The sequence below is a fragment of the Alkalispirochaeta alkalica DSM 8900 genome, from assembly GCF_000373545.1.
Classification (GTDB): domain Bacteria; phylum Spirochaetota; class Spirochaetia; order DSM-27196; family Alkalispirochaetaceae; genus Alkalispirochaeta; species Alkalispirochaeta alkalica.
The window spans coordinates 239644-354986 of sequence record NZ_KB891691.1; the positions used below are offsets into that span (position 1 = coordinate 239644).

Consider the following 115343-nt stretch of genomic DNA (forward strand, 5'->3'; position numbering starts at 1 on the left):
GATAGAGGGAACAAGTTCAGCCTTGATTCGTTTGATATCAGCGGCGTTGCCCAGGCTCCGGATCACCGTCTTGAGGGCCCAGACGGGATTTTTCTTGACCAGGCTCTTCAGCTTGTCCCGTTTCCATACCGCTCGCAGGACCCAGATGTGCTCCTTGGGCAGAACATCCAGGGCGTTCACCGCCATCTTGAGGGACATGCGATGCCCCCGTTTTTTGGCAAAATCGATGGTGATGTCGTCACCCTTGATCTCCCGGATGCGACCGATCCCCCAGCTCCGGTGGAAGACAAAGTTGCCCGTATCGAAGGCGATGTGCTTTTCAAAATCGGCTATCGCCTCGTGGACGGGCCTCCAGCTTTGGTGGAGGTTGCTAACCCTGATGTACTCAGCCAGGTTGCTGTGGGCGCTGTAATGCTCCTCAAAGCAGCTGATAATCTCTTTACGCGCCCAGTGGTTCTTGGGGTCGTACCCCAGGACGCGTTTGAGAAGCTCGATCGCCCGGGGCCAGTCTCCGCTCTCCTTCATGGGAGGGTAGAGATCTTCCAGGAGCTGAATGGCCCGGTCCGGACTGATCTGACGCGCTATCTTGGTCTCGGCGTGGTAAAAAAACTCTGTCTCGTTGGGGCAGAGCGCGACGAGCCTGTGCCAGATGTCTTTTACACTGGAGAAATTTTTCTTTGTTATGTACCGGTGGAGAGCCTTCTTGTAATAGCTCGTTGCCTGAAGGGAATCTCCTGCCTCTTCCTTCAGCTCGGCCAGGCGCCGCACGATATCGGCTTCCTCGTAGTCCACCAGAATAAGCCGTTCCCAGGTCTGGTGGAGTTTTTCGGTCTGGTTATCGTCGTGATAGACCTCAGCCAGTATCCGCAGGGCTGTGCGGTTCTCGCCAAACTCCAGAATCCGGTTGCAGAGAAACTCTACGATACTCCACTTGTGGTTATCCAGGAATATCTGGGTCAGCATGACCAGGTTGGTGTCGTTCACGGACTGCCGCGAGGTATCGAGGACACCTGCGATGTAGAGGGCGATGATGCTGTTTTTTGTATGCTGCAAGTGCTCTTCGCAGAGCGCACGGGCCTCGTCCTCGAGGTCGTTCTGCTGCATTTGCTCAATGATACCGTCCAGCTCGGTGAAGTTGCTGACCGTATAGTTGTTGAGCGTCGCCCGGGTCCACTTCTCTTGGTTGAGAAGTTCGTTTAGTTGCTGAATAAGATCAGGCATTGTACTGGTGGTAGACATTGGCATCGACACTCCGTATTTTCAGTAATACTTCTTCTATTTTCCCCTGCGACTCTTTTACCGCCACGTAGTGATCGATTAACCAGAAGTAACGGTTGATCAATCGAGGTCGGATCAGCTCCGCCTCACCGGTATGTTCTCGCAGCTCCCTTTCCAGCTCGTAGATCGACTGCTTCAGGCGGCCGAACTCTATAGACCGAAGTTCCCGCTTGACGTTCAGGACACCGAAGAGAAACCCGTAGACGGGAATCCATTCGAGCAGGGCAGGACCTTCTATTCCCCGTTTTTCTACTGCACGAACGAGACGCCCGATGAGCTCCGACTCAAGTCGTGCGATCTCGATCTTCTGGGCGTTAACAAAAAAAGCCTCCCGAAAAAAAGCCTTTGCCGGAGCCGTCTCGTTGACGAGAGCCAGAACGTCGGCCAGTTCCGCAAGGATTTCTGCGTCCTCCGGGCGCTCGGCTGTGGCTGCCTGCAGAAACCGTCGGGCGCGGTCATAATCGCCGGCCCCCTTGTAGCAACGGGCGATCCGCACCAGCAGATCGGCGTCACGGTTGGCTGCATCGCGGTAGACCTCCCGGTAAAACTCCAGGGCCTGTCCGAAGACGTGCTGCCGGAACGCATTAATCACGAACTCCACGGGCCGGCCTATTCGTTGTACGAACCCCAGGAAGACACCCCATTGCGCGAGGAGATACTCCCCCCGCTCGAAGGGATCCGTCAGGGCCAGAACCCGTTCATGGCGATCGTTCCAGAAGTTCGTATATTTCAGCGACGCAACTACCTCGGTGTTCTCGAAATCAATCGAGAGCGCCCGGTCAAGTTGTTCAAGCGCTTCCGTCAGCTGATGCGTTGCAATGCAGGCCGCAGCGCTCTGCAAACATTCTGTTACCTCTTCGGCATGACTCTCCAAACTGCTTGCGTCCTTACTACACTGCGTTTGCCACATTATATCACTATTTCGGGAAAGGTCAACGAACCCCCCTGAGGCACTGATCCCCTGGCTCCGGCGGTATTTGCCTGGAACCGTAATATAAGATAGTATAACGGGAATGAATAATTCTGTCATTACGGCGCCCTCTATCCTCGCCGCAGATTTTGCCAACATCGCCGGAGGCCTCAGTCTTATCGAGGAGGCCCGGGGCGGGTGGGTTCACATGGACGTGATGGACGGTCACTTTGTCCCGAACATCAGTTTTGGCCCCAAAATGGTCAGGGATGTGCGAGCTCGCACGGACCTGCCCCTGGATGTCCATCTTATGGTGAGTCAGCCCGAGCGCTACACCAGTGAGTTTATCGAAGCCGGAGCTGACTATCTGACGGTTCACCTGGAATCGACGGTCCACGTTCACCGGGTTATTCAGTCGATTCGTCGTGACGGGGCCCGGCCCGGGCTGGCGATCGTTCCTTCAACTCCCGTTGCCGCTGCGGAGGAGCTGCTGGACGAGATCGACCTGCTCCTGATCATGACGGTGAATCCGGGTTTCGGGGGGCAGGCCCTGATTCCCCGGGGAATAGAGAAGGTCGCCCGGGCGGTGCAAATCCGCCGCGAGCGGGGACTTTCTTTCAGGATCTCCGTCGACGGCGGGGTAAACCACGAAACGGCACCCCTCCTTCGGGAAGCCGGGGTAGACGTTCTCGTATCGGGGTCCGCCTTTTTCAGCGCTCCCGATCCCTCGCAGTATCTGCGGGATCTCTGCGGTCATGGGGGGGGATAACTTCCCGGGCTTTCCTAAACCTCCGCACCCAAGGGGCCGAAGATAAAAGCGGGAGAAACGATCACGATGAAACAGTCAGTACGCCCTCTTATATCCGCTGTTGTTCTGCTTTTCCTGGCAGCGACCCCTCTCTCTGCCCGTTCCCCGGCGGAGATTTCCTTTGGGGAAGGTCTCGAAGCCTTCCGGGAGAGCCGGTTCGCTCTTGCCGAGAGCCGTTTTCAGGAAGCCCTGGAAGGGTCGGACGATGAGGATCTCACGGCGGGAGCCTATTTCTGGATCGCAAAGACGGGCATGGCCCAACATCAGCTGGATGCGGCCGAGCGGAACCTGGAGTATTTTCTGCAGACCTATCCGCGCCACCCCCTGGCTGTGGAAGCGCGGTACCAGCAGGGACGACTCCTCTTCCTTCAGGAGGATTTCGACGGGGCTCTGCAGTCGCTGGGGCGCTTCGTCGAGCGACACCCCGATTCTCCCTTTGTGGCAAATGCGGTATATTGGGCGGGAGAAGCCCTGTTCAATCTGGGTCGTCTTGATGAGGCCCGCCGCATGTTCCAGACTGTCCTTCGTGATCATCCCAGGAGTTTCCGGGTGGAGGCGGCGCGCTACCGGATCGCCGTGATCGAGCTCACCTTCCGGGAACAGGAGTTACTGGAACTGCTTCGGTGGAGTCATGAGGAGTACCTTCGTGCAGTGGACGAGTTTCAGCGGCAGGAGGCCGCCTATCGCGATGCCCTGGCATCGTACAGGCAGCGCCTGCAAAATACAGCCGACGCCGATCTTCGGGAGGAGCTGGTTCGCCTTAATACCGATATCCAGGTTCTCCAGGAGACTCTCCGCAGTCGTGATGCCAGGATCCGCCGTCTGGAAGAGCAGATCACCACGCTCCGCTCCGAGACAGCCCGGTCCCGATAGGGGGGTGGCCGTCCCGCTCCCCGGGAGGGGTTTGTGAAACGCCCTGCCAAAAATCTCGATGCGGCGCAACGTCTCTACCGACGCAGGCGGTACGCCCAGGTGATCACCCTCCTGGAGTCGCAGGTCTTTCTGTACCGAAACAACTACCGCTATTACTATCTGTTGGGAATGAGTTGCCTCTACACCGGTGATTACGCCGGAGCCTTCTCGTATCTACAGCGAGCTCTCGACATAGAAGAGGATCCCCAGGGGCTCCTGGGGCTGGGTGCAACCCTCCTGCGCCGTCGCCAGACCGATCAGGCCCTGAGAACCTATCTGGATCTCATCGATCACGACCCCCGAAATCGCAGGGGACAGCGGGCGCTCCAGTGGCTGCGAACCATGGAAGATCCCGATGAGGTACTCCAGTGGTTCGAGGATCGCAGGATACACAAGATTCTGCCCCGTCGGCCCCTGACGCTGCCCGCCGCTCTCTTTCCGATTCTGGTGGCAACGCTCCTGATTGCCCTGTCTGCCTTCGCCTTCTCCCGAGGAATTCCTCGGGCGCTCTTTGCAGCGCCGGAACCTCGGCCCGGGGTAGAGCTGGTACACATCGCGGGACACACCCCGGATCAGCTCCTGGACTCGTCGGATGATCCGGCCCGCTTCGACCTCACTCCCCGAGAGATCGAGGCCCTTTTCCGGCGGGTGGGGGACCTCTTTCAGAAAGGCCGCGACAACCTGGTCCGAAAAGAGTTGAACCGCATCGCTGCATCCAACGCAGCGCCCGGAATAAAAGCTCGGGCAGCAACGATTCGTGACTATCTTCATACGCCCGATTTTGCCACTTTTCAGGACGGCTTCACCTACACCGAAGCGGTCCGGGATCCCGAGCTCCATCACCAGGTCTACGTTCGCTGGCAGGGACGGGTGGCAAATCTTCGTATCGGGGAATCCCTGATCACCTTCGATCTCCTTGTGGGATATCACACCGGCCAGGTTCTGGAGGGGATCGTTCCCGTCTCCCTCGACTTTGCCGTGGTGCTGGAAAACAATGCCGCCGTGGAGATAATCGCGCTTCTTGACACGAAACCCGACGGCTCCTTTCGCGCCCGGGTCTCGTCGATCCGGATTCTCTCGCCCCGGGAGATGACTTCCTGATGAGGGCTTTGGTTCAACGGGTTTCGCGAGCCTCGGTTACCTCTGGTGGCGCCGTTACGGGGGCGATCGATCGGGGGCTGCTCGTCCTCCTGGGGGTCGCCAGGACCGACACCGATCAGGAGCTCCGCTATATTGCAGACAAGATTCTTCATCTGCGCATTTTCGATGATCACCAGGGAAAGATGAATTGTTCGCTTCTCGATACGGGAGGGGCTATTCTGCTGGTATCCCAGTTCACCCTGTACGGATCGGTGAAGAAGGGACGCAGGCCGGGATTCCACGAGGCCGCCGAGCCGGCCCTGGCGGAAGAGCTCTACCGGGAGATGAGAGCTCTTCTCTCCCGCGCCGTCCCGGTAGAGACAGGTTCCTTCGGCCAGGCGATGAAGGTGGAGCTTATCAACGACGGGCCCGTGACAATCATGATCGACAGCGCTGAGAAGTTTCTCTCCTGAGCCTGGCTCGGTGGCGACCTGCAGATCTGATATCTGCAGACCTGGGACCTGCAGGACTGAGACCTACAGAAAGAGTTTCAGATTCGAAAGGTAGTGTCTGGGATCGAAGGTGTCGAAAAAAGGCGAAAGCGATTGCTCCTCGTGGAGATGCATGATGATCTCTGCGCTCAGCCTGGCCGAAGAAACCACCTCCAGGAAGGGCATCGCCCCCTGCATCCCGGCAGGGACATCAACGGAATCGGTCACAACTACCCGATCGAGCATGCCCCGATCGTAGAGGTCCTGCAACCGCTCCGTGGCGGGGTCAGAAAAAACAGGATGCACCACAGCGATATTCACGGTCTTCACGCCCCGGTGTTTTAACTCCTGAACCAGATTAAAGATGCTCCCGCCTGTATCAATCATGTCGTCCACGATCCAGACTTCTTTTCCCTCGATTGGGGTATCCGTAAGAATGTTGATCGATTCCACGGTGTTGGTCTTGTCGTAGTTCCGCTGTTTGTGCGCGATCATGAGGCGCGTCCCGAAGGCCCGGGCAAACTTGCGCGCCACGCTCTCGCCGCCGGCATCGACCGAACAGAAGAGCCAGTCATCCTTGACCGTTCCATTCAGAACATCCATTTTTCTGATGTAATTATCGGTGATGTACTCCTTCAGAAGAGGGCTTCCGGGGACATCGTCGATAGCGCAGATACAGGGGTCCACCACGGTCTTGGACTTGTCCGAGTGGAGCTGGTAGGTGATGATGTGATCCACCCCCAGGCTGGCCAGAGTTTTGTAGTGTATCCAGAAGCCAACGCTGTTCCTCCGGGTTGTCCTGTCAGAGCGGGAGCTCGTGCAGAAGGGCTCAAAGAGGGTGATCCTGCTGGGTTGGGCCCGCCGGATTGCATCGATGGCGTGGTACATCTCCATCTTGTTTTGTTCAACCGAATAGCCGCCGGAGTTCCGGCCGGCCGAAGCAAAGAGAACCACGTCCTTTCCGCGGATCGATGTGTGGACCTCCACCTCCATCTCTCCGTCGGCGAAGGTGATCGTTCGCAACTCACCCCGGACTCTCTTGCTGTATCCTTTTCCGTAGAAGTCCGGAAACGTTTGCATCTCATAGGCAACCCGGTCGGCGTAGTCTTCCATACTACGCGTCGCGAAAATGACAAGTTCTCCCCGCATGGGTTAGGTATACTACGTTTAACCGGAGAAGGTCAAAACGTTCTTGCTTTCATCGCTCAGGAAAAAGCGATATACTCCTCTGGACGGTACATCGTATATAGACAAACAGCTCCTCAAGAGAGCGAAACGAGGAAGATATGGCTGCACAGAAACCCACCGATTCCGAGAAGAACACCGCCATTGAGGCCGCCCGCCTGCAAATCGAGAAGCAGTTCGGAAAAGGTTCGATCATGAAGCTGGGAGAGAACAGAGCTCCTGCAGGAATAGCGACCATTCCCAGTGGATCGATCATTCTTGATGAAGCGCTGGGCCTTGGAGGCTATCCCCGGGGGAGAATCCTGGAAATCTACGGCCCCGAATCGTCGGGAAAAACAACCCTGGCGCTCCACGCAATCGCAGAAGCCCAGAAAGCGGGCGGAGTTGCGGCCTTCATCGACGCGGAGCACGCCCTGGACCCGGTCTACGCGAAGAACCTCGGGGTTGATACGGAGGCTCTCTGGGTATCGCAGCCCGACAACGGCGAACAAGCCCTGGAAATAGCCGAGGCCCTGGTGCGGAGCAAGGCCGTGGACATCATCGTGGTCGATTCTGTAGCGGCTCTTACTCCCAAAGCCGAGATCGAGGGTGATATGGGTGACAGCCACGTGGGGCTTCAGGCTCGACTCATGAGTCAGGCCCTGCGAAAACTCACGGGCATCATCTCAAAATCATCAACGGTTCTTATTTTTATTAACCAGATCCGCATGAAGATCGGCGTGATGTTCGGAAACCCCGAAACGACCACCGGGGGGAACGCCCTGAAGTTCTACAGCTCCCTTCGTCTTGAGGTTCGCAGGATAGAGACGATCAGCAAGGGGTCCGATGACGCTATCGGGAACAGGGTGCGCGTGAAGGTGGTGAAGAACAAGGTGGCGCCTCCTTTCCGCAAGGTGGAGATGGAGATCATCTTCGGAAAAGGAATATCTGCAACGGCCAGCCTGCTCGATGCAGCCCTGAAGTACGATCTTGTGCAGAAGAGCGGTTCCTGGTACTCCTGCGGGGACGATCGAATCGGTCAGGGCCGGGAAAACGCCAAGCAGTTTCTCGACGAGAACCCCGACGTGGCGGGAGATCTGGAAAAGAAGCTGCGGGCCATCATGTTCCCCGATACTTCTGCCGAGTCCGCTGATTCCGCAACTTCCGTCGATACCGTGCAGGAGGGGGCCGGTTCTGTTGTTGCCGAGACCCCGGAGCAGGGAAAAGCTGCGCCCAAAGCAAAAAAGAGTACTGCCAAAGCTGCTGAACCCTCGGATGAACTGTTCTGATACTGCGGGGATCGGTTGGCCCCTCTTTATCGGCTTGGGCGCGAACACCCCGGGACCCCTCGGAGGGCCCCGGGAGACCCTGGCCTGGGCGGTTTCCGAATTGAACCATCTCCTGGAAGGGGTCTCGTTCTCGTCGGTCTTCTTCACGGCACCCCTTCATTACAGCGAGCAGCCCCATTATTTCAATCAGGTTCTCCGGGGATTCAGCAGGATGGGGCCCCGCAATCTGCTTCGGGAGTTGCACCGGCTGGAGAAAGAGGCGGGGCGATGCCGGGCAGGGGTGCCCCGTTTCGGGCCACGGCCTCTCGATCTGGATATTCTCCTGTTTGGTGATTACACAATCGCATCGGTTGATCTGCAGGTGCCCCATCCCCGCATGCACCAGCGGCGGTTTGTCCTCGAACCCTTGCAGGAGCTTGCTCCCGCCGTCCGGGATCCCAGGAACGGAGCCCTCTGGAGGTCATATCTGGCGGGAGCTCTCTGACCCTTTCTGCGGGGCTCCTGCTGTGAACCTCCTGTGCAGGAGGTGTGGCAAGAGTTTGCCCCGGGAATCAAAAAATAGGCTGGTCTGAACGGAAAAAGGTCTGGACCCTCCCGAAGCAGGACAAGTATACTGGACCATCCATGGATCAAGACGAGTCGCAAACTACCACGGCCCCCACTGTTCAGCTGGATCAGTTTGAAGGGCCGCTGGACCTCCTCATATTTTTGATACGAAAAAACGAGGTAAACATTTACGATATCCCGATCTCCCGGATCACCGAGCAGTATCTGGAGTACCTGAAATACGCCGCTCGGGTCGACCTGGAGAACGCCACTGACTTTTATGTAATGGCAGCCACGTTGCTCTACATAAAATCCCGCATGCTCCTTCCTGTCCCGGAAAACTCCGACGACGAAGAGATGGACGACCCCCGCCAGGAGCTGGTGGCAAAACTGATCGAGTACCAGCGTTTCCGGAAGCTGAGCGATCTCATGGGCGACAGGGAAGAAGGGCTCGAATACACCCTGGAGAGAAGAAGCTCTCAAACGACGCTCCCCTTTGACGAGGATGAGCCCCTCTGGGAACAACTCGACGTTTGGGATCTGCTCAAAACCTTCTCGAAACTCATGAACAACCTGAGCGCCGACCACCTGGTGAGTCTTCACGAGGTGGTAACGGTCAACGAAAAGCTGACCTTGATCGACGAACTTCTGGAGCGGAAGGGGGAGTTTTCCTTCACCGATCTTGTTGGCAAGACACACTCCGTAATGGACATGGTCTGCGCCTTCATTGCAATTCTGGAATCGGCCCGCCAGCGAACGATCAGGATCCTGCAAAACAAGATGTTCGGTGACATAAAGATCGTTGCCGGAACTCCGGTCGCGGATTCCTCCCCCGATGCAGCGGGTGATCGGGATGAGGAGCTCTTTGATATCTAGTTCTGATCATCAGTTCTGAGGTGTAATGTGGATATGGAATCAGAAAAAGCTCTTATTGAAGCAATACTATTCCTCGAGGGGGATCCGATCGACGCCAAGACGATCGCCAGAATCTCCGGGCTTTCGCGCGAGCAGGTCGATCAGGTGGTAGAGATGATCCGGGAGGATTACACCGCCGACGATCGGGGCATGGAGCTGGTTTCTCTCGGCGGGGCTCTTCAGCTCGTGCCAAAACGGGAATTGTGGCCCCGCCTGCGCGAGCGGTTCGGAAAAAAGAGGGAGAACCGTCTCTCCCGGGCAGCCATGGAGACTCTCTCCATAATCGCGTATTCCCAGCCCATTACGCGGGGGGAGATCGAGACGCTGCGGGGCGTAGCCGCCGACACGATGATTCGTCAGCTTCTGGATCGGGGGCTGATCAAGGAAACGGGGCGCAAGGATGCCCCGGGACGTCCTGCCCAGTACGGCACGACTCGACATTTTTTACAACACTTTAATCTGGAGAGCATCGCGGATCTTCCGCGGCTCGATGAGGTCGAACAGGAGCGATTCAGTCTCAATGGATAAGACAGGACATAACACACGGCGTCTCGCCATCGAGGCGATGCGAATCAACAGATACCTTGCTCTGGCAAACCAGGGGTCGCGGCGTTCCTGCGAAGACCTGATTCGGGCAGGGAGGGTCCAGGTAGACGGTGAAACCGTGACCGATCTCTCCTGCCGGGTAGGATCGGAATCGGTAGTACGGGTCGACGGCAAGATCGTTTATCCCGACAAGCAGACCATCGTCTACGCCTTGAACAAACCCGTACGGGTCCTCTCGAGCGAGGCCGATCCCGAGGGCCGACCCCTGGCGATCGATTACGTGCGCCCCCTCTATTCGGGGCATCTCTTCTCGATCGGCAGGCTGGACTTTCTCTCAAGTGGTCTGCTTTTGTTTACAAACGACGGGGACCTGGCCCAGCGCCTCATGCGTCCCGAGACCGCCATAGACCGGGTGTATACTGTAGAGACCGCTACACCCGTACCCGACGAGATGCTGGAGCAATTCTCCCGGGGTGTCATCGTGGAGGGTATCCGCTATCGATGTCGGGAATACCGGCGGCATGCCGCACGGCGGGTTTCGGTCATTCTTCAGGAAGGGAAGAACCGCGAAATCCGTCGGGTTTTTAGCCACTTCCGCATCAAGGTGCACAGAATTTACCGGGTGCGCTACGGTTCGGTGACTCTGGGGACCCTTCCCGAGGGAGAGGCCCGGCCTCTGACAGACGAAGAGGTGCGGCGGCTTCAGGTCATTGCCGGCAGAAAAAACCGTCGGCCAAAGCCCAAAAGTCAGGATAAACCGGCGTCCCCCGAGAATCCTTCGCGGATGAAAGCCGCCAGACAGGTGATCGTTCGCCGAAAAAAGATCGTTCATAAAAAGCCTCCCGGAGCGGCAACGCCTTCGTCCAGTCGCAACTCGTCGCGCCCGGCGCGTCAAAGCGGCGGAAGTCGGGGAGGGAGGCCGGGCGCCACACCCCAGGGCGGAAAAACCAGATACCGCAGAAAGGACCCCTCCCATGGTAGTCGCGATTGATGGTCCTGCCGGGACAGGAAAGAGCAGTGTCAGCCGGATGGTGGCCCAGGCAACGGGTTTTTTTCATCTGAACTCGGGGAAATTCTATCGGGCGATCACCTGGAAGGCCCAGCAGCTCGCCTGCGACCTGACTGACCAGGAGGAGGTTCTGGCTGTGGCCAGGGGCATCTCCATAGACCTGGACGGGGAGACTTTTCTCCTCGACGGGGCTCCTCGCGACGAGGAACTTCACACGCCCCTGGTTGACCAGGCCGTAGCCCCCGTATCGGCCTTTCCCGCCGTTCGCCAGGAGGTGGATCGCCGGCTCACGGAGATAGCCGGCACGCGGGATCTGGTAGTGGAGGGTCGCGACATGAGTACCGTGGTCTTCCCCGATGCCGAGGTCAAGGTCTTTCTTGACGCTGATCCGGCAGAACGTGCACGGCGTCGCTACGAGCAGAACGGCGGGACGGGTGACCTGAAACAACTCGAAGCGGCAATACGCGAGCGCGACGCAATTGACCGGGGAAAAGAGACGGGGCGACTCGCCCAGGCCCCCGATGCGGTCTACCTCGATACCACGCACTTGACCCTACGTCAAGTTTGTGACAAAGTTGTTGCCATTATTTACGACAAAACTAATCACGGCAGGAGTAACTAGGCAATCATGGCAGATAAGGAAGCACAATTCGCTGACTCCTCTTCAGCGGAGGCCCAGTCCCAAGAGATGCAGATGCAGTTTCTGGATGCACTGGACGAGCTGGAAGAGGGGCAACTCGTCGAGGGCACGATCATCCAGATCAGTGGCGACGAGGTGTTCGTTGACATCGGGTACAAGGCCGAAGGCCGCATCCCCATGGAGGAATTCGAGACCGTACCCGACGTTGGCGGCACGGTGGAAGTTGTGCTTCTGCGGAAGGACATCCGGAACGGTGGCGTTGCGGTTTCGAAGAGAAAAGCCGATGAAAAACGGTTCTGGAAAGATCTGAAACAGGCCTTCGAAGAGAGGGTTCCTGTTCCAGGGAAAGTTGTTCGATCGATCAAGGGGGGCTTTGAGGTCCGCCTGCAGGGGAACGTCCGAGGATTTAACCCCATCTCGAAGATCGACATCCGGCGCGTCGACGATCCTGAGGAATACGTCGGCGTTGAAGACAATTTCTTCGTAGAGCGGATCTACAGCGACAACCGCGTCAACATCGTCCTCTCCCGCAGAGCATGGCTTGAACAGGAGACCGAGAAAAATCGGAATCATTTTTTTGAAACCGTAACAATCGGTGACGAGGTGGAAGGTGTTGTGAAGAGCTTTACCTCTTTCGGTGCCTTCATCGACCTGGGCGGTTTTGACGGCTTGTTGCATATCAACGATATGAGCTGGGGTCACGTAACCCGGCCCAAGGACTACGTCAAGAAGGGTGATTCGATCCGCCTCAAGGTCATCAAGATGGACCCCGAGGAGCGCAAGATCAACCTGAGCCTGCGCCACATGACTCCCGACCCCTGGGAGACCTTCGAGGATCGCTACTGGGTCGATCAGGTGGTGAGCGGCACCGTGACCAAACTCACGGATTTTGGCGCCTTCATCGAACTGGAAGAGGGTATCGAGGGGCTCGTACACATCTCGGAAATGTCCTGGGTTCAGCGGGTCAACCACCCCAAGGAGATTCTCCAGCCCGGCCAGGAGGTGGAGACCAAGATTCTCGATTACGACATTCAGTCGGGACGGGTCTCGCTGGGTCTCAAGCAGGTTCTGGCAAATCCCTGGGACGATATCGACGCCCGATACCCCGTGGGTATGCGTATCTCCTCGGTGGTAAAGAAGATCACCGCCACGGGTGCGTTTCTGGAACTCGAACCGGGAATCGATGCCTTCCTGCACGTGGACGATCTGAGCTGGACCAAACGGTACAAGAACCCCGGTGCAGCGGTTCAGGAAGGCCAGGAGATCGAGGTGGTGGTGATCCTCTCGGATCCCGAAAACCAGAACATCCGGGTAGGCCTGAAGCAACTCGAGGATGATCCCTGGAACCAGCTTCGCGACGCCTTTCCTCCCCGCAGCATCATCGATGGAGAGATTACCAACATCACCGAGTTCGGAATCTTTGTCCGTGTTCAGGGTGGCGTAGAGGGTCTGATCAACAAGATGAACGTGGCCGATCCTCGGCAGCTGAGCTACGAGGAAGCCGCCGAGAACTACAAGGTCGGTGATACCGTTCGGTGTGTTGTGACGGAGATCAATCCCTCCCGACAGCGTCTCTCTCTCTCGATCCGCGAACTGCACCGCCAGGAGCAGCGTCAGGAGCTGGAGAAATACATCCACGACGATGACGAGAACGCAACGGTGACTCTTGGCGATATGCTGAAAGAGAAAAAGGATAACTGACCAGACCTGGCCTGGTCGACGAAGTGACATGAAACTGGCACAGGTCGATCTCGAACGGTTTCAAACGCTCATAGAGATCAACGCCCTGATAAACTCGGATTTTTCCGATCTCAGGGCGGTCCTGAAGAGGATTGTCGAGTCTGCCACCAGGTTAACCGAAGGAGAGGCTTCATCGCTTCTCCTGGTCAATCCCCAGAACAACCGGCTGTACTTTGAAGTAGCCCTGGGCTCCAAGGGAGCCCAGGTACAGAAGTTTTCGCTGGAGATAGGCGAGGGGATTGCCGGCTGGGTTGCCCAGCACAACCGCTCGCTTATCGTGAACGACACGGGCGACGATCCCCGCCACCGGCGGGATATCGGCCAGCAGATCGGCTACGCTACCAACAGCATTCTGGCTGTCCCCATGCGCATCAAGGATGAGTGCGTCGGGGTGATCGAGATACTCAATAAAAAGGGCAACAAACTCTTCAACCAGGATGATCTGGAGTGGCTGGAAATCTTTGCAAACCAGGCTGCCATGGCGGTCCAGAACGCCCGGACCTTCCAGAAAGTCAGAAATCAGGTTGATCTTCTGCGGGATCAGGTAAACACCGATCAGGGATATCATACCCTGGTCTGGAAGAGCCCGGAAATGGAAGAGCAGCTGAGTCTGGTCGACCGGATCGCGCCAACCGATAGCACCGTCCTGATCCTGGGCGAGAGCGGCGTGGGCAAGGAGCTCATCGCCGAGCAGATTCACCTGAGATCGCAACGGGCGCAGCAGCCCTTCATCAGGGTGAACTGTGCTGCCCTTCCTCCGACGCTCCTGGAGAGTGAGCTCTTTGGTCACGTAAAGGGGGCCTTCACCGATGCCGTTTCTGATCGGCGGGGGCGGTTCGAAGTGGCCGACAAGGGCACGATCTTCCTCGACGAGATAGGGGACGTACCCCTGCCGCTTCAGGCAAAAATGCTGCGGGTAATCCAGGAACGCACCTTCGAACCCCTGGGTTCGAGCGAATCGATCACGGTAAACGTCCGGATCATCGCCGCCACGAACAAGAAAATCGAAGAGCTTGTCGAAACAGGAGAATTTCGCAGCGATCTCTACTACCGGCTCAACGTGCTCCCTCTCAATATCCCTCCCTTGAGACAGCGCAGGGAAGATATCATCGAACTGGCGAACTTCTTTCTCCGGCGTTTTGTCCTGGAGACCAACAAGAGGATCAGCGGCTTCACCGACGAGGCGCTGGAAGCGATGATCTCCTACGACTGGCCAGGAAACGTCCGGGAGCTGGAAAACGCCGTGGAGCGGGCCGTAGTGATTTGTCAGCAGGGGATCATCTATCCCGAGGACCTCCTGTTGCGGGGGTACGACACGGCCGAATCGTCGAGGTACCAGACAAAAGGGCTCAAGGAGGGAGTTACCCTGTTTAAAAAGCAGTTCATACGGTCCGCCCTGGACCGGAATAGCTGGAATCACACGGCTACCGCTGAGGAGCTGGGGATCCAGCGTTCCTACCTTTCAAAGCTCGTGAAAGATCTCGATCTGAAACGAAAAAACTGAATCAACTCATGAGGAGATACCCCCACTATGACTGGTGAAAAGAAGACTGGTGAAAAGAAGTCCGCTGAACAAAAAAATCGTGAACAGGTTTCCCTGGCTGATACGCTGAAAGTCTTTCTTGGCTCTCACCGCAAACCGCTCTTCGGAATCAGCATCGCCCTGATCGCGCTTGTCTTTGCCTCCGTTGTGGCCTACCAGGTTCATCATAACCGACAGGAGCAGGCTGCGCGGCAGGCCGAGGAGATCAGCGAATCCTGGCTATCCTGGCAGAACGAGCAGGATGACCAGAGCGAAACCGATATCCGCGAGGCGATCGAGACACTCCTCGCTGCCCATCCCCGAAGCTACGGAGCCTTGCGCGCCCTCCATATCCTGATGCTCTTGGAGTGGGAGATGGAGCAGTTCGAAGAAGCCGAAGCGGCCGGGCTTCGTCTGGCTGAGGCCTTTCCCCGGAGCCATCTGACGGGCGCGGCGCTGGCTACGGCGGCAGCGGCGGCGGAAGAGCAGGGCGACCCCGCCCGGGCCCGGGAGATCCTCTCCCGCATCGCCCGGGGAGAAGGTTCTCCCACGGCAGAGGAGCCCCGGGCGCTCTTTAACCTGGGACGCCTCGCGGAAGAACTCCAGGACTACGACGAGGCTCTGGAATACTACAACCGTCTCGCCGGGGACCACCCCGAGAGCAATTGGACAAAACTCGCCAGGAACCGTATAATCTGGCTCACGAGTCAGGGAGGCTCTGCGAATACCTGACGGACAGGTTGGGTGGAGCGGCCCGAGAGGAGTTTCTATGGCGATAAAGCGGGCCGCTTCAAGACAGTTTCCCTTCTTCTGGCTTCCCGTCGCGGCGGGGGTGGTGGCGATCTTTCTTCTGCTCCAGACGACAACCACCGTTCTGGACCGTCTTGAACTGAGAGTTCAGGACGGCCATTTTGCCCTGCGCCAAGCCTTTCGGAGCGAACGCGTCCAGGAAGGTGTCAGCCTGACAGAGCAGAATCCCCATATCTCTCCCGACATTCTTCTGGTGGGAATCGACCCCTCCACGCTCGCCCGTTTTGGTCGCTGGCCCTTTCCCCGAAGCCGCCACGCCGACCTGATCGATTCTTTCTCCCGTATTTCCAATCCCGACAACAGGGAGCGGGCGCTCTTCCTCGACCTCTTTTTTATCGAACCCAGTGAGAGCGCTGTGGACGACGCCCTCCTGCTCCGCTCCATACAGAACAGTGGCCGTGTCTTCCTGGAGACGATCGTAGAGCGTTCTCCGCCGCTCCATGAACACTATCGGGAATATTTTGCCCGCCACGAGGCTCTCTTCCAGGCAGCCGGGGTGATCAGGAACGTTCAAGGCGACTGGAGCAGAATGCCCTCCTTCTTCGGTATTCAGGCACCGCTTCAACCCTACGCCCGTGCTGCAGGGGGCTACGGCCACGCTAATATCTGGGACGATCACGACGGTGTCCTCCGCCGGCAGCCCATGATCGTCCGTGTCTCGGAGCGTCTCGAGAGCTACCGTCTGGATCAGCTCATGGAAGATTACGGGGGCCTCTCGGTAGATCCCGATAACTTCGAGCGCCTCATCTGGTTTGACCGCGCAGGGAACGATCACGACCTGGCGCTCCCCCTCTCGGAGGAGCGGCTGCGGGCACTCCTGAACCGTCTGGATGCTGACGCTCCCAGGCTGCCCGTTGATACAACAGGAGACGGAGATTTTGACAGCTACACCTTTCTGATCCATCACCACCGGGATCAGTTCATTCCGGCTATCACCCTCTCTCTGGCTTTGGAGTACTTCAACAAAACCCTGGAAGATGTCCAGATCCACCTCGGGGAATCGATTGTCATATCCGAACCCCAATCCTTTAACCCCACCAGCGGTACCTGGGAACCCTACCGCATCCAGGTGCGGCCTCCCGTGATCGACGAGGAGGGGCAGGAGGTGCGGGAAGGCCGGTATCGCCTGGTAGAGGAGATCAGGATTCCCATCGACCACCAGGGGGCCATGAGTATCAACTACATGGGACCGCGCTCCAGCCCCGCCCGGGACGGGGAACAGACCTTTCCCGTGCGGCCCTATCACGGGTACGCAGGACGCATCCCCGATGCGGACCCCGGGCGGTGGCCTGCCACACGGGCGGTGGAAAACAAGATCGTCATGGTAGGGGCCTTTGCCCAGGGCATGGCCGACGACGAAAAAATGACCCCCTACGGGCTCATGTACGGCGTCGAGGTTCACGCCAACGCTCTGAACACAATCCTGATGGATCGTTTTATCCACCATCTGCCGGGGTGGGGCAACACAGCGATTCTGGCGGGCGGAACCTTCCTTGTAGCGCTTCTTGCAGCCTGGTTTTCTACGATCTGGGCCATGGCAGGAACCCTGGCTATTTTGGGAATCTTCTTCTTCACCACCACCATCATCTTTGATCTTCACTCTCTGGTCATCGCCTTTGCCTCGCCGGCTCTGGCAATGGCACTGGTCTTTGTATCGGTGGTGGTCTATCGGGTAACCCGGGAAGAGCGGGATAAGCGTCGGATCCGCGATGTCTTTGGCAAGTACGTGAGCCCTGCCGTGGTCAACGAGATTCTCCAAAGCCCTCCCGAGCTGGGTGGTGTAGACAAGGAGCTGACTGTTTTTTTCAGCGACATTCGGGGGTTCACCACGCTCTCGGAATCTCTCTCTCCCCAGGAACTGGTGAACCATCTGAACCTGTACCTGACCGCCATGACCGATACGATCCTGGAGTACCAGGGAACGCTGGACAAATATGTGGGTGATGAGATCATGTGCTTCTGGGGGGCTCCGCTTCCCCAGGAAGATCACGCGTTGCTGGCCTGCAAGTCGGCACTCAAGCAGCTTCAGGTGCTCGATCGTATGAACAGCGAGTGGCCTCCGGAAAAGAGAATTCAGATCGGAATCGGGATAAACTCGGGTATTATGACGGTAGGTAATATGGGGAGCCTGGGGCGCATGAACTATACCCTGATGGGTGACAACGTGAACCTCGGCGCCCGGCTGGAAGGAACAAACAAGGAATACGCCACGCGGGTGATAATCAGCGAGCACACCTACGGGCTGGTGCGGGAGAGGATCGTGGCCCGGGAGCTCGATAATATTCGCGTCAAGGGGAAAAACAAGCCCGTGGTAATCTACGAGCTGATCGATATCCCCGAAGGGCTCGAGCCCGGGAGTACTGTCTCTGGGCGATCCTGAACCTCGAGGAGCCCGATCGACCGCGGGTTCCGGCCTTTCCGGCGCCACCGTGGCAGCGGTTCTTCTGGTGTTTATGGGGGCAGGCTGGCACAGCTCCTGCGGCTTGCCCACCACGGACTATCTCGCGCCGCCCCGGGCTCCGGGGGCGGAGTCACCCGGAACCGACGGCACCATACTTTTCTTTAGTCATGATACCGAAAACAACACAGATACCTTTTTAGGCTACGATATCTGGTACAAACTCTATAACGATTCAACGGGTACTATTGCTGACGAGGACTTTATAGAGCGCACACCCAGACCTCCGGGAACGGCCAGGCTCTCCCAGCGGGGGTTCCGCCGGGCTGTGGCCTTGCGGCCCGGCGAAACCTACGACGACGACAGGGCCCATATAACAAGAAGTGATGTGGGAGGGAATTCCCGCTTTTATCTGGACCTGAGAGACCCCCGTTTTCGGGATGATCCGGAGGGATCTCTGGAGCGGGAAACAGAAATCGAACTGCGCCGTGGCGATAGCGCGGGCCCGCTCGTGGCGAGGCTGCGGCGTCGCCACGTGGCTCGCCCAGAAGATCTGGGGGGCGATATCGACGATCACGAGGGAGGATCGGCGGGTTTCTGGAACGCTCCGCGTTACGTCGCCAGCGACCACGACATGGGGCAGGCCGTTGCTCAGACAGGACAGGCCGGTGGAACGCTTTATCTGGTGATCTATGTGATCGCCCGGGGCAGGGATGCAAACTTCCAGCCCTTTTTCAGCGAGCCCCTGCGCATGGTCGACTACGGCGAGATTAACCCAAAGGATTGATCCGGGATTGGACACGTCCTCGGGTCCCTGAAGAACCCCGCCGGAAACTTCCCATTTTTCCCTGTTTATGCTACTACTGTGGTGTGACAACTGTAATTCTTGCCGTGGGACTCAGCCACGTTGTTATCGCGCTCGCCGTTACTCTGGTCTACGTCTACGGATTCAGACGCCGCTTCGCAGGAAACTTCTGGGGGGCTTTGGCGGTTGCCGTCATCGGAACCTTTACGGGCGGGCTTGTGGACTATCTCTTCTCTGATCTCATTCGTCAGTTGAGCTCAGTCAACGGGATTCTGAACATTTTCCCTCCCATCATCGCTGCGGCGATGATTCTGTCGCTCTTTGCGTTCCTGAGCGAGCGGAAAGATCACTACGACTGAGGAGAACGTGCCCAGATAGAGACATGTGATGTGACAAGGCGGGGGAAAACCCTGCAATACGTGACAGGAATTACTTCTTATAATGAATATTCTGTCTACTTAATCAGACGGGTTTGCCGTATATCGAGGAGATTACAATGGAAAACACGCAAAAAACCGGCCCTATCGGCGAAGAAGAACTTTTTCTTGATTCATCTACCGAAAAATGGATCGATCACGATGAAGGGGTTCTTTTTTCCCGCTACGCCGCNATCATACGTCGTTTACGTGCTCCCGATGGATGCCCCTGGGACAGAGAGCAGACCCTGCAAAGCTTGCGGCGATTTATCGTAGAGGAATCCTTCGAGGTCCTGGCGGCGATCAACGACGCTGTGGCCCAGGAGGAGCCCCCGGAGTCTCTGAATCCGGTAGCGGAGGAACTGGGAGATGTTCTTCTGGTGGTCATGCTTTTGGCCGATGCCCTCCATCGCCAGGGCGGCCCCTCCTTTCGGGATATCCTTCGCGAGAACGGAGAGAAACTTCTGCGACGCCATCCTCACGTCTTCGCCTCCGGCGATGCTCGCGATGCCACCCAGGTTATTCGGGCCTGGAACAAGATAAAAGTCGAAGAGGAAAAGAAATCCCCCTGNGCTCTCGAGGTGANTCCCGGCCTGCCCCCTCTGGAACGCGCTCAGGAGATCCAGAAAAAGGCCGCCTCGGCGGGATTCGACTGGGATGATCCNCTTCCGGTTATGGAGAAACTCCGCGAAGAGATTCAGGAGCTGGAGGAAGCCCTGGTACGAGCCNACCGGGAGAAGATGCCCCTGCGGGATAATCCAGCTATCGAATCGGAGGTGGGAGATCTGCTTTTTTCCGTTGTGAATCTGGCTCGAAAAACCAGTACCGACCCCTCGGTGGCGCTGGCCGGAACAAACGAGCGGTTTCTTGCCCGCTTTTCCTGGATCAAGGAGCGCCTCGCCCGGGACAATCGCGCCATGGAAGATTGCGATCTCGCTTCGCTTGACCTTCTCTGGGAAGAGGCAAAAAAGGCTCTTCACTCCAGGGACTTGTAGAGGAGCAGAAAAACGGTCAGGGAGCCTGGGCGTACTCCTCGCGGTGATTTTGGTACCACTCAAAGAGCGGCTCTCCTTGAGGAGCCAGAGAAGCGAGCCGTCGCCCCCTGATGACTCCCCGCCCCTGGTGCTCCTTGAGAAGGCGCCCCAGTCCGGGGGCTTCCCGGGGCAGCAAAAGCTCGGCNACACAGGGCNTCCGGTTCCGGAGAACGCCTCCTGCTTCGGCTGCTCCCAGAAGAAAACTCTCCAGAACAGCCTGATCGGTCCGTTTCTCGACCCAGACCAGAAAAACCGATGCCCCGTAGAGTTGCATCGGGGCGGGAATACGNGGTTCGTTCTGAACGTGTCTGAGCGTGAGAGCTTTTTGTATTCGCAGGCCCTCGGGAAGAAGGCTCGAATCGAAGAGACGGGCAGAGAATTTATCAAGTTGTACATTTTTTTGTAAATTTACCACGCCGATCTCGTCGAGGCTCTCGATNCCGATGGGGAGGGGCTGGCCAAAACTCATCCTGGGCTTGGGATGGTGACCTTGGGAAAGTTCTACCGGGAGCCCCAGGCGGTACCAGAGGCGCTCGAAGGTCCNNACCACGGCAAGATGGGGAAGGAAGGCCGCGCTTCCCTGCTTTGTGTAGGCCAGTAGCAACTGATGTCCACGGCCTTGTTCGTCGCAACCTTCTTTGGCTTCGCCCGATATCCCGACGGCGGATTTCTCCCTGTCCTTCCCGTCGCTCCCGATCCTGCGCGGGCTTTCGGCAAGGGGAAGATCAGGGGCATCACTGGNTGAGCGGTGTACTACCCTGGTTTCGGGGGTGCAGATACCGCAGCGATCCTGACAGTCGGGAAGACACCGTCCGGTGAGCTCGCCCTGGCGGGCGCGGAGTTCTTCTCTTTTGAGCACTCCCGAAGCAAGTCCCAGGCTGATCTTGTCCCAGGGGAGCGGTCTGTCACCAGGAAATCCCCGAAGTCCCTCATCGCTTCCGGGATGGCGGGCGATCGTTTCTTTCCAGGTCTCCATGCGAAGGTAATCGGTCCAGGCGTCCAGGCGAGCCCCTCTGCTATGGGCCTCTTCAATCACCTCCCCTGCCCGCTCGTCGCCCCTGGAGAGAACACCCTCAAGCCAGGACATCCAGGGATCATGAGCCTTGAGTGTGGCACCTTTGGGAAGCCCCGAGCGGATCTCCTGGAACATTCTGGAGGCCTGATCGGGCAAGAGCTGGGGTACCCGCTGAAAAGGTGTGTGCGGTTTTGGAACGAAGGTTCCCACGTTCACGATATATTCCATGGGAACAGCACTGCGAAGGCGCCGGACGTATTCTGCGATCCCCNGGGCTTCCCCGTCGGGATCTGGGCCAGGAAGCCCTATCATGAAATAGAGTTTTGCCCTGCGCCATCCCCTGGCTCGTGCCTCCCGGGCGATCGAGATTATCTTCTCCAGAGGAACGAGCTTGTTCGTCCAGGCCTGGTGTTCCTCGCTAGCGCTCTCTACGGCAAAGGTGAGACCAGCCCGGCGAACGGTGTTGAGCTGTTCCAGGAGGGGCAAGGTGAAGGAATCTACCCTGAGCGAGGGGAGTTGCAGACTGACCCCCAGCCCCTTGTAGCGGCTGTTCAGGGCAAGCATCATCTCCTGGAGAGGCCCGTAATCGCCGCTGCTCAGCGATGAGAGGGAGAGTTCACGATATCCCAGGGTATGAACGAGCCAGTCTGCCTCACAGAGAATCTGNTCTATCCCTTTCATGCGATAGGGGCGGTAATATACCCCGGCATGACAGAAGCGGCACCCCTGCGGGCACCCCCGCATGATTTCTATCACCCCGTGGTCCTGCACAACGGGTATGGAGGGAACGGGGAAACCTCTCCCAAAAGAAGGCGGCACCTCCTCCCGGTCTGCACAGGCAGACTCATCTATCTGGCAGGCGAAACCCTGCCAGATAGCGCGTCGCGTCGGGGTGGTTTTCCCCGAAAACCAGACCGCAGGCTCCTCTCTGAGGACTTCCAGAAGATCAGCTCGCGAGGCACCACCCCTCTTCAGGGACTCCATTTTCTGGACCAGCTGGACGAAGCCTTCTTCGGCTTCTCCGATAAAGGCTCCATCGATAAACCGCCCGTAGGGAGCAGGATTGGTCGCGCCGGGGCCNCCTATTATCACCAGAGGATCTCCCTGCTNCCTGTCCGCGTTGTGAAGAGGAATATGTCCCGATTTCAGCAGGGTCAGGACGTTTGTAGCCAGGAGCTCATAGGAAAAAGAGACGGCCAGAAGATCACAGGATCGCAGGGGAACTCCCGTTTCCAGGGTATAGAGGGGAATCTGGCGTNCCTCCAGAGCCGCCTCAAAGTCGGGTGCGGGAACAAAGACGCGCTCACAGGAGACCCGGGGAATCGCGTTCAGAAGTCCATAGAGAATCTTTATCGCCGTATTGGACATGCCGATCTCGTAGAGATCGGGGAACGCCAGGGCAACCCTGAAAGAGGGATCGCTTTTCCTGATCGAACCGAACTCGCCTCCGATGTATCGCCCGGGTTGTTCGGCTTCATTAAGTTCTCGAAACAGATCCCGCTGGGGTTGTATTCTTCCGGTAATCAACCTGACCTCCTGCAGTTCCCCGAGAGAATTCGGGAACAGCTTCCGTATGATGTTTTATGTGTCTGCCACCTGCATCGAGCGTTTCTAGTACTGGTAGCGGTGCTGGTAGACGCTCATGACCATGCCCAGGCCGATGAGAGCGGTCCAGAGCGAGGATCCTCCGAAGGAGAGAAGAAGCAAAGGCAGCCCCGTGATCGGCATAAGGCCGATCGTCATGCCAATATTTACGAGAAAATGAAACACCATCATGGCAACAATGCCTGCCACAACAAGAGACGAGAAACGGTCCCGCGCCGAGACCATAACGTAGAGGGAACGCATCACGATCACTGCAAAAAGCAGGAAGACCAGGGCCGCTCCAATGAAACCCCACTCTTCTGCCAGAATGGAGAAGATAAAGTCTGTGCTCTGGGCAGGCAGATACTGGTAGTGACTCTGGGTACCTCTGAGAAAGCCCTTGCCGAAGAGCCCCCCCGATCCCACGGCCGTTATGGACTGGATGATATTCCATCCCGCTCCCTGGGGGTCAACGTAGGGGTTTACGAAGACCACGAGACGCATGATCTGATATTCCCGCAGGACCATCCGGGCCACATAGGAGAGAGGGATCGATGTCATTACCAGAGAGAGCGCGTAATTTATCCAGAAAAAGACCCTCTGGCGCGTCATGTACAAACCGATACTACTGACAAGGAGCGCTACCCCTGCCCCTCCCAAAAGATATCGCATGATCCGGATCTCGGTAAGGACAAGGATCGCCGCCGTGGGCCGATCCATGACGTGCTGAACCCAGAAGGGAACCACCGTGAACAATCCCGCAAGACTTACAAAGGCTGCCACGTAGGCCAGGTGCATCAGTTTCGCTCCGCCAAAAAAAGCTATTACCAGAAAAATCGGGAGATAGACCAGGGATGTCCCAAGATCAGGCTGGAGCAATACCAGGGCACTGGGCAGGGATGCCCAAAAAAGGCCGACGAGAAAGGTTCGAACTTTTTTTATCTCCTTTTTCCGATCACCAAAATAGCGTGCCAGGAAGAGGATTAAGGCCAGTTTTGCGAACTCCGAAGGCTGGATGCCGGCATGCCATANTCCAATCCAGCGTCGGGCTCCACTTACGACGCGACCGAAAAAGAGAGTCGCCACGAGAAGCACGAGGATCATGAAAAAATAGGATGAGGCAAAGCGGTAATGGAAGCGGTAATCAATAAACGTTACCAGGAACATCAGGATCAGACCGGACACAGCCCAGAGAATCTGACGAAGGTACTCGCGGCTTGCAATCTCCCCCGTCGCCGTGACGCCGCTGGAAAAGACAAAGAGAATACCTACCACCAGAAGCAGCACCGTGGCTACCACAATGTAGATATCCATTTCAAATATCGAGCGTGAGCGCATCACGATGGATCTCCCCTGTATTCCGCGGCCTGACCGCAGATTAATACCATAAGTAGCGAGGGCCCCGACGAAGATCAGCCACGGTCTCTGCGTAATCGAGACCCCTGAAATGCCCGTGGAAGATGATATTCGAGGCCTTGGGCGCCCACCACTCCCATTCGTTGGCAGCGTCGACCATAACGACCACCACGATCTGTTCTTCGGGAGGAACATCCTCACCGTAGGGCCCGTAGGCTGCAAACCAGCTGTGGTGGCGTCCGGCGATTCCTATCTGACTGGTTCCCGTTTTTCCCGCTATCTCTACCGCATTATTGATGATTACTACCTCGGCTGTTCCCTCGGTAATAACGGCGCGCATCTGGGCACGAGCATCCCGGAAGGTCTCGGCACTGATATCTGATCGCCGGATCACTTCAGGTTGCTGACGTTCGATGAGTGTTCCCGTGAGGGGATCGCGAATTTCCCGAAGCAAGTGCGGACGATAGGTGACGCCATCGTTGACAATCGTGGCGACCATGGACGCTACCTGAAGTGGCGTGACCTGCAGGTAGCCCTGGCCGATGGAAAAGTTGACCGTGTCCCCCCCTACCCAGCGAGCGTTCCGGGTCTGCTCTTTCCAGGCTGGCGAGGGCACAAGCCCAGGGTGTTCTCCCCGGACATCGATACCCGTAACGGAACCGAAACCGAGACGATAGGAATAGTCGATGATCTGATCAACCGAAAGGTGATGGGCCCCGATGGTGTAATAGAAGATGTTGCATGACTGGGCCAGAGCGGCAGTGATATCCACCGGGCCGTGTCCGGACTCGAGCCAGTCGTGAAAAACCCGGTTCCCGTAGGGAAATTCTCCGGTACANTGTATGGTCTCATTCCTGGGAAAGGCATCTTCCTCCATGATGGCTATGTTCATCAGGACCTTGAAGACCGAGGCGGGAGCGGCTGCACTCTGAACGGGACGATTCAGGAAAGGAGCCCGTCTATCCCGGGAAAGCCTGCGGAATTCGACATCTCCACCGGGACCGATAAAGAGATTTGGATCGTAGCGAGGATAGGTAACCAGGGAGAGGATCTCTCCCGTGGCTGGCCGCATCACCACGGCCGAGCCGATACGCGGCCCCAAGGCCTCCTGAACCAGCCTTTGAAGCCGGGCATCGATAGTAAGCACCAGATTCGAACCCTGGTCGGGAAGAACCAACTCATCCCCGTCCCGAACATGCCGTCCTCTGGCATCAACCAGACGGACCCGCCGCCCGTCGGTGCCGCGGAGGTGCTGGTCGTAGCGTTGCTCGATCCCGCTTTTCCCGATGATACTCGACGAGGTATAGCCCTCGTTGAAGAGCACCTGGAGCTCCTGGGGGGTGATATCTCCCACGTAGCCCACCACGTTCGACGCAAGAGCCCCCGCAGGGTAGACCCGCTCAGGTTTGCTGTACCAGCTCACTCCGGGGAAGGAATCGATNCGCTCTGCCACCAGGGTGAGCTCCTCCAGCGTCAGATTGCTGATAACNTCCACAGGAACAAAGAGCCCCCTGGCGGTGGTGCGATACCGCTCCAGGACCTGAAGCGGGTCACGGTTCAGAAGACGGGCGAGCTCCTCGATGATCTCTCTTTGTTCTCCCCGTGGCAGGTCGGCGGGAACAATGGTGATAGCAAAGGAATTGCGGTTTGTTGCCAGGGGTTGATCGTAGTGACGATCAAAAATCTGGCCCCGCTGTGCGAAGATCGGTTCGCTCCGTTGTGCCGTTGTCTGGGCCCGATGAAGGTAAATATAGCCATCCAGAACCTGCATCTGGAAGAGTTTCAGCAGATAGAGGGCGGCAATGCACGACAATCCCAGCGCAAAGAANAAGAGACGCTGGCGATCGATGACCTGCTTGTTTCCCATGGTCTCACCCCGAGCGCGGAGATAATCGCGCGAGAACCCTTCTCAGGATCATAAAGACTGTGGGAGCAAATACAACAGTTAGAAGTGCCTCGGTGAGGGTCGCCCAGGAGAAGACCCTCGGGGCGACGTGGTCAAGACGCAATATAAGCCCCAGGAGCAACGTCGTTCCCGTCTTTACGCCAAAGGCAAGCGTCGCCAGGAGCATGGGCATGATAAAGGCATCACCGCTGATCGCTCCCTGGGTTAGTCCCGCTACAGCGCTGTGGGAAAGGCGGATGATCGCCGAAAAACCGGGAGGTGACGCTCCCAGGGCGTCCTCGGCGAATCCCGTAAGGAAACCCGTAATCTGCCCCCGCTGTACACCCTGGTGGTGGGCAGAGAACAGGAGTACCAGGAGGACCAGGTCTGGGCTGAACCCCGCCAGATGGAACCCCGAAAGCCAGGTGGTCTGCAGCACAGCCAGTCCTGTCGCGATAAGGCCAAACCAGAGGGAGATCACGGGCTGCCTCCTTCGGAGGGATTCTGGCCTTCTTCAGAGGGATCCTCTGTCCCTGCCGGTTCTCCGGCAACGGGGCGGGAGGTCGCCACAAAGACATACTCCAGTTTGGAGAAGTCAACCAGGGGAGAGACGCTAATCTCCAGGCTCGGCTCGAAGGAGAGGGCGTCAACGCGCTCGACTCTCCCTATGGGCAGGCCTTCAGGGAAGATGGAATTCAAGCCGCTGGTTACCACCAGATCCTGGTATTGTATCTCGTTGCGGGCACTCCGGGGGACATAATGCATAACCAGGGGTTTATCCCGGGAACCGCTTCCTTGAAGGAGGCCTTCATGACGGGACGTGTCGAGGCGCCCCGAGACGTAGGCGTCAGCCGAGAAAACGGGAAGGACCACTGCGGTATTGAGGGAAACCGAGGCGACCTTGCCGGCCAGCCCTTCCCGGCCCGAGACAACGGCCAGAACGGTCTGTCCTGATCGTATGCCGTGCCTTCGCCCCCGGTTGATCGTGAAGGAGGCGAAATACTGCGACGCTTCGTGGGCGATCACTCGAGCCGAGACAACGGGAATCTGGGCGCGGGCAGCAAAACCGAGCTGTTCCCGCAACCGGGCGTTCTCACCCTCCAGCTGTTCAAGCTGGCCCCGCAAATTCCTGTACTCTTCGAGCTCGCCCAACAGGAGCTCGTGTTCTCTCCGCAAATCGCGAAGGGTTCCTACGGCCTGGACCGTCCCGGACACTCCCCGCCCGATAGCGGCAGCCCCCTGTTGCAGCCCCACCATGNCCCCCCCCACGAGGCGGTCGGGGCGAACCGGTACATCCCCCAGGTTCAGGGCCGCCAGAACGAGTCCTCCCGCGACCAGTCCGGCCGTAGTAAGCGAGGTTCTTACGACAGCTTTCATCTTCCGGCTCTAGAGGTTCGTGTAATCGTTCGCCCCACTTCTGAGGTTTTTGTCGTAATCAAAATACATACCAGCCCCGATTGCTACGCAGTTCATGGGGTCTTCGGCCCGAAAGACAGGAACTCCTGTCTCGGCGGCGATCAGAACGTCGAAACCTTTCAGGAGAGACCCCCCTCCGGTAAGGACGATTCCCCGTTCCACGATATCGGCTGCCAGCTCGGGGGGCGTGAGGCCCAGAGTGCGCTTCACCTCTTCCACAATAGCGGTGATCGGTTCCTGCAGGGCGTCCCGAACTTCGACGCTGTCGATTTCCAGCCGTCGGGGGAGGCCCGTGATCGCGTCGGTTCCCTTGATCTCCATCTTCTCGATCTTTTTATCGGCCGTGGCGTTGCCGATCTGTTTCTTCAGACCCTCGGCTGTGCCTTCACCGATGATAAGGTTGTGAACCGTGCGCACGTGCTTGATGATGGACTCGTCGAACTCGTCGCCACCCAGGCGAATCGCGTTGGTTACCACCATGCCGCCCAGAGAAATAACCGAGATCTCGCTGGTACCGCCCCCGATATCGCATACCATGTGTCCTGCCGGTTCGAAAATGGGGATATTGGCGCCGATCGCTGCTGCCAGGGATTCATCGATAACCCGAACCTCCCGCGCGCCGGCTTTCTCGGCGCTCTCCACAACGGCCCGTTTTTCCACATCGGTGATACACGAGGGAACACCGATGACCATGCGGGGTTTTACAAACCAGCGACGCTGGAGAACTTTCGAGATAAAATAGCGAATCATTTTCTCCGTGGTTTCCAGATCAGCGATTACGCCGTCCCGAAGAGGGCGTATGGCGATGATGTCGCCTGGTGTCTTCCAGAGCATCCGCTTTGCTTCCTCGCCCACGGCGACAACTTTCTTGGTTCCCCGTTCAACCGCTACAACCGAGGGTTCACTGGCAACGATGCCCTTCCCGCGGATATATACAAGTGTGTTGCACGTGCCAAGATCAATTCCAATATCGGTGGAAAAGGCGTTCAAAAAATTATTCTTGCCCATGAGTTTTTGTCCCCTCCAAGGTAGTGTGGCTAATATTCCTGTAAACGTTGAAAAGATTCAATATGATTCGGGTTCAGCCGCAGAGCTTCACGCCATTCGTAACGGGCGCGGTCCCGATGGCCTTCGNCCAGGTGAAGCTCTCCCAGCTGATAGCGNGCCTCGGCTGAGGTCGGGTTCAGTTCGAGCAATTCCTGGTAGGTCTTCCGGGCCTCGTCGTAGAGCCCCTGATCTCTTCTGGANCTTCCCAGGGTCAGATAGGCGTGTTGCCNCAGCACCGTGTCGGACCCCTCCGAAAGAAGATCCTGAAGCAGGGGCTCCGCCTCGTGATGATAGCCTTCCTGGACCAGGAGATCTGCCAGCATTACCTGGTGGACCGGTTCCCCTGAATCCTGCAGAAGCTCCCGAAAATATGCGATCGCTTTCGGGTAATGGTGGAGTTCGCTGTGGGCCAGGGCAAGATATTCCAGAAGATCGCTCTTTCTCATGCCCCGGTCGCGAGCCTTCTCGAGTTCGGCAATTGCTGCGTCGTAGAAATAGGCTCCCCGGTGNTAATAGGCCTTACCCAGAACGTATCTGATGTGGGGTTCGAAGGTGTCGGGCTGAACAAGCAGAGCCCGACGCAGGTCTTTCACTGCCGCCACGAGGAGCTCCTGCTTCCTCTCGTTGTCTACCGTCTCCAGGGCGAGGTAAAACCGGGAAAACCCCCGGAGCGTAAGCGAGAGCTCATCGAGAGGGCGCGCCTGAAGCTGTGCCGTCGCCAGGGCTATCACTCGCTCGTAGTCCCCCGCCTGCCAGTATTCCACCGCCGAGAGCGCACGATCGGTCTCGGTGAGGGGCAACACCGGTGAGCGGGCAACCAGAAGGAAAGTTAAACCAGTTCCCATGATCACAGCGCCCAGAGCGACGATACTCACGGTGAGAATCCTCCTCCCGTGGCGGGATCTGTGGGCCGGTACTCGGGACTGGGGTATTCTCATGCTCTCGCCTTCCTGTGGGGGTCTCTTCCCGGGAAGAACTGTGGCCTTCCAGAGAGATGGTTCCGGGACGATCCAGACTGTTCCGGTAATAATCGGGTATTCCGGAAAACCCCGTCCGTTCCGAAAACAACATGAAGAGGTCTCCGTGTGCAGAGAGGCCGGTAAGCCGGATTCTGTCGTTGGGTCACCATCTGTCTCGGCAAACTGTCTCCAGTTTGCTCCAGCAACCTACCCGCGGGCTCTGGGCGAGCAACCCACCCGCTGCTTGGTTTTGCTCCCGGCAAGGTTTACCATGACGCCCCCCGTTACCGGAAGGCCGGTGGGCTCTTACCCCACCGTTTCACCCTTACCCCGGTAGACACTGCGGCCAAACCGGGGCGGTCTNGTTTCTGTGGCACTCTCTCTTGTCACCCGGGAAATCCCGGGCGACCGCCGGCAATTAACCGGTACCGTGCTCTCCGGAGTCCGGACTTTCCTCCCGGCGAACACAGCCGCCGGGCGATGACCTGGCCTCTCCACACCCGGAAAGAACTGTCCCTAATCGTCCAGTTCTTCCTCATCCTCTTCTTCGTCGAAGTCGTCTTCGTCTTCCAGGGCTTCATCCTCGTCGTCGAGGAGAGAATCTTCCTCGTCATCGTCGAGGAGGTCGTCCTCTTCTTCGTCCTCATCTTCATCGTCGTCATCGGTCATGTGGCTCATGACACGCCGCTCCGTCGCCTCGTAGCCAACGAGATCGTCCTCACCGAAGAGGTCGTCGTCGAAGTCATCATCTACCAGGTCAGAGAGACCTTCTTCATCGGAATCGGAGAAGCCCGGTTCCTCGAAGTCATCGAGATCGTCGCTGAAGAACACGATCTTGGAGCAGTAGGGACAGAACTGGATGTCGTTCCCCATGCGGACGTCGTTCACAAACTGGTTCGGCAGGATCATCTGGCACCCGTTGCAGACGCCATTTCTGATCGGAACGATACCCTCGCCTCCCTTGCTGCGAACGATACGTTCGAACTTGAACAACAGGTCATCGCCCAGACCAGGNACTGTCTTCTGTTCCTGGTCTGCCAACTCCTGCAGAAGCCGGGTCCGTTCTTCCGTGTCAGAGTCGATTTTTGCCCGTTCCGCTGCCAGGTCCTCTTCTTCGGCCTTGATCATCGCTTCTTCCCGTTCGAGGCGCGTCTTCTGCTCCTGAAGGTCCTTCTCTTCGCGCTGCAGATCCTTGCGGTACTGCTGTTCCCGGTCCGAGGCGTCCCTGATTTCCTTCTCCAGAGCGTCGTATTCCCGGGCTGTAGTGATCTGGTCCATCTGGGACTCGTATTTTTCCCGGTCGGCCTCTGCCTCCTGGAGACGAACCCTGAGATCTGCCACGCTCTTGCGGCTGGTCTCATAGCGTTCGTTTTTTTCAACGAAGGATTTTTTAAGCCGGCTTACGAGTTCCTTTTTTGTGGCCANGGTCCGTGGCAGCTCTTCTATCTCCCGCTGAACAGCAAACTTCTGGGAGAGAATATCCTGAAGGACTTTCAGTTTTTCGATCGTATCTTCTATGGTCGTCATGGTCATCCTCTTAATTGGTCATTCTCTAATTATCGAGATAATCTTTCAGCCGTCGACTTCGTCGCGGATGGCGCAACCGCCGGAGCGCCTTGGCTTCAATCTGCCGAATNCGCTCCCGGGTCACGTTAAAGTAGAGCCCCACCTCTTCCAGGGTCAGGGAGTAGCCGTCNTCAAGGCCGAACCGCATTTTTAGNACCTCCTGTTCCCGCGGAGGAAGGGTGTCCAGAACCCCGCTGAGCTGCTCCTGGAGCAGGGTAAAGGCGGTCTGGTGAGCAGGATTCTCAACCTCCTTATCCTCAATGAAATCTCCCAGGAGCGAGTCTTCTTCCTCGCCGATGGGGGTCTCAAGAGATATCGGCTCCCGGGCCACATTCTTGACCGATTTCACCCGGGGCACGGTCCAGCCGAGTCGCTCTGCCACTTCTTCGTCCGAGGGTTCTCTTCCCAGAACCTGCATGAGCTGACGCGATTCTCGCACAACTTTATTGATTTGCTCAATCATGTGAACAGGAACGCGAATTGTTCTGGCCTGGTCCGAGATGGATCGGGTGATCGCCTGGCGTATCCACCAGGTGGCGTAGGTGGAGAACTTGTATCCCTTGCGGTACTCGAACTTCTCCACGGCCTTTATAAGGCCGATGTTTCCTTCCTGGACCAGGTCAAANAAGTGGAGTCCCCGGTTGGTGTATTTCTTGGCGATGCTCACAACGAGCCGCAGGTTGGCCTGGATGAGCTTGTCCTTGGCGGTCTGCATCATGACGCGACCGCGCTCTATCTCNAGAGCCATCTCCAGAATGTTGTCGATGGAGTTCTCGAAGGTGAACTCCAGCTCCCGGAGTTTCTTTTCTGTCACCTGAATCTGGCGAATCTTCTCTTTTATCTGATCTGCCGAGAGACCGAGCTCGTCCTCTATGGTTGCCCTTTTGGAGGTTACCGCCAGCCCTCTNCCCAGGGTCCGAAGCTCCCGCATGTTTGAAACACGCAGGCGTTTTTCCACACGGGCCTGCTCTTCGCGATACCGGTGGATGTGGCGNGCTGCCCTGGCAAAACGATCGCTGAAACGGATGATCTCGTCCTGGTGTATTTCGACCCTGGACAGGATTTCCAGAAGGGCATCCCGACGATTNGAGAGGGTCTCATCGCGGAGAATATCGATGCCTTTTTCGTAGGTTTTTTGTTTAAGCTCCATGTAGGCCCGGAGATCTCCCAGGACTTCTTTCATGGATTCCCGATAGAACTGATTGAGCCGCCGGCGTTCCGCGAGATACTCGGAGATTTCTTTCTTGGAGAATCCCAGTTCACGGGGATCTTCCTTCTTGAAAGTTCGCTCGGCCAGATCGTGAAATTCGGGGATAATCATGCCGCTGCAACGGATGACGGTCTTGATGATTCCCTCGCCCTCCTCCATGCTTTTGGAGAGCTCGACTTCCTGTTCTGCCGTAAGGAGGTTTTCCCGACCTATCTCCCGCAGGTACAAACGTATGGGGTCGTCGATTGCGGCGTCCTTGTCCCCCACAATAACCCGCTTGGTTCGGTCGACTGTCGCCACGGGTCCGCCTGGGGAATCGGCACTATCTTCTTCGGAAGTATCCTCGTCGTCTTCGTCGGACTCGTCCAGGTCCTGTTCGTCCTCATCGGTGTCTGTTGTGGACGACTCTTCCTCCACGGCCTCCTCGAGAACGACGTTGTGCTGCGCCAGAAGGGCCAGCACACCTTCTATCTTGTCGGAGTTCACTATGGAGTCAGGGAGAAAATCGTGGACTTCGTCGTAACTTATGGATGTCTTCGATTTTGCATAATCAATCAGCCGTTCAACAGCAGGTTCATTTTGCAGATCAGTCATCAGACCTCGCCTTTACCTGTAACAGTTCCTGATCAACAACCATCTTCTGTTCCAATAGGTGCCTCATCTTTTGCGGCTCGTTTGCTGTGACCGCCCGTATTGCAGATTCCAGTTCCCGCTGCTGTGCTTCGAGCTTCCGGACGCGAATGTTCCGAACCGCCCCGTCGATATCTTTCTTGCTCCACCCCTCGTACTCTCCCGATGTGAGCCGAAGGAGTATCTCCTCGCGGAGAGGGTCCTCCTGGAGTCGATCGAGAACGCCCTGAGGAAGGGGTTCCTCCTGACGAAGTGACTCATCGGCGAGGAGGAAGAGGCGTCGCGCGTCGGAATCGCTCAAATCGTCCGGGGCTATTGACTCGCGCAGATATACAAAAAGCTCGCTCCGTTGCGTACAGGCGAGCACCAGTGTGTAATCTCGACGCTGTCTTCGTTCTGTCGGCCCGGTGCCACGCTCCTCCACTTGCCCCTGGCCCCGCCGGTACGGAGAGGCTTCACTCCCGGAGATCCACCGTCTCAGATCGGAGCGGATCGCCCCGGCAGAAACTCGCACGACATCACTTGCCTGCTCAAGCATAGCCTCGCGACGAACCTCGGATTTTACCATGGTAATATACGGGAAGACTTTACGCAACAGCAAATCCCTGCTCCGCTCGTTTCGGGGATCAAAGTCCCGGGAAGCCATTGCGAGGAGGTACTCGAAAGCAGGAACCCGCTCCAGGGCTTTCTGGCGAAGTGCGTCAGGCCCCTGGTCACGGTAGATCTCTGCGGGATCTTTTCCGGACTCCATGGAAAGAACATAACACCCAAGCTCGAATTTTTCCACAATGAGAGCAGCCCGAAAACTCGCCTCGATTCCTGCGGAATCGGCGTCGAAGACCAGAACGATCTCGTGAACCCAGCGCCTGAGCAGCCGGACCTGCTCCTCCGTGAGAGCCGTCCCCAGGGGGGCCACTACGTTTTTGACTCCGCTCTGGTGCAGGGCGATCACGTCGGTGTAGCCCTCGGCGATGTAGGCGCAACGCGTGGTGCGCAGGCTCTCCCGGGCCTGGGGGAGGCCGTAGAGCACCTCTTTCTTGTTGTAGATCAGCGTGTCGGGGCTGTTCATGTATTTTGCCCTGTCGTCGGGATTCATGGACCTTCCCCCAAAGGCCACTACCCGACCCTGGCTGTCAGCGATAGGAAAGATGATGCGATCGCGAAAAAGAGGATACCGGGGATGCTTCTTCGAGAAGAGGCCGCTTTTCTCGAGAAATGTGGGGCTGTAGGATTTTGATCTGAGGAACCGGTGGAGCCAGACCCCCGAGTCCGGAGCGTACCCCAGCTCAAAGGTCGTGCACGACTCCTCCTCAATCCCCCGTTCTCTCAGGTAACGCAGAGCTGCAGCTCCCGCAGGTTCCCCGAGAAACCACGAAAAAGTCCGGGTCACACGCTTGTAGAGTTCGTAGAGCGCGACGCGATCCTTCTCCTGGGGGTCCGGCGCGGCTTCTTCCAAGAGGGGAATCCCAGCTTTTTCGGCCAGAAAGACCACCGTTTCGGGAAAGGAAAGCCCTTCCATCTCGGCGACAAAGCTGAAGAGATCGCCTCCCTTTTGTGTGGAAAAACAGTAGTAAAACCCCTCCTGGGGCTTTACCGTGAAGGAGGGAGTTTTCTCCGTCTTGAAGGGGCTCAGACCCCACCACCGGTCTCCTTTCTGCTTCAGCGTTGTGTAGGCTCCTACCACCTCAACCATGTCGAGCCGGTCCCGTATCCGCTGGAGTACTTCCCTGGAATACTTCATCGTCACCGTTTCAGAATGAAATCAACACGCCGGTTCCTCCACCGCTGTACCTCGTCGTCGTGGGGAACGAGTGGATCAGCCCCCCCACGCCCCTCGGCAGAGAGACGTCGCGCCGGGATACCTTCGTCAATCAGGGCCGTTCGAACCTGGAGAGCTCGCTGTCTGGAAAGGGGCAACAACTCTTCGCGATGCTCCCGCTCGGTGCCGGTCAGGTTCACGGCGTGACCTTCCACGAGGATCGCGTAATCGGGAAAGCGTCGCAGGATTTCGGCCAGACGCTGTACCACGGCCCGGTTCTTTGCTCCCGTCTCTGAAGCGGGGTCAAGATCGAGCACTGCCGAGTCGGGAGGGAAGATGATGCTCGGTATCTGGATGCGGTAGCCCGATCCAAACCGCTCGAGCAGGATATCCACGAGGAGCCTCCCCTCTTCCACCCGGGTGTTCCCCAGCACATCGGCGACTTCCAGGCGCCAGGGGTATTCTTCGGCGGACATCACAAGCTCTCCGTTACGCGCCCTGCCGTCCCAGCGAATCCTCTCGGGAGGAGCTCCCCGGCCGCCAAGATCGTAGAAGAACTCTCCAGCGGGGTCAAATATTTCGAGAACCCAATACTGGAGAGGGCTCTCGTCAACAGCAGCGATCTCGAAAGTGACCGTATCGTCGATGCCGTCACCGTCGGGAGAAAAGGGCTGGGGAGAGACCGTTACCGAAAGTTCGGGAGCGGTGCTGTCCAGCAGAACCGGTGGTGACAGAGCCTCCACCCGGGGGCCATGGCGATATACGGCCTGGAGTCGTGCCGTATAGGATTCGTCGGGAACGATATCCCCGGTGCGCTGGTCTGTCCCATCCCAGGCAACAGGCTGAGGGGCTTCCCCCTGCATACCCTCCCGGAAAAGAACCACTTCGCCCCGGGGCGAGAGAATCTCCAGGGACCAGCCAAGAAGCCCCTCTTCAACGGGAAGGACGGGTGTGAAGACCACCTCCTGAACCGCCGACGAGCCGGGCGAGAACGCCCCGGCACTGATACGGACAAAGCCACTTACAGGACGGGTATCGACCTGAAAGGAAAGAGTCTCGGAACGCCCCAGATTCCCCGCCTCGTCTTCAGCCTCCAGAACGATCGTGTAATCGCCGTCGGGNAGAATTGTTCCATCGGCCGCGCGGGGGAGCCAGGAATACTCGCCCGGGGCAGGATCGGGCAATCGGGCGTCGATTTCCCGATCATCACGAAAGAGACGGTATCGGGCGGTGGCGGCTCCCTCGATCGTGGGCGAGAGGATCAGTTCGTCCTGTTGCCCGTCTCCATCGGGAGAGACGATCTCCGGATGCGTCCGAAGCGAGACACGGGGGGGCTCGGTGAGCAACCGGAAGGGCGTTGATTCCGCCCTGACAGTTCCCCTCTGCGGAACCGATGCCTCCAGAAGCGCGTGGTAGGAACCATCCACAGCAGGGACACCCCCGTCGGTTCTCCCATCCCAGAGCACCCGGGACGGCAAGGGGAGAGATCCGGAGAAACGTCGCACCTCCTCCCCCGTCTCGAGGGAAACAATGCGTACCGCGAACTCTCCCTCCTGACCCAGGCCGGGAGGACCTGCNAGGATGAGGGGCATCACATCGAACCGACCGTTTCCGGTGGGCCCAAAAACAGACCGTGCGGGAGCAAGGGCAACACCGCCCAACCGTTCCANAACGGTCAGGGGCNGATCGGGAGAAACGCCGGTGTTTCCTGCCCGATCACGGGCGTAGAGGCGGACCGTATAGTCCTGGGGAGGGAGAAATTCCCCCTCCTCGGTGAGGAGATCCCAATAATACCGCTCCGGCGGAACCTGCCAGGAACGAATGAGCAGGGGTGCCCCCTCGCCTTCGGCGAGACGGGGGATCGCGTAGAGTTCTGTCACGACCGCCGTCTCGTCCTTCTCGATGTAGAAGGTGATCATTCCCTGTTCCTCGGGCTGAACCAGGGGGCGATCAACGGCCAATCCAACCACGGGCGGAACCGTNTCCACCGTAATCGCATCGGAGAGATATTCGGCTCGAACTCCGCTACGGTAGTGACTGGTCCCCCGAACCGTATAGATTCCATCAGCGGGAAACGCTTCCTGCCCCAGCAGAATCTCCTCGGGCGGAAGATCGATCCCGCTCCACCAGGCTGTAACGGTCCCCTCCTCATCCAGGACCTGGATGGACCACTCCCGAAGGCCAATCACCGGCTCCAGATGCGGAGTCAGGAGGATCTCNCTTCGGTCNCCCCCTCCCGAGGGTGAGACGATCGTGTCCGAGAGAGCCACCGTAAAACGGGGCCGCACGGACTGCAGAAAGATCGGCGGGGTCCTGGCAGCCCCCCTGTTTCCCAGGGCGTCGGAAGCCTCGACCTGGATGCGATACGCTCCTTCGGGAAGTCTGGAACCCTCCCTGTCTGTTCCGGCCCAACGGATCGCAAGGGCGTGGTCGCCGTTGGCTCTTCCGGGTTCTCCCGTCAGGGGCAGGACCTCCCGCCCCGCCTCGTCGACCACGTAAACCGAGAGTCTNTCCACATCCTCATAGCGCAGGACAACCTCGATCTCCTCCTGGGGAGCTACCAGAATCTCCCGTTCCTCCCCGGATTGATCCCCCGAGGGAGGTCCATCGGTATCGAGAGACCGGAAAAACTGCTCCTCGCCTCGGGACGTGCCGTCCATGGCAACGGGAACGATCGTNCCNTCCAGACGCGGCGGGGTACTGTCTACCCGGACAACCCAGGGGGAGAGCTCTGTTATGTTGCCCGAACGGTCTTCAGCCTGGACTTCCAGGTAATAGACGCCGTCGGGGACATCGTCGTACACGTTCCAGTGGATCTCTCCCGATATTCTCCGGGGCCAGAGGTCAGAGGTCAGGCGTTCGGTTATCGTTCCCGTGGGAACCGTCGAGACCAGGGGGGTGAGTGTCCACTCGCGGAGAATCTCACCATCCAGATCAACCAGCCGCGAACGGACTTCCCGTATCGCCCGACTGTCCCTGGCGCGAATCGAGAGAGAGAGTTCGGAGTCCTTGCCCCGGGCCGAGAGGGCCACATGGCGCGGCTCCCGTTCTTCAGGAGATTCCATCAGAGCCGTTACCCGGGGGGGGGCAAGATCGGTGGTATCGAAGGCAGCATCGAGCTCCAGACCGAGAAGAACATTGCCGTCGCGATCGGGCTGGACCGTGCCGTAGGCGCGCGGCCTGGGCNCGCGCGCCGGGGAACCCCGGTCCAGGGGGAAGGTCATACCCAGGGAGAAGCCGGGCCAGAGGGCCCCCTCGTCCTCCCCGAAGGTTGTTCTCCAGCCGATATGGGCGGCAGCTCCCCCGGAGAACACCAGGGAAGCCCCCAAGTCGAGTCCGACTCCTCCAAACCCGGGAGCCCGCAGAGCTGCGGAGAGATCGAGGGTGAGTTCTTCGGTCTCTACAGCGCGGGCCCGTAATCCCGCCAGAGGGGTAAAGGCAGGAATCAGGGGATCGTAGGAATCACGGGCGGCAGCCACGCCGATGTTCAGGAGTGCTGCGTGGAGATCAACCCTGGAGACATCCCGGAAAACCCCCAGATCGTAACGAAACCCCAGGTCGATCCCGGCACCGATCCTGGTCCCATCGTCGGAATCTGCTACCACGAGCCCCGCACCGGCCCCGCCCGAGAGGCGACTGCCCAGGGGGCGGGCCATGGAAAGAACCGTACGCACATGGTATCCCGTGTCATCGGCAAGAAAGGATCCCCCGCCGTTCCAGACAGCACGACGGCCCGGTACGACCGTTGCGATCGCTCCGCCGGCCCGTTCTGTTCCGGCTGTGACACCTCCTGCAGCAGCCAGGCGGGCCTCCTGGGCCAGGGCGTGCAGATGAGGCAAGGCGAGCCCGCTCAGGGGGTTGGACTGGCGATACTGCCCCGAAAGGGGGGCTCCCGCCGAGGAAGGGTGCCAGAGCGTCCAGGCCTGGTCGGTTGCGGGGTCCTGGCCATCGGCGAAGAGGGGGGCACCCCCGCCCGGGAAGATACCCGCCAGCAGGATCATCAGAAGAACGAACAAACCGGAGTATTTCATGTGACACCACCTGTGCGGCTCGAAAGGGTTTGCCGGCCCTTCTTGTGTCGCCCCTGGTTCTGGTTGCCCCCCTGGCTGTGCCGGGAGGAAGGACTGGCGCTTTCCAGCAGGGACTCCATCTCCTGAATCGAATGGACGGCAAAGAGGCGTCGTTCCAGGCGGAGAAGAAATTCTGCCAGCACCGGTTCGATGATTTCTTCCTGGTTTCTCAGGTGTTTCATCAGGGCCATCGCTTCATCGTGAGAAAGAGAGAAAAAATCGGTATCAGACATCTACGGTCGCTCCCTCCCGTGCAAGAAAGACAGCCAGATCCCGTCCCTGAAGGCCCGCGGCATACTGCCGGGCGGCCTGGAGATTCTGTTCCAGCTTGCGATCGCTGTACCGGGGTTCGTGGTGAAAAAGGTACAACGCCTTTGTCTGCCAGGCCTTGGCGAAATCTACGGCCAGGCTGAACGAGGAATGGCCCCAGTTTATTTTTTCGATCGCCTCGTCCAGAGTATACTGGGCATCAAGAATCATAGCGTCAATACCCGAGAAAAAATCTTCGTTTGCCTGGTTCTGGACAAAGGAATCGTCGGTCAATTCTACGTCGGTGATGTAGGCGAAGGACCGACCCCGGTAATCTACGCGATAGCCAAAGGACCGGCCCGGATGATTCAGCTCCTTCCACCGGAGCTTTGCACCGTGAAGAGTTATTGCCCGGGAATCCAGCCTGTGAAAGACCAGGTGTGGTGTCATGGCACCCGCCATGGTTACGGGGAAATAGGGATCCCTCATCTGGTTGCGCAGGATTGCCTCCAGATCTTCCCGGGGGCTGTAAAAATGAATAGTCACCGAGGGGTCGTAGGCAGCGAGAAAAAAAGGAAGCCCCTGAATGTGGTCGAAGTGAAAATGGGTAAAAAAAAGATGAACCTCCCGCAGGGGCTGTTCCTGATGGTGGTATCCCAGGTTGATGATACCCGTCCCGGCATCAAAGACGATGGGACACCCCGGTTCGATCTCGAGTTCGACGCAGGCGGTGTTCCCGCTGGTGGTACCGAAGAGCCACGCCGGAAGCGAGNCGAGAAAGCGCTCCCTCGACTCGGCCGAGACAAGATCGACGGGACGAACCCGCTGGATTACCGTCGCAATTTTGCTCTGCACCGCCCCTGGCGTGAGCGCCGTGGGATGGGAGCCGCGACTGCCCCAAACGGTAAAACGCATTACTTCCTCCCCGGGCCCGAACGAGGGCGTGTGATCGGCCCCTGGCGCTGACGCTCCCGCAAGGCCCGTTTTTCCGCGAGAAAAGACACCTTTTCCCCGATGCCTATCCCCGGACAGGAGAGGGCCTCCTGCTCCCAGCCCCGGGGTTCCTCCANGATATGCCTCCAGAGAGGATAGGTTCGACACTGGAGCGGGCGGGCTTCGTAGACGATACACCCCCCGTCTCTCCAGAAAACGCAATCGTGGTTTGGCTGCTCCCGCAGAGAGAGCTGATCTTCCCCGCCCAGAGGGACCCAGCGGCAGTACTCCTCCACGATCCGGGCTTCTTTCTGCCCGAGAAATGCCGTGAGTTGTTCAAGGTCCTGGGGAGAGAGAAAGACATACCCCTCCTCGTAGCGGCAGCAGATGCCACACTGGGTGCAAAAAAAACGCTTCTCCATCGCCTGCAATGATACCACAAAGGGGAAAAAAAAATCCCTCTTGCCGTGAAGAACTCCACGATAAGAAGGATTTTTGTCTGGGGAGTGAAGGATTCGAACCTTCGAAGGCTTAGCCAACAGATTTACAGTCTGCCCCCTTTGACCGCTCGGGAAACTCCCCGTTCCTGATGTCGGGCTGACCATATCATACCCCCCGAAAACGTGTCAACCAGCCAATCCCCCGGGCGTGTAAAATCACTCCCCGGGGATATTCCCTTCTGCCAGGATCTCGACACGGCGATTTCGATCCTGTTCTGCCGGATCGCGTGTTACGGGACGATCAGAGCCGTACCAGGATAGCGAAATTTGTTCCGGCTCAATCCAGGAGGCCTCCTGGAGGATCGCATCGCGTGCAGCCTGGGCGCGCCTGCGGGAAAGTTCTTCTCTTCCCGTCTCGGTTCCTGCAAGCGCGCAGTGCCCCTCCAGGGTGAGGACGAGATCTTTAAAGGATCTCAGGGCTGCCAGAAAGCTGGCGAGATCGCTCCGGGCCGCGCGGGTGATCAGGGGGCTATCGGGGAGGAAGTAGAGAGTCTTCTCTCGGGAAAGCGGAACAAGCGCCGGTGAGCCTGCTTCGGGGTGCAGCTCCTTCTCCGGTGCCGCGTCCGGCACCGGGCCCGGGGTGACAGAAAGATCCCGGAGCGTATCGTCTCCGGGAGAAGAAGCATCCCCGGGGGAAGGATCATCTTCGGAAACACTGGCTGCGACGTCCGTCGATGGAGGGGGCGGTGAGGCGGTTCGGGATGGGGCTTCCTGAGGGAGTCTTTCCGTGACAGATCCCGGAGGCGGAGCGCTCCCTCGGGAGATCATGAGAAGAAGCCCTGCTGCTCCAACCAGAAGAAGCAAAAGCAAGACCAACACCATCCAGGGACGGAACCATGAGCCTGTCGGCCGGGCAGAGGGAAGGAACCGTCCAAGGTCGAGGGTTGTTTTCCGGGTCTTGCCCTGCGCCTGGACGCTCAAGGCAGCCCGGCGAACTCCGTCAAAGTCACAGCAGACGGTGAAGCGGGGCTCTCCCCTGGGCTGATGAGGAAGATCAGCCAGAACAAACTCGCGCAGGAGCTCGGACCCCGCCGGGGAGACCGCAAAAATCCGCACCCTCGCCTCTCGCTGGTTATCCACCAGGGTGGTCAGCNGGAGCGAGCGGGAACGCTCTCCCNGGTCCAGAGAGATCAGGGGAACGAGCCTCCTCCGCTCGATCTCAACAGCGAGATATGGTCCTGTTCCGCCGGAAGACACTCCCATGGCTTCTCCTTCCACTCCGGGGGTCTTCTCCGGGCGAGTCNCAGGGGAATCCCTGAAAGACCACCCGAAGCCCCGGGAATCGCTAGAAGGTGTGACCGATCCCGAGGGCCANATAGAAACGGGGACCCCAGGTAAGATCCCACTGCCGGTTCCCTCCGAAGGGCTGGCTCATAAACCCCAGGTCCANGTAGGGTATGGCCCCCGAGGGGAAATGGTATTGGGCCTCGAGGGTTCCGTTCAGAGCCACCCCCCGGGGATCGTCGCTCACTTCGTCGATGGTGATTCGCCGATACCCGAACTGAAGGCCCGGCCTCAGGGAGAAGGTCTCGGTAAGAAAATATCTGGCCTTGAGGGCTCCCCCGAACTCGGTGGTATCGAAGCTGTTTCCCTTGTAGTCGGCCTCCCCGGCCTCCCGCAACTCTCCCCGGGTGGCAGCTACGTACATGCCTACCGAGAGTTGCGAGAAGACGTACATGTCCAGGTACCCCCGGAGGAGCACGGTACTCCGGGCTTCCAGATTTTCATCGTCCAGTTTGATATCGCCCGGAAACCAGCGACCCACGGAAAAGCCCACCTCTCCCGTAGCGTCCTGCGGAGAAGCCACGATGAGGGATGGCAGAAAAAGGAGAGCGAGCAACAAAAAAGCGGGAAGCCCCGGAAAAGACCCACGCCCCTTCCTGCTGGCCCCGGTAGTACGACCTGTCATAATAACACCTCCCGTTTTATCATACGGGAAGAGGGAGACGATCACAAGAGCAATCGNCTCCCCGGTCTTCTGCCCTGTCAGGGCACTGGCCTGTGTGACGGACCTGTTACACAGGCCAGTCACACAGGTCTGTCAGACGGGCGCGGGAAGCCGGTCGTCAGAAAATCAGATGAGCCAGGCCTGCAATCACGGGAAGGGTGATAACTGTGCGAAGCAGGAAAATCACAAAGAGATCCACAACATTGACGGGTATCTTGCTCCCGAGCAACAGCGCTCCTACCTCGGAGAGGTAGATCAGCTGGGTTACCGAGAGAGCGGCGATGATGAAGCGCGTCATATCGCTCTCGATAGAGCCGGCAAGAATGGCGGGGATAAACATATCGGCAAATCCCACCACCAGAGTTTCCGAGGCGGCAACAGCTTCGGGAACGGCCAGGAGGTTCAGCAGAGGGATAAAGGGCATTCCCAGGATGGTAAAGAGGCTGGTGGTTTCGGCAATTATGAGAGCAACCGTTCCCAGTGCCATCACCACGGGAAGAACGCCAAAGACCATGTCCACAGCATTCTTTGCTCCCTCGGCAGCTTCCTTGCGCAGGGAAACCACCTGCCCGGCCCTTTTCACCGCCAGGGAGAGTCCCCAGGAGAAGACCGTCGCCCCCTCGGGAATCACCTCGGCATCCTCGCCCGGTTTCGCTCCGTCGATGAAAATATCCTTCTTCCACCGCAGGGGCGGTATGCGGGGCATGATAATGGCTGCCACGAAACCGGCGGCACAGATCGTCCCGTAGAAGGGAAGAAAGAGGTGTTCCAGATTGACCTGGGCCAGAACCACCAAGCTGAAAGTGATCGAGACCGCCGAAAAGGTGGTTCCCACCACGGCAGCCTCGCGCTGGGTGTAGAAGGACCCTTCGTACTGCTTGCTGGTCAGAAGGATTCCCACGCTTCCGTCACCGAGCCAGGAGGCGGTACAGTCGATCGCAGAACGCCCAGGCAAATTGAAGAGAGGACGCATGACCGTGCTCAGGAGTGTGCCAAAGAGTTCCAGAAGACCGAAGTTCAGGAGCAGAGGCAACAGAAGGCCGGCAAAGAAGAAAACAGCAAAGAGGGTCGGCAGGAGTTCGTAGAGAACCAGCCCTCCCGTGTCACCGCTCCAGATCACCTCGGGNCCCAGCTCGAAGAAGGTTGCTACNATCGCGAGCCCCCCGATGAGACGTATAGCTACCCAGAGGGGGGACGGAGTCAGAAGGCCTTTCAGAAAGGGGCTTTTCTCCAGAAACGAGGGCTTTAGCGCCGTTGCTGCCACGGTGGCAACGGCCATAACAGCGATGATCGCCGTGACCAGAGGAACCAGAAGCCCCCCCATGACGGCTTTCAGGGTGTTNGCCAGGATTGCCACGGGAATGGTGATATCGCCGGCAAAGCTGATGGGCGCCATGAANAGAAAGACCCCCGCTACCGAGGGCAACAAAAAAANCCAGAAGTGTTTCTGTTTCCAGAGAGAGGTATGTATCGTTTCGGGTGTATTCATCATCCCGGGAAATTACACGAAAAGGCGNATGGATGCATAGCACCTGCATAGAAAATGTATATTCATCGGCGGCGCCGGTACCTGATAAAATCGATAAAGACCAGGACCTCCCGGATCTCCCGGGGCGAGAGCCCGGCCAGAAGGGGGTTATCCCGCACATATTCCCCGGCCAGGCGATCCGGCAGGGGTTCCGGCAGCCCTTCTGAGGGAGTTTCTGGTGGATGTACTGGTGATCGATCGCCGGGGTTTCCTTCCGGGTNTTCTTGGGAGTGCTCTTCGNGGTTNCGGCCTGACCGGTGGAGAATCACCGAAGCAACCGTGCCGGTGAAGGCGGCCAGGGCACCAACNCCGGTAATCATCAGAATGATGGCGACAATCCGTCCNGGCGTGCTCTCGGGGGAAAGATCGCCGTACCCCACGGTGGTAACGGTGACCACCGTCCACCAGAGAGCATCGGCGAAGGAGTTGATACTGTTCCCCCGCTCTACCAGATAGATCGAGATGGACCCCAGAGCGATAACCACACAGAGGATAACCACCACGTAGGTCAGGACGTGGGAAGTGAAGTATTGCGCGATACTGCGTCGTGCGCGCGCCACCAGCGATACCAGCCGGAGAATCCGGACGACCCGCACCGCCCGNAACGCCCGGAANTGATAGACGGGAACNATCGAGAGCAACTCCACCAGATGTGTTCGGAGGTATCCTTTTTTGTCGGGCGCACCGATCAGGCCCGTCAGATAGTCCAGGGCAAAAAACCCGATGATCGCTGTATCCAGGACCAGGAGCCCCAGGTTCCGGGATATNTCGACCCGCCCCANAAGATCCAGAGCNACCAGGGCAGTTGCCAGGGNANCNACGCCCGGTTCAANAAAAGTCAGGACCGGCCTCACACGGCACATCTGCGAGAGGACCGACCCTGAATGCCCACCATCCTGCTCCGGCATGCTCCTAATGATAGCTCATCCCGTCAAAAGACGAAAGGATCGGCCCCGGGAACCCCGCCTACTCCCACTCGATTGTAGCGGGAGGTTTCCCGGAACAGTCGTAGACGACCCTGCCCACCTGGGGTATCCCGTTGGTGATCGCCGCCGAGACGGTTCTGAGGAAGGCGGGTTCGAAACCGTAGACGTCGGCGGTCATTCCGTCGGTGGACGTCACGGCCCGCAGGGCCACCACGTTCCCGTAGGCACGACTGTCTCCGGCGACCCCCACGGACTGAATCGGGAGAAGTACAGCGAAGGCCTGCCAGATCGCGTCGTAGAGCCCGGCCTTCCGCAACTCCCTGATGAAAATCGCATCGGCCTCGCGGAGAATATCACAGCGTTCCCGGGTGACCTCTCCCAGCACGCGGACTCCCAGCCCCGGCCCCGGAAAGGGGTGCCGTCCAACGATCTCCTCGGGTAGCCCCAGGAGACGGCCCAGGTCCCGGACCTCGTCCTTGTAGAGCGCGGCCAGGGGCTCCAGAATGAGTCCGGCCTCGCGCTTCTTCTTGACCAGGGGGCTCGCCACGTTATGGTGGCTCTTGATGGACTTTGCCGTGCCACCGCTTCCGTGCCCGCTCTCGATGAGGTCGGTATAGAGCGTTCCCTGGGCCAGCAAATAGTCCCCCGAAAGTCTGGAGGCGATCTCGTCTTCCTGAACAGAGATGAAGAGGTCTCCGATAATGTGGCGTTTTTTCTCGGGATCGACTGCACCGGCCAGGGCGGAAAGAAACCGCTCCTCTGCATCGATCAGGTAGAGGTTTCGTGCCCCCAGTTTTCGCAGGGCGGCCCCGATCTCCACCGATTCATCTTTCCGCATGAGCCCCGTGTCGATGTACATAAGGTGAATCTGCTCCGGAGGAAAGGTCTGAAGCAGCAGCGCTGCCACCACCGACGAATCGACCCCCCCCGAGATGAGCAGGAGGATCGGTTTGTCGCCGGCCTGACTGCGGAGCTCCCCCTGGAGCTGTTCCAGATAGTTCTCCACAGACCACTGGCGACGGGCCTGGCAGACTCCCGCAGCGAAGTTGTCGAGAATCTGAAGGCCCTGCTCCGAATGAGTCACCTCGGGATGAAACTGCAGCCCCACGAAGGATGCCTCGGGGATGGTGACGATGGCCGTTACCCCGTGGGAGGTGGTGGCGATCTCCCGGGCACCGGGAGGCAATCGCCTGATCGCATCGCCGTGGCTCATCCAGGAGGTAAAGCGCCTGCTCACGCCGGAGGTTATCTCGTGGTTTGTCACAACTTCTACGGGGGCAGGACCGTACTCTCTCGTTTCGGCCCGACTGATCTCGCCGCCCAGGAGATGGGCTGTTACGTGGAGGCCGTAGCATATTCCCAGGAGGGGAATCCCCCGGGAATAGATGCGTCTGTCGGGCAGGGGCGCGTCCTCGTCGTGGATCGACGAGGGGGAGCCCGAGAGGATAACTCCCCTCACCCCTTCGTCGATCCAGTCTTCCATCGGCGCGGTGCCNGCCACAATTTCTGCAAAGATGCCCTGTTCGCGAATGCGNCGTCCGATAAGGTGTGTGGTCTGGCTTCCAAAGTCCAGGATAACGATCCTGTCGGTGCCCGAGGGCGGCGTGAGAGCCGATCCTGTGGTCATTATTTTTCTCCCCATAGAGATCGTCGGATAATCGTCTGATTCCGCTGGTAACCGACAGAGACGAGGCTGATCGGTACCTCCAGGTAATCCTCGATGAAGGTGATATAGTCCCGGGCCTCCCGGGGAAGGTCCTCGAAGGAGGATATGTCCCCCAGGGGGCGCTGCCAGCCGGGAAACGCCTTTGTCACAGGCCGCGCCCGCTCAAGAAGCGCAATCGAGGCGGGAAAATAATCCAGAGTCTGGTGGTCTGTCTCGTAGCCGATACAGGCGGTGACCGTTTCCAGGGCGTCGTAGACGTCCAGATGGGTCAGGGCCAGACTGGTGATCCCGTTGGTGCGACAGGCATACCGGAGCGCCACGAGGTCGAGATACCCGATCCTGCGGGGCCTTCCCGTGGTCACTCCGTATTCGCGGCCCAACTCACGGATGTGTTCCTCGAGCCCGTCCTGGTTGCGGCCGTCAAACTCGCTGGGAAAGGGGCCGTTCCCGACACGGGTGCTGTAGGCCTTGAAAACCCCCAGTACGTGATCTATGTCGCCCGGGCCGAGGGCGGCCCCGCTGAGGGCCCCTCCCGAGCAGGAAGCCCCACTCGATACGTAGGGGTACGTTCCCAGATCGATATCCAGGAGCGCCCCCTGGGCACCCTCGAGGAGAACCCGCTCGTCCTCCCGGGGGANCCCGGTGTGCATATAGGAAGCCAGGTCCACCGTCAGCGGGAGCAACCGGTCCTTCCAGNTTTCGAGGAACTCCTGATCCTCCGTGGCGAGGGAAGCCAGGTGCCTCGGCCAGGCCAGATCGGCCAGCCGGACTCCGTCGCGGTACGCCTTGTGTGCGTAGGCCACCCCGATGCCCCGGCCGGTGGTGCCGATGGGGTTCTCCCGTTCCTCTTCCCGCTGGATNTCTTCCCGGCGGTGACTCGGAAGAACCAGGTGCGCCCTGTCGGAGATCAGCACGCGACCTTCCCAGGAGATACCCTGCCGTTCGAGCTCTTCCAGTTCCGCGAANAGTGCCTCGGGATCTATGACCATCCCTGTTCCCAGGATCACCACCGTGTCGGGGTAGATGATACCCGAAGGAACAAGGTGGAGTTTGTAGGTTTTGTCNCCATCGACAATGGTGTGTCCGGCGTTGGCTCCACCGGAAAACCGTACAACTTTCTGCACCTCCGAAGAAAGATAATCAACGATCTTTCCCTTGCCCTCATCTCCCCATTGCGCACCGATTACTACAACGTTCAAATTGTCAACTCCGGGAATAATTTTCCGGTTGGCGAGTCATGGCAACATCGTGAACGTGACTCTCCGCCAAACCAGCAGCGGTAATCTTAACGAAGTTCCGATATTCCCGCAATTGCGCCAGGTCGGCGCATCCGCAATAGCCCATGCCTTTCTTGAGGCCCGTAACGAGCTGATGCAGATATGGCCGCAGTTCCCCCTTGTAGGGAACCCGCCCCTCTACACCCTCCGGGACAGGCTCTTCTCCCTCGGCCACGTTATACCGGTCGGCGCCTCCCTTTTTCATGGCTGCCACGGACCCCATGCCCCGATAGGCCTTGAAGATCCTGCCCTCGTAGAGGAACTCCTTGCCCGGAGCTTCCTTGAGACCAGCGAAGAGGCCTCCCACCATCACAACGTGGGCCCCTCCGGCGATCGCCTTGGTGATATCGCCGGAATACTTTACCCCGCCGTCGGCAATGACGGGAATGTTGTACTCCCGGGCTACATCAACGGCNTCCATCACCGCCGAGAGCTGGGGAACGCCGATTCCAGCGACGATTCGGGTGGTACAGATAGAGCCCGGCCCCACGCCGACCTTGATGATGTCTGCCCCGGCCTCGATGAGGCGGCGCGTTCCGGCACCGGTGGCCACGTTGCCGCCCACCACGGGGAGNTCGGGATGGCGGGCCTTGATAAGTTTGATCGTCTCCACCACGTTCCGGGAATCACCGTGGGCGGTATCGACCACCACGAAATCCACCCGAGCCTCGAAGAGNGGTCCCAGACGGGTTTCCACATCGGAGGGAGCCACGGCGGCGCCCACCAGCAGCCTGCCCGAGGCGTCTGTTGCTGCCTGGGGAAAGAGGCTGTGCTTTTCCATGTCTTTTACCGTGATCAGCCCCGTGAGGTGTCCCTGCTCGTCCACCACGGGAAGTTTTTCGATTTTGTACTGGTTGAACTTGGCCTTGGCGCTGGCCAGTGAGGGGCGCCCCACCTCCACCACGGGATCCCTGGTCATGACCTCTTCTACCAGCTGGGTGTTGTCAGGGGCAAAGCGCAGGTCCCGGCTGGTGATGATTCCCACGAGGCGGTCACCGTCGATCACGGGAAGGCCCGAGATACAATAGAAATCAACGATCTCCCGAATCTCCCCGATAGTTTGTCTGGGGCCCACCGTAACGGGGTTCTCGATGATCCAGTTCAGGTGACGTTTTACCGCGCCCACCTGACGAACCTGCTCCTCGGGGGGCATGTTCCGGTGAATAACCCCCACACCGCCCTCGAGAGCCAGGGCTATGGCGAGCTCCTGTTCCGTAACGGTATCCATGGCGGCGGCCATGACGGGAATATTCAGCTGGATTCCGGGGGTAAGGGAAACACTGGTGTCGGTCTCTCCGGGTACCACCGAGGAAAAACCAGGTTGCAGAAGAACATCATCGTAACTGTACTTTTCGGCGANCTGGGGTGCCCGCCCGGTATTATTTAAAGCGTCCATGCACTACTATGCAAAAAAACGGGACCGTTGTCCACCGGGTTCCCCGTTGTCGCCATCCCGGAGGATGTGGCACAATGGGACCTGTGAAAGAATCAACTCCCTTCTCCCTGGCCCTCTGCATCCTGGGGGGGATGATGCTCTTCTCCTGCGCCGAGGAGCGACAGAGCACGGCGATCCCTCTCCGCGGCGAGGTAACCCTTCCGGGAGCAGCCCCGGGCATCGTCCTGGCCCGCGAAGAGACCCGGGCAGTTTCCATTCAGACCGAAGATGAGGAACCGGGGCTCAGAGTTCATCTCCCCGACGACTATCTGCTGATTTCCACGCATAACGTGAGTCTCACCATGAGCGAACCCGACGAGCAGATCGTGGTGGTGAAACGACGCGACGATCCCTCGGACCGGATCCGTCTGCTCGTGGCGATCTTTGACCCCCTGCGCAACGTCTACCGAATCTCCTGGGAGGGGGTGACCGACGCCACGGGAATGCGATCTTTCTCGGTCTCCACGATGGACCTCACCGGCGACCACCTGGAGGAGATCGTCGGAATCGGGATCGATCCCGAAGGCAAACAGACCATCAACGTCTTCCGCCAGGAACCCCGCGAACGGGGGCAACGGGATCTGCTCTTCCGGCAAATCTTCAGCGGCACCACCGACGGGAGTATCGAGATCGCCGACCGTCGCCGCTCCGACGCCTATCGGACGCTTCAGACCACGGGCGAGAGCTTCCCCATCTTCCTCTTCCAGCGCAACGACCAGACCGGGGATCCCCACGATCTGATCCGGTCCGAGTACCGGTGGAACACCGAGTCGGGCCACTATCTTCTTGCCCACCAGGAAGATCTCCCGGGGGTGCAGGCCGAGCAGGCTCAGCTCCGGGAGCTCTACGACGCCGATGCGGCAGGGATGGAGCAATTTCTGAGCGGCCCCTGGTTCCGCAGTACCGGCACGGGCCTGGGGTCCTCGGCGGAACTGGCTTTTTTTGATACCGCCAACCAGCGGGTGAGCCTCTTTCATGCCGACGCCCAGGAGCAATACGAGTGGGTAAACTCCTACAAGGCGATTTACCAGAGAGGGCCAGGATTGCTGATCCATCTCAGGAATGCCGTACTCCGCACCGTGCGCCGACAGATCGCCGTGACCGTCCTGGGGACGGACACCATCAGCATTACCGTGGACGGGGCAGAATACTGGAATGGTCAGTATCAGCGAATGACCCCTGGAATCCAGGAGAGCACCGTCCGCCACCACCGGGTTGCGCGGCCCGATTTTCTCCTCCAGGGAGTCTATCGCAACGAAAATCACCAGGAATTTCTCTTTGACGCCCCCTACTTCCGGTTCAGATCGGATCACTTCGACTGGCGGGGGGGCTTTAACCTGATCAAGACGGGCGACCCCCTGCTGGAACTCAAGGTCGTTGAGGCCAGTGGGGGGGAGAGCCCTGCGGGAAGGGCCTCATCCAACGGGTCCTTTAACAAGCGGTACCGTCTGGAGTACAGCGAGGAGCGGTCCGAGGACAGGATTGTGCGGCGAATCCGCATGACGCCGGTGATCTTTACCGTGGCCGGTCTCATCGAGACCGGTGAGGCCCCGGTGGTACTGGAGCAGGTGGAGGAGTTCCTCGAGGAGGCCAGCTGAGACGTCAGGGACCAAAAACCAGGAAGCCCTCTATCCCCTCTTCCTTCAGGGCGATCACCGTCTCCTGGGCATCGGCTGGCTGGTATCCCTCGGGCAGGGTGACGATAACCCGGTAGAACCGGCCCGACCCGGTCTCGGCGGTCTTGATCGTTGCTGAGAAACCCAAGGCGGTGATGTCCCGCAACATATACGAGGCGTTCTCGCGATCCCGGAAGCTCCCCGTCTGGATACCTGTCAGGGACGAGCTTTCGGCGTCTCTGGTGGCGGGCGCAGGCTCTTTTTCCTCGGGATCGACTTCCCCGGAAGGAGCCTCTCCGGAAGGCGAATCATCCCGAAGGGGGGGGACTCCCCCATCGCGCGGATCGGGAGCACGGACAATGCTGCCGGAAATACCGGAGCGATCGCCTCCCTCCTGGAGAAGGCGACTCGGCAGGGGGGCTGCCGCGACAGACCGCACGCCACCCCGGGGGCTGGCAAGCCGATCCTCGGGCGAGAGACCGAAATACTCAGACAGATCCCGACGGCTTTGCTCCAGAAGGTCCGTATCCTGCAGCGCTCTGGCGATGTCGAAGAGAAGAAAGAGCGCCTCGGCCTCGTGCTTCTGGTCGGCCAGAGCGATCGCGTGGGCCAGGGCAGTGTCGGTTTCACCGGCCAGAAAATGGGCCCGGCCCCGAAGAATCGCCCCGGCGCGCTGGATTCGGCGATCCCCGGAGGAGGAGATCATGCGGGAGAGAACACGCACCGCCTCCCGGGCCTCGCCCAGCTCCAGCAGGACCCCTCCGTAGCGCAACGCTGCCTCGTCGAAATCGGGGACCTCCTCCAGGGCTTCCCGGTACCACCGGGCTGCCGGGGAAAAGCGGTGCGCGAGCTCGTAGATACGAGCCGCCTCGAAGAGGGCCTGAGCTCTCTCGTGCGGGTAGGCAATTCCTGCCAGGTATTCTTCCAGGGGGTCCAGAGCCTCCTCCAGAGACGGGACGCTCTCCAGAATGGTCTGAAGCGCAGCGGACCAGGAGNTCTCCTCCCTGGCATGGACCCGGCCCGGAAGAGCCAGATACAGAAAGAGCGGCACAAGTGCCGCGAGAATGCCCCTCCTGGTCATGGCCCCCCCGGCAGGGTTCGCTTCTTCTCTGCCCGGGAAGCTTTGGCAGCCCTGGCAGCTCCCCGGGCCTGACGGCGCTCTTCCTTGTGCGCGATCCGCCGGGCTTTCTCCTCTTTCCGTGCCTCCTGCTTTTCCTGCCGTTCCCGACGCCGCTCGCTCCTGTCCCTGGTCTTGCGGGACGCGGTGAACATCACGGCGGGGATTGTCAGGACCACGCCGAGAAAAAAGGCGAAGAAGAGACTCAGGAAGACCGGAACATCCCGGTAGAGGATAAATCCCAAAGAAATATCGGCGGTGTGGTCCAGATTGAGACCGACAAAGGCCAGAACACATCCCAGGAGGACGAGATAGAGTAGCAGTTTCCAGGGCATAACGCTTCCTTCCGTAGTTCAGTATATCACAGAATCCCCCGGGGTCCTTCCTGACCCCGGGGGAATTCGTCCGGTGGACGGCCCGATCAATGACGAAAACTCCGCTGTCCCGTAAAGACCATGGTAGCACCAAAGTGGTTGCAGGCCTCTATCACCTCGTGATCTCGCAGGGCTCCTCCCGGTTGAAGAATTGCCGAAACTCCTTCGCGCAATCCCACCTCGGCACCGTCGCGAAAGGGGAAGAAGGCATCGGAGATCATAGTAGACCCCGGCAGCCCCCCCCGCTCCTTGCGGGCGGCCTGGTGAAAGGGCTCCTGCTCCTCGGGTGAGCCCAGTTCCTCGATCCCCTTGCCCGTGGCTTCCAGGCAGAGCCGGTCTGCCAGCTTCCAGAAGGCCTTCTCCCGGGCGATCCGTGCCACGCCGACCCGATCCTGCTCGCCCGTGCCGATTGCCACGGTGGCCTCGTCCTTGACATAGATCACGGAATTACTGGTGACACCGCTTTCTACAAGCCACCCGAAGCGCATGTCCCTGCGCTCTGCCTGGGTGGGCTCGCGCTCGATCCCGTAGGACCTGCCCTGGTGCTCGGCCCGGGCGGGGAGAAGCTCTTCGTCGGGCAGGAGCTTGGGGACGAAGGACCACTGCGCGACCAGTCCCCCGTCGATGAGACTCTTGAAATCCACGAAGCGGGTGCCCACGTATTCCTGGAGACGCGCCATGTTTCCTACCCGGAGAACCCGAAGGTTCTTTTTGGTCGCGAAGACCTCCAGCGCTCCCGCGCTGAACTCGGGGGCTACCACTACCTCGGCGTAGTAGCTGGCGATCGCCTGGGCCGTCTCCCGGTCAACCTCGCCGTTCAGAGCCACGGCGCCCCCGAAGGCGGCGATCCTGTCGGCCATGAGAGCCCGCTGGTACGCCTCGGCCAGGGAGCTGCCCAGGGCCACTCCGCTGGGGTTGTTGTGCTTCACGATCACGCAGGCGGGGCGATCCGTGAAGTACCGCAGAATGTTCAGGGCCGCATCGACATCGGTGATGTTGATCTTGCCGGGATGTTTTCCGCTTTGCAGCAGATCCACCTCCGAGGCAAGACCTCGACCCGGGGCGATCTGGTGCACCTGGCCCAGGAGGAGGTTCCCGTTCACCGGACGGTAGAGCGCGGCCTGCTGGTCGGGATTCTCGCCGTAGCGGAGTCCCTGGCGCTCGCCTGCCACGTCCCAGGTCACCTTGCGATAGCAGAGGGTCTGTCGTTCGGAACCGGACCCGAAGGATATCTCCAAATCCTCGGGGAACCCGTCGGTATTAATGGTACGATAGATGCTGCGACTCATGATCATGCCTCCTGGGGGGGATTGCCGGTAGCAGAACTATCGGCGAGGGGAATATCGGTATAGAGCGATTCCAGCTCCTGTTCCGCTGCTGCGCGGGCCAGTTCCCGGGCAATGGTCTCCTCGTAGTGAGCGGTGCAGGAGAAGACTTTCAGGGCCTGGGCAAGCCGGAACTTCAGCGACGTGGTTCCCTGGCCCTGGCGGATTTCCTGAAGCACCCCGGAATAGTCCTGGCTGCTGCAAACCGCCAGAACCCGGAGGAAGTTTTTTGCCGACCCACGCAGCATGGTGGGCCCTCCGATGTCGATGTGGGTTCGCAGATCCTCCAGGGTCCTCCCCTCCCGGGCTGCGGTCTCCTCGAAGGGATAGAGAGAGCAGACCGTGAGATCGAAGGGGACCGCACCGGTCCGGATCAGATCAGCCTGGTGATCCTCGTTATGGGATTCGCTCAGGAGGCTCAGGTAGACCCGGTAGTCCAGGGTTTTCACCAGGCCGCCCTGCATTTCGGGCTGACCCGTATACTCCGTGATGGATCTCACCAGGCCGGGATCCCGCTCCCGGGCCAGCTCCTGAAGGAGCGTGAAGGTCCCCCCCGTGGAGTAGATCACCAGATCGGGGATTTCCTGCCAGAGGCCTTCCACAAAGGGCTGGAGCCCCTCCTTATCGGCCACGCTGATCAGAGCGGTTTTCAGGGGGACACGATCGGTAACAGTTGTAACACGGTTAAGATTCATGGGGTTTCTCCAGAGGGGGGCGCCCGCGCTCCACGTAGGCGTAGGCGTCGTGGTTGTGAATGCTTTCCCGGTTGAGCGCCTCCACGCTGAACCAGGGAAACCGGAACCGCTCTTCCAGGGCGGTTGTGACCTCCCGGACCAGATCTTCCACGAACACGGGGTGATCGTAGGCCTGCTCCGTGACGAACTTCTCGTCTACCCGCTTGAGCAGCGTATAGAGCCCCGCCGATGCGCAGGACTCGATCAGCTCGATCACATCCTCCATCCAGAAGAACTCCTGAACCTCGGCGGTGACGGTGCAGGTTCCCCGCTGGTTGTGCGCACCCCGGGAGCTGATCTCGCGGCTGCACGGGCAGAGGGTGGTTACCGGCACGGCCATGGAGACAAAGAAGTGTCNCTCCCGGGCGGANACACTGCCGCTGAAACCGCACCGATAGTTCATCAGGCTGGACTGCTTGCTCACGGGGGCNTCTTTNTCCATGAAGTAGGGAAAATGAAGCTCCCCGAAGGCGCGTTCTGCGTCCAGATGGTGGCGCACCTCCTGGAGCATATCCAGGAACCGGGGCATGCGNATTTCCCCGGCGTAGCGCTGAAAGACCTCGATGAAGCGNCTCATGTGGGTGCCCTTGTAGTCATGGGGCAGGCTCGCGTAGAGGGCCAGGTCGGCCACGGTATGCTGTTGCCGGTGGTCCCTGTCCAGGACCGTAACGGGGTGGGAAATATTCCGCACCCCCACTTTCTGCAGGGGAATCCGGCGTGTGTCGTTCTGGTTCTGAACATCTACCACTCAGGCCGTCCCCCGGGCCCGACGCGCCTCGGCGGCACAAACCGTGTTATGGAGCAGCATGGTCCGCGTCATGGGGCCCACTCCTCCAGGAACGGGAGTAATGGCCGAGGCCTTCTCCTGGAGCTCCTCCCAGGCGGCATCCCCCACCAGACGGTAGCCCCGCTTTGCCCCGGGGTCATCCACCCGGTTCACGCCCACATCGATCACCACCGCCCCGGGTTTGATCATGTGAGCCTTGAGAAACTCGGGGGAACCCATGGCGGCAATGACGATGTCTGCCCCCGCTGTGATGCGGGCGATCTCACGGGTTCGGGAGTGACAGACCGTGACGGTGGCATTGCCCCCCGGGCGCTTGAGCGCCAGAAGAACCGAGAGGGGTTTGCCCACAATGTTGCTGCGGCCGATGATCACCACCTCTTTTCCTGCCGGGTCGTGGCCCGAGCGAAGGAGCATCTCCACCACGCCCTGGGGCGTACAGGGCAGAAGCGCCGGGAGCCCCAGGAGCATTCTGCCCAGCGAGAGGGGGTGAAAGCCGTCCACGTCTTTGGCAGGGTCGATGCGCTGGAGTACGCAATCGGCGTCGATGTGGTCGGGCAGCGGTAGCTGCACCAGAATACCGTCCACCTGGTCGTCCCCGTTCAGGCGGTCCACCAGCCCGAGCAGCTCCTCCTGGGTGGTCTCCCGGGGAAGGCGGAAATCGAAACTGCCGATACCGATCGCCTCGCAATCCCGCTCTTTGGCCGTCACGTAGGAGAGGCTCGCCGGATCGTCCCCCACCAGAACCACAGCGAGCCCCGGCTTGCTTCCCCGGGCTGTCAGGGCCGCCACGCGGGGTTCCAGTTCCCTGCGAATATCGGCGGCGATGGTTTTGCCGTCTATGATCTGTGCTTTCATGATCGCCCCATTGTAGCGGAAAGGCCCCGTGTTGTCAGGGTCTTTCCTGCGTGATAGTATCGGTCTGTGATTTTTATCAGTCGATACAGACAGTCGCGGCACGTCCTCGTTCTGGTGCTGTCACTGGCCCTGGCTCTGGCAGGCGCTCCCGGCACGGCACGNGCCCAGGAGGATGACGAGGACTTTCAGCCTACCTACGGGCGTGGGGATCAGATGATCTCCATGAATCTGGGGCTCTTTATCCCCCTCTTTTTTGCCGGTGGTCCCGACGGGATCAAGGACGCGAACCTGACCCTGGGCGGCACGGGCCACCTCATGTGGAGCGGTTTTCTCACCAACGAGATCGCCNTGGGAGGGGAGCTGGGGGGGATGTTCGCCTATACACCCAACCGGAACGCTCTCTACATGATTCCCCTGGCCATGCGGCTTACCTATTTTTTCAGGGCCTACCCCTTCGAGTTCCCCCTGTCNATTGCGGCGGGGATGAACTTCAGNCGNTTCGACGGGGCCTTCAAGATCGATCCGATCGTGATGCCCGGCGTGGGTGCCTACTGGAACATGAACTCTGAATGGGCCTTCGGGGTGGATCTTCGGTACTGGTGGGTTCCCCAGTTTTACAACCACGTCTCCGATGTCTCCAACGAGGACAACCGTTTCGGGAACTTCATGTCCACCACCATGTCCATTCTCTACCGGTTTTAGGAGAAACTGTATGAACGTCCTACACAAGAGCAGGGCCTTCCCGGGTGTCCCCGGCGGGGGCTGGCACGTCCTCGGGGCGCTTCTGGCTGCCCTGGTCCTGACCCTCGGNGGNTGTACCCGGGGGGACACAGGGATCTTTGCCGATATCGAGCAGGAGGTAAAGATCAGGTCCAACAACCTGGTGGATAACACCTTCATCGCCAGCATGGCCGCTTCGGGAGACTACTTCTACGCGGTGGCGGGCACGGGGCTCTTCCGGCGCCCCATAAGCGGTAATACCTGGCGTCGGGTTAGCCCCAGCAATAGAGAGGCATCGTCGGTGGCCGTGATAGAAAATGGTGCAACCTACGAGGTCTACGTGATTCTCTCTTCGGGCGGAAAGAACACGACACTCCAGAGGGCTGTTGAGGATGAGGAGGATGGAGAACTTTCCTCCTGGGAGGTCGTTCTCGGGAGCGGTTCTTATCTGGACGATCCCGACGATGGCGAGAAGAAACTCTCCAGACTCACGGGGGTGGCTGCTATCGACCGCAGTGGCGACAGCACGCCCGACACGCTGCTCGTCACCATGCGGCAGGAGGGCGACAACAAGCAACGTTACCTGGCGGTGAACCCGCAGAAAGGCGACCCTCAGGACAGGCGCCACCGCTTTGTCGGGTACGAAAACCCGGGGGACGACCTGATCCCGAGTTCTCGCCCCCCGGGGAAGGCCTTTGTGGCAGGTGGCTACCTCTGGATCGCCAGAAATGGCCTTTGGTGGCTGCCTTTAACAGAGTTGGAGACTAGTACTAATGATGATATCAAGGAAATAAAAGCCCCGCCACCAAACCTGGGGGCTGTGGAGCCCGTAACCCTCGGTAGTAACACCTTCCTCGTGGCGGCCACGCTCACGGGCAGGCTCTATAAATCATCGAATCTGCCAGATCCCCCGATAGATCTTGACACCTGGGATGCTGGCTGGGAAAGTTTTGCATCCCGCAGCAGGGCCTTCGCGAGTCTCCTCTGGCTTCCAGATAGGGAGATATTCCTGGCAGGAACAATCACCAGCGAGAATCCTACCAGTTGGGACCGAGACGGCTACTACCACGCCCGCCCGAACGAGGATTTCACCAGCGTCAGCTGGACCTCGGGCCGCGATATCAGCAGGAGTTACGGGTCGGCGGATCTCTCCTCGGCTGCCGTGACGGGGCTTATGGAGCTGGGAGGGCTCGTCTTTGCCCTGACCGATAACCACGGCCTCTGGAGCACCTCCAGCTATAACACCGGGACATCGCCCACCTGGGTCTGGGAGTAAAACCACAGACCCGGACCTGGCCGTCAAAAGAGGGCCGGCAGATCTTGCGACCGCTAAAAAAGACCGCCCGGGAGGCGGTCTTTTTTTTGGTCGCTGCGGACAGGCTTCAGGGCAACCCGTGGAGCACGGCCCGGACCCGCTCGTCGGGATACTGCTGGTCGATCTCCTCGGGCAACAACCCCACCAGCTCGTGGCTCAGGTAATGAATCCAGTGATCCTCCTCGGGCGTCTGGATCTCGTGCTTCCGGCAGTAGTAATCGGGCTGGATCGGCTGCTTTTCCTCCACGTAGTGGCGGATCTTGTAGTCGTGGACGGCGATCTTGACNTCGGAACGGGGCAACCCCTTCTGGAGAATCACCTCTACCAGATGATTCACGGTCCGGCCCGTATCAAAAATATCGTCGATCACCAGAACCCGGTCGCCCGAACGCAGGTGCTCGGGGCTGTAGGTCCAGCCGTCCACGCTCACCCGCTCCTGCTCCCTGATATCGGTGTAGGANCGGGCCACCACGGCCGCATAGAAGACCGGCCGCTGGCCGCGCCGGACAAACTTGAAGTACTCGCTGATCACGTTCCCCATGTAGGCACCGCCCCGGAGGCTCACGTAGATCACATCGGGAATAAACCCCTCCTGGCAGATCTGCTGGGCCAGAACGANGGCGTTNTTCCGGACCGTGTCGTAGGANATAAAGTGCTTGTTACTCATTGCTGGATTCCAATCTCGACAGTGCTGTCGTCGCGCAGAAGTGAGAGAGTGGCCTCCTGGCCGCCCTCGTTGATCTCTCTGTAGAAGTCAACCATGGAGGTTGTCTCCCGGCCGTTTATCGCAAGCAGGATATCACCTGTCCGGACCCCTCCTGCTGCAGCGGGAGTGCGCCGTTCCACGGTGGTTACCAGAAGCCCCCCCCTCTCTTTGGAGAGATTCAGATCGGAACGGATCTCATCGGTCAGGGGGTGGACCGAGAAACCCGGCCAGAGNCGGCGGTTCAGCTCGGCTATCTCCCGGTCCGACTCGCGCTCGGCGATCCGAACCTCCAGCTCCAGGGNTTCACCGTAGCGNACCACCGAAAAGCGGGCAATCTCGTCCACGGGCAATTCGCCCACCTCCAGGACCAGCTGATCGGAGTCGCCGATGGTNACGCCATTCAGGGTCACCACGAAGTCGCCCGGCAGAAGACCGCCCCGGTGAGCGGGAGAATCCCGGAAAACGTGGTGAATCAGGGCGCCCCGCCGGCTCGGAAGAGCCAGAGATTCAGCAATCACGGGGGTAACNGAACGGATACTTACCCCGAGCCAGCCGTAGCGGACCGCCCCGGTCTCGATAAAATCGTCGATGGCGCGCACCACGTTATTGACAGGGATAGAGAACCCCANCCCCATGCTTCCTCCGGTCTGGGAGGTGATCCAGGTATTGATCCCCACCACCTCGCCCCGAAGGTTCACCAGAGCTCCCCCNCTGTTGCCCCGGTTGATGGCGGCATCGGTCTGGATGAAATCNCTGATGTTTCCTGCGGGCCCGCCCCGGCGGTTCAGGGCACTCACGATTCCGGCGGTCACGGTGGACTGGAACCCGAAGGGGCTACCGATCGCCAGCACCCANTCACCNACCTGCAGGGTGTCGGAATCACCCAGAACCGCCAGAGGGATATCCCGGGAGGAAGNAAAGGAGAGGAGCGCCAGATCCTTGCGGGTATCGGTTCCCACAACNCGGGCGGTATACTCCTCATCGTCGGTGGTGGTTATGGTGATCTNATCGGCCTGGCCCACGACGTGCTCGTTGGTGAGGACGTAGTAGAGATCACCCTGGCGGCGCACCACCACTCCCGAACCGATCCCCTGGGTACGGAACCGGCCCTCGCCCTCCCGATCGGGNGCNCCCTCCTCNCCGGGCGGATCCAGGTAGGGATCGCCAAAGAAAAAATCGAACCAGGGAGCGTCTTCACCCCCGGGGATCATGCGGGTTCGCACCTCCTCGACGTCGATTCTCACCACCGAAGGGCTGGCCACACGAGCCACCAGACGAAAGCTCTCCTGCAGCTCCCGGGGATCGGCCTGGGCAAGGCGGTCCCGGTCCCGGGCGGCGATACGGCCCGCCCGGTTTCCGTTGGTCGAACAGGAGAAGAGGAGCGTGGCAAGAATCAGACCCGAGAGGAGCCCCGCAAGAAGAATGTTAAGAACAAAGAGCCGCCGCGGAGAGAGGGCTCCCTTCATCGATCTGCTCCCCGGGCCGCCTCCAGCGAGGGAACGACCTCGGAGGGTCGTCTGGTCAGGACCTCCACACCCTCCGAAAGGATGGCCAGGGTGTGCTCAAAATGGGCCGAGACCTTTCGGTCTCCCGTGACCACCGTCCAGTCGTCGTCCAGCAGATCGACATCGTCAACACCCAGATTGACCATGGGTTCNATGGCGATGACCATACCGGGCCGGAGGCGCGGGTTCGGGCCCCGGCCAACGTAGTTCGGAATTTGGGGGTCTTCGTGGATTTCCAGACCGACCCCGTGGCCGCAGTAGGGGCGCACAACGCCGTAGTCCCGGGCTTTCACCGTTTTATAGATGGCTCGGGAGATGTCGTTTACCCGTTTCCCTCTGCCTGCGGCCTCTATGCCGCGTTCCAGAGCCTCCCGGGTCACACGAAGAAGTTTTTCCACGGCCGGATCCACCGTGCCGACCGGTACGGTTATGGCGGAATCGCTGAAAAACCCCTCGTAATCTATACCGCAATCGATGCTCACCACATCGCCCTCTTCCAGGCGTCGCGATCCGGGTATGCCGTGGATCACCTCCTCGTTCACCGAGGTGCAGAGCGCGCCGGGGAACCCCTGATACCCCAGAAAGGCCGGGCGGCCACCCAGGGCCTGAATCTCCTGCTGTGCCAGGCGGTCCAGCTCCCCCGTGGTAATACCGGGCACTACCTGGTGCTGGAGCTTTTCCAGAACAGTTGCCAGGAGCTTGCAGGACGCGCGGATTCCGGCGATCTCTTTGGATGTCTTGATACGAATCATCGAGGAGGAGCGTAGCACGTTCAATCCCGGGGCGCAAGAAGTGCGCGGTAACTGTAAAGGGACTCATCGTCGGGAGTTAGACCGATTGCCCGGTCCGCAAGGCGCCTCGCATCGGCGGGACGATCTTCCAGGCGGGCCTGCTCGGCCTGGAGGAGGAGAATGCGGGTCTCGATCTCTTCCCGCACCCCGGGGGGGAGGTTGGCGGCGTCGAACCAGTCACGAAAGCGTTGAATCGCTTGACGGGATTCCCCCAGGGGGGCGTGCCGGAGGGCGAAGATCGACTCGTTCCAGTGTGCTGCCCAGAGCGAAACACCGCTGCTCCGCACCCCTCCCTCTGCGGGGGGGAAGAGTCCGGGCAGGACCTCCCGGGCCCGGGCCGGATCGCTCTGACGGTCAAACTCGATGAGATGGAGCGCTGCCGCCCAGGGAGCCCTGGCGGGATCATAGCGCCGGCGCANCTCGGCCAGCCCCGCAGCATCCCGGCGAAGGGTCAGGTGGCGCGCCAGAACGCCCGCTACCTGAAGCGCCTCGGGATGGCGACCCAGGTAGCCCCAGAGCTCCTGCTCCCGACGTTCGGGCGGAACGAGCAGAGAGGACACGGGTGCTGCATCGTCCTGGCCCTTCCGGGGATCCCCTGGGCGGGGAAGCCCTGCCAGGTGAGCCAACAGCCAGGCCCGGGGGTCATCCTCAAGGACAGCCCCCTCCAGTCCGGCCAGGATCTCCCTGGCCCGGGACCATTCGCCCTGAGCCGCCAGAAGCGAGGCCCGCAGCAGGCGGTATTCCGGGTCGTGGCCGTGATGGGCGTCTCCCCGTTCGATCACATCCGGGAGCTGGGGGCGTCCCTGGCGCGCCAGAAGAACAGCTTCGTTCATAAAGGGCACGGCCGAAAAGGCCGGAGCAAGATCCTGAAGTTCCCTGTAGAGAGAACGGGCTTTCTCGAATTGGCCCTGCCGGGCGTGGGCATCGGCCTGGATCAGCAGGATCGGGGGGAGAACCGCTTCCCGGGGAGGAAGGGCCCGAAGCTCCCGGAAGAGCCAGGTATCTTCGCCGAGCCAGGCTGAGAGGAAGATCGCCGCCCGATGATCCAGAGGTTCGCTTCCGGGAGGGTCCCGGGAGAACTCCCGGAACGCCCGGGCTGCGTGGCGGGCCCGGGGCAGATCACCCTCGGCGGCAGCGGCCAGGGCGCTGTTCCGGGCGAAGGCAGCCACGCCCGTGACCTCCCAGGCCTGCCAGAGCTGCGGAGCCCGGGGGTCATCCAGCGCTCCTGCCACAGCCCCGATCAGCCGGGCCTCGGGATGGTCCGTGGCGAGTTCCAGGACTTCTGCCCGGGACTGGTCGGGTCTGTCGGGATCCAGCACAGCCAGGACCTGGAGCATCTGGAACTCCTCACCGGCCAGCCCCTGGTTGCGCAGATATTCCTGCGCGGCCCGATGATCACCCCGGCGTACCGCTGCGTAGCTCCCNATTTTCCGCCAGGTCAGATCCCGGGGGAAGGCGGAAACGGCCGCTCCGGCCAGATCATCCAGGGTGCGCCACCGTTCTGCTCCGGATTGCCTCCAGGCGAGGCGGAAGAGCCTGTGCCAGTCCCTCGATGAACGGGCAAATCGGGCGGCTTCGCGGAGAACATCCCCGTAGGACTCGTCGAGGTATCCCTCCCGGTCCAGACGCTCCGCCCGTGTCAGGGCCCTGTCGAAGGCCCGCTCCCGGCGGAGGTGGGTCAGGGAGCGGGAAATCAGGAGCGTTGTCCCCAGGGCCAGCAGGATGGCGAGGGCCAGGAAGATCAGCCGTTGCAGGGAGGGGCCTCCCGGAAACCCGCGCACCGCCGTACCCCTACCCCTGGCTCTGCACGTCCCGGCGGATACCGTCGAGAACACCGTTGATAAAGCGGTAGGCCTCGTCCGTGGAGAGCTCCTTGGCCAGTTCCACAGCCTCGTCTATGGTGATCTGGGCGGGAATATCGGGCTGGTACATAAGACAATAGGTACTCATTCTGAGAATCGCCAGGTCAACCCTGGCGAGCCGGTCGATATCCCAGTTNGTGAGATGGTCGGTTATTTTCTGGTCCACCGGGGTGAGATGTTCCAGCGTTCCCTGGAGAATCATCCGGGGAAAAGCCAGATCTTCCTCTCCNGAGGGATCTGCCCAGGAAAACTGGAGCAAAACCGGGAGATCGCTGGTCCCCGTACCCCAGCTGTAGAGCGCCTGAACTACCAGGCGTCGGGATTTTCGTCTCGATGCCATGGCTACCAGTCCAGATGCTGGGGGAAGCGCTGGATTTCAGCTTCCTCCATGAGTTCATCCAGGGTAGCCTGGATCGAATCCTGAAAGAGCTGCTGCTGGCGCTGGGAGAGGATGTATCCCCTGATCTGATCGCGGACGGTCATGGATTCCCCCGGCAGGAGNGGATCGTCCAGCTGCAGGAGCCGGGGGCTCCGCCGGTCGGTGATGCGCACGATGTGAAGCCCCACATTGCTCTCCAGCACGCCCGAGACATCCCCCTCTTCCAGGTCGAGNACGGTTTCCACAAAGGATCGCCCCAGGCGNCGCCGCGCCTCGTCGTCGCCACGAACNAGGTAGCCAAAATCCCCTCCCGAGAAGGANGTGTCGTCCAGGGAGGCCCTCATCTGGGCCTGAAAGGTGGTCCTTCCCCGCTCGATGTTCCGGGCGACCTCCGCAGCCTTTCGTCGGGCGGCCTCCTGCTGGGCNGTGTCGCGGTTCCGCAGGTCAAAAAAGAGATGCTCGAACCGGGCCATGGCGGGATTGGTGAACTGCTGGGCGTTTTCCTCGTAGACCTGGCGAATCTCCCGGGGTGTGGGCTCGGGGATCGTCCCGAAGGATTCCCGGGCCCGTTCCATAACGAAACGCTCCTGAATCAGGCGGGTCCGAAGCTCCTCCAGATAGGCCTCCCAGGTCAGCCCCATTTGCTCCCTCACGAGACGGCGAAAATCTGCGTCGCTCACGGGCCGCTCCAGTTGCTGCCGCTGAAGCTGCACCGCCTGCTGCACCTCATCGTCGGTGACACGGATCTGGGCGCGCTCCGCCGCCTGGCGAATCAGGACGTCACCGATCTGCGCCTCCAGAACCTCCTCGCGGTTCTCNCTGGTGAGGGTTCGCCCCAGTTGTCGCTCGAGGAGTTCCGTCTGCTGCCGGATTTCCCGCTGGCCGATATTGACCGTGCTGGTGAGTCGCACAATCGCCACGGGCCGGTCCAGAACCTGCGGGAACGCTTCGGGGAGGCCTGCCAGTCCGATGAAACCCAGGAGGAAGAGGAAGAGGGCTCTTTCTTTCCGTCCTGCCCTGATAGTACTGTACTGTTCTGTTTTGTGTATCATACAAACCCTTGTCTTTCAGAATATCACGTCTTGTCCCNTCAGGGCCAGACCAGCCTTCCAGGGCCAGGCCACGGGGGACTCACTATATCATAATGGGCTATCCCGCAACAGGCGTGTAATGCACACCTCGGTGTATTCCCCAGTACGATGCAGCACGAACTCCACACTGTCGCGCGTACGTTACGCAGGTCTGTGGCACACACNGGCTGCACGCGCGACAAAACATTTTCCTAGAGAGCCGGCGAGAGCCCCAGTTCCTGCTGAATCTTCCGCACCCCCGCCAGACGGGGATCCAGGGCCAGACCTCGCTGTACGTTGCGGAGCCCCCCCCGGCGGTCGCCCTTCTTGAGGCACATCTCGGCGGCAATACGATATATAAAGGCGCGATCCTTTCGGGAAAAATCCCAGTCCACGGCCTGGTAAAGACAGGAGAGAACTGTATCGGGATCTTCTGCGAGGGGCAGGCGAAAGCACAGGAGCTGCCGAAGATGATCAAAAACGTCGGCCATGAAATGGCGGAAGTAGGGCTTGTGGCGCTCGAAGCGAACGATCGCTGCAAAGAGCTCAAAGGCCCGGAGGTATTCTTCCCGGCTTTCGTACTCTTCGGCCAGAAGGAAGGCGCAGTCCATGAAATCTTCCCGATCCAGATAGCGGGCCAGGTCGAAATCTCCCGTGGCGAGAAAGGCTCCNTAAATATGCAACGCTTCTTCGGGGTTGTCGTTGAGCAGATCGTAAAAAATGAGCCGGGCCTGGGATCGGGGATCATCACGCCGCTGTCGCAGAAAATCGGGGTAATTAAACTCCTCCCGCTTCTCCCGGTGACGATAGCCCCGAAGGCGATCGTAGTCGGCCCGGCGCTGCGGGTCTCCCAGGGTCTCCCAGGCAGCGACCAGCTCCTTGATCCGCTCCACGCTCCGGGCAGCGCCGTTGTGGAGATCGGGATGAGCTGCCTTTACCCCCTGGCGGTAGGCTCGGCGAACCTCCCCCGGTGATGCGTCGGGTGCGACGCCCAGAACAGAATAGTGGTCCTTCACCGCTCAATTTTCAGGCGGCGCACCACCTGATCTGCCTCCTCCCGGGAACGCAGAATCTCGGAAAAACGCAAAAAGATCCCTTCCCGCTCCATGAGATCCATCAACCGGGAGAGCCCCCGCTGGGCTCCAAAGGGCGCGTTGGCGACAAAGGCAAAACTTTTCTTGCCCAGAAGATTCCCCGCCTGGGCAAGAAACTCGCCGATCCGGGAATCGATCCGCCCCCGAAAGAGGGACGTGACCGATGTTCCCAGAACAAGATAATCGTAGACGGTTAACTTGGCATCCCGCGACTGATCACCGTCGATCAGGGTCACGGCGTGCCCCTGACGCTCCAGGGAATCGGCCACGCCCCGGGCGAGGTCATGAACCTTGTCCCGCTTTGCGCCGGCGAAGAAAACTACCGCTACCCGCACGGGGAGTTACTCCCCCCCGGCAGAGGCCGGGTCCTCGTCAGTGACCCACCACTCAACGGAATCCCCCCGCTGCGCCTCGAGCCGCCGAGCGGCAGCCTCTACGTCGCCCCCGTCGGGGGTGCGATTCACCCAGGCAAGCCCCAGGGAACTTATCAGGAAGAGCGTTGCCAGAACGCTGGTGATCCGGGTCAGGATATTACCGCTCCGGTTCCCCACCTGAGAGCTCCCGCCTCCGCCAAAGATCCCGCCGAGGCCGTCACCACCCTCCTCCTGAACAAGAATGATCAGAATAAGAAGCAGAGCGCTCACGACGAAGATAATCATCAAAAGAATACCAAGAAACCCCATCAATACCTCACCTGTCGAATTGTGCTATGGGAACAAACGTCTCCGTCTTCAAGGATGCACCACCGACGAGGGCTCCGTCAATATTGTCACGGCCCATTAAGCCCTTAACGTTGTCCGGTTTTACCGATCCACCGTACTGAATGACCATTTTGTCGGCCTCGTCGGCGCCGTAGAGGTCGGCAACGATCGCTCTGACCGTGGTGTGCACGGCATCGGCGTCATCGGGAGTCGCGGTTTTCCCCGTGCCGATCGCCCAGACGGGCTCGTAGGCGATGGTCACGTTTTCAAGCTGGTCAGCCGTGACACCCTTGAGACCTTCCTTCATCTGGGTCTCCACCACCTGGTTGACGCGGTTTGCCTCGCGCTCTTCCAGGGTTTCGCCCACGCAGAGAATAACTTCCAGCCCCTCCTGGAGGGCCAGGCGGACCTTCTCGTTAATCAGGGCATCGGTCTCACCGTAGCTGTGGCGACGCTCGGAATGGCCCAGAATGACCACGCTCACGCCCAGATCTTTCAGCATCAGGGGAGAGATCTCTCCCGTGTGCGCCCCCGAGGTGGCAGGTGCCATATTCTGGGCGCCCAGCAGAATGTTGCTTCCCTGCAGAACNGCACCCACCGTCTCGAGAGCGGTAAAGGGAGGAGCCACCATAAGCTTGTGAGGAACCCCGGCGAGTTCGGTTTTCATGGCCTGGGCCAGCGCCTTCGCCTCGGCCCGGTCCATGTGCATTTTCCAGTTTCCTGCGATAAAAGGTGTTCGCATTGGTTTCATCCTTACTGTATCGGTCTGCTGTGCGGGCCGCACCGCCGGAGCAGCGCGGCCACACCGGTCAGTCCTGGAGAGCGACGATTCCCGGAAGAGCCTTGCCTTCCAGAAACTCAAGTGATGCGCCACCGCCGGTAGAGACGTGGCTCAGTTTGTCGGAGATCCCGAATTTATTTGCTGCAGCAACGCTGTCTCCGCCCCCCACAACGGTGATGGCACCGGAACAGGCGATCGCTTCGGCTACCACCCTGGTTCCCGTGGCAAAGGCATCAAACTCGAAGACCCCCATAGGGCCGTTCCAGACGATCGTCCTGGCCGTTCCGATCGCCCTGGTGCAAGCCTGAATCGTCTTGGGACCGATATCGAGACCCATCAGGTCTGCGGGAAGGTCCACAGCGTCGACTGTCTGGGGAGCTGCCCCGGCATCGAACTCCGTAGCGGCGAGGTGATCCAGGGGAAGGATGACCTCAACTCCCCTGGCCTCGGCGGCTGCGAGAAAGCTCCTGGCGGTCTCCAGAAAGTCTTCTTCCACCAGGCTTTTGCCGATCTCGTGACCCTGGGCCTTGAGGAAGGTGTAGGCCATTCCCCCGCCGATGATCATGGCTGCGCAGTTGGGAACAAGGCTCTCCAGAACGGCGATCTTGGAAGATACCTTGGCTCCGCCGATCACTGCGACCATGGGTTTTTCGGGATTCTCCAGAACGGGCTGGAAGAAGGAGATCTCCTTCTCGATAAGGAATCCTGCGCAGGAGGGGAGAAACCGGGTAACACCCTCGGTTGATGCGTGGGCACGATGGGCCGTGCCGAAGGCGTCATTCACAAAGAGATCGCCCAGGGCGGCCAGGTTTTGTGCAAACCCAGGATCGTTCCCCGTCTCTTCCTTGTAGAAGCGGACGTTCTCCAGGAGCATCACCTGGCCCGGCTGGAGGGCCCTGGCCTGGTTCGTTACAGCCTCGCCGATGACGTCGTCGGCCATTACCACGGAGGTGCCCAGGAGCTCTCCCAGACGCTTGGCAACGGGCGCCAGACTGAACTCCGGTGCCCGGGCACCCTTGGGACGGCCCAGGTGGCTCATGAGGATCAGGGAGGCTCCCTGGTCGAGAATATACTTGATCGTGGGGAGCGCGGCGGTGATGCGCGTGTCGTCGGTTATGACTCCCTCTTTCAGGGGAACGTTGAAGTCCGCCCGCATCAGAACCCGTTTCCCTGCCAGATCGGCGTTTTTCACGGTACGTAATGCCATGGTTTNCTCCTTCAGGATTGCCAGTTGTGTTGGAAATGAAAAGGGCCCGGCTGATTTCTCAGGAACCGGGCCCGGGTTTCGTCGTGAATCAGACGAGCTTCTGGGCGAGCTCGACAACGCGGCAGGAGTAACCCCACTCGTTATCGTACCAGCTGAAGACCTTGGCTGTCTTGCCGTTCACCATGGTGCTCTGGGCATCGAAGATCGAGCTGTGCTCGTTGTGGATGATGTCCGCCGAGACGATGGGATCTTCGGTGTACTCCAGGATGCCCTTCATGGGACCCTCGGCAGCCTTCTTCATTGCAGCATTGATCTGCTCCGCCGTTGCCTCTTTCTTGAGGTTCACCACCAGATCCACGATCGATCCTGTGGGAGTGGGGACACGCATCGCACCGCCGTCGAGCTTGCCGTTCAGGGAAGGAAGAACCTTGCCGACTGCCCGGGCTGCACCGGTGGTGGTGGGGATGATGGACATGGCACCGCTACGGGCGCGACGAAGATCCTTATGGGGACCGTCGAGCATGACCTGGTCGTTGGTGTAGCTGTGAACGGTGGTCATGAAACCGCTCTCGATACCGAACTCCTCGTCCAGAACCTTGGCAACCGGTGCCAGACAGTTGGTAGTACAGCTTGCGTTGGATACGCAGGTGTCTTCCGGCCTGAGGTCGTCGTCGTTCACACCGAGAACAACCATGCGGTCGATGGCGTCCTTGGAGGGAACACAGAGAACAACTTTCTTTGCGGGGTACTTGGCGTTCTTGATGTGATCACCGTAGCCACCGCGATCGCTCTCGCGCTTCACAAATACACCGGTGGACTCGATCACCACGTCGGGAGCTGCTCCCCAGGGGATTTCCTTGGGGTTGCGCTCGGCACAGACCTTGTAGGACTTGCCGTTCACAATGAGGTTCTCGTCGTCGTGGGAAACGGTACCGTTGAACTTCCCCTGGGTGGAATCGTACTTGAGCAGATGGGCCAGGGTTTTTGTGTCGGTCAGATCGTTGATCGCAACAACGTCCACGCCCCGCTCAAGGGCGATCTTGAAGACGTTCCGGCCGATGCGGCCAAATCCATTAATCGCAATTTTCATATTTTCCTCCTGATGCAGGTTTGCTTCTCAGTCACGGTGACTATAGAAAAAGATTTATCGAATGTCAATCGAAGCAGCGCAGGAAGGACCCTCTCCAGAGAACTGGCCGATCAGCGCAACCGGAAAAGCCGTCTCAGAAGATCGGGCGAGAGAAACCCTTCGCTTCGGGAGGGGCCTTCCCCGATAATGGCCCCTTCCCCGGGAGGGCGTCGGGATTCGGGCTCCTGAGGCTCTTNTTCCCCGGCCAGCAGTACCGATGCCCCCGNAACGAGCCTGTCCGGACCCNGGGGGGTATACCTCGCCTCGGCCAGAAGATCGTCCACGGCAAGAACACGAGCCGTTCCCGATACCTCGTCGGAAGAGGAGTCCCTGAAGATCTCAAGGNCNGAGTCCACTTCGAGACCATCCACCGCCCCCAGGGAGACCAGAATCAGTTCTCCCCGGCGCTGGAGAACCCCTCCAGCCGGAGCGATCCTCCCCGCCAGGGCCGTCACAAGATCCCGCAGGGCCCGGTCGATCCGGCCAATCCCGTCGCGGGTGAAGCGACCTGAAAAAAGCTCTCTCCCTGTGGCCTGCTCGAGAAGAAGCGCCTCCAGCGAGACCCTTTCCCCGGTTATGGCCGTTGTCAGGATCAGCACCAGCTCGGCCCCCTCCTCTCTGGCGCTCACCAGAGCCTCTGCCAGAGAGCGTTCTGCCGGGAACACTCCCCCGAGGGAGATGTTCTCGTTCATGGCCAGGAACGCTCCGGCGTACTCTGCGATATGTCGCCCCGCCTCGGGCTCAGCGGTCCCGGGAGTCTGNGCATAGTGAATCACCAGCGGAACCCGGGGGCGGGACAGGGTGAACTGATCGACCTGCCACCGTCGGGACACGGAGTCGCGGAGAATTCTCTGGAAGATCTCGATCCGGTCCTCCAGGAGCTGCTGCTCCTCCTGNTNCCCCGCTTCCCCGTGGGCGGCGACTATCTCGAGCTCCTGAAGATAGCGGCTCCGGAATCCCTGTTTCCGGTACAACTCGGCCAGACTCAGCCGCAGCTCACGGTGGAAGGGNTCGAGCTGGAGCCCCCGGCGGAAATGCCGCTCGGCCTGACGATGGAGAAANCGNTCCTGGAGTTCGCTNCCCGACTCGAGGTAGAGTCCGGCAGCGGCCCGGCGGCGAGGGCTTTCCAGCGNCTCNTCTGCCAGGAGTGTATTTTCCAGGGCGATCCGGCTCAGCTCGTCATCGGGGCGGAGNCGCTGTGCCCGCTCCCAGCTCCGGAAGGCCACCTCACGATCACCCTGCCGCGCAGCCAGAACACCCCGGGCGTACCAGATGCGCGGCTGCTCCGGATCGAGCGAGAGAAGTTCCTCGTAGTATTCGCGGGCTCTCTCGGGGTCGTTCTTCCCCAAGGCAGCCCGGGCAAGAACCAGCCACCCCTCGTCGAGTTCGGGGGCCAGGGTGACGGCGCTTCGACCGTGGAAGAGCGCCTCCTCGTACTGGCCCTGATCCAGGGCAAACCGGGCAGCCAGAAGCTGAACCGAAGGATCCTCTCCGTGGTATTGCAACGCCCGGGAGAGATATCCGCGCACCGACGCCACCTCTCCCCGGGCCAGGGAGGCCTCGAGAAGCGCTGTCAGCAGGAGCCTGCTTCGGGGAAAGCGCCCTTCCAGCGCCCTCAACTCGGAGAGATCCTGGGAGGCCTTTCCCTGGGCGAGGTCCAGCAGGGCGATACCCACGAGAGCTTCTTCCTCATAGGGGCGACGGGCCAGAACGGCCCGGTAGCGATCACGAGCCTGATCGAGACGGCCCGTGAGAACCAGAATTTTTGCATCCAGAAGATCGAGNTCGACCCCGGGGTACCGCAGCCGCCGCGCCTCCTGGAGATGATCCGCCGCCTGGCGGTACTCCTCGAGCCAGAAGAGCGCCTCGGCCAGCCCCATCCGGGCGGCTCCGAAGCGGGGGTTTCCCTCCAGGGCCTTCCTGAAGAGATCCGCCGCAGCCAGNATCTCGCCCCGGTCGTAGTATACCACCCCCCGTTCCAGGGCCTCGCGACCCAGCTGAACCTGTTCGGGCGGGGTTGTGGCGGCGGCAACCTCCCGGGGACGTTCCCCCCCCAGGCCGTACCAGAGGAGCACCATGAAAAGGAGAGCGAACCGGGAGGGGCGACGCCCTGGTCGCTTCCTAACGCTGGTCATCGCCGGGAGCCTCGTCGGGTTTCACCACCACCTTGATCGTCTTGATCTTGTGGCCATCCATATCCTGAACGATAAAATCGATGTTGTTGTGCGAGACTTTCTCGAACTTCACGGGGATCTTCCCGAAGAGATCGAAAACGAACCCTCCCAGCGTGTCATAATCGTCGTCGGGAAGGGTGATTCCCAGGGTCTCTTCCATATCCTCCAGATTGATCCGGGCATCGCAGAGGTAGGTGTTGTTACCCAGTTCCAGGAGGTCTTCCCGTTCGTTATCGAACTCGTCCTGGATATCACCCACAATTTCCTCGATAATATCCTCCATGCAGACCAGCCCCGAGACCCCTCCGTACTCGTCCACGGCGACGGCGATGTGAACACGCCGNCGCTTCATCTCCCGCAGGAGCCCGTCGAGGCGTTTGCTCTCGGGNACAAAGAAGGGCTTCCGTAACAGCGTATCCATTCGGATGATCTCGCCGTTTGTCAGATACTGGAGCAGATCCTTGGCGTAGAGCATCCCCACCACGTTATCGATGGTGTCCTTGTACACGGGGAAACGGGAGTGACCCGTCTCGGCAATTCTGGAGACCAGTTCCTCCGTGGGCAGATCGATGCTGAGAAAGACCGAGTCGATTCTGGGGACCATGACCTCCCGCACGGTGGTGTCGGCCAGACCGTGGACCCCCTTGATCATCTCCCGGGTCTCCTGGTGAAGAGCCCCTCCCGGCGCGTCTTCCTCGGGCAGAAGGGAACGAATTACCCTGGCAAGCAGACCTGGCTGTTTCAAAAGAGCTTCTCCGGAATTTCGCGCACCAGCTGTTCCTGGAGCTGCAACATGGGCTCCCGGGAGAAATCCCTCGTCTCGTGGGTGTGACCCGCCAGGTGCAGCAGGGCGTGAACCGTCACACGACGCAATTCCTCCTCCAGGGAGACGGAAAAACTCCGTGCCTGGCGCTCTACGTAGGGAAGATCGATCACCACGTCCCCCAGGGCGGGCAAGGGACCGCGNTCCTCTTCTCCATCGGACCGGCCGTGGGCGGGACCGGGGCTGGCAAAACAATCGTCGGGAGGGGTGGTATCAGGAAAGCCTCCCTCGCACTCGTCCCCGCCAAAGGAAAGAACATCGGTGGGTTCGTCCAGCGAGCGGTACTGCCGGTTGAGATCGCGCATAAAGGAGTCATCGGTGAGGAGGATCGAAACCTCCCGTCCCGNGAGCTCCAGCCGTTCGAGCACCAGAAGNACATACCGCTCCAGAGCGGGAATCCAGGGTGGCGGCTCCACCTTCTCTGTCCGTATGTCGACGCCGGTTTCCGGACCGGCCTGATCTGGGTCAGGATCTTTCTTCATCGTAGGCCTTGATAATATTCTGGACCAGGACGCTTCGAACCACGTCCTTCTGNCCAAGGTGAATGACATTGATGTCGTCCAGATCTTTCAGAATTCCCGCTGCGTGAACGAGCCCTGACTGGACCCGNCGCGGCAGGTCGACCTGGGTTACATCACCTGTTATGGCGGCGCAGGTATTTTCCCCGAGCCGGGTGAGGAACATCTTCATCTGTTCCCGGGTTGTGTTCTGGGCCTCGTCCAGAATGACATAACAATCTCTGAGGCTCCGACCCCGCATGTACGCCAGGGGAGCGATCTCGATCATATTCTGCTCTTCAAGACGCCGCAGGAGTTCTGCCGGGAGCAAGGTCTCGATCGCGTCATACAGTGGCCTCAGATANGGGCTGATCTTCTGGGTCAGGTCGCCGGGCAAAAATCCGAGGCTTTCCCCGGCCTCCACAACGGGACGCGTGAGGACGAGTTTCCGCTTCTCCTTCGAGAGGACCTGTCTGAGGGCGTGCGCCACGGCCAGGTAGGTCTTGCCTGTACCGGCCGGACCGATCAGAAAGGAGAGGGTCTTCTCCTGAAGGCTCTTCATGACACGGGCCTGGCCGGCTGTTCTGGGGAAGACCCTGGANCTGGCGAGGGGTATCTCCACCGAGAGCTTGCGCATGGACTCCAGAGCCGACCTGTCCTCGTCTGCCAGGTTCCGGTGGATCGCATCNATCAGGCCGGCATCGGGTTCGTGGCCGCACCGGCTCTGCTCCTGGAGCTCGCTCAGAAGCGAAACNAAACGCTTCTGCACCTTTTCATCGGGACACTCAAGAATCATCTCGTTCCCGCGAACGCGCACCGGTGCCGCGAAAAGGTGTTCCAGGTGGCGAATGTTTCTGTCGTTGGCCCCGCATATCTTCTGTAACATGGCACCGTCCGAAAGGACCAGCGCGGTAGTATCTGACAATCCATCTCCTTCTGCTGTGTTAGTATAGGGACACCTCTCGGGTGTGGTCAAGCAAAACCGGGCACCCCTTCCCTNGCAATTCGGTTCTCCCGGCGGCTTTTTTTCCGCGCCTTCCCCGTCGTCGGGGCTGCGCGCTGGTTGCCCCCGGTGCGCCCGGGTTTCTGCCTCACCGGGTTTCTACACACCCGGGCAATCAGTCGATAAAATCGATCGTTCCATCGTCTATACGGATATTCCGCTTTATCTCCGGCACGGGGCGCCAACGGAAGAAGATGGTCACCACGCTCCGCCATTCGTAACGGGAGACGCCGCCCACCGTTTCCAGCTCGGGCCGTCCCGAATAGCCGAACTCCAGCTCCCAGTCTTCCAGATCGTGGATTGCCGAAATGTTCAGCGAGTCGACCTTGAANGCCGTCTCTTCCCGGGCGTCCCGATCGAAGAGACTCAGGCTGTCCACAAGATCGGAGAAGAGATTCCGACGAGGTCGCTCCACCTCGTCGGCCAGGGAGGGAACGTACTGGTAGAGGAGATCGTTACGGCTCCGGGCAGAGATCCGGAAGTCAAGAAAGCGGTGAATCGAAAAGGTGGCTCCGTAGTCGATCAGGAGGCTGCTCGACGTGTAGCGTTGCAGATCGATATCGGCGGTCACCCTTCCGTTCAGGGTCAGATCCATCCGGCGATGCCACCAGCGAAGGCGATGATCGCCCCGCAGGTCCACGGTGAGGCGGGTCCAGTGAAAATCATCGGTCTGGTCCGAGACCCAGCCCTGGGAAGGGTCAAAATCGTAGCCCACGGTTCGCCGACCCGTGAGCTGCGTCTGGAGCGGTCCCAGCCGGAAGGTGCTGCGCGAGAGCACAAGATTAACCCCCTCGGGATCGTGCTCGAAACGCTGTTCCAGGCGGAGCGACTGGTCGGGGAAGCTGGCGGTGTAGGTCTGGACAAAATTATCGGCCCTCCAGCGATCATCCCGCTCCCGGTATCCCCCGGAGAAACGGGCCGCAAGAAAGGCCCGCTCCAACCTGAGTTCCCCCAGATAGGTCCGGTCCCGGGGAGGCAGATCCGATGTGGCCGTCAGGGTCTGGGTAGCCGACCAGCGCTTCCACTGAAGCTGTGCCCTGGTCTGGTGGCGGGTAATATCGGAAGGCTCCCACTGGCCCCACTGCCCCCGATACCGGGGGTCTCCCGAAGAATCGAGCCCGGAGAAGCCGTAGTCGTAGATTCTTGAGGACAGGGAATAGCGCAGGGAGCTGCTCTCCAGATTTTCGTAGCCACGCAGGGGGAACAGGTCGATCTGGCTCGCCTGGGTGACGGTGAAGCTTCTGCCCCGGTAGGCATTANGCTGAAGCCGGTCCCGCTGAGNNTCCTCCATGTCTCCCATGATTTCCAACGACTGATACCGCTGATCCGAGGAAAGGGTTGTCGTGAGGGTTGCGATGCGGTCCCGGGCGCGGGCGTTCAGGACGAGACGACCCTGATTCCCGATCTGGATGGTGCCATAGTGCCAGTCCAACCCGACGTCCTCGGCTGTTTCCCAGGAGGCGCTGTCGGTGAAAAGGTCCTGCCTCACCGTGGGATTCAGTCGGTACGTGAGACTGATCTCGCCGGCGGCAGAATCGCTGATTCCTCTCATGGAACCGATGGTATCGGGGAGACGAAAGGCACCTTCCTCGTGGGGAGGAGGCTCTTCCTCCTCTTCCTCCCAGGGCGGGCGCAGGGAGCGATCTCGATCACGTCGCTCCTGGTCCTGGGCATCTTCCTGCGGGTCCTCATCGGAAGGAGAGGANCTTTTCCGGGAGGCTCCCTCGCGGAGACGAAAAAGCTCTCCTTCCACAGTCAGCCCCAGCTCGGGGAGGGTCACGGACTGGGGATAAAAGAATCGCTCCTGGGGGGACTTGTCTGTTCCAGCACGGGAAATCTCCTGGGGGAGGTCCCCGTCCCTCTTGCTCCGCCAGGCTACCCGAGCCCGGGCCGGCGAGAGGGAAAACGAGCGGACCCGGGGACGCAGGTGATTCACCGAGGGATTCCAGGTCANTTCGGCGTTCCAGCTCATGGAGTTCACCGTGGCCCCCCCGGAGTCCTCCTCATCGGCGGAAGGGCTGAGAAAAGCCCCCCAATCGATCTTTTCGCTGCGGTTATGAAAATCCCGACGAAACTCCGGGTCCGAGAGCATCATCATTTCCAGGTTGAACCGCACCGTTCCGACTTTTCCCTGGAGACGCACCTCCGATTCGTAGCGGAAGGGAAAGGTGGTCCCAAGAAAGGCCCCCCGGTTCCAGTACTGTTGAGCCTCCCCATCTTCCACGTAGTAGCTCGAGTACCGGCCGTTTTCAAAATAGATACTCCTCGATACTCCCAGACCGAGACGCCAGTCAAAGCGCGACAGGGGCCCCAAATCGGGCATCGAAGCGGCTACGCCTGCATAGCCCCCGAGACGCATGTAGAGATCGGCCATGACCTTGAGCATCCAGTCAGGCCTGGTCTCTTCTTCGGGGGGAGATTCGGGGATGCGCAGAAACAACCCCTGCCGTTCGCGCTGCGAGTCCCGGGGCGCCTCGGTGAGGCTCATGATCGAGAAGGGGGCATCGCTCTCTTCCCGTTCTCCGTAAACGTAGGTGGTGGTAAAGATAAAGGCCCCTTCCCTGTCGCGATGCCCCGCCACGGGGTGAAAAAAGAGGCGGTCCCCGGGAAGGAAAAAATAGGGAAAATAGAAAAGCGGCACCCGACCCACGTGCAGAACGGCGTGGCGCAACCCCCACTCCCCGGGAGCAAAGATCCAGATCCGGTCGGCCTTGAGGCTCCAGTTCGGAGGATCAGCCCGCGACGAGGTGATCCTTCCCCCTTCAACAACCAGGATATCGCCGGGAGCGCGAGAGATTCTCTCACCCTGTACAAAAAAAGTTATCTCCTCCTGATCGACCTCCTGGAGAGACTCGGTAACGCCCTGGATAAAGACCCCTTCCCAGGAGTCGATCTGGAAAAGCACCGAATCTCCCCGGAATCGCTCGTCTCCGTCCTCGCGTTGGACCGTATAGACCACGTTGCCTCGGGCATTCAGGAGGGACTGGTCGGTGTTGATAAGAATTTCCTCGGCCTCGATGGAGTGGAAGGCGCCCCTTTCCTCCACGGTCAGCAGAACCCCTCCCGACAGGCGGAGCGTCCGCTCGTCCACCTGCTCTACATCGAAAAACCGTGTTCCCCGGGCACGCTGGATACGGAGGACCGATCCGGCCGGTTCGCTCCGGGGCGCCTCGGCAGGGCTGCGCCGGACCTGGTAATGCTGGAGTATCCGGTCTTCGATCTGACGCCGGGATCCCCGGGTGCTGAGACCCAGCGTCGAGGCCCAGTCGAGGAGTTCGCCCTGCTCGGCCGTTTCGATGTCCTGAAGAAGTGTTCTCTCCAGGAGGGGAGAAACAGGGGGGCTNCGTTCCTGGGGCGCTTCTCCTGAATCTTCTTCGACCCCGGAGAGGGGTTCCGATATCTGCCCCCTCTCCCGATCTGATTGTTCGCTGGTCCCAGGTGGCGTTTCCGCACGGGGGGGCCCATCGATCGCTTCGAGTTGCCCTGCAAGAACCAGGTTCGACAGGGCAAACAGGATCGTGGCGATGACGACCGGGCGAACCATCAAAAGGAGACCATCAGGAAACGAGTTTCCCCTGTTCCCTTCGGGCCAGGGCTTCGGCGATGAACCGGCCTGTGTGGGAAGCCTCCTTCCTGGAGACCTCTTCAGGCGTTCCCGTTGCAACGATCTGCCCTCCCCGGTTTCCCCCTTCCGGCCCCAGATCCACCAGGTGATCGGCCTGAAGGATGACATCCAGGTTGTGCTCGATCAGAATCACCGTGTTCCCCCGCTCGACCAGAAGATTAAGCACCTCCAGGAGTTTCTCCACATCGACGAAGTGGAGCCCCGTGGTGGGCTCATCCAGAATATAGAGGGTCTTTCCGGTGCTCCGCTTGCTCAACTCCAGGGAAAGCTTGACCCTCTGGGCCTCGCCACCCGAGAGCGTCAGGGCACTCTGACCGAGCTTGATATAATCGAGCCCCACATCACAGAGGGTATCCAGACGCCGCTTGATCTGGGGAATCGCCGAGAAAAAGCCCCTCCCCTCCTCGATGGTCATCTCCAGGACATCGTGGATGTTTTTTCCCTTGTATCGAATATCCAGGGTCTCCCGGGTAAAACGCTTACCGTGACAAACGTCGCAGGTGACGTACACATCGGGAAGAAAATGCATCTCTATCTTGATCGTTCCCGCGCCCTGACAATGCTCGCATCGGCCACCTTTCACGTTAAAGGAGAAACGGCCTGCCTTATAGCCCCGGGCCTTGCTCTCGGGGAGTTCGGCGAAGAGATCCCTGATCGGAGTAAAGAGCCCCACGTAGGTGGCGGGGTTCGAACGGGGAGTCCTCCCGATGGGGCTTTGGTCGATATCGATGATCTTGTCGATCTCTTCCCACCCCTCAATACGCTCGTAGGCGCCCTCGCGATGGAGTGCTCCCCGGCGGTTCACCCGGTTTTGCAACGCCGGACAGAGAATATCCGAGAGGAGCGTGCTCTTCCCCGACCCCGAGACCCCGGTAATCACGTTCATCGCCCCCAGGAGAAAGTCTGCCGAGATCCCCTGGAGATTGTGCTCCCGGGCTCCCTCGATGTGAATCACCTTTCCCGTTCCGCGCCGGCGGGTTTGGGGGATATCCATGGATTTTGCACCCGAGAGGTAGGGGCCTGTGACGCTCCGGGGATTTGCCATGATCTCCCGGGGTGTCCCCTCGGCCACGATCTCACCGCCATGAACACCCGCGCCGGGCCCCAGATCGACCACATGATCCGCAGCGAGAAGGGTCTGTTCGTCGTGCTCTACCACCAGAAGGGTGTTTCCCAGATCGCGCAGGTGCAGGAGCGTCTGCAGGAGGCGTTCGTTATCCCGCTGATGGAGGCCGATTGTGGGTTCATCGAGGACATAGAGAACTCCCACGAGCTGTGAACCGATCTGCGTCGCCAGGCGAATGCGCTGAGCCTCTCCTCCCGAGAGGGTCGCGGCGTTGCGGTCCAGAGTCAGGTACTCCAGGCCCACGCTCTGCATAAAGGAGAGCCGAGCCCGGATCTCCTTGAGAATTTCTGCGGAGATTTTCCCTTCGTTTTCCGNGAGCTCCAGGGAATCGAAGAAATCCAGCGCCTCTGTCACCGAGAGCCCCGCGATTTGCTGAATGCTCTTTCCCTTGACCAGCACGGCCAGAGATTCCGGGCGCAGGCGCTGGCCCCGGCACTCGTGGCAGACCCGTTCCGTCATAAAGGACTCGAACCACTCACGCATCTGCGTAGAGGCAGTCTCACGATAACGCCGTTCCAGGTCGGGGATGATTCCCGGAAACTGGCGGTGATACTCCACGCTTCCCTCATCCCCGGGTTTCTCGTAGGTGTAGCGGAGGCGTTCCGTGGTACCGTAGAGAATTTGCTCCATGATCTCCGGCGGGATCGTTTTCAGGGGCTGATTCAGGTGGAAACCCAGCGCCTCNGCCAGGGCCTGAAACCGGGTGCGGTACCAGCGAGCCTTGGGGTTATAGGGCTTTATTCCGTGATCATCGAAGGAGAGATCCCGGTCGGGCATAATCAGGTCGGGNTCGAACTCCTTCGTCACTCCCAGGCCGGAGCAGGCCTCGCAAGCTCCAAAGGGGCTGTTGAAAGAGAAGAGCCGGGGCTCGAGCTCGGGGAAGGTGACGTTACTGTCGGGGTACGCGTAATGCTGGGAGAAGGACTTTTCGTGGCTCTCTCCNTCCTGATCCTCGTAGAGGATAATGACCGTCCCCCCCGCCGCCTCCAGGGCCGATTCGAGGGACTCCACGATCCGTTCCCGTCGTTCGGGGTCTATCTTCACCCGATCCACGACGATCTCGATCGAGTGGGCCCGTTTTTTGTCCAGCTGAATATCCTCGTCCAGGGAGATGATCTCCCCGTCGATGCGGACCCTGACAAACCCGCTCCGGCGGGCATCATCCAGGACCCGCTGATGGATCCCCTTGCGACCCCGCACAACCGGAGCAAGAATGACCAGACGGGTCTCCCGGGGAAGCGCAAGAATGCGCTCGATGATCTCGTCCACCGTCTGTTTCTCGACCCGTTTCCCGCTCCGGGGATCGTGGGGAATACCGATCCGCGCGAAGAGGAGTCGGTAGTAATCCCATATTTCTGTTACCGTCCCCACGGTTGAACGGGGGTTCCGGTTGGTAGTCTTCTGCTCGATGGAGATCGCCGGAGAGAGGCCCTCGATATAATCGACCTCGGGCTTATCCATTCGCCCCAGAAACTGTCTCGCGTAGGCCGAGAGAGATTCCACGTACCGCCGCTGGCCTTCGGCAAAGATCGTATCGAAGGCCAGCGATGATTTTCCCGAACCGCTCATGCCCGATACTACGATGAGAGAATCCCGGGGGAGGGAAACGTCGATGTTCTTGAGGTTGTGCTCCCGTGCGCCTTTTACAAAAATCCTGTTCATAACCGTTAGCAGTAAACCTACTCCATGGAAGAGGTCCTTGCAATCAGGCGAAAGAAACCCGGCAGGATTCTAGAGAACCGCCCGGATCATTCGGGCCGATTCGCCGCCCCGGGGATCTCCCGATTCTTCCAGAGCGCGCGCCAGGAGCGACAGAATCTCCCGAAACTTCGATGTTTCCAGGAAATGATTCACCTCGGGATATCGGTGCGCAACGGGGAAAAAGGCCCTCAGGGTAGTGAACTCGAAGTCGTACTGTCGCTGGATGATCGCTTCCACGGCCCTGCTCGCCACGGCCACAGCAGCGAAGAGAAAATGCTCCACCGCCANGNGACGATCATCCTGACGGGATGTTTCCAGAAGGTCCAGCCCCCGCAGGCGATGGGCCTCTACGGTCCGGGTGTAGTCGAGGCGGTACAGAACGAGGACCCGGTCCAGTCCGCTGCGATACAAGAGGGTCTTCATGGCTTCGCGCTGCCCCTGATCTTCCTCACGGGAAAAGACCGGGTCATCCTCGAGAATATGGAGGAGCTCTTTTTCCCGAAGCTCCCGTGCCTCCCGGGCGTCGAGATAGCTGTAAAGCTGGACCAGCTCAAGACGGAGATGTATCTGTTCTTCCGGAATCGAAAGATGAGGACNCATCTCCAGAGCTTGCCTGAAGGAACGGATCGCAAGATCCCGGTCTCCTGCAGCCCGATGAACGCGGGCAATGCCTGCGTGGGCTTCGGGGAAGAGGGGTTGCCTGGCCAGGGCCTGGCCNTAGTACTCCAGGGCTCTGGCGTATGATCTGTTCCGGTAGTGACGCTGGCCAATCTCGTAGAGAACCCAGGGCGGTTTATCCTGATCGCCTGGCCGGGCCAGCGCGAGGGGGCAGAGCATCAGGAGAAGAACCATCGCGACGAGGGACNGCATCGGAAAGAGGACGCACCACCGGCCCCTGTGTCGATCAATACCGGGCAAGGCGAGGAGGAAAGGTCTCATACAGGGTGTATCGGCAGAAAAGAGAGAGAACAGAAGGGGACAGATCGGCACAGCCTCCGATCCATCCCCCAGGGGTGGTCTTTCGTGTTAGCCCACGAGCCCCAGCATAAAGACCATGACGAAGAGCGCCACCGTCTCTACCAGACCGAGGACAAGCAGGTAGTTACCGAAACCTTTGCCCGTTTCGGCCAGGGCATCGGAGGCCACCGCACCGGCTTTCCCCTGATACCAGGCAGAAAAACCCATGGCGATACCGCCGGGGATACCTGCGCCGATCAGCAACCAGGGTTCGGCACCCGCTGCTGCAGCCGCAGCCAGAGCGTTCATGAGGATCAGACCGTAGATCGTCTGCGTCAACGGTGCGCCAACGAAGGCAATCAGGAGAAAGGGAGCAGGCTTGTTCTGAATGAACGCCTTTTTCCACGCTCCCACAGCTGCCATACCCGCCGTTCCTGCACCCAGAGCAGAACCCATCGCTGCAAAGGCAAGAGCCGATCCGACTCCAATTTCACCAATATTCATGCGTCACATCTCCTTGTTGAATGAATCCTAACGCGTTTTGAACGGGGCGTACTCTACCCCGGTCCATTCCATGCCTAAATGCCCGGAGAACTCGAGCATGTTCAACCGTACACCGTGAACCACCACGGAGAGCGCCCCCATAGCCAGGTTCAGGGTGTGACCCAGGAACAATATCAGCACAGCAGCAACGATGCCGCCGACACCGCCAAGACTTTCTGCAACCCCGCCCGCCATACTGTTAAAAGCTTCGGCGATCGCCAGAGTTGCCAGACCCACCGCAAAGAGCCGGATATAGGAAATGATATCCGAGAAGGCACTGATACCGTCAAGTATGGTGGTAATAATACCGGCCACACCGCGCCCTACGCCAGCCAGAAAACCTGCACCCTCCTGCTGTTCTCCAAAGAGAATGACCGCTGCGAGCCCTCCCGCGATGAGGGGGACTGCAAAATCGGGCATGGGGTACTTCTCGGGATCGATCACCAGCTGCAGCACCAGGTAATAGAGGCCCAGCACCATGGANAGCCACCCCAGTTGCGCCAGAGCCGCAATCTTCGGCTGTTCCCGGAGCCCNCGCAGGAACTTCCAGACGTGAGCGATNGAGAGGTGAACCGTCCCGATGATGAAGCACATGTACTGAATCATCTCAGTGCTGGTCTCGCTGTCGATGGAGATCCCGGGTATCACAAAGGAACTGAGCACCGGCAGGTTGTTCAGGGGAGCGTAGCCGAACCAGTTGCCCGTGATGGCACCCCAGATAACCGTGGCCGAACTCAGAACGATCATGAGGATCGAGCCGTTCCCCAGGGGTCGCCCTGCGGCGCGGGCCTTCAGGGAAGCGTAGAGGGTTCCTCCCAGAAGGATNGCTCCGTACCCGGCATCGCCGATGATCATCGCAAAGAAGACCACAAAGAAGAGGAGGAAAAAGAAGGAAATATCCAGCTCCCGGTACCCCGGGACGGTCCCCAGAAGGTCAAAGACGGGCTGGATAATCCGTACGGGCTTGGGGTTCCGCAACTGCGTGGGAACGTGCTCGTCCCGTGCAGGATCGCGAACCACCACTCCCCAGCCGTTTTCCTTTGCCGCAGCGGTAACTGCATCGACCTGGTCGAAGGGGACAAACCCGGTGATCCACTCCAGAGCCCGATCGTGCTCCATGGTCTGGGCAACCCGGGCGAACTCAAGGTCCTGCTCCAGCTGTTCCTGAGCCGCCAGCAGGAGCGGTAGATCTTTCTGACGAGCCTCGGCCTCGGCGTCGATTCCCGCCATCTCCCGATCCAGTTCCGTCAGAGCTTCACCGATCTCTCCGGTGGAGCGATCGGGCAAGGGAATCTCGGCCAGGTCTTCGGGGAATTCCCCGGACCCGAGAGAAACGGCCAGAACCCGCACAACGCGCTTGTCCCTGTTCAGAACGGTGACGTTGGGCAAGCGGGGGATCATCTCTGCGGCCTTGTCGGCAGGCACCTCGAAGAGACGCGCCTCTACTCCCTTGTCCTGAAGATCAGCAAAGACCTGGGGATCTACCTCGCCCCAGGGCGCCAGACGCTCCAGCTCCCGCTGGAGCCGGTCCTTTTCATCTTCCAGCTGCGCCCGACGCTCTGCTCCCTCGATCAGCTCCTGGGCGATATCCAGGGCAGGATCCACCGCCTCATCGCCCTGGAAGGGCGAATCGGCAGCTTTTGGTTTTGCCTCCGGCCCGGGAATGATCGATATGGCCCGATCAATATGATTCTTCTGCTCCCTCAGGTGGTCTCCTGAATCGGAGTCGGCCCAATCGGTGAAGATATGGACCACGCCGAGATCACGCAGGGCCTGGAGGGTCCCGGTGCGGGCAGAGCGAATCGTGATGACCGAGACCTTCTTCATCTGTGTTATCATGATGCCGCCTTTAGAAGGTTGCGCTTTGCAATCTTGCCGCGAACAACAGCTGCAGTCTGCTGATCCCCCAGATAGATCTGGATCATCCGGATATTATCCCTGGTCTCAGGGATCTTGACCTTCTCGAAAAGGTTCACCCGCTGGGTCGTCGTGCGCAGCTCCTCGCCCAGAAGACGCAACTGCTCCTTCAGAAGAAGCAGTTTGGCCTCCACCTCCAGCATGGAGCGAAGCATCTTGACCCCCTGATCGACCCAGAGCGGGGTCGTGGAGAGGTCCCAGCGCCGGTCAACAAACTGCAGATCCTCAAAAAGGGGAATATCGATTCCCGCGATGTTCCCCTGGGAGGTCTCGATCCGCTCCACCTCCGCGTAGGGGGTAAGATCCAGACCATCGGCGTAGACCCCTACCCAACGGTCCAGATCCTTGCGAATCTGCTCTTTCTCCCGGACCAGGACGTCGTATTCCTGCTCAGCCTGGCGGATCACCATCTGGAGCTGCTGCTTCTTGAGCTGCAGCGTGGGCAGATAGCGTTGAAACCGCTTGAGCGCGTCCTTTTGTTTTTTCAGTTCGTTCTTGGTCAGCTTGACCATCAGGCTGTCGCCTCCCGGGTCGATCCGGCAGCGTCAGCCGGCCAGAACTTCTTGATCAGCTCTGTCTTCAACCCTGTTTCCTGGGGTTCAAAACACTGGGCCAGGATGTCCCATCCACGGTCCAGAGCCTCTTCCAGGGGGATGTTCACCGAGAGGTCCATCATGGTGCGCTCGAAGATATCACCGAACTTCAGGAGCTTGTCATCCCAGGAAGACATATGGAACCCCATGGATTTCTTCTCCTGGCTCTCCTTGTAGTTCGCGTAGAGCTTGATCATACCGTCCATGAGCGCCCGGTGATCGTCCCGGGTCTTGTCGTTTACCAGCTGCTTGAGCCGGGAGAGGGACCCGAAGGGTTCGATCCGGCCGTTCCGGAGATAGTACTGACCCTCGGTGATATAACCGGTGTTGTCCGGGACAGGATGCGTTACGTCGTCACCGGGCATGGAGGTAACCCCCAGAATGGTGATCGAACCGGCTCCCTCAAAGTCTACAGCTTTCTCATAGCGCGCTGCGAGCTGGCTGTAGAGGTCTCCCGGGTAGCCCCGGTTCGAGGGAACCTGTTCCTGGGTGATGGCGATCTCTTTCATGGCGTCGGCGAAGTTGGTCATATCCGTGAGGAGGACCAGAACCCGCTTGCCCTTGAGGGCGAACTTTTCCGCCACGGCGAGGCTCACGTCGGGAACAAGGAGCGCCTCGACGATGGGGTCACTGGCGGTATGAACAAAGAAGATCGTTCTGGAGAGCGCACCGCCCTCCTCCAGGGTATCCCTGAAAAAGAGGTAGTCGTCGTACTTGAGGCCGATCCCCCCCAGGATGATAACGTCTACCTCGGCCTGCATGGCGATCCGCGCCAGGAGCGGGTTGTAGGGCTCACCGGAGACGCTGAAAATCGGCAGTTTCTGGCTCTCCACAAGGGTATTGAAGAGATCAATCATGGGGATTCCCGTCCGGATCATGTTCCTGGGGATGATTCGTTTTGCCGGGTTCACCGAGGGCCCCCCGATCTCGATCAGTCCCTCGTTGAGGTCGGGTCCGTTGTCCCGGGGCTGACCGGAACCGTTGAAGACACGACCCAGCAGGTTGTCCGAGAAGGAGACCCGCATGGGGTTACCCGTGAAACGAACCTCGTCACCCGTGGAGATACCGCGCCCCCCCGCGTAGACCTGGAGACTCACCTCGTCACCCCGCATCCGGATAACTTCGGCCAGGGACTCTCCGTAGCGGGAGGAGACCAGCGCGAGCTCACCGTAGCGCACACCCTCGGCCTTTACGGAGATGACGTTTCCAACGATCGATTCAATCCTGCTGTATACTTTACGCATATTCCCCCCGGTTCCGGTACACTTCCTGCGCCTTGGAGTCAAGTTCCGAGGAAACGGTGGAGAGAAGATCCCTCATTTCCTGTTCCAGGTCCTTGAAGGCCTGGGACTGCCACTCGGCGCTGTTGTAGTCGATAAACTTCTGTCGCAACTTGTAAAAGAAGTCCCTGGCCTCGTCCTTGCTCTCGATAACGATCTTGCTCCCGATGATGTGGAAGACCAGATCGAAGATATGGCGCTGTCGCTCGGTGCTCACCGAGGAGTCTACGGGATCGAAGGCGTTCTGCTGCAGATAGACTGCATCGAGGAAGTCGCCCTTCAGGAAGAGGATGTAGTCATCCACGGCGGTACCTTCCTCCCCGACGACCTTCATCATCTGCCCCACCTCGTCGCCCCGGAAGAGGATGCTCCGGGCGTACTCGGTCATGCCTGGATCGACCGTTCCCCGATACTTGCTCCAGCTGTCCAGCGGGTCGATGGCGGGGTACTTTCGGGCGTCCGAACGGGCCCGGGAGAGTCCGTGGAAAGCTCCCACCACCTTCAGGGTCGCCTGGGTAACGGGTTCTTCGAAGTTACCACCGGCGGGGCTTACGGTTCCTCCGATGGTAACAGAGCCGGTGGCACCGTTCTTGAGCCGCACCAACCCGGCGCGTTCGTAGAANGCGGCGATAACCGACTCGAGATAGGCGGGNAAAGCCTCCTCACCGGGAATCTCCTCNAGACGACCCGACATCTCCCGCATGGCCTGGGCCCAGCGACTGGTGGAATCGGCCAGGAGCAACACGTTCAGACCCATCTGGCGGTAGTACTCGGCGATAGTTACCGCGGTGTAGACCGAGGCTTCCCGGGCCGCTACGGGCATGGAACTGGTGTTACAGATGATAACGGTCCGTTCCATAAGCGATTTCCCCGTACGGGGGTCCGTCAGCTCGGGAAACTCCCGCAGGGTCTCCACGACCTCACCGGCCCGCTCACCGCANGCCGCGATGATAACCACGTCCACTTCGGCGTGACGGCTGGTTATCTGCTGAAGCACGGTCTTCCCTGCTCCGAAGGGACCGGGAATACAATAGGTTCCACCACGGGCCACGGGCAGAAAGGTATCGACGATCCGCAGGGTGGTTACCATGGGGTCTTCCGGGCGCAACCGCTCGGCNTAGGCGTCGATGGCGCGCTTTACGGGCCACTCGAAGACCATGGAGACCTCGTGGATGGCACCCTTGCTATCCTTGAGCGTGGCAACGGTCTGATCGACGGTGTAATCTCCCGCCTCGACGATCGACTCCACGGTGTAGGTGTCGAACATTCCCAGGGGAACCATGATCCAGTGCTCGAAGATCCCCTCGGGGACATGACCAAGCTGATCGCCCCGCAGGACGGTATCACCCGGTTTTGCCGTGGGGGTAAAACTCCATTTCTTGTCGCGCGGCAAGGCCTGCAGGTAGAGCCCCCGCTCCAGGAAGAAGCCCGACTGCTCTGCAAGTTCGGGCAAGGGGTTCTGGAGACCGTCGACGATTGTCGTGAGCAACCCCGGCCCGAGTTCGACGGCCAGGAGTTCCTGGGTGAACTCCACGGAGTCCCCTACGGCGACCCCCTTGGTCACTTCGAAGACCTGAAGCTCTGCCTGGCTTCCCCGAATCCGGATCACCTCTGCCTTGAGACGCTTGTCATCGACGACGATATATCCTACTTCGTTCAGCGATACATCGCCCTCAACGACAACGCTCACCATGTTTCCGTTGATGGCGACTACTTTTCCTGTTGTCATGTGGCTATCTCCATGAGTGAGTGTGCAACAGTCTCGTACTGGCGGTCGTATTCCTCGCCACCCCGAGAGCTGTCAGCCAGGCGGGCACGCCGGGCGGCAAGCTGCAGTTTCAGGTTGTATACAACCAGCTGTTCCCTGTCGAAATGATGCCCGCTTTCCAGATCTTCGGCCACTTGCCAGAGCCATCGCATCAGGGCATGTTCCATTTTCAGCGGAGTGTCCTCGTTCAGGATCGATCGGAGGCGCTCCTGCATGGATGCATCGATTCCTTCGGGCCGGGGGAGACGATCAGCCTCCCAGCCGAGGTTTTGTGCGCGGATCTGCGCAGCGTAACAGCGGAACTCCCGAACAATTCGGTTCCACCGCCCGAGAGCTCCCTCGGCTGGTGTGTCCAGGGAATCGGGCAATATCCGGGCCGAGGCGATATACTCCAGATCTTCCGGCGAAGCCTCAATCCGGCACATCTCCAGGAATTCCTCTTCCGAGAGAAACGGTGCCTCTTCAAACCGCACCGCTGGGAGTGATGCGACGGTGTAGTAATAACGATTCACCGCTCTTGTCCCCTTACGCGCCGGCTGTGCGCATGAGCTCGGTCAGACGCGGGTTCAGATAGGCCGCCAGAAGATCCGTGAGGGTTCCATCGGTCACATCGTAAAAAGCTGCGCCATCCTTTGCACCGATCCGAAACCCGGCGGTTATTGCGCGGCTGGGTTTGATCTCGACACCCTTCTGCAGGGCCTTGCCCAAACGGGCGCGCAGGGCCTTCTCCANGTTGTCCCGGTCTGCCTCAGGAACAAGCACAGCCAGATCATCCGTNTCTGCGTCGTGCCATTTTTCTACCAGGGAAGCGATCACAGGCNCCACGNCTTCCGGGGAGAGCGTTTCGGCCANGGTCTCCTTCACGACCTTCTCGAAGAGCGCTGCAAGCTCTTTCTGTACCGAGAGAAGAAGGTCCCGACCAGCCTGCTGCAAAGCCGCTTCTCCGGCGCTCTGCATCCGGGAGGTTTCCTGCTCAGCGTCCTTGATAATTTGCGCTGCCTCGGCTTTGGCCTTCTTGAGATGGGCCTGGGCCTGTTTCTCAGCGTGCTCAATGATCGAGTGCGCCCGCTCCTCCGCGCCTTTCACACCTTCATCGTGGATCTTTGCAATGATGTCCTGTAACTGAGTTTCCATGTATCTCCCTTTACATTAAACGTGCTGTTCCTGATTTGTGATCATTGTACAATTGATAAAGTCCATTTAGCAAGTGTTATGTTCACGATATAGATAAATCTCCAACGATTTTAAAGAGATCGCCATCGCGGACCACCTCCAGGGTACGGTCTCCGAAGAGTTCGGGAAGGATCTCCTTCACGCGAGTCACAACGTATTCCCTGATCTTCTCTACCTCATTATGGGGAACCTGGGCGAGTGTTGCAAGGCGGACCTCCATCACGTACCCCCGGCCGTGATCACTGCCGTAACCTGCCGAGAAGGATGCGCCCAGACTGAAGAGCCCCTCGTCCTGGGGGTTGCCGTAGGTCCCCGAGGCTGGTCTGGCCGGGTGCAGGGGATAGGTCTCACCCCACTCCTCTTCCAGTTCCAGATCGATCCGGTCGAACATGACTTTCAGTTTTTTCTCGAACAGGCGAACCCGATGGTCGCGAAAGCTCATCCTTCCATCACCTCCTGGTTAATCCTTTTTGCTTGTCCTTCCAGGACTGCTATCTTCCTGGTACTGCTATCGGCCCGGCCCTCTTTTCTTCTCGCTACCCGATGATATCCCGGCCCGACCTTCTGACGCATTCCGGGATTGTCACCACGCCAGCTCGAGGCGCCCCGTCTCGGGATGGGTCACCAGACTATGCATTGCCACGGCGAGGGAAAAAACCGCCCCCCGGGTGGAGTGCTCCAGCGAGTCATCGGAAAAAGAGGGGACCCTGCTCCGGGAAATATCTGCCGGAGCACGAACCGTCACCCGGGCCACCTGGTCTGCAAAGAGACCTTTCAGGAGAGCCTGCTGCTCGGGATCCATCTCTGCGGGCCCCGTGGCGAGGGGTATCCGGACACCGCCATGGGATGAGTCACCAGAGTCGGAAGGGAGGAACTCCAGCGGGGCTCCCCCGGCAGTACCCCAGAGACCCTGGAGACTGCGGGTAGAGCCAGCCCGGTACCGGACCTCTACCAGGACAGACCGGGCGCTGCGCTCGATCGAATAATGAGTCACCCGAACATCGGGATAGAGGAGAGCCGTCTCCTCCACGTCCCGACGAGAAAGGGGAATCGCCCGCTCGGGCGAGTCGGGATCGAACACTCCCAAATCCCATACAGCGGGATTGATGCGGTACCGAAGGGTAAGGCCCAGATCATCGCTCTGCCGGAGATCCAGCTCCGTCTCCACAGCGAGACAGGACATTACCAGGGGCAGCACCGTGGCAAGGAGGAACAGTCCCCGAAGCCGGGACAGCGACGCCCCGAAGGACAAAGATGCCCCGAAGGACAAAAACGACCGGAAGAAGGAGAAAGGGCCGTGGATCACGCTGCCTCCCGGGGACGAGAAAGGCTGGTCTGGACGGTCACAGGGGGAAGCTGCTCTTTTTTTCACGGCCTCATCCTACTCCGGAGCCCTTGAGAAACTCAACCACCGTTTTCCCAAATCCTCCATCCTCGGGAAGGGCAAAACGGAAACTCCGGACCTCCCGGCGCTCGCCCAGGTAATCCTGGACACCCTTCTGGAGAGCACCCGTTCCTGTGCCGTGGATGATCGAGAGAAGGGGGACGCCGTGCATCACTGCGGCATCGACCGATCGCTCCAGCTCTTCCAGAGCGGCCGCGAGGCGATACCCCCGAAGGTCAAGTTCCAGAGCCGGCGGGGGAACAGGCCGGGATGATCCTGCCGAGATTACAGGCCGGAGATCNTTTTTTTCTCCCGTCGAAGACTCGCGCTCCAGCTCTTTCAGGGCCACGGTCATGCGAATCGCCCCNAATTGCACCTCGGCGCGATCGTTCCGGAGCCGAAGAACTTCCCCGGTGCGGCCTGTACCCCGGTGCCGGACCGCGGCGCCGGGTTCGATTGCGCCCCTCCCGGAATGACGCTTCGCCCCGGAGTCAGGAGNGCCCTCGCTGGAAGAAGAGGNCTTCAGCTCCTGGGCCGTCTCGTTCCGCAGTCGGGTCATCTCTGCCAGCGCTTCCCGGGCACGGTGAATCCGGTCCTTTTCCAGTTCCCCCCCCGCTTCCCGTACGGCACGAATCTCCGCCTCCACCCGGCGGCGAGCCTCACCCAGAGCCTGGGTTATTTCCCGAAGCCCCTCTTCCCGGAGAAGCCGTTCCTTTTCCTGATAACGCTCTCGGGCCTGCGCAGCCNGGTCNCGCTCCAGAGAAAGCTCTTCCTTAAGCCGGGCCAGGGCCTGGCGATCGTCGTTCAGACGCTCCTCTTCCCGGGTCAGACGCTGGATGATTCCGGTGACGCTCTCGTGGTGCGCCCCGTGATAGGCCCGGGCCTTTTCGACAATCTCCGGGAGAAGCCCCTGCTCCCGGGCCGCGTCGATGGCGTGACTCCCTCCCGGACGGCCGGGAATCACCCGGTAGGTGGGCCGATGAGATCCCTCGTCGAAGGCCATGGAAGCGTTCACCGCTCCCGGACGCGTATAGCCGTAATGTTTCAAAACCGTCTGATGCGTCGTAACCAGGACAGTACTGCCCCGCTCTACCAGATGGTCTACAATGGCCATGGAGAGGGCCGCCCCCTCTTCGGGGTCCGTTCCCGATCCGAGCTCGTCGAGCAGAATCAAACTGTGTTCATCGGCCCGGCGCGTGATCTCCCCCAGCGCACGGAGGTGCGCCGAGAAGGTGGAGAGCGCCTCGTCAAGAGATTGCTCATCGCCGATATCAACCCCGATCCACCGGAAGAAGGGGAGAAAACTTCCCTCGGCGGCGGGAATCGGCACACCGCAATGGTTCATGAGGGCAAGCAGCCCCAGGGTCTTGAGAAAAACCGTCTTGCCCCCCGTGTTGGGACCGCTCAGGACCATGAGACGCGTAGAAGGATCGAAGGTGATATCCAGAGGGACGCAGGCCCGTCCCAGCAGCGGGTGACGAGCCTGGATCAGGTGAAGACGATCCCCCCGGGGTACCACACGCCCCTCCACCGAAAGACCGTAGCGGGCCCGCGCCAGGAGACAGTCGGCAGCCACGATCTGGACGGAGAGTTCCTGCAACTCTCCCAGGCAGGACCGCGCCTCGTCGGTGATATCCCGGAGAACGCGACGAACCTCGCGAAGAATATCGTTATGAGTCCGCACGAGACGGTTGTTGAGGTCAATCAGCTCGGGAGGCTCCACGAACAGTGTCTCGCCACTCCCCGATGCTTCGTGGATGATCCCCTCCACGCGACCCCGAAAATCCGAGATCAGGGGGAGCACCGTTCGGCCATCGCGCAGGGTTGCCCGATCCTCCCGATAGATATCCCGGGATGACCGGAGAATCGCATCGGAACTTCGCTGCAGCTCCTGGTGAATGCCCGTGATCTGACGCCGCAGCGACACAATCTCGGGGACGGCCTCTTCCCGNAACTCTCCCTGGCCGGTGAGNAGGGAGCGAAGCGTTGTCTGGAGCCCCCGCGCCCCCTGNAGACGCGCCGAGCGTCCTCCCTGCAGATANCCCTCCTCCTCGCCGGAGCGAAAAAATCTGAAAAAATCCCGGGCTGCTTCCAAAAGATGACGGAGCGCTACGAGATGATCCAGCTCGAGNAGCGTCCCGCGCCGNGAAAGGAGCGAGAAAATCTCCTGCAGGGGGGGGACATCACCCCCGGGAGGGGAAATTCCNGATTCCAGGGCCTGGAGAATCGACGCAACCTCCTGCGCCAGGAGATCCAGCTGCCCGGCATCCTCCTCGGGCTCCAGGGACAGCATGGCACGGCGTCCCTCTTCGGTTACCGTCAGGGCTGCCAGGGCCGGACGAATTCTGTCGAACTCCAGGGCACGCAGGGCAATCAATGTCGTTCCTCCAGTATATTGAGAGCCAGACGCTGGTAGGACTCGTAGCGCTCCCGGGTGATCGCCCCCTCTGCCAGGGCTGCCAGGACGGAACAGTCCGGCTCGTGGAGATGGGTACACCCGGGCATGCGACAGTGCGGCAGGAACGGGAGAAATTCCCGGTATCCCGCAGCGATCTCGTTACAGTCGTAGCCCAGGAGATCAAACTCCCGGACCCCGGGAGTGTCAATGTACATGGCCCCGCCAGCGNGGGGGTCCAGAGAGATCACCTGCTTTGCCAGGGTTGTGGTATGACGCCCCCGCTGATACTTGGTGGACGTATCTCCTGTGGTGAGCTTTGCCTCGGGGATGAGACTGTTCACCAGAGACGATTTACCAACCCCCGAACGGCCCACGAGCACACTCACAGTTCCCGCGGTATCCCGCCTGANCGAGGGCANGTCCTCCTCGCGCTGGAGCCGCCGGGCGGCATCGCCAGCGATGGTGCGATACAGGGGATACCCCAGTCCTTTCAGGATCGCCAGGTGGTGCGCCACCTCGGGGGGAGTCTCCTTGTCGNCCTTGTTCAGAATCACCGCAGCGGGGATCCCCGCCAGCTCGGCCATCACCAGAACGCGGTCCACAAAATTGGGACGGTAGGGAGGATCCTCGGGCGCCGCCACCACAAAGACCGTATCCACGTTGGCTGCGATGGCCTGCATCTTCCGGCGCTTCCGGTTCCAGCGGTGCACCACGTTGCGNCGTTCCTGGCGCTCCAGAATTCGCACGCCTCCTTCTTCCTCGACCAGCGTCACCAGGTCGCCCGGGGCCAGGGGGTTTGCTTCGGAAGGATCGGTGCCAGGCAGAATTTTCCCCTTGATTCGAACGTTCTCGCGAATCTCCCCACCCGGTGTCCTGAGGCTNTAAATATTGTTTGCCCCCCACATGATAACGGCTGAAAGACTCACGNCGAGAGAACCTCTCCTTCAGTTTCGCGAAGAGCTGCAGGATCATCTTCGGGACTTGTTTCGGGNTCGGGCCCAACTTCGGAAAGAAGAACGAGGGTCTGCATCTGATACCTCTCGGCGAGACAGGATTGGCCAGGCGAAAGTGGCCCCGTATGGAAGAGCAGGGACTGGTTACGAGGGACATCCTCGTCCCCCGGATGCGGTTCCCGGGCCCGGAGCTGTTCCCGGGGATAGATCGCAAGGGTTCGCTGGACAACCCCCTCCAGGGAATCAACCACCGTTACCGATGGCCCCAGAATGTGCGAAAAGAGATGGCGATAGCGCACAAAATGGGTGCAGGCCAGGACAACCGTATCTACATCCTCGTCGAGTACGGGGAGGACCTCCTCCCGAATAACCCGGGAAACCTTCGTCTCCCTGGAGCAGAAGGACTCCTCGGCAGCCTGTACCAGCCGGGGCAGCCCCAGACGCGAAACCCGGCAATACCGGGCGAAGGTCTTCACCAGGTCGTCGGTATAGGGATCCCGGGTGGTTTGCACCGTTGCCAGGAGGGCCAGATGACCGGTACGCGTCCTGGCCGCAGCGGGCTTCACAGCGGGCACAACCCCCACGAAGGGGATGGACCAGGTCCTGCGGAGAGCCCCCAGGGCCACCACCGAGGCGGTATTGCAGGCGACGACGATCACCTCGGGCGAGAGCCCGCGGTTCAGGATTGCTCCCACGAGAGCAACGAGCCGGTCCCGCACCTCTTCGGGGGGGCGTGTNCCGTAGGGGAAGAAGGCAGTATCGGCCACATAGTGGCAGGGGACGTCGGGGCGTCGCTTCTGGAACTCCTCCAGATAGACAAGCCCGCCCACACCGGAATCAAGAAAGAGAACCATCGCGAGAGACCACCTGAAAAGAATATCCCTGAGCCCCCCTGTCTTGCAGGAGCTCCCCGGACAGAACCACCACGCGACCCGGGCAGTTCAAGGGAGCAGACGGACCTTGGGTAGAGNCTCCCCGCTCGGGAGCCCCCGGCTCATGAGAAGAGATCATCGAAGGCTTTCCGTGCCGGGGGAGTTTCCTTCCCGTCGGGGGAAGATCTCCCGACAGAGCCCCTTCCGGTTTCCCTGCCTCCGCCTCCCCTGGTGTTGAGACGGAAGAAATCGCAAAAGTTCGCCCGNTCCTTGTCCAGAACCTGCTCGGAGACCGTNTCCCGGCAATCCCAGTGAGAGCCGGGGCTGTAGAATCCGCAGTTCCGGCAACATCGCAGGGGCTGGAAGCAACGGGGGCATTCTTCACTGCGNGTGAGGGGAATATCGGGGGGAAAATCAGCGTTGCAACGGAAACATTTCGCCATCGCTCCGATTGTAGCGCGCCCTCACCGGTTGTGCAAGTTACCCTCCTCTTCGTACACTGGCGGGGTGTTTGAGCAAAAGGTAGATCAGGAGACGCTGCCCGGGATCATCGGCGAGNNCCCCTCGGTGATGGAGCATCTCGACGGACGCGGATCATCCTTCAGTGATCTGGATCTGCGGGGAAGACACCTGCGCTGGGTAGCCTTCTCGGGGGCGACCTTCCGGAATTGTGATTTTCGTGACACCACCTGGGACTGCGTCTTCGCCGATTTCGCCGTCTTNGAGNACTGTCATTTTGACATGAGCCACCTCATGGATTCCGTCTTCGCCGGGAGTCGCCTTACCCGGTGCACCTTCACGGGTGCAACGGCCGACATGTGCAACTTCAACGCGATTGCCGCCAGAGAGACGGATTTCAGCGATTGCTCGCTCCGCCGGAGCCGCTTTATTAACGCCCGCCTCCGGGATGTGCGGTTCGCCAACTGNGACCTCAAGGACGCTCTCTTCCAGTTCTCGGAACGCCAGGAGGTATCCTTCAAGTTTTCCAACCACGAGGAGGCCTGTTTTTGAGCACCCCCGATCACTCAAACCTCTCAAAAATCACCAGCGCAGAGCCCGGCAGGGGCTCCCGCGATGAGAAAGAGTCAGCCCCCGGGCTGCGGGTTATTCCCTACTTCAGCCCTATCAGCCGGACCAACTGCTACGTTGTGGCGGGACGGGATTCCTCCGAGGCAATCCTTCTGGACCCGGTTCATCTGGACAACGAACTCTACTCGCTGTTACTCCAGCATAACCTGACTGTTCGGTGGGTCCTGGTCACCCATCCCGAAGCTTATATGCGGCATGCCCTGCGCACGCTCTGCCGGATATACTCCTACCAGCTGGTGGCCGGAACGAACGATATGTTTGGCATCACCTGCGAACACCTGGTTCCCGAGGAGGTAAATACCCTCGAGATCGGTGGCCTCCGCCTGCAGGCCCTGCCCGTACTCCCCCACTCGACCAGTTCCTACATGTACCGCCTGGGCGAGCTGCTCTTCACGGGAACGATCGTCCACGCAGGAACTCTGGGCGAGACGCCCTCCTCCTATAACGAGGAACTCCTGGTGGCCACCATGAAGGATATGATCTTCACCATCCCCCGGGCAGAGCGGGAGATGATTCTTCTTCCCGCTGTGGGACCTCCCTCGACGATCCGGGCAGAGCAGCACCTGAGCCCCTATTACCGGGATCACTGCGAACCCGCCTGATCAGGCGGGTTTTCCCGACCTTCCTGAAAGAACCCTCAATACCTCGCGAAAGCGCTCGGGAACGGGGGCGATCCAGCTCTGTCGATCCTGACCGGGCTCGGGGGAGAGTTCCAGGAGGCGCGCGTGGAGCATCAGGGTAGCCTGGGGAAGAAGCCTGTCGGGCCGTGCGTAGAGGGGATCGCCCAGGATGGGAGTTCCCAGAGAGGCCAGGTGAACCCGAAGCTGATGCGTGCGGCCCGTGGAGGGCTTCAGCAGCACCAGGGTGTGCTGGGGAAACCGCCGGAGAACCTGAAAGGCCGTGTGCGCAGGTTTCCCCGACCCGGGAGTAACAGCAAAGCGACGCCGGTGATTGGGATCACGTCCCAGGGGTGAATCTATCACCCCCTGGTTCTGGCGGATCGCACCCCGGGTTATGGCAAGGTAGAGCTTCTTCACGCTCCCTGCCATAAACTGGTCCACCAGATACTGGTGTGTTTCCAGGGTCTTGGCGATGATCATGACTCCGCTGGTATCCTTGTCCAGACGATGGACGATACCGGGCCTGAGGTTGATCTCCTGATCGGTCTCTTCGGAATTGTCCTCACAGCTCTCATCATCGGGGTTGTTTTTCAGAGCCTGGAAAAAGGGGTCATTACGGTAGCGCCAGAGAAGCCCGTTGACGACTGTGCCGTCGGGGTGCCCCGCTCCCGGATGAACCACAAGGCCCTGGGGTTTGTCGATCAGCAGGAAGGAAGTCCCCTCCTGGAGAAGCGGGAATTCCACGGGCTGAGGAACGACTCCAGGCAGAGGGGGCGCTTCCAGAGACCCCTCCACGGTATCTCCCGGAAAGATCCGGGTGGAGAGTTTTGCAGCCCTCCCGTTGCAGCGGAGATCCCGGATTCTCTGCTTCAGCTGACTGCGGCGACACAGCGCCGCTTCCTCGACGAGGAACAGATCAAGCCGCTTCCCGCCGGGAAATTCCTCGGGGATCTGATAGTGAAAGGTTTCGGTGCTCATCGGTTGTTCTCATCTCCTTTTTCGGCAGCGACCCTGCCCTCACGTCGTCCAAGAATATAATCCGCCACAGCCACGGCCACGCTGATAATGCCGGCCGAGATGAGAAGCCCCACCCGCTCATCCTGGTTGTACTGGGAACCGCTGCGGCTGGAGAAGAAAAAAGGAGCGTATTCCCGGGAAAACTGCCCTTCCTCGAGACTCTTCACCGCAAACCGTCCCAGCTGAAGCCCGATTCCACTCACGATCACCGCCAGGGGAAAAGAGCCGATTGCCACGATCTCCCCTCTTCTCAGATGATGGGCCCACTCGGGGAACTCCCCGGGTTCGTAGGGCCGGGGCGGGGCATCGCTGCCCAGAAGCTCCGGACGGCCCGCATGATACGGTAAAAGAGGTTTCTCCTGAAAGAGAAAACTGCCCGGGAGAGGCCCCCGCCCCGAAGGGAAACTAACCCCTTNCACAGAGGGCCAGACTCCCGCAACTACCGGGGAGGAGGGCGTGACCAGGCCAAGAAGGACCGACACCAGCATCACCCGGATCCCGAACCGGCGCGAGGCCCTCTTCTGTGTCACCAGCGGCTCCTCATCCCCTGATCCACCCCTTTGCTCATCCTTCACTCCCCACCCATCTCTCCCTTCATCGCTGTCATCGGACGAGAACTCAGGGAAGACGNCTCCCGAAGAGAGCCGTCCCGACCCGGACGATAGTTGATCCCTCCAGAATGGCCCATTCCAGGTCACCGCTCATCCCCATGGAGAGCTCGGGCAGCGACCTCCCCAACTCCCCCTCGAGACGATCCCGGTCGGTCCGGAGGCGGGAGAAGGCTCTTCGCAGGGGCTCCTCCCGAGACGTATAGGGAGCGATCGTCATGAGCCCCTGCAAGGTCAGGGAAGAAGAGGCTTCCACAGCCAGGGCAACCTGCAGAAGTTCATCGTAGCTGCGGACCCCCGCTTTTGCCTCCTCCCCCGAGGTGTTAACTTCCAGAAAGGCCGAAATCTGTCGGCCCTCCTCATGGAGTCGGGCGCTCAGGGCCTCCACAGTACGAACCGCATCGAGGGACTGAACCGCCTGGTAGAGTCGTGCTGCATCCCGGGCCTTGTTCCGTTGCAAGTGTCCGATGAGATGAACCTCGGCCGACGCTGGGAACACCTCGTGACGGGCCATCGTCTCCTGGACCCGGCTCTCGCCAAAGAGCCGGAGCCCCAACCTGACCGCCTCCTTCAGGAGCTCAGGAGGTTGGTGCTTGCTCACCGCCATAAGGCGAAGAGAATCGCGGGAACGCCCGGCCCGAAGACAGGCCGAGTGAATTCGCTCTTCCACACGGGCCAGGTTTTGAGCCAGACCCCCCACGGGGCTATCGGCAGGAGTATCGGCTGGGATAGACATAACAGGGAAAGTGTAACACACCAGCCATGATTAGCACACTAGTCATGATATTGACGAGAGGACGCGCGACGTATACCTTTTCACAAGGAATTTCCCAAGGAACTATGGAGAACATGAAAGAAACAACCTGGTCAGAGCGCCAATCCTCAACGTGGCGCACAAAACGTGGTCTTGCAGAGATGCTCAAGGGAGGCGTCATCATGGACGTCACCGACGCAACCCAGGCAAAGATAGCAGCCGATGCCGGAGCCCAGGCAGTAATGGCCCTGGAGCGCGTCCCCGCCGATATCCGCGCCCACGGCGGAGTCGCCCGCATGAGCGATCCCGCNATGATCGAAGAGATCCAGAAAGCCGTCTCAATCCCGGTCATGGCCAAGTGCCGTATCGGGCATATCGTCGAGGCTCAAATGCTTCAGGCCATGGGGATCGACTTCATCGACGAGAGCGAGGTCCTGACACCGGCCGATGACACCTATCACGTGGACAAGCACGATTTCGCTGCTCCCTTTGTGTGTGGCTGTCGCAACNTGGGCGAAGCCCTGCGGAGGATCGGCGAGGGAGCAGCCCTGATCAGAACCAAGGGCGAGGCCGGAACGGGCGACGTGGTTGAAGCGGTGCGGCACCTGCGAACGCTCCTGAGCGATATTCGAACGCTTCAGAACTGCCCCCCCGATGAGCTTATGACCCGGGCCAGAGACCTGGGCGCCCCCTTCGATCTGGTCCAGGAGGTCGCCCGCACGGGAAAACTCCCGGTACCCAACTTTTCGGCCGGTGGTGTGGCAACCCCCGCAGACGCAGCACTCATGGTGCATCTGGGGGCAGAAGCGGTCTTTGTCGGGTCGGGCGTTTTCAAGTCGGATAACCCCGAACGTCGCGCCCGGGCCATCGTCGACGCCGTAGCGTGCTACGACGATCCAGGAAAACTGGTGGAGATCTCCCGCTCGCTGGGAGAAGCCATGACGGGGATCAACGTCTCCACCATGCCCGAGACCGACCGGATCGCCGACCGGGGTTGGTANAAGCGATGTGCCCCCCCGCAGTGTCCCCCACGGGTGAAGCGCCTCTCGGCGTGGTGGCCCTCCAGGGGGGCTTCCACCGTCACTNCGAGATGATCANCCGCCTGGGAGCAACGGCGAGGCCGGTACGCCAGCCCCGGGACCTGGCGGGAATCGGGGGGCTCGTCATCCCCGGGGGTGAGAGCACCACCATCGGCATGCTCATGGAACGGTTTGGCCTCATCCAGGCGGTGCGCGCTGCTGCGCTGGAGGGGCTCCCGATCCTTGGAACCTGTGCCGGAGCCATCCTGCTCGCCAGAACGATCGAGGGGAGCGACCAGCCCCGGCTCGGCCTCATGGATATAACCCTNAAAAGAAACGCCTACGGCCGCCAGATCGAGAGCTTTGAGGCCCCTCTTTGGGGCCCCCTGGCAGAACCGGGTTCACTGCCGGATTTACCGGCAGNGACAGGCCCGCTGAAAAAACCTGACCCGCCCGCAGGCGCGAACCCGCGCGGGGAGTCCCCATGCGACACCCCNNCCCCTTTCGCCCCTCCCCTGACGGGCGTCTTTATTCGGGCCCCCCGCATCACAGCCCGGGATGAACAGGTCGAAGTCCTTGCCTTTCTGGATAACGAGGCCGTGGCAGTACGCCAGGGAAACCTCCTGGCCCTCACCTTTCATCCNGAACTCACCGANGACCCCNGGGCCCACCACCATTTTCTGGCAATATGNCGCAGAGCCACGCCCTGGGAGCCCGATNCTGNGCAGACCGCCCGGGNGGNCGCCGTGCCCGGGTGAAGGTGAAGACCACCGGACCGACTACCGCAGCCGGGTGAGATTATAGGAGACNAGCCCTTCCAGAGCATCGCGCCCCCCCGAAGAAAGAGGAAGATCATCGATAATCTGCAACGACTCATCCCGGTCCCGGGCAACCTGTTCCTCCACGGCATCCATCACACCCGTTTCNCGGAGGGCCTGGCGGACCTCCTCNAGCTCTTCAGGCCCGATCCGNTCTGAGCCGAAATACCCGAGTACNGNAGCATCCCCGGGAAGCCGCTGAAAGAGCTCCTCCCGGAAGAGGGTCTTCTTGTTTTCCCGGATGTCGCTCCCCACGGGCTTGCCGATCACCCGGTGGTCGCCNAAAATGCCGAGCTGATCGTCCCGAATCTGGAAAATTCGCCCCTGNCTCTCACCGAACCGCCGGAGAAGCTGCAACACCTCACCGGATTGCCCCGAGAGACGGGCGCCGGTCATCATGGGGAGACTGAAGGTGTATCGCCCCGTCTTGCCCGTGTATACCTCCAGAATCTTTTCCGGCTCTGCCCGGGGAACCGCCGAGTGATGAACATCCTGCATCTGGGCCAGCCCGACAGCAACGATCTCCCGGGAAACCANAGAGACCAGCTCCGCCCGAACCGGGGCCGGAGCATCCAGATCCGAGACGAGCTGCACCGCCAGAAAGGCCGCCACATCACCGGCACAGATCCCCTGGGCTATCCCGTAATGACCGTTCCCGGCAGGATTNCCCCNCGGGTCCAGGCGGGAAAGGTNTTCCTCGTATTGGGCGTGCACCGCCAGACCTCCCCGGCGCACTCTGTCCTGGTCCATAATATCGTCGTGGACCAGAAGAAAGGTCTGAAGAAGCTCCATAGCGACCCCCGCATCACGACAGGCCGGAGAGAAGGGTTCTTCCCGGGAAAAAAGTCTGAACGTGAAGGGCACCAGGGCGCCCCGCAGGAGCTTCCCCNCCAGGGANAAGGCCCGAAACCGGGACCGCAGATCTTCACCCCAGGGATGAAAGGGCAGCATCTGCGCCGCCCGGGTATCAAAATAGCTCTCGAGCCCGGCTCTGATGAATGCGACATCGTCGCCCAGAAGGTGATGCACGGGATAGTTCCTTTCCGGCGGCTCAGCGAGGTCCGGGATCGTGCCAGGCGCCGCCCTTCTGGCCTGGTACGATCGATACCAGTCTATACCTGTCGGTGAAATACTACCATTATTCCCCCGGCGCTGCCATGGGAAAAGGAAAAAAAATCGCCCCAAAATTTTATGTGACCGCTAATATGTCCTTGGATCATGAAAAAAAGACCCATTAAACACGGACATTCGAGCAAAACACCACCAAATCCGTAAAAAATTCAGCAAAAATTTTGTCAAGCTCTTGACTTNACCGAATAAAAAGGAAAACAATTACCATCTGTTGGCGAAAGGGCTCATCGGTGAAACCCTCAGAAGCCGCCAGAGACAGGCAGGAGGAAGGAATGAACCAGAAAAACGGTGCGCAAATCATCGTGGACATGATCCACCACCACGGAGTGGAGTACATTTTTGGCTACCCCGGAGGAGCGGCAATCCCGATCTTCGACGCTCTGGTAGATTCACCGGTCAAGTTTGTCCTGAGCCGCCACGAACAAGGGGCAGCCCATATGGCCGACGGGTACGCCCGGGCAACGGGAAAACCCGCCGTTGTCCTGGTAACCTCCGGGCCGGGAGCTACCAACACGATCACCGGCATTCTCACGGCCCAGATGGATTCGGTCCCCATGGTGATCATCTCAGGACAGCAGACCACCTGGAACCTCGGTCTCGATGCGTTTCAGGAAGCCGACGTATCGGGCATCTCCTACCCCGTAGTAAAGCACTCCTACCTCGTCAAGGACGTGCAGGATATCCCCCAGGTGATGAAAGAGGCCTTCTATATCTGCCAGACCGGACGTCCCGGCCCGGTCCTGATCGATATGCCCAAGGATGTTTCCAGCGCGATCTACCAGGGCGAGACAGAATACGGCGGAGATATCACCATCCGGGGCTACTCTCTCCCCGGCGAGGGATCCTCCAGCGAGATCGAACAGGCCGTGCGAATGATCGAACGATCCCGGCGGCCCGTTCTCCTGGTTGGTCACGGCGCGATCATATCGGGAGCGGGAAAGGAACTCATCTATCTGGCCGAGAAGATGCAGATCCCCGTGGTAAACACCCTCCTGGGTAAGGGAGGGTTCCCCGAAACCCACCCCCTCTCCCTGGGCATGCTGGGCATGCACGGCACGGCCTACGCAAACCGCGCCGTGGAACACTGCGATCTGATCGTCTCGGTGGGGTCCCGCTGGGACGACAGAATCGTGGGTGACCCCTCAAAGTTCTGTCGTGACGCCGAGAAGATCCACATCGATATCGACTCTTCGGAGTTCAACAAGACCCTTCAGATGGATCTGGCCATAGAGGGCGACGCCGCCACGGTGGTTGAGCAGATCGCCTCCAGGGTGGAACCGGGCGACACCGCCGACTGGCTCGCCCAGATCGAAATATGGCGTCGGGAATATCCCCTGAAGTTCAAAAAGAGCGGGAAACTTCGGGCAGAGCACGTGATCGACGAGATATACCGCCAGACCGAGGGACAGGCCTACGTCTCCACCGACGTGGGGCAGCACCAGATGTGGGCGGCCCAGCACTATCTCATCAGCCAGCGCTACCAGTGGCTCTCCAGCGGCGGCGCGGGCACCATGGGCTTCGGCCTCCCTGCGGCGATCGGGGCCCAGTTTGCGCATCCCCGGGCACGGGTCGTCGCTTTTGTGGGGGACGGCGGGTTCCAGATGACCATGCCCGAACTGGCAACGGCGGTGATCCACAAGCTTCCCGTGAAGATCGTGATCATCAATAACTCCTATCTCGGGATGGTTCGCCAGTGGCAGGAGCTTTTCTTCGACAACCGCCTCTCGGGAGTGGACATGAAGGGCAACCCCGATTTCGTGAAACTCGCCGAGAGTTTTGGTGTCAAGGGATACCGCATACGCCGCGGAGCCGATGTAAAGCGGGTCGTTGCGGCTGCCCTGGCCTACAACGACGGCCCCTGCCTGATCGACGCTGAAGTGCTCAAGGAAGACAACGTATATCCGATGATCCCCGCCGGAGCGGGCTATTCGGAGATGCTCGTGGAAGCACCAAAGAAAAAACTTGCCAAACCTGTGGGGAGTACCTGATGAAGAACAACACTGCTCAGATCGACACAATACTGGATCGCACCAGGGGAGAACGGAAGCACACGATCAGCGTTCTCGTGGCAAACCGTCCGGGGGCGCTGATCCGAATATCCCTGGTCTTTGCCAGGCGGGGGTACAACATCGACAGCCTCGTGGTCTCACCATCGAGCAACCCCGAGTATTCCATGATGAATATCGTCGCATCGGGGGACGAAAAAACCCTGGACCAGATTCTCAAACAGCTGAACAAGCTCATTGATGTGGTCCACGCCTCGGACCGGACCGGCGAGGATATCATCCAGAGGGAGCTGGCGCTGATCAAAATAGCCTGCACCACTCCGGCGCGATCGGAAATTCTGCAGCTGGCCCGGGCACTGCAGTGCGATATCGTCGATATCGGCGAAGCCGTGATAACCCTGGAGATCACCGGGTCATCCGACGAGGTCGATAACGTAACGAGGGTTCTCAACAGCTACGAGATCATTGAACTGGTGCGGACCGGCAAGGTCCTCATGGTTCGGGGTGACCAGCACACGGCCTAGGGCCGGGAGGAACAGAAAAGATGCAACAAAAAAAGAATCTCTTTAACACCGTCTGGGATCTGCACAAGGTGGGAACCCTGGAGTCTGGACAGGATCAGATCTTCATCGGTTTGCACCTGATCCACGAGGTTACCTCACCCCAGGCGTTCCAGATGCTGGAGGAACGGGGGTTGTCGGTGCTTCATCCCGAGAGAACCTTCGCGACGGTGGACCACATCGTTCCCACGGCGAATCAGGAACGCCCTTTCAAGGACCGCCTCGCCGAGGAGATGATGCAGGCCCTGGAGCGGAACACCCGCACCCACGGCATCGAGTTTTTTGGTCTCCACACCGACGATCAGGGGATCGTGCATATCATCGGCCCCGAGCTGGGACTTACCCAGCCGGGGATGACCATAGCCTGCGGAGACAGCCACACCTCCACCCACGGAGCCTTCGGGGCGATCGCCTTCGGAATCGGCACCTCCCAGATCCGGGACGTTCTTGCAACCCAGACCATGGCCCTGAGCAGACCCAGGGTTCGGAAAATTAACGTCACCGGCTCTCTGCAGCCTGGTGTGTACGCGAAGGACATCATCCTGCGCATCATCGCCGACCTGGGGGTCAACGGTGGTATCGGCTACGCCTACGAGTACAACGGCGAGGCGATCCGGCAACTTTCCATGGAAGAGCGCATGACGATCTGCAACATGAGTATCGAGGGGGGCGCCCGCGTGGGGTACATCAACCCCGACGAGACTACCTTCGACTACCTTCGGGGCCGGCGCTACGCCCCCCGGGGGGAGGCCTTCGAACGAGCCACCGAATACTGGCGACAGATCGCCAGTGGAGATGACGCAGAATACGACGACGTCTACGAACTGGACGCGACCTCGCTGAAACCCATGGTAACCTGGGGGATAACTCCGGGACAGGCCATCCCCGTCGACGGCAGAATGCCCACCCTGAAGGATCTCCCCCGGGACGATCAGGACATCGCCGAAAAGGCCCTGAGCCACATGGGCTTCGCCGAACGGGACCCCATCCTGGGAAAGAAGATCGATGTTGCTTTTATCGGCAGCTGCACCAACGGACGGATCAGCGATCTCCGCGAGGCGGCCCGGCTGGTTCAGGGGCGGCGCGTAGCCCGATCCGTGCGAGCCATGGTGGTGCCCGGTTCAAAGCGGGTGGCNATCCAGGCGGAACGGGAGGGGCTCCACCGAATCTTTGAGGAAGCCGGCTTCGAGTGGCGCGGCGCGGGTTGCTCCATGTGTCTTGCCATGAACCCCGACAAACTCGAGGGACGCGAGATCTCCGCATCGAGCTCGAACAGAAACTTTGTGGGTCGTCAGGGCTCTCCCACGGGGCGAACCCTCCTGATGAGCCCTGCCATGGTCGCTGCTGCGGCGATCGAAGGGGAAGTTGTGGACGTCCGGGACTATGCGCCCCAGGCCGGGACCAGGGCCTGACGGGAGGAGGCAAAACCATGAACGAGATAAAACAAGCGATCAAACACATCACAGGACGTGCCGTGGTTGTCCGGGGCAACGATATCGACACGGACCAGATCATCCCCGCCCGTTTCATGAAGGTTGTCACCTTCGACGGTCTGGGTCANTACGCGTTCTACGATCTGCGTTACGACGAGNAAGGGAACCCCAAGGCCCACCCTTTCAACGAGGAACGCTACCAGGGGGCCGAAATTCTCCTGNCCAACAAGAACTTCGGCTGTGGTTCTTCCCGGGAACACGCCCCACAGGCGCTTATGCGCGCGGGAATCAGGGCGGTCCTGGGAGAATCCTTCGCCGAGATCTTCGCCGGCAACTGTACGGCCCTGGGTGTTCCCGCCGTGGCCCTGGAGCAGGATGCCATGGCGGAATTGATGGGCCTGATCGAGGCAGACCCTTCCAGACAGGTAGAGCTGGATCTTCCGGCCGGCGAGGTCCGCAGCGGGAACAGAACCTTCCNCTTTTCCATGCACCCCGCCTACCGGAGCGCCTTCATCGCCGGGAGCTGGGACTCTACATCGGTGCTCCTCTCCCGGGCAGAGGAGATAGGGGAAACGGCCCGCCGCCTGCCCTATCTGGCCGGATTTCCGGCCTGATCTGGCGGAGCCTGGATCCCGGACGCCGGGACCGGGGCCACGGCCCCCTCCCGGCTGGATTTATTCGTTCTCCCGCTGATTGCGGATGATTCGTGCCCAGGCATCTTTCAGGGTAACAGACCTGTTAAAGACCGGCCGTTCCCCCTGACCGTCCCGGATGTCCCGGATGTCCCGGCAAAAGTATCCCATCCTGAGAAACTGCACCGACTCGCCCGGCGCCAGACTGGCCAGAGCGGGCTCTACAAACCCCTGACGCACCTGAAGCGACCGGGGGTTCAGGGCCTGGGTAAAATCCTCTTCCTCTTCGGGGTTTTCCCGATCAAAGAGGGTCTCGTAGAGACGGATTTCCGCCGGAACGGCCTGGGCTGCCGAGACCCAGTGAATCGTCCCTTTCACCTTCCGCCCNTCGGGGGTATCGCCCCCCCTGCTCTCGGGATCGTAGGTACAGCGAATCTCCACCAGAGACCCCGTTTCGTCGTACAGGACCTCCTGGCAGGTCACGTAGTAGGCGAACTTCAGGCGGACCTCCCTCCCCGGGCCCAGGCGGAACCATTTGCGCGGAGGATCATCCATGTAATCCTCCCGCTCCACGTAGAGCTCCCCCGAAAAGGGGATCTGCCGCGTTCCGCCCTGGGGATCATCGGGGCTCGTGGGAGCGTCGAAATAGTCGATTTTGCCCTGGGGCCAGTTGGTGATCACCAGCTTTACCGGGTCAACAACACCCATATACCGGGGAGCCCGGGCATTNAGATCCTCCCGGAGGGAAAACTCCAGAAGCGCCAGATCGACGGTGCTGTTTGTCTTGGAAACGCCGATGCGAGCGCAGAAATCCTTGATAGCCCGGGGCGTGTATCCGCGCCGCCGTAATCCGCAGATTGTGGGCATCCGGGGATCGTCCCAGCCATCGACAAACCCCTCCTGAACGAGCCGGAGAAGCTTGCGCTTGCTCATGACCGTCCAGGTCAGATTCAGGCGGGCAAACTCGATTTGCCGGGGCCTGTGAGGCACCGGGAGGTTCTCCAGGAGCCAATCGTAGAGGGGGCGATGATTTTCGAACTCCAGAGTACAGATCGAGTGGGTGATTCCCTCGAGAGCATCCGATTGACCGTGGGCAAAATCGTAGGTCGGGTAGATACACCAGGCATCACCCGTGCGATGGTGGTGGATGTGGCGAATCCGGTAGAGAGCGGGATCCCGCATATTGATATTGGGGTGAGCCATATCGATCCTGGCCCGAACGATACAGTGTCCATCGGGGAACTCCCCCTTTCGCATGCGACGGAACATGTCGAGGCTCTCGTCCCGAGGCCGGTCGCGCCAGGGGCTGTTTCTCCCCGGCTCGGTGGGCGTACCCCGGTACAGCCGGATCTCCTCNGCCGAGAGCTCGTCCACGTAGGCCTTGTCGTGACTGATAAGCCACTCTGCCCACTGATACAGCTGCTCGAANTAATCCGAAGCGAAGTACAGCCGGTCCTCCCAGTCAAAACCCAGCCAGCGGATGTCCTCCATAATGGACTCGACAAACTCGGTGTCTTCCTTNACCGGGTTGGTATCGTCAAACCGGAGGTTGCATAGCCCCCGATACTCCTGGGCAATACCGAAATTCAGAATAATCGACTTGGCGTGGCCGATATGCAGATATCCGTTCGGCTCCGGTGGGAATCGCGTGTGAACCGCNCCCTGGAGCGATTCCGTACGGATATCTTCGTTGATGATCGAGCGAATGAAATCGGTGCCGACACCGGAATCGCTGGGGCCGGCGGAAGCGGGGNACGTCCCGGTGGAATCCTTTGGGGAATCACTCATGGCAGGGCTCTCTCCTGGAAATTAAAGATNGGTGACACAGAACCGGTCGGGCTTCGGCAAGCTTTGCGGNGCCTGCTCTCAGCGCTGAAAGGTGTGTCGGTCGTATCCCCACATGTGGCGCGGGGGGTTNATAAACTCGATGTAGGTGCGATCGGGCTCGACATTCAGGTGGACATCGGCAAAATCACAGAGCCGACTGGAAAAATCGGCGGTCTGCTCCTCGGGCAAACCCAGGCTCTTGAGTTGCATGATACACGTGGGATCGGAGGTTCCTCCAAAGGACAGATCCTGACAGTCCTCAAGATGAACCATGACATAGGACTCGGGCTTGCCGAGCATTTCCGATACCGTCGTAGATGCAGCGGTGAGCACTCCCGGGCGGTCTGTCTCGGGAATTGTCTGGTTCGTGGTGATATGTAAAACGGGCATGGGTAACTTTCCTCCTGACGGCCTAGTCTACTCTGTTCGGACGGCGTTATGATAGCCCGGACCGATGGTCTNCGGGAAGCACCGTGTATAAAAATGGAATTTGTGAAAAAATTTGTTTTATTTTTTCTATTANNAAAGCCCTCTTGACGAGCACCGGACTCTCNCCGTACCCTGCAGTATAATGCAAACGGGAACCCTCGCTCCTCCGGTAACCCTCTACCATCTCGCTTTGTGCGACGGCACGTCCCTCTTCCTTCATCCTTTTGTTACACGGGGAGCACTCCTTCAGGTAACGGCCTCCACACCCGTGGAGGGNCTGTTTGGGGCAGAACCCCGGGTAGAGGCGCTTACCCACCTCCGAAACGAGCTCTATCGCAGGATAGAGGAAGATGTTCGGGACTGGATCAACGAAAAACGTTTCATCCCCCGGTTTCTTATTGCCTCGGGGGTCTTTCTGGTGGNCTTCTTCTTTCTGGCCCTGGTTGTTCACACGCCCATACCCCTGGTAGACGAGTTGCTGGGCAGCACAGCGGCGGGAGTGGTGGCCTTTCTCGCCGTGGGGCGCCACTTTGAGCGCTCCCGGAGCGCCTCGCGGCGGAGGCTTTCGCTCCGGGCGAAGATAGACGGCGTCGTCTTTCAGGAACACCCCTTTGTTCAGCGCCTGGAGCAGGTTCTGCGCAGGCTCGAGCGGGCAGAACCAACCATGGACTCGGTCATCGGCGGAGAAGACAGCNGATTTCTCTGGGAGGAGTACCCCGATCACACGGCACGGGTGGTGGAGCTTCTNCGGTTGCAGATCACCGGCAAGCCCTATCGCNCCCTCTCCAGGGCGATGAAACAGGGAGAGCTCCCGGGCAATCTCGCCCAGGCCGTTGAAGAAGGCATCCTTCACCCCGTGATGGTGCTGCTCTACCACGAGATCCGGCGGGCCGCCCCGCGCTGACCAGTCCTTGCACCGCCTGCTCTTCCCTGGCCCATTTCCCTGATCGNGACACGCCTGTATTCTGATCCCCCGTTCCGCCTTCCGGCCCCCCTCCTGATCCCGGAGACGCCGAAGGTCTCCGTGCCGACGAACCGCCCCGCCAGATCGCGCCGACTTCCGGAAAGGAAGTTTAGGAGCGCCGCACCACGAGCATGGTGAGGTCGTCGTACTGCTCATCCTCACGGAGATGCGAGAAAGTACGATAGGGATCACCGCCGGGTGAATCGCCACCACCCGGGGAGGGGCGTTCCTCCCNCGAGAGGTCTTCCACGGGATAACCGAAATACTCCCGGTACTGGAGGAAGTGTTTTTCCAGAAACCTGTCAACCAGACGATCCACCTTCACCCGATCGCGGGAACCGGCTGCCGGGTCACGGTAAAGACGAAAGATCTTCTCCGCCGCGATAACAGCCAGGGCGAGGTCTCTGCCGCCGGGATCACAGCCGCTGTAGTCGAACTCCAGCACCTCCCCTTCCCGGGGGTTCAAGACCTTCTCAAGCTGGTATTTCCCCTGGGTCTGAACGGCAACGATAATATCGTGGATACGCTGAATCGTGAACTCTTCACCGTCGTGGCCCAGCCCCAGATCCTGGGGAACCAGTTTGTCGTCGATCATCTTTTGGGTGACAACCATGGGTTGAAAGTTTTTATCCCGCAGGAGGCGTTTCGCCTCTTCGACACCATCGGTAAAGAGGAGCAGCACGTCTCCCGGAGCGACGGTCTTCATCTCCTGGGGAAAGGAGATGGGCATGTCGTCGCTNCTGAACATGCCNGAGGCAGGACCTCCAGGAATAGTGATCTGTTCCACCTTCCGGGATTCTTCCCGGTAGATGTGAAGCTGGTTATCACCGGCGTTAACCGTGTAAAAGGCACCCGTTTTGACATCGAGGATTCCCGCCGTGAGAGCAGCGAAGCGGCCCTTGAACTGCTGNGCCGCCACGACGTCGTTCACGCGAAGCACCATGGAGGAGAGGTCAAGACCCGGATTTTTCACGGTCCAGCCACGAAAATAGTTCTGGAATACCGTAGCAACCTGTACCATGATCAAAGCCGCCGGAATACCCTTTCCCGCCACGTCGCACTTTATCATGGCGTAGAAGCGATCGTTCAGTTTCTGGTACGTGAAATAGTCCCCCGAAACACCCTTGGCCCCCTCGTAGTAACCAAAGAAGTACGCCCCCTCCACATCCATCTCGCCGTAGGAATATTTCACATCGTCTGAAAGGCTCNTCAGGGGAATAAAGGCTTTCTGGGTCTCCTTTCCGAAGAGAAGATCCTTGTTTGCCTCGGCGGCTTTTACCAGTCCCTGGGTCATGGTATTTATGGAATCNGCCAGCACCTTCAGTTCGTCCCGGGCCTTCAGGGAGAGTCGGGTCTCTTTCAGCGAGGCCTTGTCCTCGGTCTCGGCGATAACCTCCACCAGGCTCACCAGCTTTGTGATGGGAATAACGATAACCGTGGCGAGGATGTAGGCACCCAGCACCCCCAAAGCCACAGCGACCCCTGCCACGACCAGAGCCGTGAGCACCAGCTGCCGCTGGGTCGCTGCCATCTCGTCAAGAATCGGCTGGGTAGTCACGGCCACGCGGATCGTGCCGCGATAGTAATCCCTGAACGAGGCGTCCGCTCCGGGGACGATCTCCAGAACCGGCCGGTAGAAGATAAAGGTAGTCTGGTCGTGGCTGATCGCTTCGGGGTCGAAGGAAGGATAGCTTCGTGTGGGNCCCGCCAGATCGATCAGCCTTCCCCGGGCGCGCTGGAGGAGTTCGTTCCGAACCTGGTCTATCCGGGCGATCTCGTCCTCACTGGCTCCCCGAAGAATCATCTGCTGGGCCTGACGGGAGAGCTCCTCCAGCTCTCCCGGGATATCGCCCAGTTCCTGGTGAGCCTCCTCGTTTAACCTGGTCGCCATATCCTCTACCAGAGAAGATATCTCGTCGGTTATCTTCGAAACACCGGTGATGTAGGAGTCGGTATCTACCAGCTCACCGGCGATGATCCGGGAATCGCTGGTGGCAAAGATAACCTCCCTGTTTCCCAGATCATCCAGCCCCGTGATCGTCACGTAGAGCGCTTCTCCCATGGCCTCGCCCTGCTCGGTCAGGTTCTGCAGCTGATCCAGGTTAAGCTGNGGGTTCTGGAGCGCCGGCCGGGCTCCCGTTACCTGCCCCTCCAGGAGTAGCTCGATCCGTTCCTGGAGCCCCCCCACGAGAATTCGTTCCTGACGGACCCGGACGGTGCGGCTCAGGGAGACAGAAACTCCCAGAACGACACTGGCCACCAGGAGTACCACAAAGAAGGCAAACTTGATCCGCAAACCGATTCCCTGAACTTTCATGTGCTGAGCCCTTTCCGAAACTGAAATCACATCATCCACAGCTCTTCCTGCAACGAGCGCGCGCGCTTCCCCGTTGAGTCGCGATATCTCCCGCCCGATGAACCAGAGCCGGACCAGCGAGATCACCACAAGAAGCACTGCAGCGAGCAGCGTGACAGCGAAAACTGCATCCTGCGAGGTCCAGGAGTAGCGGGAAGTCTTNTGNTGAACAAAACCCGGCCTGAAGCGGGGNCGGAAATCTCCGAACTGAATAATCCCCTGGGGAGTAAACCGCAGAGGATCGGCAGCAAAGGTAATTCCCCGCTCGGCGTGNACCAGCCCCAGCCGATACTCGCCAGCNGCTATATCACCCAGACGAACCTCTTCAATCGTTCTGTCGTCGCGGACGACGAAGTCATCCTGCCAGAGATTGAACTCATAGTCGTATGGAGGCCGTCCGTCGCGGTCCAGAATGATTTGGCGTATCGTTCCGTTGGTCTGGAACCCCCTTCCCAGGATAACAAGACCGGGACGGCCCAGACGATCCCGCTCCAGGGTAGCTCCAAAAATACGGGTTGCGGGGATCGCCTTGTTGGTGCGCAGCGGGAGAGCCCGGGAAGGCCCGACATTCCCCACGGAATCAACAGCCGCAACTGTGAGGAGCCATAATCCATCGGGAACGTTGCTCCGACGAAGCGAGGGAACACTGGTGGTTACCCGAGGCTGAAGAGGAAGCGATGGTATCTCCTCCAGGGCCGCCCCGGGATCGGAAGAGAGAAAGTCCAGGCGCAGGGTGTACCCGCCCAGATACTCCTCGTCAGGAGGCGGGAGCCAACCCACTTCAAAGGTGTTCGCCGTGAGATACCCCTTTTCGTCCAGCGCCGGCGGAGGAAATACCACCGGACCGGGGGGGGTGGTGTCGCGAAAATAGTCTATCCGGCTCGGTTCCGACCAGTTTCCGGCAAAATCGGTTGCCCGCACCCGCAGATACCAGGTCCCGTCTTCATCGGCCGTGGCACGGATAGTCCGGTCGGGAACACGCTGCATGATTTCCCTGGGAACCTCCGCGTCAGGGTCGCGGGACCAGACCCAGGAATAGCCCCGAATTCCCGAAGCGTCGGGCGGGTCCTGAACGTTTACAGCGATGGATGATCGGGCGCTTCGCTCTCCGGCCCGGAAGTTTGACGCGANCAACCCCGGCGGATCCACGTGCTGATCGGGTTCCCTGTACACCACGGCGGCTCCTCTGGCCCCGGTTCTCCGCTGCCAGATCAGATGAAGCTGTCCCTGGTGGCGCAACGCTTCAGCAAAAGAAGCCTCTCCCGTGGCAGGACTCACCGTCTCGGATTCCCAGCGAAAGCGGCCGGGCCTCCCCAAAACGATCCGGCTGTTCCCGGAGGGGCTGGTGAACCAGACCAGAACGGGCTCCTCCCCGTCAAAGGCGAGGCGGGGCGANCGGGCGGCCTCGAAACGNCCCGTTACCTCTTCAAGAAATCCCGTAGGCTCCCCGCCCTGATCAAACGTCTGAAGATATATCTGGGGGTTGCCCGTCTGAAACCGTCGTTCCCAGGCAAGGTATAATTCGGCCGTGACGGGATGTACCGCCAGGTGGGGACGCTGGTTGTCGTAAAGATCGGGATTATCGGTCTGGGCTGTATCAAAGAAGGTCGTGATCCTTCCCCGGGACACCCAGGTCTCGCCACCGTCGGAGCTCTCGGCCATGTACAACTGGTACGTGCTCCGTTCGGAGATATTCAGCCCCTGATACACCACAAAGTCCCGNCCCCCCGTGGCCCCGTGGGTTGGCAGGAAGGAGAGCCCCGTAGATGGATCCCCGTCCAGGGGGCGGGCATCGCTCCAGGCCAGACCGTCCCGGGAGGAGAGATAGACGATCTGCTGTCGCCCATCGAGGTTCCGGTTAGCGAAGAGGGTTATCGATCCATCCTGCATCTCTGCCAGCGAGGGCGCCACATTGGTCCGGTCCGTGGAGACGCTCAGGACCTGATCAAAAGATTCTCCCCCATCGAGGGATCGGAAGATGAGAGTCTCATCGGCCGACGCCGTGATCGCCGCGTAGATGATCTGTTCCCCCGTGACAAGGACGGAATAGATCATGGGCACGGCCGCTCCGCTGAAAGCGAAGGGCCCCAGCAGTCGCTCCCGCTCCTCCCATTGCCGGCCATCCGGGGAATGGACAAGAGACAGATAAACCGATCCACCCTCATCGGGGCCGTCCGGGNGAACTACCTGCTGATAAAAGACGAGTATTTTCTCGTCTGTTGCAAGAATGCGGGGAAAATGAGCGTTTTCACCGGTCAGGGTCCGGGGAGGCTCAAAATACTGTGTGGTCCGGGCCGAAAGAGAGAACGGTGTCGCTCCCGCTCCGGCCAGGATCAGCAGGAACAGGACTGCTACAGCTCGGGAGAGTCTCATATTCCAAGGCGTAAGCCTATCCTCCTGCGCAAGTCGACCAGAGGAGGGTACCCCTGGTTCTCGGGGTTAGACAAGAGCCGTTCCGTGATGGAAAAGGCCTGCACAACCTGGCCCTGCTGAAAGAGCGTTTCTGCCCGGCGATATTGCTGCTCGTCCGTGGTGGAGAGTGCGACCGTAGCGCGTCCGCCCAGACGAATCCTCANTTCGTCCAGAAGAAACCGGGCATCCCTGTTTCCCGGATTCAGACCGACAGCATCCTCCAGGAGCGAGACCGCCACNACCACCTGGTCCCGGGAGCCCCCGGAGAGACGCCGGGCCTCGTTATAGAGCTGCTGCGCCCGGGCTATCCGTTGCTGGTCAGCTGGATCGGGGCGAAGGTTCAGGGCTATTTCCAGTCGTCGAAGCTGCGTCTGGAGACCTGGATAGTCGGGATTTATCTCTGCGAGGGCCTCGAGCTCGCTGTAAACCTCCAGCGGACCTGCCTGATCAAGCCGGGCCAGTGCCTGGTTGTAGCGGGTTGCAAAGATGTTTTCGAACTCGTCGGCGTCACGNAGCTGCACAATCCGGAGTTCCAGGATACGCGCATCCCAGTTAAGAGGCCGTACATCCCGGACGTTTCGAAGATTCTCTATGGACCGGTCGAANAGACGGTTCGCCTCGTCCTCGCGCCCCTGACGAAAGAGCAGAACGCCCCGGTTGTAATCTTCCCGGGCAAGGCTGAGATAGTTCCCCAGAACGGGGAACAGGGGGTCNGACGGTGAGAGTTCCCGCCCCTCTTCGAGGCTAAGGGCGGCCGTGGCGAGAATCAGAAGCCGGTCGATTTCACTGTTGGGCTCGATGTTCGTCTGCTCCCAGGTTTGCTGCGCCTGCAAAAGCGTGTCCCGGGCGGCCACATACTCGTCCTGATTGTACTGGTTTTCGGCCCGGTTCAACAGTTCCCGTACGCGCTGGACCACCAGAACGTTTTCGAGCTCCAGCAACTCCTGGCCCACCGCAGCGATTTCCCGATCCGCCGAGGCCCTGAGCGTCTCTTCTTCGCGGAGCTCCAGGGAATCAAAGAAGGCGTCCCGAGCGGCCTCCCAGTTTCTCCGGGCCGCGTCGATACGCATCGCAGCGATTGCCGCCCTGGCGTCGGCGATCCGTGTGAAACCCTCCTCCTCCCGAACCCGGGCCTCGGCGATTAANCCGGCAGCCTCGCTTGATTTNTCTGCACCTACCAGGGCCAACTCGTTCAGNTCCTGTTGAAGGGCAGCCAGACGGAGCAGCTCTGCCTGCACAGGCGGACTCGAACTCACATAATCACGATCCTCCTCCAGCCCCTGGCGCGCGCGCTCCACTTCCTCTCCGGCCCTGGCAACCACCCCCTCGAGAAGAGCAAGCCGCTCGGCGGCCTCATCGGGNTACCGGGCGATACGGACCAGATCACGGGAGGGCATCTCGAGACCATCGGGCTGGGCAAGATCATCGCTCTGGAAGTGATCATCCTCCAGGGGTTCCTCTACCCCCTCCAGCAAGAGAGCCGTCTCTGAGAGCACTTCCCGGGAACGGGCAATCACCAGAGGTACTTCTGCGGTCTCGAG

At 59.9% G+C, this 115343-nt stretch carries 91 protein-coding genes, 1 tRNA gene and 1 other RNA gene (2 of these 93 only partly in view); 27 read left to right on the forward strand and 66 right to left on the reverse strand.

Translation table 11 applies throughout. The annotated features are described in order from the left end of the window. Together greA and B071_RS0101015 are read right to left on the reverse strand one after the other, a co-directional pair. Window positions 1-1239: the 5' end (the start) of a transcription elongation factor GreA gene (greA, locus tag B071_RS0101010; protein ID WP_245534026.1), read on the reverse strand. Its footprint begins 1485 nt before the window's first position; the window shows 1239 of its 2724 coding nt (coding positions 1-1239); it begins with the start codon at window positions 1237-1239; the stop codon falls past the left edge of the window. After that, entirely contained in the window at window positions 1214-2152 is a 939-nt protein-coding gene (locus B071_RS0101015) for a tetratricopeptide repeat protein (protein WP_040586781.1), read from the reverse strand. Before B071_RS0101015 ends, greA begins: the two co-directional genes overlap by 26 nt. Before the next feature lie 139 nt (window positions 2153-2291). Here B071_RS0101015 and rpe point away from each other — a divergent pair, with 139 nt between their 5' ends. From rpe to dtd, 4 genes are all read left to right on the forward strand, one after another. Beyond that, on the forward strand, window positions 2292-2957 hold the full coding sequence (rpe, locus tag B071_RS0101020; RefSeq protein ID WP_018525243.1) for a ribulose-phosphate 3-epimerase: 666 nt from the start codon (window positions 2292-2294) through the stop codon (window positions 2955-2957). Window positions 2958-3023: 66 nt separating this feature from the next. After that, window positions 3024-3869, forward strand: coding sequence for a tetratricopeptide repeat protein (locus B071_RS15160; RefSeq protein ID WP_018525244.1), 846 nt, complete (start codon window positions 3024-3026; stop codon window positions 3867-3869). Between the two features lie 33 nt (window positions 3870-3902). After that, window positions 3903-5009, forward strand: coding sequence for a DUF8514 domain-containing protein (locus B071_RS0101030; protein WP_018525245.1), 1107 nt, complete (start codon window positions 3903-3905; stop codon window positions 5007-5009). After that, the gene (gene dtd / locus B071_RS0101035; protein WP_018525246.1) at window positions 5009-5461 is read left to right on the forward strand and encodes a D-aminoacyl-tRNA deacylase; all 453 of its coding nucleotides are present in this window, start codon (window positions 5009-5011) and stop codon (window positions 5459-5461) included. The genes B071_RS0101030 and dtd overlap by 1 nt, the downstream gene beginning before the upstream one ends. A 63-nt stretch (window positions 5462-5524) precedes the next feature. Here the strand turns inward: dtd and B071_RS0101040 are convergent, their stop codons facing one another. Further along, the gene (locus tag B071_RS0101040; protein ID WP_040586782.1) at window positions 5525-6628 is read right to left on the reverse strand and encodes a ribose-phosphate diphosphokinase; all 1104 of its coding nucleotides are present in this window, start codon (window positions 6626-6628) and stop codon (window positions 5525-5527) included. Between the two features lie 137 nt (window positions 6629-6765). Between B071_RS0101040 and recA the strand changes: the two genes are divergently transcribed. From recA to mazG, 13 genes are all read left to right on the forward strand, one after another. After that, entirely contained in the window at window positions 6766-7932 is a 1167-nt protein-coding gene (gene recA / locus B071_RS0101045) for a recombinase RecA (RefSeq protein WP_018525248.1), read from the forward strand. Then, window positions 7919-8416, forward strand: a complete 498-nt coding sequence (gene folK / locus B071_RS15165) for a 2-amino-4-hydroxy-6-hydroxymethyldihydropteridine diphosphokinase (protein WP_018525249.1) — start codon at window positions 7919-7921, stop codon at window positions 8414-8416. The genes recA and folK overlap by 14 nt, the downstream gene beginning before the upstream one ends. Before the next feature lie 140 nt (window positions 8417-8556). Beyond that, a complete protein-coding gene (locus B071_RS0101055) occupies window positions 8557-9354 on the forward strand; it encodes a segregation and condensation protein A (RefSeq protein ID WP_018525250.1) in 798 nt (265 codons plus the stop codon). Between the two features lie 33 nt (window positions 9355-9387). Then, window positions 9388-9921: an SMC-Scp complex subunit ScpB gene (gene scpB, locus B071_RS0101060; protein WP_018525251.1), complete on the forward strand. Its 534-nt coding sequence runs from the start codon at window positions 9388-9390 to the stop codon at window positions 9919-9921. After that, entirely contained in the window at window positions 9914-10930 is a 1017-nt protein-coding gene (locus B071_RS15170; RefSeq protein WP_018525252.1) for a pseudouridine synthase, read from the forward strand. The genes scpB and B071_RS15170 overlap by 8 nt, the downstream gene beginning before the upstream one ends. After that, on the forward strand, window positions 10914-11570 hold the full coding sequence (gene cmk, locus B071_RS0101070; protein ID WP_026244880.1) for a (d)CMP kinase: 657 nt from the start codon (window positions 10914-10916) through the stop codon (window positions 11568-11570). The genes B071_RS15170 and cmk overlap by 17 nt, the downstream gene beginning before the upstream one ends. Before the next feature lie 6 nt (window positions 11571-11576). Further along, the gene (gene rpsA, locus B071_RS0101075; protein WP_018525254.1) at window positions 11577-13289 is read left to right on the forward strand and encodes a 30S ribosomal protein S1; all 1713 of its coding nucleotides are present in this window, start codon (window positions 11577-11579) and stop codon (window positions 13287-13289) included. A 28-nt stretch (window positions 13290-13317) separates the two neighbouring features. Beyond that, window positions 13318-14832, forward strand: coding sequence for a sigma-54-dependent Fis family transcriptional regulator (locus B071_RS0101080; protein WP_018525255.1), 1515 nt, complete (start codon window positions 13318-13320; stop codon window positions 14830-14832). 27 nt (window positions 14833-14859) lie between these two features. Beyond that, window positions 14860-15582, forward strand: coding sequence for a tetratricopeptide repeat protein (locus tag B071_RS0101085; protein WP_018525256.1), 723 nt, complete (start codon window positions 14860-14862; stop codon window positions 15580-15582). Window positions 15583-15619: 37 nt separating this feature from the next. Continuing rightward, window positions 15620-18040, forward strand: a complete 2421-nt coding sequence (locus B071_RS0101090) for an adenylate/guanylate cyclase domain-containing protein (protein WP_018525257.1) — start codon at window positions 15620-15622, stop codon at window positions 18038-18040. 49 nt (window positions 18041-18089) lie between these two features. Continuing rightward, window positions 18090-18845, forward strand: a complete 756-nt coding sequence (locus B071_RS0101095; protein WP_018525258.1) for a hypothetical protein — start codon at window positions 18090-18092, stop codon at window positions 18843-18845. An 83-nt stretch (window positions 18846-18928) separates the two neighbouring features. Beyond that, window positions 18929-19222, forward strand: a complete 294-nt coding sequence (locus B071_RS0101100; protein ID WP_040586785.1) for a hypothetical protein — start codon at window positions 18929-18931, stop codon at window positions 19220-19222. 137 nt (window positions 19223-19359) lie between these two features. Beyond that, window positions 19360-20274, forward strand: coding sequence for a nucleoside triphosphate pyrophosphohydrolase (mazG, locus tag B071_RS0101105; protein ID WP_018525260.1), 915 nt, complete (start codon window positions 19360-19362; stop codon window positions 20272-20274). Between the two features lie 16 nt (window positions 20275-20290). On the opposite strand, the gene B071_RS15175 is transcribed toward mazG, so the two are convergent. The 22 genes from B071_RS15175 to guaB form a co-directional block, all read right to left on the reverse strand. Further along, on the reverse strand, window positions 20291-22696 hold the full coding sequence (locus B071_RS15175; RefSeq protein WP_438829521.1) for a TIGR03936 family radical SAM-associated protein: 2406 nt from the start codon (window positions 22694-22696) through the stop codon (window positions 20291-20293). A gap of 243 nt (window positions 22697-22939) precedes the next feature. Continuing rightward, the gene (gene rodA / locus B071_RS0101115) at window positions 22940-24250 is read right to left on the reverse strand and encodes a rod shape-determining protein RodA (protein WP_018525262.1); all 1311 of its coding nucleotides are present in this window, start codon (window positions 24248-24250) and stop codon (window positions 22940-22942) included. A gap of 40 nt (window positions 24251-24290) precedes the next feature. Beyond that, window positions 24291-26135, reverse strand: a complete 1845-nt coding sequence (gene mrdA / locus B071_RS0101120; protein ID WP_018525263.1) for a penicillin-binding protein 2 — start codon at window positions 26133-26135, stop codon at window positions 24291-24293. Window positions 26136-26139: 4 nt separating this feature from the next. Next, complete coding sequence (mreD, locus tag B071_RS0101125) at window positions 26140-26634, reverse strand: rod shape-determining protein MreD (protein ID WP_018525264.1); 495 nt, start codon at window positions 26632-26634, stop codon at window positions 26140-26142. Further along, window positions 26631-27530: a rod shape-determining protein MreC gene (gene mreC / locus B071_RS15180; protein ID WP_018525265.1), complete on the reverse strand. Its 900-nt coding sequence runs from the start codon at window positions 27528-27530 to the stop codon at window positions 26631-26633. The genes mreD and mreC overlap by 4 nt, the downstream gene beginning before the upstream one ends. Window positions 27531-27539: 9 nt before the next feature. After that, window positions 27540-28577 (reverse strand): rod shape-determining protein, encoded by a 1038-nt coding sequence (locus tag B071_RS0101135; protein ID WP_018525266.1) that lies wholly within the window; start codon window positions 28575-28577, stop codon window positions 27540-27542. 29 nt (window positions 28578-28606) lie between these two features. Beyond that, complete coding sequence (locus tag B071_RS0101140) at window positions 28607-29554, reverse strand: tetratricopeptide repeat protein (RefSeq protein ID WP_018525267.1); 948 nt, start codon at window positions 29552-29554, stop codon at window positions 28607-28609. A 146-nt stretch (window positions 29555-29700) separates the two neighbouring features. Next, window positions 29701-30072, reverse strand: an RNA gene (gene rnpB / locus B071_RS18095) — RNase P RNA component class A. Window positions 30073-30091: 19 nt separating this feature from the next. After that, a complete protein-coding gene (locus B071_RS0101145) occupies window positions 30092-31108 on the reverse strand; it encodes a zinc ribbon domain-containing protein (protein ID WP_018525268.1) in 1017 nt (338 codons plus the stop codon). Between the two features lie 19 nt (window positions 31109-31127). Continuing rightward, window positions 31128-32945: an RNA polymerase sigma factor RpoD gene (rpoD, locus tag B071_RS0101150; RefSeq protein ID WP_018525269.1), complete on the reverse strand. Its 1818-nt coding sequence runs from the start codon at window positions 32943-32945 to the stop codon at window positions 31128-31130. Beyond that, a complete protein-coding gene (gene dnaG / locus B071_RS0101155; RefSeq protein WP_040586787.1) occupies window positions 32938-34722 on the reverse strand; it encodes a DNA primase in 1785 nt (594 codons plus the stop codon). The genes rpoD and dnaG overlap by 8 nt, the downstream gene beginning before the upstream one ends. 2 nt (window positions 34723-34724) lie before the next feature. Beyond that, entirely contained in the window at window positions 34725-38771 is a 4047-nt protein-coding gene (locus B071_RS0101160) for an OmpA family protein (protein ID WP_018525271.1), read from the reverse strand. Then, on the reverse strand, window positions 38768-39043 hold the full coding sequence (locus B071_RS0101165; RefSeq protein WP_018525272.1) for a hypothetical protein: 276 nt from the start codon (window positions 39041-39043) through the stop codon (window positions 38768-38770). The genes B071_RS0101160 and B071_RS0101165 overlap by 4 nt, the downstream gene beginning before the upstream one ends. Continuing rightward, window positions 39036-39974, reverse strand: a complete 939-nt coding sequence (locus tag B071_RS0101170) for an MBL fold metallo-hydrolase (RefSeq protein ID WP_026244882.1) — start codon at window positions 39972-39974, stop codon at window positions 39036-39038. The genes B071_RS0101165 and B071_RS0101170 overlap by 8 nt, the downstream gene beginning before the upstream one ends. After that, complete coding sequence (locus B071_RS15185; protein WP_040586892.1) at window positions 39974-40414, reverse strand: YkgJ family cysteine cluster protein; 441 nt, start codon at window positions 40412-40414, stop codon at window positions 39974-39976. The genes B071_RS0101170 and B071_RS15185 overlap by 1 nt, the downstream gene beginning before the upstream one ends. 78 nt (window positions 40415-40492) lie before the next feature. After that, window positions 40493-40574, reverse strand: a tRNA-Tyr gene (locus B071_RS0101180). 74 nt (window positions 40575-40648) lie between these two features. Next, window positions 40649-41695, reverse strand: a complete 1047-nt coding sequence (locus B071_RS0101185) for an OmpA family protein (protein ID WP_018525274.1) — start codon at window positions 41693-41695, stop codon at window positions 40649-40651. A gap of 863 nt (window positions 41696-42558) precedes the next feature. Continuing rightward, the gene (locus B071_RS0101195; RefSeq protein ID WP_040586789.1) at window positions 42559-43932 is read right to left on the reverse strand and encodes a YjiH family protein; all 1374 of its coding nucleotides are present in this window, start codon (window positions 43930-43932) and stop codon (window positions 42559-42561) included. A 59-nt stretch (window positions 43933-43991) separates the two neighbouring features. Continuing rightward, a complete protein-coding gene (locus tag B071_RS18085; protein WP_083914295.1) occupies window positions 43992-44876 on the reverse strand; it encodes a potassium channel family protein in 885 nt (294 codons plus the stop codon). Window positions 44877-44934: 58 nt separating this feature from the next. Next, a complete protein-coding gene (gene guaA / locus B071_RS0101205) occupies window positions 44935-46536 on the reverse strand; it encodes a glutamine-hydrolyzing GMP synthase (RefSeq protein ID WP_438829502.1) in 1602 nt (533 codons plus the stop codon). Then, the gene (gene purA, locus B071_RS0101210) at window positions 46521-47759 is read right to left on the reverse strand and encodes an adenylosuccinate synthase (RefSeq protein WP_018525279.1); all 1239 of its coding nucleotides are present in this window, start codon (window positions 47757-47759) and stop codon (window positions 46521-46523) included. Before purA ends, guaA begins: the two co-directional genes overlap by 16 nt. Before the next feature lie 4 nt (window positions 47760-47763). Then, window positions 47764-49233, reverse strand: coding sequence for an IMP dehydrogenase (gene guaB / locus B071_RS15195; RefSeq protein ID WP_018525280.1), 1470 nt, complete (start codon window positions 49231-49233; stop codon window positions 47764-47766). 74 nt (window positions 49234-49307) lie between these two features. Between guaB and B071_RS0101220 the strand changes: the two genes are divergently transcribed. Further along, the gene (locus B071_RS0101220; protein ID WP_018525281.1) at window positions 49308-50870 is read left to right on the forward strand and encodes a pallilysin-related adhesin; all 1563 of its coding nucleotides are present in this window, start codon (window positions 49308-49310) and stop codon (window positions 50868-50870) included. A gap of 4 nt (window positions 50871-50874) precedes the next feature. Here B071_RS0101220 and B071_RS0101225 read toward each other — a convergent pair whose 3' ends face one another. The 6 genes from B071_RS0101225 to folD all read right to left on the reverse strand — a co-directional run bounded on the left by B071_RS0101225 (window position 50875) and on the right by folD (window position 56080). Continuing rightward, entirely contained in the window at window positions 50875-51969 is a 1095-nt protein-coding gene (locus tag B071_RS0101225) for an SPOR domain-containing protein (protein WP_018525282.1), read from the reverse strand. Beyond that, entirely contained in the window at window positions 51966-52340 is a 375-nt protein-coding gene (locus B071_RS15200) for a lipopolysaccharide assembly protein LapA domain-containing protein (RefSeq protein ID WP_018525283.1), read from the reverse strand. Before B071_RS15200 ends, B071_RS0101225 begins: the two co-directional genes overlap by 4 nt. Window positions 52341-52426: 86 nt before the next feature. Next, a complete protein-coding gene (locus B071_RS0101235) occupies window positions 52427-53668 on the reverse strand; it encodes an IMP cyclohydrolase (RefSeq protein ID WP_026244885.1) in 1242 nt (413 codons plus the stop codon). Window positions 53669-53670: 2 nt separating this feature from the next. Next, a complete protein-coding gene (locus B071_RS0101240; protein WP_018525285.1) occupies window positions 53671-54399 on the reverse strand; it encodes an IMP cyclohydrolase in 729 nt (242 codons plus the stop codon). Continuing rightward, entirely contained in the window at window positions 54389-55186 is a 798-nt protein-coding gene (gene folE2, locus B071_RS0101245; protein WP_018525286.1) for a GTP cyclohydrolase FolE2, read from the reverse strand. The genes B071_RS0101240 and folE2 overlap by 11 nt, the downstream gene beginning before the upstream one ends. Continuing rightward, complete coding sequence (gene folD, locus B071_RS0101250) at window positions 55187-56080, reverse strand: bifunctional methylenetetrahydrofolate dehydrogenase/methenyltetrahydrofolate cyclohydrolase FolD (protein WP_018525287.1); 894 nt, start codon at window positions 56078-56080, stop codon at window positions 55187-55189. It lies immediately after the preceding gene. Between the two features lie 114 nt (window positions 56081-56194). On the opposite strand from folD, the gene B071_RS20230 reads away from it, so the two are divergent. After that, entirely contained in the window at window positions 56195-56782 is a 588-nt protein-coding gene (locus tag B071_RS20230; protein WP_438829522.1) for a TP0733 family outer membrane beta-barrel protein, read from the forward strand. Between the two features lie 1400 nt (window positions 56783-58182). Here B071_RS20230 and B071_RS0101265 read toward each other — a convergent pair. From B071_RS0101265 to murI, 27 genes are all read right to left on the reverse strand, one after another. Then, a complete protein-coding gene (locus B071_RS0101265) occupies window positions 58183-58782 on the reverse strand; it encodes a phosphoribosyltransferase (RefSeq protein ID WP_018525290.1) in 600 nt (199 codons plus the stop codon). Beyond that, window positions 58779-60287 carry a Do family serine endopeptidase gene (locus B071_RS0101270; RefSeq protein WP_018525291.1) on the reverse strand — a complete coding sequence of 503 codons (1509 nt, stop codon included), beginning with the start codon at window positions 60285-60287 and terminating at the stop codon, window positions 58779-58781. The genes B071_RS0101265 and B071_RS0101270 overlap by 4 nt, the downstream gene beginning before the upstream one ends. Then, window positions 60284-61078: a type I methionyl aminopeptidase gene (gene map, locus B071_RS0101275; RefSeq protein WP_018525292.1), complete on the reverse strand. Its 795-nt coding sequence runs from the start codon at window positions 61076-61078 to the stop codon at window positions 60284-60286. The genes B071_RS0101270 and map overlap by 4 nt, the downstream gene beginning before the upstream one ends. Window positions 61079-62908: 1830 nt before the next feature. Then, window positions 62909-63319, reverse strand: a complete 411-nt coding sequence (gene nusB / locus B071_RS0101285) for a transcription antitermination factor NusB (RefSeq protein WP_018525294.1) — start codon at window positions 63317-63319, stop codon at window positions 62909-62911. 2 nt (window positions 63320-63321) lie between these two features. Beyond that, window positions 63322-64410 (reverse strand): peptidylprolyl isomerase, encoded by a 1089-nt coding sequence (locus B071_RS0101290; RefSeq protein ID WP_018525295.1) that lies wholly within the window; start codon window positions 64408-64410, stop codon window positions 63322-63324. 230 nt (window positions 64411-64640) lie between these two features. Continuing rightward, a complete protein-coding gene (locus tag B071_RS0101295; protein WP_018525296.1) occupies window positions 64641-65444 on the reverse strand; it encodes a J domain-containing protein in 804 nt (267 codons plus the stop codon). Then, window positions 65441-65857, reverse strand: a complete 417-nt coding sequence (locus B071_RS0101300) for a flavodoxin family protein (protein WP_018525297.1) — start codon at window positions 65855-65857, stop codon at window positions 65441-65443. The genes B071_RS0101295 and B071_RS0101300 overlap by 4 nt, the downstream gene beginning before the upstream one ends. A gap of 6 nt (window positions 65858-65863) precedes the next feature. Further along, window positions 65864-66205 (reverse strand): preprotein translocase subunit SecG, encoded by a 342-nt coding sequence (gene secG, locus B071_RS0101305; protein ID WP_018525298.1) that lies wholly within the window; start codon window positions 66203-66205, stop codon window positions 65864-65866. Window positions 66206-66212: 7 nt separating this feature from the next. Then, window positions 66213-66965 carry a triose-phosphate isomerase gene (tpiA, locus tag B071_RS0101310; RefSeq protein WP_026244886.1) on the reverse strand — a complete coding sequence of 251 codons (753 nt, stop codon included), beginning with the start codon at window positions 66963-66965 and terminating at the stop codon, window positions 66213-66215. A 67-nt stretch (window positions 66966-67032) separates the two neighbouring features. Further along, the gene (locus tag B071_RS0101315; protein ID WP_026244887.1) at window positions 67033-68211 is read right to left on the reverse strand and encodes a phosphoglycerate kinase; all 1179 of its coding nucleotides are present in this window, start codon (window positions 68209-68211) and stop codon (window positions 67033-67035) included. Between the two features lie 88 nt (window positions 68212-68299). Beyond that, on the reverse strand, window positions 68300-69301 hold the full coding sequence (gene gap / locus B071_RS0101320; RefSeq protein WP_018525301.1) for a type I glyceraldehyde-3-phosphate dehydrogenase: 1002 nt from the start codon (window positions 69299-69301) through the stop codon (window positions 68300-68302). Between the two features lie 110 nt (window positions 69302-69411). Beyond that, entirely contained in the window at window positions 69412-71475 is a 2064-nt protein-coding gene (locus tag B071_RS0101325) for a tetratricopeptide repeat protein (protein WP_157702962.1), read from the reverse strand. Continuing rightward, a complete protein-coding gene (locus B071_RS0101330; RefSeq protein WP_157702970.1) occupies window positions 71462-72166 on the reverse strand; it encodes a hemolysin family protein in 705 nt (234 codons plus the stop codon). The genes B071_RS0101325 and B071_RS0101330 overlap by 14 nt, the downstream gene beginning before the upstream one ends. Before the next feature lie 89 nt (window positions 72167-72255). Beyond that, window positions 72256-72888 carry an rRNA maturation RNase YbeY gene (gene ybeY, locus B071_RS0101335; protein ID WP_083914298.1) on the reverse strand — a complete coding sequence of 211 codons (633 nt, stop codon included), beginning with the start codon at window positions 72886-72888 and terminating at the stop codon, window positions 72256-72258. Beyond that, complete coding sequence (locus tag B071_RS0101340) at window positions 72803-73720, reverse strand: PhoH family protein (protein WP_051075242.1); 918 nt, start codon at window positions 73718-73720, stop codon at window positions 72803-72805. Before B071_RS0101340 ends, ybeY begins: the two co-directional genes overlap by 86 nt. Before the next feature lie 3674 nt (window positions 73721-77394). Then, window positions 77395-80250, reverse strand: a complete 2856-nt coding sequence (gene uvrA, locus B071_RS0101350; protein WP_018525307.1) for an excinuclease ABC subunit UvrA — start codon at window positions 80248-80250, stop codon at window positions 77395-77397. 69 nt (window positions 80251-80319) lie between these two features. Continuing rightward, the gene (locus B071_RS20390) at window positions 80320-81228 is read right to left on the reverse strand and encodes a tetratricopeptide repeat protein (protein ID WP_438829503.1); all 909 of its coding nucleotides are present in this window, start codon (window positions 81226-81228) and stop codon (window positions 80320-80322) included. Window positions 81229-81315: 87 nt separating this feature from the next. Beyond that, window positions 81316-81750, reverse strand: coding sequence for an ATP synthase subunit C-like protein (locus B071_RS0101360; protein ID WP_018525309.1), 435 nt, complete (start codon window positions 81748-81750; stop codon window positions 81316-81318). Window positions 81751-83624: 1874 nt separating this feature from the next. Next, on the reverse strand, window positions 83625-84218 hold the full coding sequence (locus B071_RS0101370) for a V-type ATP synthase subunit D (RefSeq protein ID WP_018525311.1): 594 nt from the start codon (window positions 84216-84218) through the stop codon (window positions 83625-83627). Continuing rightward, the gene (locus B071_RS0101375) at window positions 84218-85543 is read right to left on the reverse strand and encodes a V-type ATP synthase subunit B (protein WP_018525312.1); all 1326 of its coding nucleotides are present in this window, start codon (window positions 85541-85543) and stop codon (window positions 84218-84220) included. The genes B071_RS0101370 and B071_RS0101375 overlap by 1 nt, the downstream gene beginning before the upstream one ends. Beyond that, window positions 85536-87308: a V-type ATP synthase subunit A gene (locus B071_RS0101380; protein ID WP_018525313.1), complete on the reverse strand. Its 1773-nt coding sequence runs from the start codon at window positions 87306-87308 to the stop codon at window positions 85536-85538. The genes B071_RS0101375 and B071_RS0101380 overlap by 8 nt, the downstream gene beginning before the upstream one ends. After that, window positions 87305-87859 carry a hypothetical protein gene (locus tag B071_RS0101385; RefSeq protein ID WP_018525314.1) on the reverse strand — a complete coding sequence of 185 codons (555 nt, stop codon included), beginning with the start codon at window positions 87857-87859 and terminating at the stop codon, window positions 87305-87307. Before B071_RS0101385 ends, B071_RS0101380 begins: the two co-directional genes overlap by 4 nt. A 704-nt stretch (window positions 87860-88563) precedes the next feature. After that, a complete protein-coding gene (locus tag B071_RS0101395; RefSeq protein ID WP_018525316.1) occupies window positions 88564-88962 on the reverse strand; it encodes a hypothetical protein in 399 nt (132 codons plus the stop codon). A 141-nt stretch (window positions 88963-89103) separates the two neighbouring features. Then, the gene (locus tag B071_RS0101400; RefSeq protein ID WP_018525317.1) at window positions 89104-89826 is read right to left on the reverse strand and encodes a hypothetical protein; all 723 of its coding nucleotides are present in this window, start codon (window positions 89824-89826) and stop codon (window positions 89104-89106) included. 70 nt (window positions 89827-89896) lie between these two features. After that, entirely contained in the window at window positions 89897-92281 is a 2385-nt protein-coding gene (locus B071_RS0101405) for an endonuclease MutS2 (RefSeq protein ID WP_018525318.1), read from the reverse strand. Next, window positions 92278-93207: a ribosome small subunit-dependent GTPase A gene (gene rsgA / locus B071_RS0101410; RefSeq protein WP_018525319.1), complete on the reverse strand. Its 930-nt coding sequence runs from the start codon at window positions 93205-93207 to the stop codon at window positions 92278-92280. The genes B071_RS0101405 and rsgA overlap by 4 nt, the downstream gene beginning before the upstream one ends. A gap of 17 nt (window positions 93208-93224) precedes the next feature. Continuing rightward, entirely contained in the window at window positions 93225-94109 is an 885-nt protein-coding gene (gene murI / locus B071_RS15210) for a glutamate racemase (RefSeq protein WP_018525320.1), read from the reverse strand. A gap of 834 nt (window positions 94110-94943) precedes the next feature. Between murI and B071_RS20395 the strand changes: the two genes are divergently transcribed. Both B071_RS20395 and B071_RS0101430 read left to right on the forward strand, forming a co-directional pair. Next, complete coding sequence (locus B071_RS20395; protein ID WP_438829523.1) at window positions 94944-95138, forward strand: pentapeptide repeat-containing protein; 195 nt, start codon at window positions 94944-94946, stop codon at window positions 95136-95138. Further along, entirely contained in the window at window positions 95135-95818 is a 684-nt protein-coding gene (locus B071_RS0101430; protein WP_018525323.1) for an MBL fold metallo-hydrolase, read from the forward strand. Before B071_RS20395 ends, B071_RS0101430 begins: the two co-directional genes overlap by 4 nt. Here the strand turns inward: B071_RS0101430 and B071_RS0101435 are convergent, their stop codons facing one another. The 3 genes from B071_RS0101435 to B071_RS0101445 all read right to left on the reverse strand — a co-directional run bounded on the left by B071_RS0101435 (window position 95819) and on the right by B071_RS0101445 (window position 98197). Beyond that, entirely contained in the window at window positions 95819-96814 is a 996-nt protein-coding gene (locus B071_RS0101435; protein ID WP_018525324.1) for an RluA family pseudouridine synthase, read from the reverse strand. After that, complete coding sequence (locus B071_RS20555; protein WP_498365790.1) at window positions 96811-97341, reverse strand: DUF8521 domain-containing protein; 531 nt, start codon at window positions 97339-97341, stop codon at window positions 96811-96813. Before B071_RS20555 ends, B071_RS0101435 begins: the two co-directional genes overlap by 4 nt. Before the next feature lie 130 nt (window positions 97342-97471). Beyond that, window positions 97472-98197 (reverse strand): YggS family pyridoxal phosphate-dependent enzyme, encoded by a 726-nt coding sequence (locus tag B071_RS0101445; protein ID WP_018525326.1) that lies wholly within the window; start codon window positions 98195-98197, stop codon window positions 97472-97474. Between the two features lie 113 nt (window positions 98198-98310). On the opposite strand from B071_RS0101445, the gene pdxS reads away from it, so the two are divergent. Together pdxS and pdxT are read left to right on the forward strand one after the other, a co-directional pair. After that, on the forward strand, window positions 98311-99309 hold the full coding sequence (pdxS, locus tag B071_RS0101450; protein ID WP_083914313.1) for a pyridoxal 5'-phosphate synthase lyase subunit PdxS: 999 nt from the start codon (window positions 98311-98313) through the stop codon (window positions 99307-99309). Beyond that, on the forward strand, window positions 99306-99992 hold the full coding sequence (pdxT, locus tag B071_RS15225; protein WP_245534030.1) for a pyridoxal 5'-phosphate synthase glutaminase subunit PdxT: 687 nt from the start codon (window positions 99306-99308) through the stop codon (window positions 99990-99992). Before pdxS ends, pdxT begins: the two co-directional genes overlap by 4 nt. Before the next feature lie 21 nt (window positions 99993-100013). Here the strand turns inward: pdxT and B071_RS15230 are convergent, their stop codons facing one another. Further along, window positions 100014-101003 carry a polyprenyl synthetase family protein gene (locus tag B071_RS15230; protein ID WP_438829524.1) on the reverse strand — a complete coding sequence of 330 codons (990 nt, stop codon included), beginning with the start codon at window positions 101001-101003 and terminating at the stop codon, window positions 100014-100016. 452 nt (window positions 101004-101455) lie between these two features. On the opposite strand from B071_RS15230, the gene ilvB reads away from it, so the two are divergent. From ilvB to leuD, 4 genes are all read left to right on the forward strand, one after another. After that, entirely contained in the window at window positions 101456-103171 is a 1716-nt protein-coding gene (gene ilvB / locus B071_RS0101465) for a biosynthetic-type acetolactate synthase large subunit (protein ID WP_018525330.1), read from the forward strand. Then, complete coding sequence (gene ilvN, locus B071_RS0101470; RefSeq protein WP_018525331.1) at window positions 103171-103713, forward strand: acetolactate synthase small subunit; 543 nt, start codon at window positions 103171-103173, stop codon at window positions 103711-103713. The genes ilvB and ilvN overlap by 1 nt, the downstream gene beginning before the upstream one ends. Before the next feature lie 20 nt (window positions 103714-103733). Continuing rightward, entirely contained in the window at window positions 103734-105161 is a 1428-nt protein-coding gene (leuC, locus tag B071_RS0101475; RefSeq protein WP_018525332.1) for a 3-isopropylmalate dehydratase large subunit, read from the forward strand. Window positions 105162-105178: 17 nt separating this feature from the next. Further along, window positions 105179-105796: a 3-isopropylmalate dehydratase small subunit gene (gene leuD, locus B071_RS0101480; protein ID WP_018525333.1), complete on the forward strand. Its 618-nt coding sequence runs from the start codon at window positions 105179-105181 to the stop codon at window positions 105794-105796. Window positions 105797-105856: 60 nt separating this feature from the next. On the opposite strand, the gene B071_RS0101485 is transcribed toward leuD, so the two are convergent. The 4 genes from B071_RS0101485 to B071_RS20560 form a co-directional block, all read right to left on the reverse strand. Further along, window positions 105857-107602 carry a glutamine--tRNA ligase/YqeY domain fusion protein gene (locus tag B071_RS0101485; RefSeq protein WP_018525334.1) on the reverse strand — a complete coding sequence of 582 codons (1746 nt, stop codon included), beginning with the start codon at window positions 107600-107602 and terminating at the stop codon, window positions 105857-105859. 78 nt (window positions 107603-107680) lie between these two features. Next, window positions 107681-108031 (reverse strand): phenylpyruvate tautomerase MIF-related protein, encoded by a 351-nt coding sequence (locus tag B071_RS0101490; protein ID WP_018525335.1) that lies wholly within the window; start codon window positions 108029-108031, stop codon window positions 107681-107683. A 1112-nt stretch (window positions 108032-109143) separates the two neighbouring features. After that, window positions 109144-113763, reverse strand: a complete 4620-nt coding sequence (locus tag B071_RS0101500; RefSeq protein ID WP_018525337.1) for a SpoIIE family protein phosphatase — start codon at window positions 113761-113763, stop codon at window positions 109144-109146. Further along, window positions 113760-115343, reverse strand: partial view of a hypothetical protein gene (locus tag B071_RS20560; protein ID WP_018525338.1) — the 3' portion only. 1464 nt of this gene lie beyond the right edge of the window; the window shows 1584 of its 3048 coding nt (coding positions 1465-3048); the start codon falls outside the window, past its right edge; it ends in the stop codon at window positions 113760-113762. The genes B071_RS0101500 and B071_RS20560 overlap by 4 nt, the downstream gene beginning before the upstream one ends.

What these genes read in the sequence shown, in the direction of transcription:
- B071_RS0101135 (WP_018525266.1), bottom strand. Translation starts at nt 28,577, where the DNA reads ATGGGCAAGAATAATTTTTTGAACGCCTTTTCCACCGATATTGGAATT.
- B071_RS0101090 (WP_018525257.1), top strand. Translation starts at nt 15,620, where the DNA reads ATGGCGATAAAGCGGGCCGCTTCAAGACAGTTTCCCTTCTTCTGGCTT.
- dtd (WP_018525246.1), top strand. Translation starts at nt 5,009, where the DNA reads ATGAGGGCTTTGGTTCAACGGGTTTCGCGAGCCTCGGTTACCTCTGGT.
- rpsA (WP_018525254.1), top strand. Translation starts at nt 11,577, where the DNA reads ATGGCAGATAAGGAAGCACAATTCGCTGACTCCTCTTCAGCGGAGGCC.
- B071_RS0101235 (WP_026244885.1), bottom strand. Translation starts at nt 53,668, where the DNA reads ATGAGTCGCAGCATCTATCGTACCATTAATACCGACGGGTTCCCCGAG.
- B071_RS0101080 (WP_018525255.1), top strand. Translation starts at nt 13,318, where the DNA reads ATGAAACTGGCACAGGTCGATCTCGAACGGTTTCAAACGCTCATAGAG.
- cmk (WP_026244880.1), top strand. Translation starts at nt 10,914, where the DNA reads ATGGTAGTCGCGATTGATGGTCCTGCCGGGACAGGAAAGAGCAGTGTC.
- folK (WP_018525249.1), top strand. Translation starts at nt 7,919, where the DNA reads ATGAACTGTTCTGATACTGCGGGGATCGGTTGGCCCCTCTTTATCGGC.
- B071_RS15160 (WP_018525244.1), top strand. Translation starts at nt 3,024, where the DNA reads ATGAAACAGTCAGTACGCCCTCTTATATCCGCTGTTGTTCTGCTTTTC.
- B071_RS0101240 (WP_018525285.1), bottom strand. Translation starts at nt 54,399, where the DNA reads ATGAATCTTAACCGTGTTACAACTGTTACCGATCGTGTCCCCCTGAAA.
- B071_RS0101370 (WP_018525311.1), bottom strand. Translation starts at nt 84,218, where the DNA reads ATGGTCAAGCTGACCAAGAACGAACTGAAAAAACAAAAGGACGCGCTC.
- ilvB (WP_018525330.1), top strand. Translation starts at nt 101,456, where the DNA reads ATGAACCAGAAAAACGGTGCGCAAATCATCGTGGACATGATCCACCAC.
- dnaG (WP_040586787.1), bottom strand. Translation starts at nt 34,722, where the DNA reads ATGAAGTATTCCAGGGAAGTACTCCAGCGGATACGGGACCGGCTCGAC.
- B071_RS0101360 (WP_018525309.1), bottom strand. Translation starts at nt 81,750, where the DNA reads ATGAATATTGGTGAAATTGGAGTCGGATCGGCTCTTGCCTTTGCAGCG.
- folD (WP_018525287.1), bottom strand. Translation starts at nt 56,080, where the DNA reads ATGAAAGCACAGATCATAGACGGCAAAACCATCGCCGCCGATATTCGC.
- B071_RS0101315 (WP_026244887.1), bottom strand. Translation starts at nt 68,211, where the DNA reads ATGGCATTACGTACCGTGAAAAACGCCGATCTGGCAGGGAAACGGGTT.
- secG (WP_018525298.1), bottom strand. Translation starts at nt 66,205, where the DNA reads ATGGGGTTTCTTGGTATTCTTTTGATGATTATCTTCGTCGTGAGCGCT.
- ilvN (WP_018525331.1), top strand. Translation starts at nt 103,171, where the DNA reads ATGAAGAACAACACTGCTCAGATCGACACAATACTGGATCGCACCAGG.
- rpe (WP_018525243.1), top strand. Translation starts at nt 2,292, where the DNA reads ATGAATAATTCTGTCATTACGGCGCCCTCTATCCTCGCCGCAGATTTT.
- gap (WP_018525301.1), bottom strand. Translation starts at nt 69,301, where the DNA reads ATGAAAATTGCGATTAATGGATTTGGCCGCATCGGCCGGAACGTCTTC.
- B071_RS0101220 (WP_018525281.1), top strand. Translation starts at nt 49,308, where the DNA reads ATGGGACCTGTGAAAGAATCAACTCCCTTCTCCCTGGCCCTCTGCATC.
- B071_RS15170 (WP_018525252.1), top strand. Translation starts at nt 9,914, where the DNA reads ATGGATAAGACAGGACATAACACACGGCGTCTCGCCATCGAGGCGATG.
- B071_RS0101375 (WP_018525312.1), bottom strand. Translation starts at nt 85,543, where the DNA reads ATGCGTAAAGTATACAGCAGGATTGAATCGATCGTTGGAAACGTCATC.
- scpB (WP_018525251.1), top strand. Translation starts at nt 9,388, where the DNA reads ATGGAATCAGAAAAAGCTCTTATTGAAGCAATACTATTCCTCGAGGGG.
- B071_RS0101165 (WP_018525272.1), bottom strand. Translation starts at nt 39,043, where the DNA reads ATGTCTGATACCGATTTTTTCTCTCTTTCTCACGATGAAGCGATGGCC.
- B071_RS15200 (WP_018525283.1), bottom strand. Translation starts at nt 52,340, where the DNA reads ATGCCCTGGAAACTGCTACTCTATCTCGTCCTCCTGGGATGTGTTCTG.
- B071_RS0101085 (WP_018525256.1), top strand. Translation starts at nt 14,860, where the DNA reads ATGACTGGTGAAAAGAAGACTGGTGAAAAGAAGTCCGCTGAACAAAAA.
- recA (WP_018525248.1), top strand. Translation starts at nt 6,766, where the DNA reads ATGGCTGCACAGAAACCCACCGATTCCGAGAAGAACACCGCCATTGAG.
- B071_RS0101040 (WP_040586782.1), bottom strand. Translation starts at nt 6,628, where the DNA reads ATGCGGGGAGAACTTGTCATTTTCGCGACGCGTAGTATGGAAGACTAC.
- B071_RS0101055 (WP_018525250.1), top strand. Translation starts at nt 8,557, where the DNA reads ATGGATCAAGACGAGTCGCAAACTACCACGGCCCCCACTGTTCAGCTG.
- B071_RS0101395 (WP_018525316.1), bottom strand. Translation starts at nt 88,962, where the DNA reads ATGAGCTTTCGCGACCATCGGGTTCGCCTGTTCGAGAAAAAACTGAAA.
- B071_RS0101435 (WP_018525324.1), bottom strand. Translation starts at nt 96,814, where the DNA reads ATGAGCACCGAAACCTTTCACTATCAGATCCCCGAGGAATTTCCCGGC.